The 109,686-nt window shown below is 72.7% G+C and carries 114 protein-coding genes, 3 tRNA genes and 2 pseudogenes; 94 read left to right on the plus strand and 25 right to left on the minus strand.

The window, feature by feature from the left end; all coding sequences use genetic code 11:
- Both ACZ1IK_RS04190 and ACZ1IK_RS04195 read left to right on the plus strand, forming a co-directional pair.
- A pseudogene (locus ACZ1IK_RS04190) lies at positions 1–100 on the plus strand (IS5/IS1182 family transposase); the annotation flags it as partial.
- A 40-nt stretch (positions 101–140) separates the two neighbouring features.
- Positions 141–1,349 carry an amidohydrolase gene (locus tag ACZ1IK_RS04195; RefSeq protein WP_044659544.1) on the plus strand — a complete coding sequence of 403 codons (1,209 nt, stop codon included), beginning with the start codon at positions 141–143 and terminating at the stop codon, positions 1,347–1,349.
- A 40-nt stretch (positions 1,350–1,389) separates the two neighbouring features.
- Here ACZ1IK_RS04195 and ACZ1IK_RS04200 read toward each other — a convergent pair whose 3' ends face one another.
- Positions 1,390–2,019 (minus strand): hypothetical protein, encoded by a 630-nt coding sequence (locus ACZ1IK_RS04200; RefSeq protein WP_044659545.1) that lies wholly within the window; start codon positions 2,017–2,019, stop codon positions 1,390–1,392.
- A gap of 309 nt (positions 2,020–2,328) precedes the next feature.
- On the opposite strand from ACZ1IK_RS04200, the gene ACZ1IK_RS04205 reads away from it, so the two are divergent.
- The 7 genes from ACZ1IK_RS04205 to ACZ1IK_RS04235 all read left to right on the plus strand — a co-directional run bounded on the left by ACZ1IK_RS04205 (position 2,329) and on the right by ACZ1IK_RS04235 (position 7,299).
- Entirely contained in the window at positions 2,329–4,446 is a 2,118-nt protein-coding gene (locus ACZ1IK_RS04205; RefSeq protein ID WP_044659546.1) for a DEAD/DEAH box helicase, read from the plus strand.
- Positions 4,447–4,533: 87 nt separating this feature from the next.
- A tRNA-Thr gene (locus tag ACZ1IK_RS04210) sits at positions 4,534–4,605 on the plus strand.
- A gap of 60 nt (positions 4,606–4,665) precedes the next feature.
- A tRNA-Met gene (locus ACZ1IK_RS04215) sits at positions 4,666–4,739 on the plus strand.
- Positions 4,740–4,828: 89 nt separating this feature from the next.
- Complete coding sequence (locus tag ACZ1IK_RS04220) at positions 4,829–5,122, plus strand: hypothetical protein (protein ID WP_041103577.1); 294 nt, start codon at positions 4,829–4,831, stop codon at positions 5,120–5,122.
- Between the two features lie 40 nt (positions 5,123–5,162).
- Positions 5,163–5,612 carry an FAS1-like dehydratase domain-containing protein gene (locus tag ACZ1IK_RS04225; RefSeq protein WP_002854745.1) on the plus strand — a complete coding sequence of 150 codons (450 nt, stop codon included), beginning with the start codon at positions 5,163–5,165 and terminating at the stop codon, positions 5,610–5,612.
- Positions 5,612–6,103, plus strand: a complete 492-nt coding sequence (locus ACZ1IK_RS04230) for a MaoC/PaaZ C-terminal domain-containing protein (protein WP_044659547.1) — start codon at positions 5,612–5,614, stop codon at positions 6,101–6,103. Before ACZ1IK_RS04225 ends, ACZ1IK_RS04230 begins: the two co-directional genes overlap by 1 nt.
- Entirely contained in the window at positions 6,100–7,299 is a 1,200-nt protein-coding gene (locus ACZ1IK_RS04235; protein ID WP_044659548.1) for a UDP-N-acetylmuramate dehydrogenase, read from the plus strand. Before ACZ1IK_RS04230 ends, ACZ1IK_RS04235 begins: the two co-directional genes overlap by 4 nt.
- A 204-nt stretch (positions 7,300–7,503) precedes the next feature.
- Here ACZ1IK_RS04235 and asd read toward each other — a convergent pair whose 3' ends face one another.
- The 7 genes from asd to mshD all read right to left on the minus strand — a co-directional run bounded on the left by asd (position 7,504) and on the right by mshD (position 12,949).
- Entirely contained in the window at positions 7,504–8,676 is a 1,173-nt protein-coding gene (asd, locus tag ACZ1IK_RS04240) for an aspartate-semialdehyde dehydrogenase (protein ID WP_044659549.1), read from the minus strand.
- A gap of 10 nt (positions 8,677–8,686) precedes the next feature.
- Positions 8,687–8,917, minus strand: coding sequence for an NF038396 family protein (locus tag ACZ1IK_RS04245; RefSeq protein WP_070708542.1), 231 nt, complete (start codon positions 8,915–8,917; stop codon positions 8,687–8,689).
- A 1-nt stretch (position 8,918) separates the two neighbouring features.
- Positions 8,919–9,479, minus strand: a complete 561-nt coding sequence (locus ACZ1IK_RS04250; RefSeq protein WP_044659551.1) for a dihydrofolate reductase — start codon at positions 9,477–9,479, stop codon at positions 8,919–8,921.
- 22 nt (positions 9,480–9,501) lie between these two features.
- Positions 9,502–10,332: a thymidylate synthase gene (locus ACZ1IK_RS04255; protein WP_002854751.1), complete on the minus strand. Its 831-nt coding sequence runs from the start codon at positions 10,330–10,332 to the stop codon at positions 9,502–9,504.
- 82 nt (positions 10,333–10,414) lie between these two features.
- Positions 10,415–10,771, minus strand: coding sequence for a GNAT family N-acetyltransferase (locus ACZ1IK_RS04260; protein WP_041103569.1), 357 nt, complete (start codon positions 10,769–10,771; stop codon positions 10,415–10,417).
- A gap of 75 nt (positions 10,772–10,846) precedes the next feature.
- A complete protein-coding gene (locus ACZ1IK_RS04265) occupies positions 10,847–11,857 on the minus strand; it encodes an NUDIX hydrolase (RefSeq protein ID WP_041103568.1) in 1,011 nt (336 codons plus the stop codon).
- A gap of 138 nt (positions 11,858–11,995) precedes the next feature.
- On the minus strand, positions 11,996–12,949 hold the full coding sequence (mshD, locus tag ACZ1IK_RS04270) for a mycothiol synthase (RefSeq protein WP_041103567.1): 954 nt from the start codon (positions 12,947–12,949) through the stop codon (positions 11,996–11,998).
- 101 nt (positions 12,950–13,050) lie between these two features.
- On the opposite strand from mshD, the gene ACZ1IK_RS04275 reads away from it, so the two are divergent.
- From ACZ1IK_RS04275 to ygfZ, 3 genes are all read left to right on the plus strand, one after another.
- Positions 13,051–13,857: a hypothetical protein gene (locus ACZ1IK_RS04275; RefSeq protein ID WP_230594474.1), complete on the plus strand. Its 807-nt coding sequence runs from the start codon at positions 13,051–13,053 to the stop codon at positions 13,855–13,857.
- Positions 13,858–14,044: 187 nt separating this feature from the next.
- A complete protein-coding gene (locus ACZ1IK_RS04280; protein WP_036337900.1) occupies positions 14,045–14,713 on the plus strand; it encodes a nitrobindin family protein in 669 nt (222 codons plus the stop codon).
- Positions 14,710–15,906 carry a CAF17-like 4Fe-4S cluster assembly/insertion protein YgfZ gene (gene ygfZ, locus ACZ1IK_RS04285; RefSeq protein ID WP_095694872.1) on the plus strand — a complete coding sequence of 399 codons (1,197 nt, stop codon included), beginning with the start codon at positions 14,710–14,712 and terminating at the stop codon, positions 15,904–15,906. The genes ACZ1IK_RS04280 and ygfZ overlap by 4 nt, the downstream gene beginning before the upstream one ends.
- 13 nt (positions 15,907–15,919) lie before the next feature.
- Here ygfZ and ACZ1IK_RS04290 read toward each other — a convergent pair whose 3' ends face one another.
- The 3 genes from ACZ1IK_RS04290 to ACZ1IK_RS04300 all read right to left on the minus strand — a co-directional run bounded on the left by ACZ1IK_RS04290 (position 15,920) and on the right by ACZ1IK_RS04300 (position 18,853).
- Entirely contained in the window at positions 15,920–16,672 is a 753-nt protein-coding gene (locus ACZ1IK_RS04290) for a GNAT family N-acetyltransferase (RefSeq protein ID WP_465098354.1), read from the minus strand.
- A complete protein-coding gene (locus tag ACZ1IK_RS04295) occupies positions 16,669–17,700 on the minus strand; it encodes a 6-phosphofructokinase (protein WP_465098355.1) in 1,032 nt (343 codons plus the stop codon). Before ACZ1IK_RS04295 ends, ACZ1IK_RS04290 begins: the two co-directional genes overlap by 4 nt.
- 88 nt (positions 17,701–17,788) lie before the next feature.
- Positions 17,789–18,853, minus strand: coding sequence for a PspC domain-containing protein (locus ACZ1IK_RS04300; RefSeq protein WP_061867125.1), 1,065 nt, complete (start codon positions 18,851–18,853; stop codon positions 17,789–17,791).
- 96 nt (positions 18,854–18,949) lie between these two features.
- Between ACZ1IK_RS04300 and ACZ1IK_RS04305 the strand changes: the two genes are divergently transcribed.
- Together ACZ1IK_RS04305 and ACZ1IK_RS04310 are read left to right on the plus strand one after the other, a co-directional pair.
- Positions 18,950–20,209 (plus strand): ATP-binding protein, encoded by a 1,260-nt coding sequence (locus tag ACZ1IK_RS04305; protein WP_036381519.1) that lies wholly within the window; start codon positions 18,950–18,952, stop codon positions 20,207–20,209.
- The gene (locus ACZ1IK_RS04310; RefSeq protein WP_095353621.1) at positions 20,206–20,904 is read left to right on the plus strand and encodes a LuxR C-terminal-related transcriptional regulator; all 699 of its coding nucleotides are present in this window, start codon (positions 20,206–20,208) and stop codon (positions 20,902–20,904) included. Before ACZ1IK_RS04305 ends, ACZ1IK_RS04310 begins: the two co-directional genes overlap by 4 nt.
- A gap of 47 nt (positions 20,905–20,951) precedes the next feature.
- Here the strand turns inward: ACZ1IK_RS04310 and ACZ1IK_RS04315 are convergent, their stop codons facing one another.
- Positions 20,952–22,160 carry a pyridoxal phosphate-dependent aminotransferase gene (locus ACZ1IK_RS04315; protein ID WP_465098356.1) on the minus strand — a complete coding sequence of 403 codons (1,209 nt, stop codon included), beginning with the start codon at positions 22,158–22,160 and terminating at the stop codon, positions 20,952–20,954.
- A gap of 173 nt (positions 22,161–22,333) precedes the next feature.
- Here ACZ1IK_RS04315 and ACZ1IK_RS04320 point away from each other — a divergent pair.
- From ACZ1IK_RS04320 to ppk2, 48 genes and pseudogenes are all read left to right on the plus strand, one after another.
- A tRNA-Trp gene (locus ACZ1IK_RS04320) sits at positions 22,334–22,406 on the plus strand.
- An 80-nt stretch (positions 22,407–22,486) separates the two neighbouring features.
- The gene (gene secE, locus ACZ1IK_RS04325) at positions 22,487–22,738 is read left to right on the plus strand and encodes a preprotein translocase subunit SecE (protein ID WP_036317743.1); all 252 of its coding nucleotides are present in this window, start codon (positions 22,487–22,489) and stop codon (positions 22,736–22,738) included.
- A 104-nt stretch (positions 22,739–22,842) separates the two neighbouring features.
- Complete coding sequence (gene nusG, locus ACZ1IK_RS04330) at positions 22,843–23,727, plus strand: transcription termination/antitermination protein NusG (RefSeq protein WP_134416841.1); 885 nt, start codon at positions 22,843–22,845, stop codon at positions 23,725–23,727.
- 132 nt (positions 23,728–23,859) lie between these two features.
- Positions 23,860–24,291 carry a 50S ribosomal protein L11 gene (gene rplK / locus ACZ1IK_RS04335; protein ID WP_010080374.1) on the plus strand — a complete coding sequence of 144 codons (432 nt, stop codon included), beginning with the start codon at positions 23,860–23,862 and terminating at the stop codon, positions 24,289–24,291.
- Between the two features lie 77 nt (positions 24,292–24,368).
- Positions 24,369–25,076, plus strand: a complete 708-nt coding sequence (rplA, locus tag ACZ1IK_RS04340; protein ID WP_073116807.1) for a 50S ribosomal protein L1 — start codon at positions 24,369–24,371, stop codon at positions 25,074–25,076.
- A gap of 343 nt (positions 25,077–25,419) precedes the next feature.
- Positions 25,420–25,941 (plus strand): 50S ribosomal protein L10, encoded by a 522-nt coding sequence (gene rplJ / locus ACZ1IK_RS04345; protein WP_002854782.1) that lies wholly within the window; start codon positions 25,420–25,422, stop codon positions 25,939–25,941.
- A gap of 69 nt (positions 25,942–26,010) precedes the next feature.
- Positions 26,011–26,400, plus strand: a complete 390-nt coding sequence (gene rplL, locus ACZ1IK_RS04350; protein ID WP_036317747.1) for a 50S ribosomal protein L7/L12 — start codon at positions 26,011–26,013, stop codon at positions 26,398–26,400.
- Between the two features lie 285 nt (positions 26,401–26,685).
- A complete protein-coding gene (gene rpoB, locus ACZ1IK_RS04355) occupies positions 26,686–30,192 on the plus strand; it encodes a DNA-directed RNA polymerase subunit beta (protein WP_465098357.1) in 3,507 nt (1,168 codons plus the stop codon).
- An 83-nt stretch (positions 30,193–30,275) separates the two neighbouring features.
- On the plus strand, positions 30,276–34,172 hold the full coding sequence (locus ACZ1IK_RS04360; protein ID WP_465098367.1) for a DNA-directed RNA polymerase subunit beta': 3,897 nt from the start codon (positions 30,276–30,278) through the stop codon (positions 34,170–34,172).
- 310 nt (positions 34,173–34,482) lie between these two features.
- Entirely contained in the window at positions 34,483–34,857 is a 375-nt protein-coding gene (rpsL, locus tag ACZ1IK_RS04365) for a 30S ribosomal protein S12 (RefSeq protein WP_002854787.1), read from the plus strand.
- Entirely contained in the window at positions 34,857–35,327 is a 471-nt protein-coding gene (gene rpsG, locus ACZ1IK_RS04370) for a 30S ribosomal protein S7 (RefSeq protein ID WP_010080379.1), read from the plus strand. Before rpsL ends, rpsG begins: the two co-directional genes overlap by 1 nt.
- A 117-nt stretch (positions 35,328–35,444) precedes the next feature.
- Positions 35,445–37,559 (plus strand): elongation factor G, encoded by a 2,115-nt coding sequence (gene fusA, locus ACZ1IK_RS04375; RefSeq protein WP_041103560.1) that lies wholly within the window; start codon positions 35,445–35,447, stop codon positions 37,557–37,559.
- 281 nt (positions 37,560–37,840) lie between these two features.
- The gene (tuf, locus tag ACZ1IK_RS04380; protein WP_041103559.1) at positions 37,841–39,031 is read left to right on the plus strand and encodes an elongation factor Tu; all 1,191 of its coding nucleotides are present in this window, start codon (positions 37,841–37,843) and stop codon (positions 39,029–39,031) included.
- A 128-nt stretch (positions 39,032–39,159) separates the two neighbouring features.
- Positions 39,160–39,300, plus strand: a complete 141-nt coding sequence (locus tag ACZ1IK_RS04385) for a hypothetical protein (protein WP_162833779.1) — start codon at positions 39,160–39,162, stop codon at positions 39,298–39,300.
- Positions 39,297–39,764, plus strand: a complete 468-nt coding sequence (locus ACZ1IK_RS04390) for a DUF3817 domain-containing protein (protein ID WP_115165960.1) — start codon at positions 39,297–39,299, stop codon at positions 39,762–39,764. The genes ACZ1IK_RS04385 and ACZ1IK_RS04390 overlap by 4 nt, the downstream gene beginning before the upstream one ends.
- 325 nt (positions 39,765–40,089) lie before the next feature.
- On the plus strand, positions 40,090–40,398 hold the full coding sequence (gene rpsJ / locus ACZ1IK_RS04395) for a 30S ribosomal protein S10 (RefSeq protein WP_002857463.1): 309 nt from the start codon (positions 40,090–40,092) through the stop codon (positions 40,396–40,398).
- Positions 40,399–40,418: 20 nt separating this feature from the next.
- Entirely contained in the window at positions 40,419–41,069 is a 651-nt protein-coding gene (gene rplC, locus ACZ1IK_RS04400; RefSeq protein ID WP_036317759.1) for a 50S ribosomal protein L3, read from the plus strand.
- Between the two features lie 4 nt (positions 41,070–41,073).
- Positions 41,074–41,709, plus strand: a complete 636-nt coding sequence (gene rplD, locus ACZ1IK_RS04405) for a 50S ribosomal protein L4 (protein WP_036381542.1) — start codon at positions 41,074–41,076, stop codon at positions 41,707–41,709.
- Positions 41,706–42,011 (plus strand): 50S ribosomal protein L23, encoded by a 306-nt coding sequence (gene rplW / locus ACZ1IK_RS04410; RefSeq protein WP_002857471.1) that lies wholly within the window; start codon positions 41,706–41,708, stop codon positions 42,009–42,011. Before rplD ends, rplW begins: the two co-directional genes overlap by 4 nt.
- Before the next feature lie 37 nt (positions 42,012–42,048).
- Positions 42,049–42,888 (plus strand): 50S ribosomal protein L2, encoded by an 840-nt coding sequence (gene rplB, locus ACZ1IK_RS04415; RefSeq protein ID WP_010080386.1) that lies wholly within the window; start codon positions 42,049–42,051, stop codon positions 42,886–42,888.
- A gap of 15 nt (positions 42,889–42,903) precedes the next feature.
- Positions 42,904–43,185 (plus strand): 30S ribosomal protein S19, encoded by a 282-nt coding sequence (gene rpsS, locus ACZ1IK_RS04420; RefSeq protein WP_002857475.1) that lies wholly within the window; start codon positions 42,904–42,906, stop codon positions 43,183–43,185.
- 51 nt (positions 43,186–43,236) lie between these two features.
- The gene (gene rplV, locus ACZ1IK_RS04425; RefSeq protein WP_017487837.1) at positions 43,237–43,602 is read left to right on the plus strand and encodes a 50S ribosomal protein L22; all 366 of its coding nucleotides are present in this window, start codon (positions 43,237–43,239) and stop codon (positions 43,600–43,602) included.
- 2 nt (positions 43,603–43,604) lie between these two features.
- Entirely contained in the window at positions 43,605–44,423 is an 819-nt protein-coding gene (gene rpsC / locus ACZ1IK_RS04430) for a 30S ribosomal protein S3 (protein WP_002857479.1), read from the plus strand.
- Entirely contained in the window at positions 44,423–44,839 is a 417-nt protein-coding gene (gene rplP / locus ACZ1IK_RS04435; RefSeq protein WP_002857481.1) for a 50S ribosomal protein L16, read from the plus strand. The genes rpsC and rplP overlap by 1 nt, the downstream gene beginning before the upstream one ends.
- 4 nt (positions 44,840–44,843) lie before the next feature.
- Complete coding sequence (gene rpmC / locus ACZ1IK_RS04440) at positions 44,844–45,113, plus strand: 50S ribosomal protein L29 (protein ID WP_036317766.1); 270 nt, start codon at positions 44,844–44,846, stop codon at positions 45,111–45,113.
- Positions 45,110–45,391 carry a 30S ribosomal protein S17 gene (gene rpsQ, locus ACZ1IK_RS04445; RefSeq protein ID WP_036317768.1) on the plus strand — a complete coding sequence of 94 codons (282 nt, stop codon included), beginning with the start codon at positions 45,110–45,112 and terminating at the stop codon, positions 45,389–45,391. Before rpmC ends, rpsQ begins: the two co-directional genes overlap by 4 nt.
- 342 nt (positions 45,392–45,733) lie before the next feature.
- Positions 45,734–46,102, plus strand: a complete 369-nt coding sequence (gene rplN / locus ACZ1IK_RS04450; protein WP_002857487.1) for a 50S ribosomal protein L14 — start codon at positions 45,734–45,736, stop codon at positions 46,100–46,102.
- A 4-nt stretch (positions 46,103–46,106) separates the two neighbouring features.
- On the plus strand, positions 46,107–46,448 hold the full coding sequence (gene rplX / locus ACZ1IK_RS04455; RefSeq protein ID WP_036317770.1) for a 50S ribosomal protein L24: 342 nt from the start codon (positions 46,107–46,109) through the stop codon (positions 46,446–46,448).
- The gene (rplE, locus tag ACZ1IK_RS04460) at positions 46,448–47,023 is read left to right on the plus strand and encodes a 50S ribosomal protein L5 (protein ID WP_036317773.1); all 576 of its coding nucleotides are present in this window, start codon (positions 46,448–46,450) and stop codon (positions 47,021–47,023) included. Before rplX ends, rplE begins: the two co-directional genes overlap by 1 nt.
- Before the next feature lie 73 nt (positions 47,024–47,096).
- Positions 47,097–47,495 carry a 30S ribosomal protein S8 gene (rpsH, locus tag ACZ1IK_RS04465; RefSeq protein WP_002857494.1) on the plus strand — a complete coding sequence of 133 codons (399 nt, stop codon included), beginning with the start codon at positions 47,097–47,099 and terminating at the stop codon, positions 47,493–47,495.
- Positions 47,496–47,525: 30 nt separating this feature from the next.
- Positions 47,526–48,059 carry a 50S ribosomal protein L6 gene (gene rplF, locus ACZ1IK_RS04470; protein WP_036381545.1) on the plus strand — a complete coding sequence of 178 codons (534 nt, stop codon included), beginning with the start codon at positions 47,526–47,528 and terminating at the stop codon, positions 48,057–48,059.
- Positions 48,059–48,433, plus strand: a complete 375-nt coding sequence (gene rplR / locus ACZ1IK_RS04475) for a 50S ribosomal protein L18 (protein WP_002857498.1) — start codon at positions 48,059–48,061, stop codon at positions 48,431–48,433. The genes rplF and rplR overlap by 1 nt, the downstream gene beginning before the upstream one ends.
- On the plus strand, positions 48,430–49,179 hold the full coding sequence (gene rpsE, locus ACZ1IK_RS04480; protein ID WP_002857500.1) for a 30S ribosomal protein S5: 750 nt from the start codon (positions 48,430–48,432) through the stop codon (positions 49,177–49,179). The genes rplR and rpsE overlap by 4 nt, the downstream gene beginning before the upstream one ends.
- A gap of 3 nt (positions 49,180–49,182) precedes the next feature.
- On the plus strand, positions 49,183–49,407 hold the full coding sequence (gene rpmD / locus ACZ1IK_RS04485; protein WP_002857502.1) for a 50S ribosomal protein L30: 225 nt from the start codon (positions 49,183–49,185) through the stop codon (positions 49,405–49,407).
- Positions 49,400–49,852 carry a 50S ribosomal protein L15 gene (gene rplO, locus ACZ1IK_RS04490; RefSeq protein WP_036317776.1) on the plus strand — a complete coding sequence of 151 codons (453 nt, stop codon included), beginning with the start codon at positions 49,400–49,402 and terminating at the stop codon, positions 49,850–49,852. The genes rpmD and rplO overlap by 8 nt, the downstream gene beginning before the upstream one ends.
- A gap of 165 nt (positions 49,853–50,017) precedes the next feature.
- Positions 50,018–51,325 (plus strand): preprotein translocase subunit SecY, encoded by a 1,308-nt coding sequence (gene secY / locus ACZ1IK_RS04495; protein WP_465098358.1) that lies wholly within the window; start codon positions 50,018–50,020, stop codon positions 51,323–51,325.
- Between the two features lie 51 nt (positions 51,326–51,376).
- Positions 51,377–51,994 (plus strand): adenylate kinase, encoded by a 618-nt coding sequence (locus tag ACZ1IK_RS04500; RefSeq protein WP_036337959.1) that lies wholly within the window; start codon positions 51,377–51,379, stop codon positions 51,992–51,994.
- A gap of 4 nt (positions 51,995–51,998) precedes the next feature.
- A complete protein-coding gene (gene map / locus ACZ1IK_RS04505) occupies positions 51,999–52,841 on the plus strand; it encodes a type I methionyl aminopeptidase (RefSeq protein WP_127434964.1) in 843 nt (280 codons plus the stop codon).
- Between the two features lie 204 nt (positions 52,842–53,045).
- Positions 53,046–53,267, plus strand: a complete 222-nt coding sequence (gene infA, locus ACZ1IK_RS04510; RefSeq protein ID WP_010080397.1) for a translation initiation factor IF-1 — start codon at positions 53,046–53,048, stop codon at positions 53,265–53,267.
- A gap of 35 nt (positions 53,268–53,302) precedes the next feature.
- Complete coding sequence (rpmJ, locus tag ACZ1IK_RS04515; protein WP_002857509.1) at positions 53,303–53,416, plus strand: 50S ribosomal protein L36; 114 nt, start codon at positions 53,303–53,305, stop codon at positions 53,414–53,416.
- Positions 53,417–53,690: 274 nt separating this feature from the next.
- On the plus strand, positions 53,691–54,059 hold the full coding sequence (gene rpsM, locus ACZ1IK_RS04520) for a 30S ribosomal protein S13 (protein ID WP_017487821.1): 369 nt from the start codon (positions 53,691–53,693) through the stop codon (positions 54,057–54,059).
- Between the two features lie 83 nt (positions 54,060–54,142).
- Positions 54,143–54,547, plus strand: coding sequence for a 30S ribosomal protein S11 (gene rpsK, locus ACZ1IK_RS04525; RefSeq protein ID WP_002857513.1), 405 nt, complete (start codon positions 54,143–54,145; stop codon positions 54,545–54,547).
- A 132-nt stretch (positions 54,548–54,679) separates the two neighbouring features.
- Positions 54,680–55,678, plus strand: coding sequence for a DNA-directed RNA polymerase subunit alpha (locus ACZ1IK_RS04530; protein ID WP_041103317.1), 999 nt, complete (start codon positions 54,680–54,682; stop codon positions 55,676–55,678).
- A 75-nt stretch (positions 55,679–55,753) separates the two neighbouring features.
- The gene (gene rplQ, locus ACZ1IK_RS04535) at positions 55,754–56,482 is read left to right on the plus strand and encodes a 50S ribosomal protein L17, sunset domain variant (RefSeq protein WP_041103274.1); all 729 of its coding nucleotides are present in this window, start codon (positions 55,754–55,756) and stop codon (positions 56,480–56,482) included.
- A gap of 114 nt (positions 56,483–56,596) precedes the next feature.
- The gene (locus ACZ1IK_RS04540; RefSeq protein WP_044659555.1) at positions 56,597–57,490 is read left to right on the plus strand and encodes a tRNA pseudouridine synthase A; all 894 of its coding nucleotides are present in this window, start codon (positions 56,597–56,599) and stop codon (positions 57,488–57,490) included.
- Between the two features lie 277 nt (positions 57,491–57,767).
- Positions 57,768–58,211 carry a 50S ribosomal protein L13 gene (gene rplM / locus ACZ1IK_RS04545; protein ID WP_002857519.1) on the plus strand — a complete coding sequence of 148 codons (444 nt, stop codon included), beginning with the start codon at positions 57,768–57,770 and terminating at the stop codon, positions 58,209–58,211.
- A 41-nt stretch (positions 58,212–58,252) separates the two neighbouring features.
- Complete coding sequence (gene rpsI / locus ACZ1IK_RS04550; RefSeq protein WP_036317791.1) at positions 58,253–58,741, plus strand: 30S ribosomal protein S9; 489 nt, start codon at positions 58,253–58,255, stop codon at positions 58,739–58,741.
- A gap of 200 nt (positions 58,742–58,941) precedes the next feature.
- Positions 58,942–59,932, plus strand: a pseudogene (gene ppk2, locus ACZ1IK_RS04555) (polyphosphate kinase 2).
- Between the two features lie 68 nt (positions 59,933–60,000).
- On the opposite strand, the gene ACZ1IK_RS04560 reads toward ppk2, so the two are convergent.
- Positions 60,001–60,801, minus strand: a complete 801-nt coding sequence (locus ACZ1IK_RS04560) for a peptidoglycan recognition protein family protein (RefSeq protein WP_041103278.1) — start codon at positions 60,799–60,801, stop codon at positions 60,001–60,003.
- Positions 60,802–60,963: 162 nt separating this feature from the next.
- On the opposite strand from ACZ1IK_RS04560, the gene glmM reads away from it, so the two are divergent.
- On the plus strand, positions 60,964–62,319 hold the full coding sequence (glmM, locus tag ACZ1IK_RS04565; RefSeq protein ID WP_029248315.1) for a phosphoglucosamine mutase: 1,356 nt from the start codon (positions 60,964–60,966) through the stop codon (positions 62,317–62,319).
- Between the two features lie 8 nt (positions 62,320–62,327).
- Positions 62,328–62,555, plus strand: a complete 228-nt coding sequence (locus tag ACZ1IK_RS04570) for a hypothetical protein (protein WP_010080407.1) — start codon at positions 62,328–62,330, stop codon at positions 62,553–62,555.
- A 94-nt stretch (positions 62,556–62,649) separates the two neighbouring features.
- On the opposite strand, the gene mscL is transcribed toward ACZ1IK_RS04570, so the two are convergent.
- From mscL to coaA, 3 genes are read right to left on the minus strand one after another with little or no spacing between them, the layout of a single operon-like run.
- Complete coding sequence (gene mscL, locus ACZ1IK_RS04575) at positions 62,650–63,072, minus strand: large conductance mechanosensitive channel protein MscL (RefSeq protein ID WP_036337978.1); 423 nt, start codon at positions 63,070–63,072, stop codon at positions 62,650–62,652.
- Positions 63,073–63,131: 59 nt separating this feature from the next.
- Positions 63,132–63,875 carry a M15 family metallopeptidase gene (locus tag ACZ1IK_RS04580; protein WP_210078948.1) on the minus strand — a complete coding sequence of 248 codons (744 nt, stop codon included), beginning with the start codon at positions 63,873–63,875 and terminating at the stop codon, positions 63,132–63,134.
- A 3-nt stretch (positions 63,876–63,878) separates the two neighbouring features.
- Positions 63,879–64,889 (minus strand): type I pantothenate kinase, encoded by a 1,011-nt coding sequence (coaA, locus tag ACZ1IK_RS04585; protein ID WP_036315846.1) that lies wholly within the window; start codon positions 64,887–64,889, stop codon positions 63,879–63,881.
- A gap of 74 nt (positions 64,890–64,963) precedes the next feature.
- On the opposite strand from coaA, the gene galE reads away from it, so the two are divergent.
- The 12 genes from galE to ACZ1IK_RS04645 all read left to right on the plus strand — a co-directional run bounded on the left by galE (position 64,964) and on the right by ACZ1IK_RS04645 (position 77,697).
- On the plus strand, positions 64,964–66,019 hold the full coding sequence (gene galE, locus ACZ1IK_RS04590) for a UDP-glucose 4-epimerase GalE (protein ID WP_465098359.1): 1,056 nt from the start codon (positions 64,964–64,966) through the stop codon (positions 66,017–66,019).
- 50 nt (positions 66,020–66,069) lie between these two features.
- Complete coding sequence (gene glmS, locus ACZ1IK_RS04595; RefSeq protein ID WP_210078946.1) at positions 66,070–67,941, plus strand: glutamine--fructose-6-phosphate transaminase (isomerizing); 1,872 nt, start codon at positions 66,070–66,072, stop codon at positions 67,939–67,941.
- A 157-nt stretch (positions 67,942–68,098) separates the two neighbouring features.
- Positions 68,099–70,228 (plus strand): glycogen debranching protein GlgX, encoded by a 2,130-nt coding sequence (glgX, locus tag ACZ1IK_RS04600; RefSeq protein ID WP_036315853.1) that lies wholly within the window; start codon positions 68,099–68,101, stop codon positions 70,226–70,228.
- Positions 70,225–70,956, plus strand: a complete 732-nt coding sequence (locus ACZ1IK_RS04605) for a hypothetical protein (protein ID WP_041103288.1) — start codon at positions 70,225–70,227, stop codon at positions 70,954–70,956. The genes glgX and ACZ1IK_RS04605 overlap by 4 nt, the downstream gene beginning before the upstream one ends.
- Positions 70,953–71,333 carry a holo-ACP synthase gene (locus tag ACZ1IK_RS04610; RefSeq protein WP_170079723.1) on the plus strand — a complete coding sequence of 127 codons (381 nt, stop codon included), beginning with the start codon at positions 70,953–70,955 and terminating at the stop codon, positions 71,331–71,333. The genes ACZ1IK_RS04605 and ACZ1IK_RS04610 overlap by 4 nt, the downstream gene beginning before the upstream one ends.
- Complete coding sequence (locus ACZ1IK_RS04615) at positions 71,330–72,907, plus strand: NAD(P)H-hydrate dehydratase (protein WP_098094615.1); 1,578 nt, start codon at positions 71,330–71,332, stop codon at positions 72,905–72,907. The genes ACZ1IK_RS04610 and ACZ1IK_RS04615 overlap by 4 nt, the downstream gene beginning before the upstream one ends.
- Entirely contained in the window at positions 72,904–74,109 is a 1,206-nt protein-coding gene (gene alr, locus ACZ1IK_RS04620; protein ID WP_465098360.1) for an alanine racemase, read from the plus strand. The genes ACZ1IK_RS04615 and alr overlap by 4 nt, the downstream gene beginning before the upstream one ends.
- Positions 74,106–74,732: a tRNA (adenosine(37)-N6)-threonylcarbamoyltransferase complex ATPase subunit type 1 TsaE gene (gene tsaE, locus ACZ1IK_RS04625; RefSeq protein WP_049146659.1), complete on the plus strand. Its 627-nt coding sequence runs from the start codon at positions 74,106–74,108 to the stop codon at positions 74,730–74,732. The genes alr and tsaE overlap by 4 nt, the downstream gene beginning before the upstream one ends.
- A 10-nt stretch (positions 74,733–74,742) precedes the next feature.
- Positions 74,743–75,414, plus strand: coding sequence for a tRNA (adenosine(37)-N6)-threonylcarbamoyltransferase complex dimerization subunit type 1 TsaB (tsaB, locus tag ACZ1IK_RS04630; protein WP_134416853.1), 672 nt, complete (start codon positions 74,743–74,745; stop codon positions 75,412–75,414).
- Positions 75,415–75,497: 83 nt separating this feature from the next.
- On the plus strand, positions 75,498–75,998 hold the full coding sequence (locus tag ACZ1IK_RS04635; protein WP_240968428.1) for a GNAT family N-acetyltransferase: 501 nt from the start codon (positions 75,498–75,500) through the stop codon (positions 75,996–75,998).
- Positions 75,999–76,024: 26 nt separating this feature from the next.
- Complete coding sequence (tsaD, locus tag ACZ1IK_RS04640) at positions 76,025–77,116, plus strand: tRNA (adenosine(37)-N6)-threonylcarbamoyltransferase complex transferase subunit TsaD (RefSeq protein ID WP_465098361.1); 1,092 nt, start codon at positions 76,025–76,027, stop codon at positions 77,114–77,116.
- A gap of 50 nt (positions 77,117–77,166) precedes the next feature.
- Positions 77,167–77,697 (plus strand): hypothetical protein, encoded by a 531-nt coding sequence (locus ACZ1IK_RS04645; protein ID WP_465098362.1) that lies wholly within the window; start codon positions 77,167–77,169, stop codon positions 77,695–77,697.
- A gap of 8 nt (positions 77,698–77,705) precedes the next feature.
- On the opposite strand, the gene ACZ1IK_RS04650 is transcribed toward ACZ1IK_RS04645, so the two are convergent.
- From ACZ1IK_RS04650 to ACZ1IK_RS04670, 5 genes are all read right to left on the minus strand, one after another.
- The gene (locus ACZ1IK_RS04650; protein ID WP_069941269.1) at positions 77,706–78,737 is read right to left on the minus strand and encodes a cation diffusion facilitator family transporter; all 1,032 of its coding nucleotides are present in this window, start codon (positions 78,735–78,737) and stop codon (positions 77,706–77,708) included.
- Complete coding sequence (locus tag ACZ1IK_RS04655; protein WP_069941270.1) at positions 78,734–79,228, minus strand: transglycosylase SLT domain-containing protein; 495 nt, start codon at positions 79,226–79,228, stop codon at positions 78,734–78,736. The genes ACZ1IK_RS04650 and ACZ1IK_RS04655 overlap by 4 nt, the downstream gene beginning before the upstream one ends.
- A gap of 5 nt (positions 79,229–79,233) precedes the next feature.
- Positions 79,234–80,265, minus strand: a complete 1,032-nt coding sequence (locus tag ACZ1IK_RS04660) for an NAD-dependent epimerase/dehydratase family protein (RefSeq protein ID WP_465098363.1) — start codon at positions 80,263–80,265, stop codon at positions 79,234–79,236.
- Positions 80,262–81,437, minus strand: a complete 1,176-nt coding sequence (locus ACZ1IK_RS04665; RefSeq protein WP_041104394.1) for an alcohol dehydrogenase catalytic domain-containing protein — start codon at positions 81,435–81,437, stop codon at positions 80,262–80,264. Before ACZ1IK_RS04665 ends, ACZ1IK_RS04660 begins: the two co-directional genes overlap by 4 nt.
- A gap of 82 nt (positions 81,438–81,519) precedes the next feature.
- Positions 81,520–82,716, minus strand: coding sequence for a glutamate--cysteine ligase (locus ACZ1IK_RS04670; protein WP_069941271.1), 1,197 nt, complete (start codon positions 82,714–82,716; stop codon positions 81,520–81,522).
- Positions 82,717–82,785: 69 nt separating this feature from the next.
- Between ACZ1IK_RS04670 and ACZ1IK_RS04675 the strand changes: the two genes are divergently transcribed.
- The 5 genes from ACZ1IK_RS04675 to ACZ1IK_RS04695 all read left to right on the plus strand — a co-directional run bounded on the left by ACZ1IK_RS04675 (position 82,786) and on the right by ACZ1IK_RS04695 (position 88,240).
- Complete coding sequence (locus ACZ1IK_RS04675) at positions 82,786–84,117, plus strand: THUMP-like domain-containing protein (RefSeq protein ID WP_465098364.1); 1,332 nt, start codon at positions 82,786–82,788, stop codon at positions 84,115–84,117.
- Positions 84,118–84,287: 170 nt separating this feature from the next.
- Positions 84,288–85,352, plus strand: coding sequence for a siderophore ABC transporter substrate-binding protein (locus tag ACZ1IK_RS04680; RefSeq protein WP_144860253.1), 1,065 nt, complete (start codon positions 84,288–84,290; stop codon positions 85,350–85,352).
- Entirely contained in the window at positions 85,349–86,407 is a 1,059-nt protein-coding gene (locus ACZ1IK_RS04685) for an ABC transporter permease (RefSeq protein WP_080695885.1), read from the plus strand. The genes ACZ1IK_RS04680 and ACZ1IK_RS04685 overlap by 4 nt, the downstream gene beginning before the upstream one ends.
- The gene (locus ACZ1IK_RS04690) at positions 86,400–87,488 is read left to right on the plus strand and encodes an iron chelate uptake ABC transporter family permease subunit (protein WP_036315899.1); all 1,089 of its coding nucleotides are present in this window, start codon (positions 86,400–86,402) and stop codon (positions 87,486–87,488) included. The genes ACZ1IK_RS04685 and ACZ1IK_RS04690 overlap by 8 nt, the downstream gene beginning before the upstream one ends.
- Entirely contained in the window at positions 87,485–88,240 is a 756-nt protein-coding gene (locus ACZ1IK_RS04695; protein WP_002857584.1) for an iron ABC transporter ATP-binding protein, read from the plus strand. Before ACZ1IK_RS04690 ends, ACZ1IK_RS04695 begins: the two co-directional genes overlap by 4 nt.
- A 205-nt stretch (positions 88,241–88,445) precedes the next feature.
- Here ACZ1IK_RS04695 and ACZ1IK_RS04700 read toward each other — a convergent pair whose 3' ends face one another.
- On the minus strand, positions 88,446–89,423 hold the full coding sequence (locus ACZ1IK_RS04700; RefSeq protein ID WP_101967692.1) for a hypothetical protein: 978 nt from the start codon (positions 89,421–89,423) through the stop codon (positions 88,446–88,448).
- A 634-nt stretch (positions 89,424–90,057) separates the two neighbouring features.
- Here ACZ1IK_RS04700 and groES point away from each other — a divergent pair.
- From groES to ACZ1IK_RS04715, 3 genes are all read left to right on the plus strand, one after another.
- Positions 90,058–90,354 (plus strand): co-chaperone GroES, encoded by a 297-nt coding sequence (gene groES / locus ACZ1IK_RS04705; RefSeq protein ID WP_002857590.1) that lies wholly within the window; start codon positions 90,058–90,060, stop codon positions 90,352–90,354.
- A gap of 108 nt (positions 90,355–90,462) precedes the next feature.
- The gene (gene groL / locus ACZ1IK_RS04710; protein WP_465098365.1) at positions 90,463–92,070 is read left to right on the plus strand and encodes a chaperonin GroEL; all 1,608 of its coding nucleotides are present in this window, start codon (positions 90,463–90,465) and stop codon (positions 92,068–92,070) included.
- Positions 92,071–92,191: 121 nt separating this feature from the next.
- On the plus strand, positions 92,192–94,147 hold the full coding sequence (locus ACZ1IK_RS04715) for a BCCT family transporter (RefSeq protein ID WP_113913788.1): 1,956 nt from the start codon (positions 92,192–92,194) through the stop codon (positions 94,145–94,147).
- Position 94,148: 1 nt separating this feature from the next.
- Here the strand turns inward: ACZ1IK_RS04715 and ACZ1IK_RS04720 are convergent, their stop codons facing one another.
- Positions 94,149–95,582, minus strand: coding sequence for a dicarboxylate/amino acid:cation symporter (locus ACZ1IK_RS04720; RefSeq protein ID WP_041104384.1), 1,434 nt, complete (start codon positions 95,580–95,582; stop codon positions 94,149–94,151).
- 185 nt (positions 95,583–95,767) lie between these two features.
- Here ACZ1IK_RS04720 and guaB point away from each other — a divergent pair, with 185 nt between their 5' ends.
- The 7 genes from guaB to ACZ1IK_RS04755 all read left to right on the plus strand — a co-directional run bounded on the left by guaB (position 95,768) and on the right by ACZ1IK_RS04755 (position 105,827).
- Positions 95,768–97,312, plus strand: a complete 1,545-nt coding sequence (gene guaB / locus ACZ1IK_RS04725; RefSeq protein WP_041104382.1) for an IMP dehydrogenase — start codon at positions 95,768–95,770, stop codon at positions 97,310–97,312.
- Between the two features lie 92 nt (positions 97,313–97,404).
- Positions 97,405–98,541 (plus strand): GuaB3 family IMP dehydrogenase-related protein, encoded by a 1,137-nt coding sequence (locus tag ACZ1IK_RS04730; RefSeq protein ID WP_002857600.1) that lies wholly within the window; start codon positions 97,405–97,407, stop codon positions 98,539–98,541.
- 47 nt (positions 98,542–98,588) lie between these two features.
- Positions 98,589–99,554, plus strand: coding sequence for an SURF1 family protein (locus tag ACZ1IK_RS04735; protein WP_036384661.1), 966 nt, complete (start codon positions 98,589–98,591; stop codon positions 99,552–99,554).
- Positions 99,551–100,099 carry a DUF3817 domain-containing protein gene (locus tag ACZ1IK_RS04740; RefSeq protein ID WP_010080440.1) on the plus strand — a complete coding sequence of 183 codons (549 nt, stop codon included), beginning with the start codon at positions 99,551–99,553 and terminating at the stop codon, positions 100,097–100,099. The genes ACZ1IK_RS04735 and ACZ1IK_RS04740 overlap by 4 nt, the downstream gene beginning before the upstream one ends.
- A 22-nt stretch (positions 100,100–100,121) precedes the next feature.
- Positions 100,122–101,741, plus strand: coding sequence for a glutamine-hydrolyzing GMP synthase (gene guaA, locus ACZ1IK_RS04745; RefSeq protein ID WP_158530772.1), 1,620 nt, complete (start codon positions 100,122–100,124; stop codon positions 101,739–101,741).
- A gap of 98 nt (positions 101,742–101,839) precedes the next feature.
- Positions 101,840–105,598: a DUF4011 domain-containing protein gene (locus ACZ1IK_RS04750; RefSeq protein ID WP_221845118.1), complete on the plus strand. Its 3,759-nt coding sequence runs from the start codon at positions 101,840–101,842 to the stop codon at positions 105,596–105,598.
- The gene (locus ACZ1IK_RS04755) at positions 105,588–105,827 is read left to right on the plus strand and encodes a hypothetical protein (RefSeq protein ID WP_135019761.1); all 240 of its coding nucleotides are present in this window, start codon (positions 105,588–105,590) and stop codon (positions 105,825–105,827) included. Before ACZ1IK_RS04750 ends, ACZ1IK_RS04755 begins: the two co-directional genes overlap by 11 nt.
- Positions 105,828–105,847: 20 nt before the next feature.
- Here the strand turns inward: ACZ1IK_RS04755 and ACZ1IK_RS04760 are convergent, their stop codons facing one another.
- Both ACZ1IK_RS04760 and ACZ1IK_RS04765 read right to left on the minus strand, forming a co-directional pair.
- Positions 105,848–106,117 carry an FmdB family zinc ribbon protein gene (locus ACZ1IK_RS04760; RefSeq protein WP_135019762.1) on the minus strand — a complete coding sequence of 90 codons (270 nt, stop codon included), beginning with the start codon at positions 106,115–106,117 and terminating at the stop codon, positions 105,848–105,850.
- A gap of 88 nt (positions 106,118–106,205) precedes the next feature.
- Positions 106,206–106,871 carry a 5-formyltetrahydrofolate cyclo-ligase gene (locus ACZ1IK_RS04765; protein ID WP_228070708.1) on the minus strand — a complete coding sequence of 222 codons (666 nt, stop codon included), beginning with the start codon at positions 106,869–106,871 and terminating at the stop codon, positions 106,206–106,208.
- 57 nt (positions 106,872–106,928) lie between these two features.
- Between ACZ1IK_RS04765 and ACZ1IK_RS04770 the strand changes: the two genes are divergently transcribed.
- From ACZ1IK_RS04770 to ACZ1IK_RS04780, 3 genes are all read left to right on the plus strand, one after another.
- Positions 106,929–107,555 carry a GNAT family N-acetyltransferase gene (locus ACZ1IK_RS04770; RefSeq protein ID WP_135019763.1) on the plus strand — a complete coding sequence of 209 codons (627 nt, stop codon included), beginning with the start codon at positions 106,929–106,931 and terminating at the stop codon, positions 107,553–107,555.
- A gap of 77 nt (positions 107,556–107,632) precedes the next feature.
- Positions 107,633–108,544 (plus strand): hypothetical protein, encoded by a 912-nt coding sequence (locus ACZ1IK_RS04775; protein ID WP_073116764.1) that lies wholly within the window; start codon positions 107,633–107,635, stop codon positions 108,542–108,544.
- 22 nt (positions 108,545–108,566) lie between these two features.
- A partial coding sequence (locus ACZ1IK_RS04780; RefSeq protein ID WP_465098366.1) for a phosphotransferase occupies positions 108,567–109,686 on the plus strand: 1,120 nt, incomplete at its 3' end.

Genomic DNA, 109,686 nt, shown 5'->3' on the forward strand with positions numbered 1-109,686 from the left:
CCTGGCGACCCGGTATGACAAGTACGCGATCGTCTACCGGTCCGCTGTGGTCCTGAATGCTGTGATCGCATGGTCCAAACGATTGTCAGACATGCCCTAGCGCACGGGTGGGGAGCACCCGGCGGCGTAGTGTGACGGGCATGACCCTCACCGCCTTCGTCAACGCCCATGTCGTCCCCATCGCCGCCGAGCCGTTCGACGGCACCCTGCTCGTCGAGGACGGCCGCATCACCGCGCTCGGCCCCGACGTCGAGGCGCCCGACGGCGCCGAGGTGGTGGACTGCGAGGGGCGCTGGCTGCTGCCCGGCTTCGTGGACGCCCACGTCCACCTCGGCATGCACGCCGAGGGCGAGGTCGGTGCGACCGCGGACGTCAACGAGATGACGGACCCGGTGATGGCCGGGGTGCGGGCGATCGACGCCGTCGACCCGAACGAGCCGGGCTGGAAGGACGCCCTGGCCGGCGGGGTGACCACCGTGAACGTGAACCCCGGCTCGGGCAACCCGATCGGCGGCCAGGCGGTGGCGCTGCACACCCACGGACGCACCGTGGACGAGATGGTGCTGCGCAGTCCCTCGGGCGTGAAGTCCGCCCTCGGCGAGAACCCCAAGAACGTCTACAAGGAGAAGGGCCGCACCCCGTCCACGCGGCTGGGCACCGCCCTCGTGATCCGCGAGGCGTTCCTGCGGGCGCAGGGCTACATGGCCCGCCGCGCGGAGGCCGAGCGCGAGGACAAGCCCTTCACCCGCGACCCCCACCTCGACGCCCTCGCCCTCGTCCTGGAGCGCACGATCCCCTGGCGCCAGCACTGCCACCGCACCGACGACGTCGCCACCGCCCTGCGCCTGGCCGACGAGTTCGGCTACGACCTCGTCCTGGACCACGGCACCGAGGCGCACCCGCTGGCCGACCAGCTCGCGGCCCGCGGCGTGCCGGTGCTGATCGGCCCGCTGTTCACCACCAAGTCCAAGCCGGAGCTGCGGGGCCGCTCGATGCGCAACCCGGGCCGTCTGGCGCGGGCCGGCGTCGAGATCAGCATCATCACCGACCACCCGGTGGTGCCCATCGACTTCCTCGTCTACCAGGCGGCGCTGTCGGTGAAGGAGGGCCTGGACCGGGAGACCGCCCTGCGCGCCATCACCCTGCATCCCGCGCGCGTGCTCGGGCTGGACGACCGCATCGGCTCCCTCGAGGTGGGCAAGGATGCCGACCTGGTGCTCTGGTCCGGCGACCCGCTCGATGTCATGCAGCGGGCCCTGCGCGTGTGGATCGGCGGCCGTCAGGTCATGGAGTACGACCTCGCCACGGCCCGGCCCGTCGTCGCCTCCGCCCGTCCCGTGGAGGACTGAGCGGCGCCGCCGCCCGGCGGCGGGGGCGGGACGCGCGGGCTCAGCGCCGCACGCGCGAGCGCACGGGCGGCAGCCAGACGAGCGCGGCGCCCAGGAGCATCACGACGGCGAGGATGATCAGCAGGCCGTTGGCCCGCAGGAACGCGGGGGCGGCCAGCAGGACGGCGATGAACGTCAGGGTCCCGATCGCCGAACGACGGCGGCGCAGCAGACCGATCCAGCCCCACAGGGACGCCGCGGCCAGCAGGGCGACGGCGGTGCCCATCGTGAACTGCCCCGTCGCGCCGCCCAGCACGCCCACCGACTCCATGCCGGTGAGCGGATCGATGACGGGCTCGCCGCTGTCCTGTGCGCGGGCCCCGTTCCAGAGGAACGCGCCCGCGATGCCGACCAGCACCACGGTGACCGCGAGCCAGTAGAGGCGCGCGACCTTCAGGAGCGGGTGGACGAGGCCGGCATCGGACTCGGCCGCGTCCCGCGCGACCAGGTCGCGCTCGCGGTCCGCGCGGCGCCGTTCCAGGCGCTCCTCGTCCTCGGCGGTGAGGCGGGCGCGCTCGGCGCGCAGCCGTGCGTCGTCGGCCCGCTGATTCTCCCGGAAGGACTGGGCGGCACGGCCGGCGGCCCGGCCGAGCCCGCGGGCGAGGGGGCGGTCTTCGCTGTTCTGGGGCACCTGCCGAGCCTATCGCCCCGGCCGGTGCGCGGCCGGGGTGTCCGAGGGCACAGCCCGGCCCGGGATCCGGTGGCGTAGACTGGGCGGACCGGATCCGGTCTCTCCCCCTGTGATGAATGAGCGTGGACGCGTGTGCCACGCCGGACTGCAGATGTCTGTGCAGATGTGTGTGCGGGTCACGAACGTCGTGGCCCTCGGGGGCTGCCGGGTGGACGGAATCATCTGACCCAGCTGGCCCCTGCGCCCCACGACGTCGACCCGCGACCGACGTCCTCCGGCGTGCGCCCGCGCATCCCCACAGGAGGACCCATGTCCGACATCCTCGATCCCCAGACCACCGCCGAGGTCGCCCCCGAGCTCGCCGAGGCGGAGCAGGAGGCCACCGGGACCGTCCCGCAGGTCGACGCCGCCGAGCCCGCCGCCCCCGAGGCCCCGGCCGGGCCCGCCGGCCCCACCTTCCTGGACCTCGGCCTGGACGCCCGCGTGCTGGCCGCCGTCGAGGACCTGGGCTACACCCGCCCCTCGCCGATCCAGGAGGCGACCATCCCGCTGCTGCTGGACGGCCGCGACGTCGTGGGCCTGGCCCAGACCGGCACCGGCAAGACCGGCGCGTTCGCGCTGCCGGCCCTGTCCCGCCTCGCCGAGACCACGGACGTGACCGGGCGCGCGGACACCCCGCAGGTGCTCGCGCTCGCCCCGACCCGCGAGCTCGCCCTCCAGGTGGCCGACGCCTTCGACAGCTACGCCAAGCACCTCGACGACGTCTCCGTGCTCGCCGTCTACGGTGGCTCCCCGTACGGCCCGCAGCTGGCCGGACTGCGCCGGGGCGCGCAGGTCGTCGTCGGCACGCCGGGCCGCGTGATCGACCATCTCGAGCGCGGCTCGCTGGACCTCTCCGACCTGCAGACCCTCGTGCTGGACGAGGCGGACGAGATGCTGCGCATGGGCTTCGCGGAGGAGGTGGACCGCATCCTCGCCTCCACCCCGGACACGAAGCAGACCGCCCTGTTCTCCGCCACCATGCCCCCGGCCATCCGCCGCATCTCCGCCCAGTACCTGAACGCCCCGGAGGAGGTGGCCGTCGCCCGTCAGTCGACGACGTCCGCCACCATCCGCCAGCGCTACCTCCAGGTGGGCCACCAGTGGAAGTTCGAGGCCCTGAGCCGGATCCTCGAGACCGAGGAGCACGACGGCGTCATCGCCTTCGTGCGCACCCGTGCCGGCACCGAGGAGCTCGCCCAGAAGCTCACGCGCGCCGGGTTCAAGGCCGTGGCCATCTCCGGCGACATCGCCCAGAAGCAGCGCGAGAAGACCGTCGAGGACCTGAAGGCCGGCCGCGTGGACATCCTCGTGGCCACCGACGTCGCCGCCCGCGGCCTGGACGTCGAGCGCATCTCGCACGTGGTCAACTACGACATCCCGCAGGACGCCGAGTCCTACGTGCACCGCATCGGCCGCACCGGCCGCGCCGGCCGACAGGGCGACGCCGTGCTCTTCATGACCCCGCGTGAGCGCTTCCTGCTCAAGCAGATCGAGCGGACCACCCGCCAGCAGGTCGAGGAGATGGCCGTGCCCTCCGTCGCCGACGTCAACGCGGCCCGCAAGCGCCGCTTCGCCGACGGCATCACCCGCACCCTCGAGCGCGCCTCGGAGGAGGAGCTGGCGGTGTTCGGTGAGATCGTCGCCGCGTACGTCGACGAGCACGAGGCCGAGCCGGCGCGCGTGGCCGCCGCACTGGGCATGATGGCCCAGGGCGGCCGCCCGCTGCTGGCCCGCGAGCAGGAGATCCCGTTCGGCGGCGCCCGCGGCCGCAAGGACCGCGACGGCGGCCGCGAGGGTGGGCGCGACGGCGGCCGTGAGCGCGGCACGAGTGACGGCCGCGGCTCGCGTGGCCCGGCCCGGGAGCCCGCGGCCGGCAACGCGACGTACTGGATCGCCGTCGGCCACCAGGACCGCGTGCGGCCGGGCAACATCGTGGGCGCGCTGGCGAACGAGGTGGGCCTGCCCGCCTCCGCCATCGGCGCGATCGACCTGCGCGGCAACCACTCGCTCGTCGAGCTGCCGGCGGACCTGACCTCGGCCCAGCTCGAGGCCGCGGCCAACGCGGAGATCAACGGCCGTCGCCTCGGCCTGCGCAAGGACACCGGTCGCCCGACCCGCGCCGAGCGCGACGGCGAGGACCGCGGCGGCTTCCGCAAGGACCGCGGCGAGCGCGGCGAGCGCGGCGGCTTCCGCGGGGACCGCGACGGCGGCCAGCGCGGCGGGTACCGCAAGGACCGGGACGACCGCGGCTCCCGCGAGGATCGTGGCGGCTTCCGCAAGGACCGGGACGACCGCAGCTTCCGTGGCGACCGCAGGGGACGCCCCGGCGGCCGCAAGCCCCGCTGGGGCGCCCAGGAGCGCTCGGATCGGGGCGCCCGCCGCTGATTCCGCCGGGGTGCCGACCCCGCCGGAGGCCGTGACCGGGGCCGATTTTGCATCGGCCCCGGGGCCCTGGTAGAGTCTCACCTCGTTGCCCCGATAGCTCAGTGGTAGAGCGCCATCTTGGTAAGATGGAGGTCCCGGGATCGATTCCCGGTCGGGGCTCTGACATGAGAGCCCGCCCTCGCGGCGTGAAAACCGTGAGTGCGGGCGTTCTCGTGTCGTGGCGGCGTAGCTCAGCTGGTTAGAGCGCACGACTCATAATCGTGAGGTCGGGGGATCGAGTCCCCCCGCCGCTACGGAATCGGACGGACCCGGTCACCTCCTCGGAGGGGCCGGGTCCTTTCGCGTTCCGGGGCCCGTCCGTCGCCCCGGTAGCCTGGCGGGCATGTCCACGCGTCGCCCCGCCCACCAGCCCACCCGCGGCACCGCCGCGCCCCGCGGCTTCGTCTCCCCGTGGGAGCACGGCTCCCGGCTGTACCGGACCCTCGTGCTGACCGGCTCCGCGCTGTTCCTCGTGGGCATCGTGCTGGCGGTCGTCGGCGGCACCACCGGACGCCTCGCCGTCTCCGGGACCGCCCTGGGCGTGCTCGGCGCGGGCGTCGCCGTTCACCTGTCCGCTCAGCTCGTGCGCTTCCGCCAGGCCGCCCGCCGGCAGGGGGAGCGGCGCCCCGGCCGTTAGGCTGGACGGCAGTCGAGAACCGTCCCGCAGGAGGCCCGAGTTGAGCGTGAACCCCGACGTCGCCGGGCGGAGCTATCCGCCCGCGCCCCCCTTCCAGGTCGGTCGTGAGGCGGTCCGCGGCTTCGCCGAGGCCGTGCAGGCCCAGCATCCCGCGCACCACGACGTCGCGGCCGCCCGGGCCCTGGGACACGCCGACCTGGTCGCCCCCCCGACCTTCGCCGTCGTCATCGCCCAGCGCGCCGAGGCCGCCGTCGTCGCCGATCCCGAGCTGGGCATCGACTTCTCGCGCGTGGTCCACGCGGACGAGCGCTTCGTCCACCACCGCCCGCTGGTGGCCGGGGACGAGGTCGTGGCGACCGTGCGGGTCGAGGCCGTGAAGTCCCTCGGCGGCAACCGCATGGTCACCACCGTCACAGAGATCGCGGATCTGGACGGCGCACCCGTCTCCACCGTCACGTCCACCCTGCTGGTCCGGGGAGAGGAGTCCTGATGAGCACCGCCCCCCGCCTGTCCGACCTCGCCCGGGGCGAGGTGGTCGGCACGCGCACCGTCACGTTCACCCGCGCTGACCTCGTCGCCTACGCGGGTGCCTCCGGCGACCGCAACCCGATCCACTGGTCCCCGACGTTCGCCGAGCACGTCGGCCTGCCCGGCGTCATCGCCCACGGGATGCTCACCATGGGCGCGGCCGTGCAGCTCGTCTCGGACTGGGCGGGCGACCCGGGCGCCGTCGTCGACTACCAGACCCGCTTCACCGGCATGGTGCCCGTCGCGGACACCACGGTCCGCACGGACGACGACGGCGCGCCCGTCCCCGGTGCCACGCTCGAGGTCGTCGGCACGGTCGGCGCCGTGGACGAGGCTGCCGGGACGGTGCGGATCGACCTGAACGTCACCAACCCGGACGCGGCGAAGCCGCGCGTGCTGACCAAGGCGCAGGCCGTGGTGCGCCTGGCCGACCCCGCGGGGGAGAGCGCGTGAGCGAGCGGCTGGCGGACCACACCACCACCCGCGTCGGCGGGCCCGCGCGCGCGTGGGTCACCGCGCGCACCGAGGCTGAGGCGATCGAGGCCGTGCGCGCCGCCGACGCGGCGGGCGAGCCCCTGTTCGTCCTCGGCGGCGGTTCCAACACCCTCATGGCGGACTCCGGCTTCCCCGGCACCGTCGTGCGGCTGGCCTTCGAGGGCATCGGGGTGCTGGACGGGCCGGTGCCCGGCGAGGGTGAGGCGCCGCCCGTCGGCGACGGGGCCCGGCTCGCGGACCACGAGGGGGAGGCCGTCGTCGTGCGGGTCGCGGCGGGCCATCCGTGGGACGACGCCGTCGCATGGACCGTGGCGCACGGGCTCGGCGGGATCGAGGCGCTCTCGGGCATCCCGGGCTCGGCCGGCGCGACGCCCGTGCAGAACGTCGGCGCGTACGGCGCGGACGTCTCGCAGGTGCTCGTCGCCCTGCGCGCGTGGGACCGGGAGGCGGGCGACGTCGTCGAGCTGACGCCCGCGGACCTGCGCTTCGGCTACCGCGACTCCGTGATCAAGCGCTCCATGCTGGAGACCGGCGCGCCGAGTCCCCGGTGGATCGTGCTCTCGATCGACCTGCGGCTGCGTCGCGCCTCCTCCGACGCCGAGCCGACGGCGCCGGTCCGCTACGGGCAGCTGGCGGCCGCGCTCGACGTCGAGGAGGGCGCCCATGCCCCGCTCGCGGTGGTCCGCCGCGAGGTGCTGGCCCTGCGCGCCGCCAAGGGGATGGTGTCCGATCCGGCGGACCCGGACACGTGGTCCACGGGCAGCTACTTCACAAACCCGATCGTGCCCGCGTCCGTGCGGGCCTCCCTGCCCGACGGCGCCCCGGCGTTCGCCGCCGGCCAGGCCGAGGACGGGACGCCGCTCGTGAAGCTCTCGGCGGCCTGGCTGATCGATCGCGCGGGCTTCGCGAAGGGCTTCGGGCTGCCCGAGGTCGCCCCCCGCGAGGGCGGGCCGGACGGCCGCGGAGCCGACGGCACCGGCCTGGCCGGGGGCCGCGCGTCGGTGTCCACGAAGCACACCCTCGCCATGACCAACCGCGGCGACGCGACCACCGAGGACGTCCTGACGGTCGCGCGCACCGTGCGCGACGGCGTGCGCGAACGCTTCGGCGTCGAGCTGCACCCCGAGCCGATGATCATCGGCACCAGCCTCTGACCCCTCACTTTCGTTCGGGAAACGGCGCCCTCAGGAGTGCTTTCGTTCGGGAAACGGCGCCCCTTGGCGGGGCGGGCGCCGTTTCCCGAACGACAACGACCGAACACCCGCCGTTTCCCGAACGAAAACGGGGGCCGGGGGCGGGGGGCCGGGTACGGGGGCCGGGGCTGGGCCGGGTGCGCGCCGCCGCGCCGGCGTCGCGGCTCAGAGGTTGCCGGTGGCGATCATCAGCATGCGGCGCACGGGCTCGGCCGCACCCCACAGCAGCTGGTCGCCGACGGTGAACGCCGACAGGTACTCGGGACCCATGTTGAGCTTGCGCAGCCGGCCGACGGGGATCTGCAGGGTGCCGGTCGCGGCGATCGGGGTCAGGTCGGTGACCGTGGCCTCCTTGGTGTTCGGCACCACCTGCACCCACTCGTTGTCCGCGGCGATGATCTGCTCGACCTCGTCCAGCGGCACGTCCCGGGTGAGCTTGAGGGTGAGGGCCTGCGAGTGGGAGCGCATGGCGCCGATCCGCACGCACAGCGAGTCGAACGGGATCCGGTCCGCCCCGGTCAGTCCGAGCACCTTGTTGGTCTCGTCGTAGGCCTTGCGCTCCTCGCGGGAGACGCCGTCGCCCAGGTCGGAGTCGATCCAGGGGATCAGCGAGCCGCCCAGCGGCACGCCGAACTGCGTCGAGTCCAGGCCGTCGCGCTGCAGCTCGATCACCTTGCGGTCGATCTCGAGGATCGCCGACGCCGGATCGGCCAGCTCGGCCCGCACCGCGCCGCCCAGCTCGGCGTACTGGATGAGCAGCTCGCGCATGTGCCGGGCACCGCCGCCGGAGGCCGCCTGGTAGGTCATGGCGGTGCCCCACTCGACCAGGCCCGCCTTGAACAGGCCACCGAGGCCCATGAGCATGCAGGAGACGGTGCAGTTGCCGCCGATGAAGTCCTTCGTCCCGTTCGCCAGGGCGGCGTCGATCACGCCGCGGTTCACGGGGTCCAGTGCGATCACGGAGGTGTCCGCCATGCGCAGGGTGGAGGCGGCGTCGATCCAGATGCCGTCCCAGCCGGCGGCGCGCAGCTTCGGGTACACGGCCTGCGTGTAGTCCCCGCCCTGCGCGGTGAGGATCACGGGCAGGGCCTTGAGCGCGTCCACGTCGTACGCGTCCTGGAGCACGCCCGGGTCACCGGCCATGCCCTCGAGCACGGGCGCGGGACCGCCGGCGTTGGACGTGGAGAAGAAGACGGGATGGATACGGGCGAAGTCGCCCTCCTCGGCCATGCGCTGCAGGAGGACGGACCCCACCATGCCGCGCCAGCCGACCAGGCCCACGGTGGGCACGGCGGCCGCGTCGGGGGCGTTCACAGATGCGGGGGCAGCGGAAGTCATGCCCTCCAGGCTAGCGGCCCTGCTGCGCGCGCTTCCGCTTGTTCCACGCGATGAGACCGCCCACGGCGAACACCTGGGTCAGCACGAGCAGGAACACCAGCCCGGCGATGGTCTTGCCCTGCAGCACGAGGATCAGCCCGAACACGGCGCACACGAACGCCAGCACGGGCAGGACGACGAGCGCGAGGAACGAGACCGCCTGCGGGGAGAGCAGACGCTGGTCGGAGTCGGTCGGGGCCATGTCAGTCGCGTTCCCATCGTTCGAAGCGGTGGCGCGGGCCGGAGGCGGAGTCCAGCCACGCGTCGGGGGCGGGCTCGACGGCGGTGCGCCGCCAGCGGGCGTCGAGCAGCGGGGCGTGCGTGTCGCCGTCGACGTCGGCGTCGATCACGGTCACCTCGGCGCGCGAGGCCACGTCGAGGGCCTGCTCGTAGAGCGTCGCCCCGCCGATCACCCACACGGTGTCACAGCCGTCGGCCTCGGCCGCGGCGGCCAGGGCCGCCCCGAAGTCCGGCACGACGACGGCGCCCGCGGCCCGCAGCTCCGCGCCGGCCTCCTCGGTGGCCGTCAGGGTGCGGGAGACCACGATGTTCGTGCGCCCGGGCAGCGGGCGGAAGCGCGCCGGGAACGACTCCCACGTGCGCCGGCCCATGATCACGGGGTGGCCGTGCGTGTGGGCCCGGAAGTGCGCGAGGTCCTCCGGGACGTGCCACGGCATGGTGCCGTCGCGACCGATGACGCGCTCGGGGGTCTGGGCCCAGATCATGGCGATCACGGGCTCGGTGGGACGGGTGGCCCGGCTCATGGGGTCGCTGCGCATCCTCGGCTCAGACGGCGATCGGCGCCGTGATGGTGGGGTGGTGACGGTAGTCGAGGACCTCGAAGTCCTCGTAGTCGTAGTCGAAGATCGACGCGGGGGTGCGCCGCAGCCGCAGCCGCGGGTACGGGTACGGCTCGCGGGAGAGCTGCTCGCGCACCTGCTCCTCGTGGTTCGCGTAGATGTGCACGTCCCCGCCGGTCCACACGAACTCGCCGGGAGTCAGCCCGGTCTGCTGCGCGACCATCACCGTGAGCAGCGCGTACGAGGCGATGTTGAACGGCACGCCGAGGAACAGGTCCGCCGAGCGCTGGTAGAGCTGGCATGAGAGCCGCCCGGGGGCGCCGTCCTGACCGGGGGAGACGTAGAACTGGAACAGCGCGTGGCACGGCGGCAACGCCATCTCGTCCACCTCGGCGGGGTTCCACGCGGTGACGATGTGCCGGCGCGAGTCGGGGTTCGTCCGGATCTGCTCCACGACCTTGGCGATCTGGTCGATGTGGCCCCCGTCCGGGGTGGGCCACGAGCGCCACTGCACGCCGTAGACGGGGCCGAGCTCGCCGTCCTCGTCCGCCCACTCGTTCCAGATCCGCACGCCGCGCTCCTGGAGCCACCGCACGTTCGAGTCCCCGCGCAGGAACCACAGCAGCTCGAGCGCGACCGACTTGAAGTGCACGCGCTTGGTCGTGATCAGCGGGAAGGACTCGGCCAGGTCGAAGCGCAGCTGGCGGCCGAACACGCTGCGCGTGCCCGTGCCGGTCCGGTCCGTCTTGACGGCCCCGTGGGCCATCACGTCGGCGAGGAGGTCCTCGTAGGGGGTGGGGATGCTCACCCGGCCCACTCTAGCGATCCGAGCGGACGCGCTGAGCGTCGTCGACGGCCCGGCGGAGGCGGGTACCGGCAGGGCAGGGCCCCGCCCCCGGTCAGCCGTGGAAGACCATGTCCTGGTACTCGGGGTAGCGGCGCAGGTAGTCCTCCACGTAGGAGCACTCGGGCACGATCCGGTCACCCTCCGCGCGCAGCCGGTCCAGGACCATGGTCACGAGGGCGCGGGCATAACCGCGGCGGCCGAACTGCTCGTCGATGATGGTGTGCTGCAGGCGCAGGACCACGGTGTCCTCGCCGTCCGCGCCGCGCACGGTCTCCTGGTCGTAGCCGAGGAACCCGATGAAGGTCCCGTCCTGGCGCAGCTCGAAGCGCTGACGGTCCGGGTCCCGGGTCACCGTGAGGCGCTCGTGGACGATCTTCTCGGGCTGGCTCTGGGCGGCGGTGTTCTCCATGACCCGAGCCTAGGGCCGGGGGCGGGCCCGCTCAACGGTGGCCCGGTCGTGCGGGCCGAGGCCGGCGCGGGCGGCTCAGTCGTCCCAGGGGTCGTAGACCTCGACGGCCACCACGTCGCCGTCGAGGTCGAGCGCGCGGTGCGCCACCAGCACAGCGCCGGGCCGCAGCCACGGATCCTCGGTCGGCAGGGCCCGCAGCACGCGGTCCGCCTGGCCGGCGGCCGCGTCCTCGACCACCTCGAACAGGGTCGGCAGCACCGGCCGGTGCGTGCACACGACCAGCGGCCGGGAGCGGCCCATGAGCTCGGCCATCACCTTGCGGGTCTTCTTGGGCTTCTCCCGGGCCGTGGTCTCCGTGAACGCGCCCTTGGTCTTCAGCGGCAGCCGGCTGGACTTCACGAGCGGGGCCAGCGTCTCCACGCAGCGGCGCCACGGGGAGGAGACCAGCCGCTCCGGCCGCCAGGCCGACACGAGGCCCTCGACGGCGAGCGCCTGCCGCCGGCCCGTCGCCGCCAGCGGGCGCTCCTGCTCGGCGCGGGACCACGAGGAGCGGGGCTTGGCCTTGGCGTGGCGCAGCACCAGCAGCGGCACGGTCCGCAGGCGCCCCCGGGAGGCGGCACGCAGCAGCAGGTCGAGCGGTTCGTGATCCGAGTCGTTCGTCAGCAGCCGCCGGGCCTCGTCCGGCCCGACCCAGCGGACCTCGTCCACCTCGTCGCCGTCGGGGAGGGCGCGCTGGCCGTCGACCTCGGCGGCCCAGTACCAGACCTCCTTGCTCTGACGTGCGCCCCGCTTGCCGGGCACCTCGTACGCCGTCACGCACAGCGGGATGCCCGGCCGCAGCTCGAGGCCGACCTCCTCGCGCAGCTCGCGCACCGCGCACTCCGGCAGGGTCTCACCCGGATCGAGCTTGCCCTTGGGCCACGACCAGTCGTCGTAGCGGGGCCGGTGGATCACCATCACCTCGAGGCCGCCGGGCACGCGGCGCCACGGCAGCATGCCGGCGGCCAGCACCTCGGCGCGGGGGCCTTCCGAGACACGGTCCTCCGTGGACCAGCGGGCGACGCGGTCGGCGTGGGACGAGGGCATGGGGCGGGTTCCTCTCGGGGTGCGGCGGCCGCGACGACTGCTGGGGCAGGGCACGGGGCGTGGCCGACCCCGCGGGGGCCGGCCACACCAGGATACGAGGCCGCCGGGATGTGCCCGGCCGGCCCCCGCCCGAGGGTCTCAGGGGCGGCGGTACTGGGCGTCGGCGGCGAACAGCTCGAAGCCGAGGGACGCGTAGAGCGCGACGGCGGCCGTGTTGTCCGCGTCCACGTACAGGTCCACGACGTCGACTCCCTGTTCCGCCATCCGGTGCAGCCCCGCCAGCGTCAGGGCCCGACCGAGGCCGAGGCCCTGGGCGTCGGGGGAGACGCCCACGGCGTACACCTCCCCGACGCGCGGGCCGTCGGCTCCGGCATCCGGCTCCACCTTCGTCCAGTGGAAGCCGAGCAGCCGCCCGTCCGCCTCGCGGGCGGCGAGCAGGAGGCCGTCGGCGTCGAACCAGTCCTCCGCCATGCGGTCGTCGAGGTCGGCGCGGGTCAGGCTGCCCTGTTCGGGGTGGTCCGCGAAGGCGGCGGCGTTCACGTCCAGCCAGGCCTGCTCGTCCTGGCCGGGGACGAAGCCGCGCAGGGCCACCCCGTCGGCGAGCCGCACCTCCGGCAGGGCGGCGAGCGCCGCGTGCGACAGGCGCATCCGGCGCAGCTCGCGGACGGGCTCGAGGCCGTGCCGCCGGGCGAGCCGGACCGCCCCCGGGAGCATGCCGTGGGCCCAGACGCTCGTGGTCGCCTCCCGCGCCAGGTCCCGGACCGCGGCGGCCGCGGCGTCGGCCAGGACGGTCCCCCGTCCGGTGCGGCGTGCGGTCGGATCGACGACGAGCTCGAGCACGGCCGCCGCGCCCTCCGGCACGAGCACGGCCGCCCCGTCGATCGCCCCGTCCGTGCCCCGGGTGGCCCCCCACCAGAGCTGCCCGCCGCGGGCGAGCAGCACGCGCGTCTGGTCCGAGAGCGGGGGATGGCCGTCCGCCGCCCCGGCACGGTCGGCCAGGTCCAGGACGGCGCTCGCCTCCTCCGGGCGCGGGGTGACGACGCGCGGCATGCCGTCGGCGTCGGAGGTCGTGGGGGTGGGGTGTTCGGCCATGCCGGCCACCCTACGGAAGGAGGACGGTGGCCCGCGAGGTGCGCCCCGCCGTCGCCCGCCCAGGGCCCAGCCGGTGCGCACCTGGCAGGATGGGGCAGGTGATGCGCTTGTCCATGGCCCTGAGTGCGGCCGTCGCCGCCCTCGTCCTGGGCGGTGCCGCGTTGCTGGGCCCGGTCCCCGCCGCCCTCGCCGCCGCCGTCGTGATCCTGGTCATCGCCTGGGGCTGGCCGCGGCAGATGGGGGCGCCCGCGCGCCTCTCGCTCAGCGTCACCCTGGCCGTCGCCGGGGGCATCGCGGTGCTGCTCATGCTGCTGTGGCCGCCGCTCGAGGACGGCCACAGCGGGGCCTGGACGCTCTTCGAGCCGCTCGCCGTCGTCGTCGCCTGGAGCACCATGGCCTCGTTCGTCGTCCAGCTGGTGCGCGGGACCGGCCGGCCGCTGCGCCTCGAGTCCACCGTCGCCACGATGGGCGGGGCGTTCATGGCCGTCGTGACGGCGTGCTGGGTGGCCGTCTCACGCTGGAGCGACACCCCTGCGGTCGCCGGGCTGGTCATCACGCTGGCGGTCACGGTGGCCGCGGTCTCCCTCGTCGGCCTCACCCCGTGGATGCAGGGCCGGCCGGGAGTCCTGGCGCTCGTCGTCATCCCCCTCGGCACGGTGCTCGCCTGGCCCGTCTCGGCGCTGGCCGGCGTGGGCGCCCGGGACCGGCCGGCCGTCACGGCCGCGGCGCTCGCGGTGGCCGTGCTGGTGTCCCTGACCGCCGCCACGGCGCCGTCGTCGCGGCCGCGACCCGAGGACCGGCCGGTGGGCACCACCCTGCGCCCGCGCCGGGCGGGTTACGCCCTCGCGTTGGCGCCCGTGGGCGCGGCCGGCGTGGTGGCGCACGTCATGGTGGGCTTCCTGGCCTGACAGGTCGGGCCCGCTCGGTAGGATGTCCCGCATGGATACCCTTCTTGCGCTCGAGATCTTCTACCTGGCCCTCGTGGTCCTGGCCGGCCTGGGGATGGCCGCCGTCGCCGCGGTCGTCATCAGCGGCCTCTTCAAGGGCCAGCGCTGAGGACGCGCGGCCCGCTGTCGGGCCGCGCCGTGATCTGCCATGGCGACTGAACTCCCGTACGACCTCACCCCCGAGCTCGCGCCCCTGTCCTGGCTCATCGGCAGCTGGGAGGGCCAGGGCCGCCTCGGCGACGGCTCCGCCGGCACCGAGATCTTCTACCAGCGGGTGGACTTCACCGAGCACGGTCTGCCGTTCGTCGAGTACCGCGCGGAGTCGTGGCTGTGCGAGGCGGACGGCACGCTGCTGCGTCCGCTGACCGTGGAGTCCGGCTTCTGGCAGGTGGACCGGGCGCGGCGCGACGGCGACGTCGGCCCCGGCATGCGCCCGGCGGACATCGTCCCCGCGTTCCGCTCCGCCGAGGACGTCGAGCGGCTGCGCGCCGGTGACGAGGGCTTCGGCCTGACCGCCACCATCACGCATCCGGGCTCGCTGTCCGAGCTGTACTACGGCCGCATCAAGGGCCCGCAGCTTCAGCTGGCCACGGACGCGGTCCTGCGCGGCTCCGCCGCCGGCCCGTACCACCGGGCCACCCGCATGGCCGGTCTCGTGAACGGGCAGCTGTTCTGGCGCTGGGACGTCGCGGACGCCGCGGGCGCCGAGCTCGAGGCGCACGCCTCCGCCATCCTGGACCGCATGCCGAGCGCGGCCGAGGGTCGGCTCGCCCCGGGGGCCGAGCGTCCTCGCGGGGCTCGCGGGGAGCAGTCGTGACGGCCTCCCGCAGCCCGCTGCTGGACCTGGCCGTGGCCGAGCCGCAGGGGCCGGCCGGCGGCGCCGTCGAGGGCCGCGGCCCGGACGCCGGCGTCGCCGCGCACTACGGTCGCCCCCTGCCAGAGCAGCGCGCCCTCGCCCGGGGCCGCGCCCTGGTCGACCTCTCCCACCGGGCCGTGCTCTCCGTGTCCGGCCCGGACCGGCTGAGCTGGCTGCACACGCTCGGCACGCAGCACGTCGAGACGCTGCCCCCCGGCACGAGCACCGAGATCCTCTTCCTCGACGTGCAGGGGCGGATCGAGCACGCCGCCCACCTGCTCGAGGACGGCGCCGCGGCCTGGCTCGTCACGGACCGCGAGGACGGCCCGGGCCTGGCCGCGTGGCTCACCTCGATGCGCTTCTCCCACGACGTCACGCTGCGGGACCACACCGGGGCGGTCGCCGTCGTGGGCGCCACCGCGCCCGTGCCCGGCTGGGAGGACCGCACCGTGTGGCTGGACCCGTGGCCGCGCGTCGGGGCGGGCGGCTGGGCCTACACGGCCGATCCGGATCCGGCGACCCACCCGGGTGCGGACTGGTCCTGGCGCGAGTACCTCGTCACCCGGGCCGACCTCGAGGCCACCGTCCGCGCGCTCGGCACGGGCGTGCTCGCGGGCTGGTCCCTGGCGGGCACGACGGCGGCCGAGGCGCTGCGCATCGAGGCCGGCCGCCCCCGCCGGGCCCTCGACGTGGACGACCGCGCGATCCCGCACGAGCTGGACCTGCTGCGCACCGCCGTGCACCTCGAGAAGGGCTGCTACCGCGGTCAGGAGACCGTGGCGCGCGTGCACAACCTGGGCCGCCCGCCCCGCCGCCTCACCCGCCTGCTCCTGGACGGCTCCGTCCACGCGCTCCCCGAGCACGGTGCCCCCGTGATCCTCCGGCCGGCCGAGGACACGCCCGAGGCCCGCGCCGCCGCCCGTCCGGTGGGGACGGTCACCGCCGCGGCCCAGCACCATGAGGCGGGCGCCGTCGCCCTGGCGCTGCTCAAGCGCACGGTGCCCGTGGACGCCGAGCTGCTGGTCCGCGAGGACGCTCCCGGCGAGGACGGTGCCGCCGAGGGCGGCTGGATCGCCGCGAGCCAGGAGCCGCTCGTGTCCCCGGACGCCGGGCAGGTCGTCGGCCGACCGCGCGGCGTGGGCCGCCTGCGCTGACCGACTCGCCGGCTCAGTCCAGCGCGAGGACGGTCCGCGTGCCCGCCGCCTCCAGCCCGACGGCGATCGCCACGTGGTGCGCGGCTGTGTGGCCCGCCGGCACCTCGGCGAACGGCAGCAGCCCCTCCAGCGCCGCCCGGTCCATCGCCACGGCCACCGCGTAGCGGCCGAGCCCACGACCGCGCAGCCGCGGTGGGGTGAGGGTGCCCAGCGAGGCCAGCACGCCGCCCGTCACGCGATGCCCCGCCGCCGCCACCGCGGCTTCGATCGCCCGTCCCGCGCCGTCGTCGGGAACGAGCGCGACCGAGGACTCCCAGGAGGGGACACCCGCCTCGGCCACGTCGTCTGCGGGGGCTTGCGCGGACACGGCGTGGACGTGGGCGGGGTCGTCGGACACGGCGACGGTGCGCGAGGGGTCGACCGGCGGCGGTTCCTCGGCCGCGTAGAGCGTGAACTCGCCACGCGAGCGCACCGCCTCCCCGGCGGCGGCCCGCACCGCCGTCCGCAGCAGGGCCGACTCCACGCCCAGCGCCTCGGCGGGCACGCCGCGGCAGGCACGCGTGAACCACGCCGGCCCCGCCACGACGGTGGCCCAGGGCAGGGCCAGCACCTCCGCCTCGGCGACGCCCTGCCGGGCCACCTCGATGCGGCGCGGCTCGGCGCCCGCCGCCGGGGCGTCGCCGGGCAGGAGCGCGGTGTCGGGCAGGCCGAGCCGACGCGCCAGCCCGAGGGCCAGCACGCCGACGGCGGGGTGGTCGGGTCTCACCGGCCGAACAGGATCTTCGCCTCGTCGTAGCGGGAGACCGGCACCTTCTTGAGGCCCTTGAGGGCGGCGCTCATGGGGATGGAGATGATCTCCGTGCCGTTGGCCGCCACCATCTGTCCCCAGCGGCGCTGGGCGACGAGGTCGACGGCGCCCATGCCGAAGCGCGTGGAGAGCACGCGGTCCGTGGCGGTGGGGGCGCCGCCGCGCTGGATGTGGCCCAGGATGGTGCTGCGCGTCTCGATGCCCGTCATCTCCTCGATCTCGCGGGTCACCCACTCGCCGATGCCGCCCAGACGCGGCCGGCCGGACGCCTCGACCCCGGCCTCGGCCAGCGGATCGTCGTGGCCCTCGGGGACGAAGCCCTCCGCCACCACGACCAGCGGGGAGCGACCGCGGTCGTGGACCTGCTGCACCCACTCGGCGACCTGGGACATCGGGGTGCGGACCTCGGGGATGAGGATCGCGTGGGCGCCGGCGGCCATGCCCGAGTGCAGGGCGATCCAGCCGACGTAGCGGCCCATGACCTCGGCGACCATGCAGCGGTGGTGGGACTCGCCCGTGGTGCGCAGCCGGTCCATGGCGTCCGTGGCGATCTGCACGGCCGTGTCGAAGCCGAACGTGTAGTCGGTGCCCTGCAGGTCGTTGTCGATCGTCTTGGGCACGCCCACGATCGGCAGCCCGTCCGCGGCCAGGCGGTTCGCGCCGGCCAGGGTGCCCTCGCCGCCGATGGCGATGACGGCGTCGATGTCCAGCTCGCGCAGGTTGCGGAGCATGTTCTCCGGGCCGCCGCCCTCCGCGTCGTAGGGGTGCGTGCGCGAGGTGCCGAGGATGGTGCCGCCGGTGCGGGCCAGGCCGCGCACGCGGGAGCGGGGCAGGTCCTCGACGTCCTTCTCGATCAGGCCGGACCATCCGTTGCGGATGCCCACCATCTCCATGTCGTACGACTTGATGCCGTGCAGGACGGCGGAGCGGATGACGGCGTTCAGGCCGGGGCAGTCGCCTCCGGAGGTGAGCATTCCGACGCGCATGGGGTCCTCTCGGGCGTTCTCGTGGGGGTCGGCACTACCCTAGGCGTGCCCGCCGCGTCGCGTCAGGGGACGGGCGACGGGCGGCGGGTCAGCCGAGGGCCACGAGGACGGCGACCTGGAGGGCCGTCGCACCCACGAGGATGCCGCTCGCCGGGCCGAGGGTGCCGGGACGACGGCCGCTGAGCAGAGTGCCCAGCATGACGGGGGCGATCACCGCGAGCGCGGCCACGAGCATCGGCACGGCCAGCAGCGTGGGGGTCGGACCGACGCCGAGCAGCAGGCTGATCCCGAGGGCGGCGAGCGCGGCGAGGACGGCCCCGACGTAGGTGGCGGCCTGCGCGATCGGCCCGAGGCGCGGCTTCGCGGCCGTGGCTGCGGACCCCGAGCCGGTCGGGGTGGTGGCCGCCCGCGGGGCCTCGTCGGCCAGACGCGCCGCGGCCCGCCGCTCGCGAGAGTGGACGGGCTCGCGCCACGCGCCGGTCGCGGGGTCGATCCATTCGGGGCGGAAGCCGTGCGGGTCGGCGACCTCGGCTGCCCGCTCGCCCGGGCCTCCGCCGACGTACCAGGCCGGGCGCGGCACGGCGTGGGTGGGCTGGTCGGCGTCGGGGGCCCGGCCCGGGGCCACGCGGGCCTGCGCCCGGCCGTCCCAACGGGTCACGAGCCACCAGACGAGCACGGCCAGCGCGCCCAGGCCCACGAGGGAGCCGGGGCCGCCCACGGCTGGGGCGATGAGGGTGAACCCGGCGCCGAGCAGCAGGTTGAGGGCGCCGATCGCCCCGATCACGCCGATGGCCACGGTGGCGTCCTGCCACTCCCCGCGGCGCAGGCGGCCGAACTGCACGCGTCCGTCGGCGTCGGGGAGGACGGCCCAGGCGGCCGCGTAGGCCAGCAGGCCCAGGCCCGCGGAGACCATGCACACGGCGACGAACACGCCGCGGGCGAGCAGCGGGTCGATGCGGTAGCGCTCGGCCACGCCGCCGAGCACCCCGCCGACCCACGAGGCCGGCGAGCGGCGCACGCCCCAGCCCAGGACGGCGCGGCGCAACCAGCCCGGCAGGGCGTCCAGTCCGTCGGGGCCGGTCTCGCCCGCAGTGGCTCCGTCGGGGGCGACGTGGGGGCCGGGGCCGGTGAACGGGTCGTGTGTGCTCGTCATGTCTCCATCCTCGTCCGCCCGCGGCCCCCGCCCATCCGGGAACTCCCGGAATCCTCCCCGGATGTGTCACCCCGTCCGACGCGGCAGGATGGGGGCATGCCCACCCCGTCCGCGCCCGCGCAGGCCCCACGTCCGCCGTTGATGCGGCACGGGGCCGACCGTCCGGTGTCCGGCGTCGCCGCGGGGCTCGCCCGGCATCTCGGGGTGCCCGTCGGCCGTGTCCGCGCGGCCCTGGCGCTGCTGAGCCTGATGGGCGGCGCGGGCCTGGCCCTGTACGTGTGGCTCTGGCTGCTCATGCCGGAGGAGGGCCCGGACGGCGCTCCCGCCGCCGACGCCCCCACCCTGCGTGGTCGCGCCCCCGAGGTGCTCGAGCGGGTGCGCGAGGGCGGCTGGCCGGTCCTGCTGGCCGCCGTGGTGCTCGGCGTGGGCGTGCTGACCGTCGCGGACGGCCTCGGCCTCGCCGTCGACTGGGCGCTCGTGGGCCCGGTGGCCGTCCTCGTGATCGGCCTCGGCCTGGCCTGGATGCAGCTCGACCTGGCGGGCGGGCCCCGGGCCGGGCGGAGCGGACGACTGGTCCGCCTCGTGCTCGGCACGGCCCTCGTGCTGCTGGCGGTGCTGGCCATCGTCCTGGGCGCCGTGAGCTCGGGCGAGCTGTGGCGGGCCCTGCTGGCCGCCGTCGCGATGCTCGCCGGCGCGGCGCTGGTGGCCATGCCCTACGTCCTGGCCTGGCTGCGCCGACGCGACGCGGAGCGGACCGCGTTCGCGGTGCAGGTCCAGCGCGCCGAGATCGCGGCGCACCTGCACGACTCGGTGCTGCAGTCCCTCGCCCTCATCCAGCGGCGCGCCCATGACGCAGACGCGGTGGCCCGGGTGGCCCGCGCCCAGGAGCGTGAGCTGCGTCAGTTCCTCGCCCTGGACTCCCGTGGCGGCCCGCGCTCCCTGGCGGAGGCGCTCGAAGAGCACGCCGCCGCCGTCGAGGACGCACACGGGTCCCGGGTGGAGGTCGTGGCCGTGGGCCGGGCCGCCGGGGCGTGGCTCGAGCCGCTCGCGGCCGCGGCACGCGAGGCCATGCAGAACGCGGCCCGGCACGCCGGCGACGCGCAGGTCTTCGCGGAGGCCGGTGAGGACGACCATGGCCGCACCGTCGCGGAGGTGTTCGTCCGGGACCGTGGCCCCGGCTTCGACCTGCACACGGTCCCGGCCGACCGGCTCGGCGTGCGGGAGTCGATCCTCGGCCGCATGGAGCGTGCCGGCGGGGCCGCCCGCATCCGGTCCGGCCCGGGCGGCACCGAGGTCCACCTGACGCTGACCGAGCCCGAGGGAGCGCGAGCGCGCGCCGGACAGGAGCACCCATGACCGACCCCGCCCCGCGCACGGCCGTCATCGTGGACGACCACGCGATCTTCCGCTCCGGCCTGCGCGCCGACCTGGACCCGGACCGACTGGCCATCGTCGGCGAGGCCGGGGACGTGGACGAGGCCGTCCGCACCGTGCTGGACCTGGTGCCGGATGTGGTGCTGCTGGACGTGCACCTGCCCGGCGGGGCCGGCGGCGGGGGAGCGGAGGTGGCCGAACGCGTCCTCGCGCGCCGACCCGCGCAGCGGTTCCTGGCACTGTCCGTCTCGGACGCGGCCGAGGACGTCGTCGCCGTGATCCGTGCGGGGGCCCGCGGCTACATCACCAAGACGGCCTCCGGCGTGGAGGTGGCGGACGCGGCGGTCCGCGTGGCCGACGGCGATGCCGTGTTCTCGCCCCGACTGGCCGGGTTCGTCCTCGACGCCTTCCGCGGCACGGCGCCCGCGTCCCCGCCCGTCCCCGCCGCGGCGACGAGCGGGGCTGCGGCCCCCGACGAGGACCTCGACCGGCTCTCGGCACGGGAGCGGGAGGTCATGCGGCTGATCGCCCGCGGCTACACCTACCGGGAGGCCGGGGCGGAGCTGTTCATCTCGGACCGCACGGTCGAGACCCACGTGTCCTCCGTGCTGCGCAAGCTCCAGCTCTCCAACCGCCACGAGCTGACCCGCTGGGCCGCGCGCCGCGGATACGCCTGAGCCCCGCGGCACGCGGCGTCGCGGGGCTCAGGGGTGGGGTGTGCGGCTCAGGCGCTGAGCAGGGCGCGGATGCGCTCGACGCCCTCGGCGAGGTCCGCATCGCCCAGCGCGTAGGACAGTCGCAGATAGCCGGACGGGCCGAACGCCTCGCCCGGGACCACGGCGACCTCCGCCTCGTCGAGGATGAAGGCGGCCAGCTCGGCCGACGTCGCGGGGGTGACGCCGCCGCGGTAGGTCTTCGCGAGCGCCTCCCGCACGTCCACGTACGCGTAGAACGCGCCCTGCGGGGTGGGGCAGTGGAAGCCCGACACGGCGTTCATGGCCTCGACCATGGCCCGGCGCCGGCGGTCGAACGCCGTCTTCATCTCCGCCACGGCGTCCAACGGGCCGGCGACGGCGGCCAGTGCGGCCCGCTGCGACACGTTGGCCACGTTCGAGGTGGCGTGGGACTGCAGGTTCGTGGCGGCCTTGACCACGTCCAGCGGACCGGCCATCCAGCCGACGCGCCAGCCCGTCATCGCGTAGGTCTTGGCGACGCCGTTGAGGATCACGGACTGCTCCGCCAGCTCGGGCACGGCGCGGACGATCGAGGTGAACGGCATGCCGTCGTAGGTCAGGTGCTCGTAGATCTCGTCGGTGACCACCCACAGCCCCCGCTCCCGTGCCCACTGGCCGATCGCCGCCGTCTCCTCGGGGGAGTACACGGCGCCGGTGGGGTTGGAGGGGGAGACGAACAGGAGCACCTTGGTGCGGTCCGTGACGGACTCGTCGAGCTGGTCCACGGTGACCTTGTAGCCCTGCTCGGGGCCGGCGAACACCTCCACCGGCACGCCGCCGGCCAGGCGGATCGCCTCGGGGTAGGTGGTCCAGTAGGGGGCGGGGACGAGCACCTCGTCCTGCGGGTCCAGCAGGGCGGCGAAGGCGTTGTACACGGCCTGCTTCCCGCCGTTGGTCACGAGCACCTGGGCGGCCTCGAGGGACACGCCGGAGTCGCGCAGCGTCTTGGCCGCGATCGCCTCGCGCAGCTCGGGCAGGCCGGCGGCGGGGGAGTAGCGGTGGTTCTTCGGGTCCCGGGCCGCGGCGACGGCGGCCTCCACGATGTAGTCCGGGGTGGGGAAGTCGGGCTCGCCGGCGCCGAAGCCGATCACCGGGCGCCCGGCGGCCTTGAGCTCCTTGGCGCGGGCGTCGACGGCGAGGGTGGCGGAGGGCGCGATGGCGGACAGACGGGCGGAGACGCGGCGGGCGGGCGCGGCCATGGGGACCTTCTTCGAGCTCGACGGGGAGGGCGGGGCGGAGCGGGGCTCCGTCCTGCCAGGGTACTGACTGCCCGGGGCCCGTTCGACTCCCGCCGCCCGATGGCGTATCCTGGATCTCCGGTACCGCGATCACGGTCGATCCCGCGAGGGTTCGGCCGGCTCCGTCGGTCCGAAGGGTAGTGGCGCAATTGGTAGCGCAGCGGTCTCCAAAACCGCAGGTTGCAGGTTCGAGTCCTGTCTGCCCTGCTCGATGCCGGGCCTCGTGCTCGGCATCGGACGTGTAGAAAGCGATTCGGCGATCCGACGAGTGAGGCCACGTGACTGAGATGGCGGCGAACGGCGGGGGGCCCGCCCCCACGCCGAGCAGGCAGCGTCGCGGGCTGTTCGCGCGGATCGCGCTGTTCCTGCGCCAGGTGGTGGACGAGCTCCGCAAGGTCGTCACCCCCACGAGCGAGGAGCTGCTGCGCACGACCGGAGTGGTGCTCGCCTTCGTGGCGTTCATGATCCTGCTGGTCATGGGGCTGGACTGGGTGTTCGGCACCGTGGCGGGTCTCCTGTTCGGCGCCGGCGGCCTCTGAGCCCGGCGCGGACGGTCCCGACGTCGCAGGACGCGTCCCCCGCACGCCCGTGAGGGCCCTCCCCGACGGCAGGGCCCGCCGTCCGTCAGCAGAAAGCAGGAACCGTGTCCGAGCAGGAACTGGATCGTCAGCCCGCCGAGGAGTCCGTCCCGATGTCGGAGGACGCCGTGGCCGAGGAGACCGCCGAGACCGCGCAGGACGCCGGCACGCCCGTCGAGGACGCCCTGGACGAGGTCGCCGGCAGCGGTGACGAGACCGCCGAGGCCACCGTGCAGGAGGCCGACCTGGCCGTCGCCGAGGGCGAGGACGCACCGACCCCCGTCGAGGAGCAGTCCGACGACGAGCCCGCCGTGGACCCCGCCGAGGAGCTGCGCACCCGCCTGCGCCGCCAGCCCGGCGACTGGTACGTCGTCCACACCTACGCCGGCTACGAGAAGCGCGTGAAGACGAACCTCGAGGCCCGCATCCTGACCCAGGACATGGAGGACTCGATCTACGAGATCGAGGTCCCCATGGAGGAGGTCGTGGAGATCAAGAACACCACGCGCAAGATCGTCTCGCGCGTGCGCATCCCGGGCTACGTGCTCGTCCGCATGGACCTCGACGACGCCTCGTGGGGCGTCGTGCGGCACACCCCGGGCGTCACGGGCTTCGTGGGCAACGATGCCCACCACCCGCAGCCGCTCAGCCTGGACGAGGTGTACGACATGCTCGCCCCGTCCGTGATCCAGGAGGCCGCCCGTGCCGCCGAGAAGGCCGGCCTGGCCGTCCCCGCCTCGGCCGAGTCCGGTGCGCCCGCCGCCCCCGCGATCCACGTGGACTTCGAGGTCGGCGAGTCGGTCACCGTCAACGACGGCCCGTTCGAGACCCTCCCGGCCACGATCTCCGAGATCAAGCCGGAGGCCCAGCAGCTCGTGGTGCTCGTCTCGATCTTCGAGCGCGAGACCCCCGTGACGCTGTCCTTCAACCAGGTGACCAAGGCCATCTGAGGACACCCGACGCTTCCGCACCGGGCCGGCCGCCTGCCGGCCCGGACGCGGCACCGGCCGCCGCGCCACGGCGGCCACCGCCCCCGGTGCGCTCCTGCGCCGAGGGTCCCCCAGTGAGAGAAGGATCCACTCATGGCTCCCAAGAAGAAGGTCACCGGTCTGATCAAGCTTCAGATCCAGGCCGGCGCCGCCAACCCGGCCCCGCCCATCGGCCCCGCCCTGGGCCAGCACGGCGTGAACATCATGGAGTTCTGCAAGGCGTACAACGCCGCCACCGAGTCGCAGCGCGGCAACGTGGTCCCGGTCGAGATCACCGTGTACGAGGACCGCTCGTTCACCTTCGTGACCAAGACCCCGCCGGCCGCCGAGCTCATCAAGAAGGCCGCCGGCGTCGCCAAGGGCTCCGCCACCCCGCACACGGCCAAGGTCGGCACGCTGACCCAGGCCCAGTGCGAGGAGATCGCCCAGACCAAGATGGAGGACCTGAACGCCAACGACGTGCAGGCCGCCGCCAAGATCATCGCGGGCACCGCCCGCTCGATGGGCATCACCGTCGAGGGCTGACGCCCTCCCCCACCCCCTTCCAGTGGCAGGGCCGAGCGCGGCCCGCAGACCACGACTGCACAAGGAGAAGAACGCAGATGGCACAGCGCAGCAAGGCATACAAGGCGGCCAAGGCCGCGATCGGCGATGATCTGTACTCGCCGGCGGAGGCGATCCGCCTCGCCAAGGAGACCAACCCCTCCAAGACCGACGCCACCGTGGAGGTGGCCCTCCGCCTCTCGGTCGACCCCCGCAAGGCCGACCAGATGGTCCGCGGCTCCGTGAGCCTGCCCCACGGCACCGGCAAGACCGCCCGCGTCGTCGTGTTCGCCACCGGTGACCGCGCCGAGGCCGCCCGCGCCGCCGGCGCGGACGTCGTGGGCGACGACGACCTGATCGCCCGGATCTCCGAGGGCTGGGTGGACTTCGACGCCGCCGTGGCCTCCCCGGAGCTCATGGGCAAGGTCGGCCGTCTGGGCAAGGTGCTCGGCCCCCGCAACCTGATGCCGAACCCCAAGACCGGCACCGTGACCCCGGACGTGGCCAAGGCCGTGGCCGACATCAAGGGCGGCAAGATCGACTTCCGCGTCGACAAGCACTCCAACCTGCACTTCATCATCGGCAAGACCTCCTTCGAGGCCAAGGCCCTGGTGGAGAACTACGCCGCAGCCCTCGAGGAGGTCCTGCGTCTGAAGCCGTCCTCCTCCAAGGGCCGCTACATCTCCAAGGCCACCGTGGCCACCACCTTCGGCCCGGGCGTGCCCATGGACCCGAACGTGACCTCGGTGGACTCCTCGGAGCTCTGAGCCACGCGGCCCCGGTGATCGGGGCCCACGACGCCGGCCGGTCGTCCCCACAGCGGGGTGGCCGGCCGGCGTCGCCCCGGGCCGATTTTGCGGGACCGCCCCGGACGTGTACGCTGGTGCCTACCGAAGACCGCCGGTCGTGGTGTCCTGCCTCCGGGCAGAGCCCACCGAAGGATCTCCCTGACGGAGACGGCCCGCGCAGGTGAACGTGAGCCACGCTCGCATCCGCTCGTCGACCCTCTGGGTCCGACGGCGTCGATGCTCCTGCTGCGCCCCGTGCATCTGCACGGGGCGCTTTCTCGTCTCGGGGTGGCGGTTCCCACGCATCATCGAGAGGAGTGCCATGGCGACGTCCGCGAAGGAGTCGGCGGTGGCTGAGCTCACGGACCTGTTCCGTGAGTCCAGCGCCGCTGTTCTGACGGAATACCGTGGCCTGACGGTGACGGAGCTCAAGCAGCTGCGTGACTCCATCCGTCAGGACGCGACCTACGCCGTGGCGAAGAACACGCTGGCCGAGATCGCGGCCAAGGACGCCGGTCTGGAGGGCCTCGAGGCTCACCTGTCCGGTCCCACCGCGATCGCGTTCGTGACCGGGGACCCGGTCAACGTCGCGAAGGCCCTGCGTGACTTTGCCAAGGATCACGAGAAGCTCGTGCTCAAGGGCGGCTACATGGATGGCCAGCCCCTGGACGAGGCCGGCATCAAGAAGCTCGCGGACCTCGAGTCCCGCGAGGTGCTGCTGGCCAAGTTCGCCGGCGCGATGAAGGGCAGCATGTCCAAGGCTGCCGCCCTGTTCCAGGCGCCGCTGTCCAAGACCGTCCGCACGGTCGAGGCGCTGCGCGCCGCGCAGGGCGAGGCTGCCTGAGCAGTCCGCCCCGGGCTGCACGGCCCACCACTTCACACGTAGTCAAGACGTACCCGTAAAGGAGCCATCATGGCCAAGCTGACCACCGAAGAGCTGCTCGCCGCGTTCGAGGAGCTGACCCTCATCGAGCTGTCCGAGTTCATCAAGGCGTTCGAGGAGAAGTTCGACGTCACCGCCGCCGCCCCCGTGGCCGTGGCCGCCGCCGGCGGTGCCGCCGGTGGTGCCGAGGCCGCCGCCGCCGAGGAGAAGGACGAGTTCGACGTCGTCCTCGAGGCCGCCGGCGACAAGAAGATCGGCGTCATCAAGGAGGTGCGCGCCCTCACCTCCCTCGGCCTGAAGGAGGCCAAGGACCTGGTGGACGGCGCCCCCAAGCCCATCCTCGAGGGCGTCAACAAGGAGACCGCCGAGAAGGCCAAGGAGCAGCTCGAGGGCGCCGGCGCCACCGTCACCCTCAAGTGATGATCGCGGCCTGAGCCGCATCACGCCTCCTCACGAGGCCCCCGGATCCGCACTGCGGACCGGGGGCCTCGTGGCGTCCCAGGTCACGCACCCGCGGCTGGACAGGGGAGACGGGCGGGGATAGGATGGATCTTTGCATCTCCCCTGTTCCGTGCCGCCCGCAGGACCCCGCGTCCCGCCGTGGCCCGCACGGTTCCGCACGGCCTTCATATAGCGGTGGGCCGGCGCCGCCGTCTCGCGGCAGGGGAGCGAACGGAACCCAGAAGGCCTGTGGAAGGATCCTACGTGGTCGCCTCGAGCACCTCCAACGAAACCGCTACCGTCTCCCCGCGATCCGGCGCCTCCGCCGGACGCGTCTCCTTCGCCAAGATCTCCGAGCCGCTGGACGTGCCGGACCTGCTGGCGCTGCAGACCGAGTCGTTCGACCGCCTGATCGGCAATGAGCGGTGGGCCGCGCGCGTGGACGCCGCCCTGGCCGCCGACGACCACTCCGTGCCCGTCACCTCGGGACTGACGGACATCTTCGAGGAGATCTCCCCGATCGAGGACTTCCAGGGCACCATGTCCCTGTCCTTCGCCGAGCCGGAGTTCGCCGACGCCAAGATGACGGAGGAGGAGTGCAAGGATCGCGACGCGACCTTCTCCGCCCCGCTGTACGTCAAGGCCGAGTTCATGAACAACACGACCGGCGAGATCAAGCAGCAGACCGTCTTCATGGGCGACTTCCCGCTGATGACCCGCAACGGCACGTTCATCATCAACGGCACCGAGCGCGTCGTCGTCTCCCAGCTGGTCCGCTCCCCGGGCGCCTACTTCGAGCGCACCCCGGACAAGACCTCGGACAAGGAGATCTTCTCCGCGAAGATCATCCCCTCGCGCGGCGCCTGGTTCGAGCTCGAGGTGGACAAGCGTGACCAGGTCGGCGTCCGCCTCGACCGCAAGCGCAAGCAGCCCGTGACGGTGCTGCTCAAGGCCATGGGCTGGACCGAGTCCCGCATCCTGGAGGAGTTCGGCCACTACGACTCCATCCGCGCCACCCTCGAGAAGGACGGCACCGCGGACCAGGACGAGGCCCTGCTCGACATCTACCGCAAGCTGCGCCCGGGCGAGCCGGCCGCCGTCGACGCCGCGCAGACGCTGCTGAACAGCCTGTACTTCACCCCGAAGCGCTACGACCTCGCCAAGGTGGGCCGCTACAAGCTCAACCGCAAGCTCGGCGTGGACGTGCACCTCGGCGACCCCAACGCGTCTGTGCTCACCGAGGACGACATCGTCCAGATGGTGCACTTCATCGCCGCGCTGCACGCCGGCGAGACCGTCATCAAGGGCACGCGCGACGGCGAGCCGGTGGACGTGCGCGTGGAGATCGACGACATCGACCACTTCGGCAACCGTCGCATCCGTGCGGTGGGCGAGCTGATCGAGAACCAGATCCGCACCGGCCTGTCCCGCATGGAGCGCGTCGTGCGCGAGCGCATGACCACTCAGGACGTCGAGGCGATCACCCCGCAGACCCTGATCAACATCCGCCCCGTGGTGGCGGCGATCAAGGAGTTCTTCGGCACCTCGCAGCTGTCCCAGTTCATGGACCAGAACAACCCGCTGGCCGGCCTGACGCACAAGCGCCGCCTGTCCGCGCTCGGCCCGGGCGGCCTGTCCCGCGACCGTGCCGGCATGGAGGTCCGTGACGTCCACCCGTCGCACTACGGCCGCATGTGCCCCATCGAGACCCCGGAAGGCCCGAACATCGGCCTCATCGGCTCGCTGGCGACCTTCGGCCGGATCAACTCCTTCGGCTTCATCGAGACCCCGTACCGCCGCGTGGTCGACGGCCGGGTCACGGACACCGTGGACTACCTGACCGCCGACGACGAGCTGGCCTTCCAGATCGCCCAGGCGAACGCCCCGGTGGATGAGGACGGCCGGTTCGAGGAGGAGTTCGTGCTCTGCCGCCAGCGCGGCGGCGACGGCGAGCCCGTGCTCTCGACCGTGGACGAGATCGACTACATGGACGTGTCCCCGCGCCAGATGGTGTCGGCGGCCACCGCCCTGATCCCGTTCCTCGAGCACGACGACGCCAACCGCGCGCTCATGGGCGCGAACATGCAGCGTCAGGCCGTGCCGCTGCTCCGCTCCGAGGCCCCCTACGTGGGCACCGGCATGGAGAAGTACGTGGCCGTGGACGCGGGCGACTCCGTGACGGCCACCCAGGGCGGCGTCGTGACCGAGGTGGCCGCGGACCTGGTGACCGTCATGAACGACGACGGCACCACCACGCACTACCCGATCATGAAGTTCGCCCGCTCGAACCAGGGCAACGCCTACAACCAGCGGGTGCGCGTCTCCGAGGGCGAGCGGGTGGAGCCGCTGAGCATCATCGCCGACGGTCCCGCCACGGACAACGGCGAGCTCGCGCTCGGCAAGAACCTCCTCGTCGCGTTCATGCCCTGGGAGGGCCTGAACTACGAGGACGCGATCATCCTGTCCCAGCGCATGGTCTCGGAGGACGTCCTCACCTCGATCCACATCGAGGAGCACGAGGTCGACGCCCGCGACACCAAGCTGGGCGCCGAGGAGATCACGCGCGACATCCCCAACGTGTCCGAGGAGGTGCTCTCGCAGCTCGACGAGCGCGGCATCATCCACATCGGCGCCGAGGTGGAGGCCGGCGACATCCTGGTCGGCCGCGTGACCCCGAAGGGCGAGACCGAGCTGACCCCGGAGGAGCGCCTGCTGCGCGCGATCTTCGGCGAGAAGTCCCGCGAGGTCCGCGACACGTCCCTGAAGGTGCCGCACGGCGAGTCCGGCACCGTCATCGGCGTGCGCATCTTCGACCGCGACGAGGACGACGACCTGCCCCCGGGCGTGAACCAGCTGGTGCGCGTCTACGTGGCGCAGAAGCGCAAGATCACCGACGGCGACAAGATGGCCGGCCGCCACGGCAACAAGGGCGTCATCTCGAAGATCCTGCCGCTCGAGGACATGCCGTTCCTGGCGGACGGCACCCCGGTGGACATCGTGCTGAACCCGCTCGGCGTCCCCGGCCGCATGAACCTCGGCCAGGTCATGGAGCTGCACCTGGGCTGGGCCGCCTCGCGCGGCTGGGACATCCAGGGCGAGCCGGAGTGGATCAAGGACCTGCCGAACTTCCCGCGGCAGTCCGGTCCGGTCAACGTGGCCACCCCGGTGTTCGACGGCGCCGAGGCGTACGAGATCACGGGCCTGCTCGGCCACGTGAACGTGACCCGCGACGGCGACCGTCTCATGAGCGACAGCGGCAAGGCGCAGCTGTTCGACGGCCGCACCGGCGAGCCGTTCCCGGACCCGGTGTCCGTGGGCTACATGTACATGCTCAAGCTGCACCACCTGGTGGACGACAAGATCCACGCCCGTTCCACGGGCCCGTACTCGATGATCACGCAGCAGCCGCTGGGCGGTAAGGCCCAGTTCGGCGGCCAGCGCTTCGGCGAGATGGAGGTGTGGGCGCTCGAGGCGTACGGCGCGGCGTTCACCCTCCAGGAGCTGCTGACCATCAAGTCCGACGACATCCACGGCCGCGTGAAGGTCTACGAGGCCATCGTCAAGGGCGAGAACATCCCGGAGCCGGGTGTTCCCGAGTCCTTCAAGGTGCTCATCAAGGAGATGCAGTCCCTCTGCCTGAACGTGGAGGTCCTCTCCGCCGACGGCCAGGCCATCGAGATGCGCGACGCGGAGGACGAGGTCTACCGCGCCGCCGAGGAGCTGGGCATCGACCTCTCCCACGCCGAGCCCAGCTCGGTGGAGGAAGTCTGAGCCGGGCCCGATCCCGCATCCACAAGACGTCACCTGAGAACCACTGAACCAAGGGAGTTCACCGGAGCATGAGCGTGAACAGCATGTCCACTGACAACTCTTTCGGCCTGATGCGCATCGGCCTGGCCACGGCGGAGGACATCCGCCGCTGGTCCTACGGCGAGGTCAAGAAGCCGGAGACCATCAACTACCGCACCCTGAAGCCGGAGAAGGACGGACTCTTCTGCGAGAAGATCTTCGGCCCCACCCGTGACTGGGAGTGCGCGTGCGGCAAGTACAAGCGCGTGCGCTTCAAGGGCATCATCTGCGAGCGCTGCGGCGTCGAGGTGACCCGCTCGAAGGTGCGCCGCGACCGCATGGGCCACATCGAGCTGGCTGCGCCGGTCACCCACATCTGGTACTTCAAGGGCGTGCCCTCGCGCCTGGGCTACCTGCTGGACCTGGCGCCGAAGGACCTCGAGAAGGTCATCTACTTCGCGGCGTACATGATCACCTCGGTGGACGAGGAGGCCCGGCACCGCGACCTGGCCAACCTCCAGGCCGAGTACGACCAGGAGACCCGTGTCCTGGCCGACCAGCGTGACTCCGACATCGCCGCGGTGGCCGCCGACCTCGAGAAGGACCTGGCCAAGCTGGAGTCCGAGGGCGCCAAGGCCGCCGAGAAGAAGAAGGCCCGCGACGCCGCGGACAAGACCATGGCGCAGATCCGCAAGCGCGCGGACGCGGACCTGGACCGCAAGGAGCAGGTCTGGGACCGCTTCAAGAACCTCAAGGTCGCCGACCTCGAGGGCGACGAGGGTCTGTACCGCGCCATGCGGGACAAGTACGGCCAGTACTTCGAGGGCTCGATGGGCGCGGAGGCGATCCAGCGTCGCCTGCAGACCTTCGACCTCGAGGCCGAGTCCGAGATGCTGCGTGAGACCATCAAGACGGGCAAGGGCCAGCGCAAGACCCGCGCCTTGAAGCGCCTGAAGGTCGTCAACGCGTTCCTGACCACGGACAACTCGCCCGAGGGCATGGTCCTGGACGCCGTCCCGGTGATCCCGCCGGAGCTGCGTCCGATGGTGCAGCTGGACGGCGGCCGCTTCGCGACCTCCGACCTCAACGACCTGTACCGTCGCGTGATCAACCGCAACAACCGCCTGAAGCGGCTGCTCGACCTCGGCGCGCCCGAGATCATCGTCAACAACGAGAAGCGCATGCTGCAGGAGGCCGTGGACTCGCTGTTCGACAACGGCCGCCGCGGCCGGCCGGTGACCGGCCCGGGCAACCGCCCGCTCAAGTCACTCTCCGACATGCTCAAGGGCAAGCAGGGCCGGTTCCGTCAGAACCTGCTCGGCAAGCGCGTGGACTACTCGGGCCGCTCGGTCATCGTGGTGGGTCCCCAGCTCAAGCTGCACCAGTGCGGCCTGCCGAAGCAGATGGCGCTGGAGCTGTTCAAGCCGTTCGTGATGAAGCGTCTCGTGGACCTGAACCACGCGCAGAACATCAAGTCCGCCAAGCGCATGGTGGAGCGCTTCCGTCCGCAGGTCTGGGACGTGCTCGAGGAGGTCATCACCGAGCACCCGGTCCTGCTGAACCGCGCCCCCACCCTGCACCGTCTGGGCATCCAGGCCTTCGAGCCGCAGCTCGTGGAAGGCAAGGCCCTGCAGCTGCACCCGCTGGTCTGCTCCGCGTTCAACGCGGACTTCGACGGCGACCAGATGGCGGTCCACCTGCCCCTGTCGCCGGAGGCCCAGGCCGAGGCGCGCCTGCTCATGCTCTCGAGCCACAACATCCTGAAGCCCTCGGACGGCCGCGCGGTCGCCGTGCCGGCCCAGGACATGATCATCGGACTGAACCACCTCACCACGGTGCGTCCGGACGAGGTCGGCGCGGGCAACCTGTACGCGACCGTCGGCGAGGCCATCATGGCGTTCGACGGCGGCGACCTGCACCTGAACGCGCCCGCACGGATCGGCGTCGAGGGCTTCGTGCCGTCGGCGGACGTGCCGGCCCCCGAGGGCTGGTCCGAGGGCGAGATCGCCCTCATCGAGACCACCCTGGGCAAGGTGCTGTTCAACGAGCTGCTGCCGGACGACTACCCGTGGCTGGACAAGCAGGCGACCAAGGGCACCCTCGGTCAGCTGGTCAACGACCTGGCCGAGCGCTACCCGATGGTCGTCACCGCGCAGACGCTGGACAACCTCAAGGACGCCGGCTTCCACTGGGGCACCTGGTCGGGTGTGACCGTGGCGATCTCGGACATCACCTCCGACTTCGACAAGGCCGCCATCATGGAGGGCTACGAGGAGCAGGCCCAGCGCGTGCAGCAGCAGTACGACAAGGGCCTGATCGCGGACGACGAGCGTCGCTCCGAGCTGATCGACATCTGGAACAAGGCCACCGACGAGGTCGCCGCGGCCATGAAGGACGGCCTGCCGAAGCTCAACACCATCAACCGCATGGTGTCCTCCGGTGCGCGAGGCAACTGGCTCCAGGTGCGCCAGATCGCGGGCATCCGCGGCCTCGTGGCCAACCCGAAGGGTGAGATCATCCCGCGTCCGATCAAGTCCTCGTACCGCGAGGGCCTGTCCGTGCTCGAGTACTTCTCCGCCACCCACGGCGCCCGCAAGGGCCTCGCGGACACCGCGCTGAAGACCGCGAACTCGGGCTACCTGACCCGTCGTCTCGTCGATGTGTCCCAGGACGTCATCGTCCGCGAGGACGACTGCGGCACCGAGCGCGGCCTGTCCGTCACGATCGCCGCCCCGAACGCCGACGGCGAGCTGGTGGCCCACGAGCAGGTCGAGAACTCGGCCTTCGCCCGCACGCTGGCCCAGGACGTCACGGGCGAGGACGGCACGGTGCTGGCCTCGGCCGGTGCGGACGTGGGCGACGTGCTGATCGGCGAGCTGGTGGCCGCCGGCGTCACGGAGATCAAGGTCCGCTCGGTCCTGACCTGCGAGTCCGCCGTGGGCACCTGCGCGAAGTGCTACGGCCGCTCCATGGCCACCGGCCAGCTGGTGGACATCGGCGAGGCCGTCGGCATCATCGCGGCCCAGTCGATCGGTGAGCCGGGCACCCAGCTCACCATGCGCACGTTCCACACCGGCGGTGTGGCCTCGGCCGACGACATCACGCAGGGTCTGCCCCGCATCCAGGAGCTCTTCGAGGCCCGCACCCCGAAGGGCGTGGCCCCGATCTCCGAGGTCGCCGGCCGCGTGACCATCGAGGACACCGAGGCGTCCGTGCGCCTGCTGCTCACGCCGGACGACGGCTCCGAGGAGATCGCCTACCCGGTGCTGCGCCGTGCGCGCATCCTCGTGGCCGACGGCGAGCACGTGCCGGTGGGCACGCAGCTCGTGGCCGGCGCCGTGGACCCGAAGCAGGTCCTGCGCGTGCTCGGCCCGCGGGCCGCGCAGCGGTTCCTCGTGGACGAGGTGCAGAACGTGTACCAGTCCCAGGGCGTGGGCATCCACGACAAGCACGTGGAGGTCATCGTCCGGCAGATGCTGCGTCGCATCACCGTCATCGAGTCCGGTGACACCGACCTGCTGCCGGGCGAGCTCACGGACCGGGCGCGCTTCGTGGCCGCCAACCGCGCCGCCGTCGCTGAGGGCCGCCAGCCGGCCTCCGGCCGCGACGAGCTGATGGGCATCACGAAGGCCTCGCTGGCCACGGACTCGTGGCTGTCGGCCGCGTCCTTCCAGGAGACGACCCGCGTCCTGACGCAGGCGGCCATGGAGGGCAAGTCCGACCCGCTGCTGGGCCTGAAGGAGAACGTGATCATCGGCAAGCTGATCCCGGCCGGCACGGGCCTGGACCGCTACACGAAGACCGTCGTGGAGCCGACGGAGGAGGCGAAGGCCAACCTGTTCGCCTCGCCGGCCGGCTTCGCGGACTTCGACTACCCGGGCCTGGACCAGTCGCTCGGCGAGAACGACTTCCACGCCGTCTCGTTGGACGACTACGACCGCGGGGGCGACTTCCGCGCCTGATCCCCGTCCCCCAGGGGGCCCGCCGTTCCGCCGCTCACGCGGGGGAGCGGCGGGCCCCTTGGCGTGCGGGGCCGGCTCGTCGACGGCGCCGGGGCGTGCTATGCTGTCAAGGATTGTTTTTCGTGTGGCAAATTGGACGCTGTCCGGGTCGCGGGGTCATTGCGCGGCAGATGCCACACTTTTGCACGCCTGCGGACGTCTGCTCGTTGCGAGCCCCCACAGGGAGAGGCAGAGCAGAGGAACGAGCAGCCGGCGCCCCGGGCGCCGGTCGATCACGTCAGCGATCACCGAAACACAGGAAGGCTGAAGAGTGCCTACGATTCAGCAGCTGGTCCGCAAGGGCCGCTCACCCAAGGTCGTCAATACGAAGGCCCCTGCCCTGCAGGGGAACCCCATGCGTCGTGGCGTGTGCACCCGTGTGTACACCACCACGCCCAAGAAGCCGAACTCGGCGCTGCGCAAGGTCGCCCGTGTGCGCCTGAACGGCGGCATCGAGGTCACCGCCTACATCCCCGGCGAGGGCCACAACCTGCAGGAGCACTCGATCGTGCTCGTCCGCGGCGGTCGTGTGAAGGACCTGCCCGGCGTGCGCTACAAGATCGTGCGCGGCGCCCTCGACACCCAGGGCGTGAAGAACCGCGGCCAGGCCCGCTCCCGCTACGGCGCCAAGAAGGAGAAGAAGTAATGCCTCGTAAGGGTCCTGCGCCGAAGCGCCCCCTCGTCGTCGATCCCGTCTACGGCTCCCCGCTGGTCACGCAGCTGATCAACAAGGTGCTCGTCGACGGCAAGAAGTCCACCGCCGAGCGCATCGTGTACGGCGCGCTCGAGGGCGCCCGTGCCAAGAACGGCGCCGATCCCGTGGCCACCCTCAAGAAGGCCATGGACAACATCAAGCCGGCCCTCGAGGTGCGCTCCCGCCGCGTCGGCGGCGCCACCTACCAGGTGCCCGTCGAGGTCAAGCCGGGCCGCTCCACGGCCCTGGCCCTGCGCTGGCTGGTCGGCTTCTCCAAGGCCCGCCGTGAGAAGACCATGACCGAGCGTCTGATGAACGAGATCCTGGACGCCTCGAACGGCCTGGGCGGCGCCGTGAAGCGTCGCGAGGACACCCACAAGATGGCCGAGGCCAACAAGGCCTTCGCCCACTACCGCTGGTGATCCGTGTGGCCCGGGGCGCGCGATCCGCGCCTCGGGCCGCAGGTGCGTCCTCTCGGACGGGCCACCCACCGCATCCACCTCACGAGCCCCCCATTCCACCCGACCAAGGGAGACACCGTGGCACAGGACGTGCTGACCGACCTGCACAAGGTCCGCAACATCGGCATCATGGCCCACATCGATGCCGGCAAGACCACCACCACCGAGCGCATCCTGTTCTACACGGGTGTCAACCACAAGCTGGGCGAGACCCACGACGGCGGCGCGACGACGGACTGGATGGAGCAGGAGAAGGAGCGCGGCATCACCATCACCTCCGCCGCGGTGACCTGCTTCTGGAACGACCACCAGATCAACATCATCGACACCCCCGGCCACGTGGACTTCACGGTCGAGGTGGAGCGCTCGCTGCGCGTGCTCGACGGCGCCGTCGCCGTGTTCGACGGCAAGGAGGGCGTGGAGCCCCAGTCGGAGACCGTGTGGCGCCAGGCGGACAAGTACAACGTCCCGCGCATCTGCTTCGTCAACAAGATGGACAAGCTGGGCGCGGACTTCTACTTCACCGTTGACACCATCGTGAAGCGCCTCGGCGCGCGTCCGCTCGTGATGCAGCTGCCGATCGGCGCCGAGAACGACTTCGTGGGCGTCGTCGACCTGCTCTCCATGAAGGCCTTCGTGTGGCCGGGCGACGCCAAGGGCGACGTCACCATGGGCGCCTCCTATGAGACCCGCGAGATCCCCGCCGAGCTCCAGGAGAAGGCCGAGGAGTACCGCAACGAGCTCGTCGAGGCCGTCGCCGAGACCTCCGAGGAGCTCATGGAGAAGTACCTCGAGGGCGAGGAGCTCACCGTCGAGGAGATCCAGGCCGGCGTGCGCCAGCTGACCGTGAACGCCGAGGCCTACCCGGTGTTCTGCGGCTCCGCGTTCAAGAACCGTGGCGTGCAGCCGATGCTGGACGCCGTGGTCGCCTACCTGCCCAACCCGCTGGACGCCGGCTCCGTCAAGGGCCACGCCGTGAACGACGAGGAGGAGGTGCTGGAGCGCGAGGCGTCGAAGGAGGCCCCGTTCTCGGCCCTCGCCTTCAAGATCGCCACGCACCCCTTCTTCGGCACGCTGACCTTCATCCGCGTGTACTCCGGCCGCCTGGAGTCCGGTGCGCAGATCCTCAACGCCACCAAGGGCAAGAAGGAGCGCATCGGCAAGCTGTTCCAGATGCACGCCAACAAGGAGAACCCGGTGGACGAGGTGGTCGCCGGCCACATCTACGCCGTGATCGGCCTCAAGGACACCACCACGGGCGACACCCTGTGCGATCCCGCGAACCCGATCATCCTCGAGTCGATGACCTTCCCGGAGCCCGTGATCTCCGTGGCCATCGAGCCGAAGACCAAGGGTGACCAGGAGAAGCTCTCCACCGCCATCCAGAAGCTCGTCGCCGAGGACCCCACGTTCCGCGTGAACCTCAACGAGGAGACCGGCCAGACCGAGATCGGCGGCATGGGCGAGCTCCACCTGGACGTGTTCGTGGACCGCATGAAGCGCGAGTTCAAGGTCGAGGCCAACGTGGGCAAGCCCCAGGTCGCGTACCGCGAGACCATCAAGCGCAAGGTCGACAAGGTCGACTACACGCACAAGAAGCAGACCGGCGGCTCCGGCCAGTTCGCCAAGGTGCAGCTGTCCTTCGAGCCCCTGGACACCGCCGACGGCGAGGTCTACGAGTTCGAGAACGCCGTCACCGGCGGCCGCGTGCCCCGCGAGTACATCCCCTCGGTGGACGCGGGCATCCAGGACGCCATGCAGTTCGGCGTGCTGGCCGGCTACCCGATGGTCGGCGTGAAGGCCACCCTGCTCGACGGCGCGTACCACGACGTCGACTCCTCGGAGATGGCGTTCAAGATCGCCGGCTCCCAGGCCTTCAAGGAGGGTGTCCGCAAGGCCAACCCGATCATCCTCGAGCCGCTGATGGCCGTGGAGGTCCGCACCCCCGAGGAGTTCATGGGCGACGTCATCGGCGACCTGAACTCCCGCCGCGGCCAGATCCAGTCCATGGAGGACGCCACCGGCGTGAAGGTGGTCAACGCCCTCGTGCCGCTGTCGGAGATGTTCGGCTACATCGGCGACCTCCGCTCCAAGACGCAGGGCCGCGCGGTGTACTCGATGACCTTCCACTCCTACGCCGAGGTCCCCAAGGCCGTGGCGGACGAGATCATCCAGAAGTCCCAGGGCGAGTGACCGCAGGTCACCTGCTCTGAACGACCTGCCCCGGGCCGGCCGCCGCAGCCGCGGCCGGCCCGGGGCGACCGGACCGCCCTCCCCGGCGCGGCGGTCCGCGATCAGGACGGGTCAGGTCCGGTCCGCTTCCGGCGGTCCCGACGGCCTGGAACCGGACTGGCCCTCGTGAGGCCGGGATTTCCCCAACCCCGCACCATCCGAGTAGACTCAGTCAAGTTGTCAGCACGTCGCAGGCGGCTGAGCAGTCTTCTTGACGATGAACCAGTTCTTAGGAGGAACTAGTGGCAAAGGCAAAGTTCGAGCGGACGAAGCCGCACGTCAACATCGGCACCATCGGCCACGTTGACCACGGCAAGACCACGCTGACCGCCGCCATCTCGAAGGTCCTGTACGACAAGTACCCGGACCTGAACGAGGCCCGTGACTTCGCGACGATCGACTCCGCCCCCGAGGAGCGTCAGCGCGGCATCACCATCAACATCTCCCACGTGGAGTACCAGACCGACAAGCGTCACTACGCCCACGTGGATGCCCCCGGTCACGCCGACTACATCAAGAACATGATCACCGGCGCCGCTCAGATGGACGGTGCGATCCTCGTGGTCGCCGCCACCGACGGCCCGATGGCCCAGACCCGTGAGCACGTGCTCCTGGCCCGCCAGGTCGGCGTGCCGGCCCTGCTCGTGGCCCTGAACAAGTCGGACATGGTCGAGGACGAGGAGCTCCTCGAGCTCGTCGAGATGGAGGTCCGCGAGCTGCTGTCCTCCCAGGACTTCGACGGCGACGAGGCCCCGGTCATCCGCACCTCCGGTCTGAAGGCCCTCGAGGGCGACCCCCAGTGGGTCAAGTCCGTCGAGGACCTCATGGAGGCCGTGGACGAGTTCATCCCGGACCCGGTCCGCGACAAGGACAAGCCGTTCCTGATGCCGATCGAGGACGTCTTCACCATCACCGGCCGTGGCACCGTGGTGACCGGTCGCGCCGAGCGCGGCACCCTGAAGATCAACTCCGAGGTCGAGATCGTCGGCATCCGCGACGTGCAGAAGACCACCGTCACCGGCATCGAGATGTTCCACAAGCAGCTCGACGAGGCCTGGGCCGGCGAGAACTGCGGTCTGCTGCTGCGCGGCCTGAAGCGCGACGACGTGGAGCGCGGCCAGGTCGTGGTGGAGCCGGGCTCCATCACCCCGCACACCAACTTCGAGGCGAACGTCTACATCCTGTCTAAGGACGAGGGTGGGCGTCACAACCCGTTCTACTCGAACTACCGCCCGCAGTTCTACTTCCGCACCACCGACGTCACCGGCGTCATCACGCTGCCCGAGGGCACCGAGATGGTCATGCCCGGCGACACCACCGAGATGTCGGTCGAGCTCATCCAGCCGATCGCCATGGAGGAGGGCCTCGGCTTCGCCATCCGCGAGGGTGGCCGCACCGTGGGCTCCGGCCGCGTCACCAAGATCACCAAGTGATCTGACGCATCCCGTCTCGTGGCTCCGTTGAGCCGCTGACGCGCGACGCCCCCGCCTCCGGGTCTCCCGGAGGCGGGGGCGTCGCCGTGTCCGACGACGGCGCGGCGGCGGCCGCTAGGCTGGGGAGCATGCCTGAACTGCTCATCCTCATCGTGGTGCTCGCCGTGGCCGTCGTGGCCGTGCGCTGGGCGCTGCGGACCTTCCGTCCCGAGATCGACCGTGCCCGGCGCATCCGGCGCGCGAACCGCGGCGGGGAGCTGGAGCGATGAGTCTGCCCGGCCCGCGCCGCCTCTTCGCCGTCACGGCGATGGCCGAGATGTTCACCTGGGCCGGTCTGCTGATGGCCATGGGCCTCAAGTACGGCGGAGTCACGGAGCGGGTGGTGCCGATCGCCGGCGGCGTCCACGGCTTCGTGTTCCTCTGCTACCTCGTGGTGACGGTCGCCGTGTGGATCGACGGGCGGTGGCCCGTGGCCCGCGGACTCCTCGGCCTCGGTTCGACGATCGTCCCGTTCATGACGGTCCCGTTCGAGCGGGCCCAGCGGCGGCGCGGCGAGCCGGCGTCGCGGTGGCAGGTCGTGGACCGTGCGCCGGGGGAGCGGCGGCCCCTCGAACGACTCCTCGTCGTGGTGCTGCGCCACCCGGTGGTCAGCGCGCTCCTGGCGGTCGCCGTGGTCGCCGTCGTCTTCACCCTGCTGCTCAACGCCGGCCCGCCCACCGAGTGGGGCCGCTGAGCCCTGGGGCCGCCGGGCCCGGCCCGCCGATTGGCGGACCGGGCCCGCTTCTGTCTATACTGATTCGGTTGCTCAAGCGCCATTGCGCTGTCGTCGTGTGTCTCGCGGCGGCAGCTCGGCCCAGATGTGACGTCACCACTCCGACCCGCCACAGGCGTGTGCCCTCCCAGGAATGCGACACGCCCGACCGCGTGGACCGGAGTCCGGCGGCGGCGAGGAACCCGGTCCGACCGGATTCGCCCCGCGCGGGTGGAGGACAAGAAGGCGGGCACGATCCGCCGCACAGGGACAGGAACAGCACACCCGACGAGAGAGGCGTGACGCCATGGCGGGACAGAAGATCCGCATCCGGCTGAAGTCGTACGACCACGAGGTCATCGACGTCTCGGCCCGCAAGATCGTTGACACGGTCACGCGCGCAGGCGCGACGGTGGTCGGCCCCGTGCCGCTGCCGACGGAGAAGAACGTGTACTGCGTTATCCGTTCTCCCCACAAGTACAAGGACAGCCGCGAGCATTTCGAGATGCGCACCCACAAGCGGCTCATCGACATCATCGACCCGACCCCGAAGGCCGTCGACTCGCTCATGCGACTGGACCTGCCCGCGGACGTCAACATCGAGATCAAGCTCTGAGAGGGAGGTGCTGAGAGACTATGACCAACACCCAGAACATCAAGGGCCTGCTGGGCACGAAGCTCGGCATGACCCAGGTCTGGGATGAGGACAACAAGCTCATCCCCGTGACCGTGGTCAAGGCAGACCCGAACGTCGTCACCCAGCTGCGCTCCGAGGAGACCGACGGCTACACCGCCGTGCAGATCGCCTACGGCCAGATCGATCCCCGCCGCGTGACCAAGCCCCTGGCCGGTCACTTCGAGAAGGCCGGCGTGACCCCGCGTCGCCACCTCGTCGAGCTGCGCACCGCCGACGCCGCCGAGTACTCGCTCGGCCAGGACGTGACCGTGGAGGTCTTCGAGGCCGGCCAGAAGGTCGACGTCGTGGGCACCACCAAGGGCAAGGGCTTCGCCGGCGCCATGAAGCGCCACGGCTTCGCCGGTGTGGGCGCCTCGCACGGCCAGCACAAGAACCACCGCAAGCCCGGCTCCGTGGGCGGCGCGTCCACCCCCGGCCGCGTGTTCAAGGGCCAGCGCATGCCCGGTCGCATGGGCGCCGTGCGCCAGACCACCATGAACCTGACCCTCCACGGCATCGACGTGGAGAACAACCTCCTGCTGATCAAGGGCGCGGTGCCCGGCTCCAAGGGCCAGGTCGTGCTCGTCCGCAGCGCCGTGAAGGGAGCCTGAGACCATGGCTGAGAACTCCGTGAAGACCGTCCAGGTCGATCTGCCCGCCGAGCTCTTCGACGTGCAGTCCAACGTGCCGCTCATGCACCAGGTCGTCGTCGCCCAGCTCGCCGCCGCCCGCCAGGGCACGCACAAGACGAAGCGCCGCGGCGAGGTGTCCGGCGCCGGTCGCAAGCCGTTCAAGCAGAAGGGCACCGGCCGCGCCCGTCAGGGCTCCATCCGCGCCCCGCACATGACCGGCGGCGGCATCGTCCACGGCCCGACCCCGCGTGACTACTCGCAGCGCACCCCCAAGAAGATGAAGGCCGCCGCCCTGCGCGGTGCCCTGTCGGACCGCGCCCGCAACGGCCGCGTCCACGTCATCGAGGCCCTCGTGTCCGGGACCACCCCGTCCACCAAGGCCGCCAAGGCGGGCCTCGCGTCCCTGAACACCGGCCGCAAGAACGTGCTGCTGGTGATCGACCGGGCCGACGACGTCGCCGCCCTGTCCGCCCGCAACCTGCCCGCGGTCCACACCCTGTACGCCGACCAGCTGAACACCTACGACGTGCTCGTCTCCGACGACGTCGTGTTCACCCAGGCGGCCTACGAGGCGTACGTGGCCCAGGCTTCCGGCGCCAAGAAGGAGGATGCCCAGTGAGCGGCTCCATCAACAAGGATCCCCGCGACGTGATCATCGCTCCCGTCGTGTCGGAGAAGAGCTACGGTCTGATCGACGAGGGCAAGTACACCTTCCTGGTCGACCCGCGCTCCAACAAGTCCGAGATCAAGCAGGCGGTGGAGCGCATCTTCAACGTCGACGTGGCCTCGGTCAACACCCTGAACCGTTCCGGCAAGCGCCGTCGCACCCGCTTCGGGTGGGGCCAGCGCAAGTCCACCAAGCGTGCCATCGTCACGCTCAAGGACGGGACCATCGACATCTTCGGAGGTCCGCTCGCCTGATCGGCGTGCGGAGACCACTTAATCGAGGAACTGACACATGGCTATCCGTAAGTACAAGCCGACCACCCCGGGCCTGCGTGGCTCGTCCGTGGCCGACTTCGCAGAGATCACCCGGTCCACGCCGGAGAAGTCCCTTCTCCGTCCGCTGCACAAGACCGGCGGCCGCAACAACACCGGTCGCATCACCACCCGTCACAAGGGCGGCGGCCACAAGCGCCAGTACCGCCTGGTCGACTTCCGTCGCCACGACAAGGACGGCGTGCCCGCCACCGTCGCGCACATCGAGTACGACCCGAACCGCACCGCCCGCATCGCGCTGCTGCACTACGCGGACGGCGCCAAGCGCTACATCCTGGCCCCGGCCAAGCTGAAGCAGGGCGACGTGGTCGAGGCCGGCCCGAACGCCGACATCAAGCCCGGCAACAACCTGCCGATGCGCAACATCCCCGTGGGCACCACCATCCACGCGGTGGAGCTGCGCCCCGGCGGCGGCGCCAAGATGGCCCGCTCCGCCGGCGCGTCCGTGCAGCTGGTCGCCCGCGAGGGCAAGTACGCCCAGCTGCGCCTGCCCTCCGGTGAGATCCGCAACGTCGACGTGCGCTGCCGCGCCACGATCGGCGAGGTCGGCAACGCCGAGCAGTCGAACATCAACTGGGGCAAGGCCGGCCGCATGCGCTGGAAGGGCGTCCGCCCGACCGTCCGTGGCGTCGTCATGAACCCGGTCGACCACCCGCACGGCGGTGGCGAGGGCAAGACCTCCGGCGGTCGTCACCCCGTCAACCGGAACGGCAAGCCCGAGGGCCGCACGCGTCGTCCGAACAAGGAAAGCGACAAGCTCATCGTGCGTCGCCGTCGTACCGGCAAGAACAAGCGATAAGGGAGCAGGGAAGACATGCCTCGCAGCCTGAAGAAGGGCCCCTTCGTCGATCAGCACCTCTACCTGAAGGTTCTGGCCGAGAACGAGAAGGGCAGCAAGAACGTCATCAAGACCTGGTCCCGCCGGTCGATGATCATCCCGGACATGCTGGGTCACACCATCGCGGTCCACGACGGACGCAAGCACGTCCCGGTGTTCGTCACCGAGTCCATGGTGGGTCACAAGCTGGGCGAGTTCGCCCCGACCCGGACCTACCGCGGCCACGTGAAGGACGACAAGAAGGGCAAGCGCCGCTGAGCCTGAGGGCACAGCACGCTTGACCTTCTCGAGAATCGAAAGAGAGAAGCAATGGAAGCCAAGGCAATTGCGCGCCACCTGCGCGTGACGCCGATGAAGGCCCGGCGCGTCGTCGACCTGGTCCGTGGCAAGCAGGCCACCGAAGCACTGGCCATCCTGAAGTTCGCCCAGCAGGGCGCTTCGGAGCCGGTGTACAAGCTGGTGGCCTCCGCGGTGGCGAACGCCCGCGTCAAGGCGGACCGCGAGGGCCAGGCCTTCGACGAGGACGCCCTCTACATCACCGAGGCCTTCGTGGACGAGGGCCCGACCATGAAGCGGTTCCAGCCCCGTGCTCAGGGCCGCGCGTACCGCATCAACAAGCGCACGAGCCACGTGACCGTGGTCGTCGCGTCCAAGGACGAGAAGGGTGGGAACTGACAATGGGCCAGAAGATCAACCCCAACGGGTTCCGCCTCGGCATCACCACCGACCACGTCTCGCACTGGTTCGCGGACTCCCACAAGGAGGGCCAGCGCTACGCTGACTTCCTCAAGGAGGACGTCAAGATCCGCGAGCTGATGACCACCGGCATGGAGCGCGCCGGCATCTCCAAGGTGGAGATCGAGCGCACCCGTGACCGCGTGCGCGTGGACATCCACACCGCGCGTCCGGGCATCGTGATCGGCCGCCGCGGCGCCGAGGCCGACCGCATCCGCGGTGAGCTCGAGAAGCTCACCGGCAAGCAGATCCAGCTGAACATCCTCGAGGTCAAGAACCCCGAGACCGATGCCCAGCTGGTGGCGCAGGGTGTGGCCGAGCAGCTCGCCTCGCGCGTGGCGTTCCGCCGCGCGATGAAGAAGGCGATCCAGTCCGCCATGCGCGCCGGCGCGCAGGGCATCCGCATCCAGTGCTCCGGCCGCCTCGGCGGCGCCGAGATGAGCCGCTCGGAGTTCTACCGCGAGGGTCGCGTGCCGCTGCACACCCTCCGCGCGAACATCGACTTCGGCAAGTTCGAGGCCAAGACCACCTTCGGCCGCATCGGCGTGAAGGTCTGGATCTACAAGGGCGACCTGACCGCCAAGGAGCTCGCGGCCAAGGAGGCCGCGCAGCCCTCCGGCCGTGGCCGTGGCGGCGAGCGCCGTGGCGGCGGCGAGCGTCGTCGTCGCAACGATCGCGCCGAGCGTGCTCCCCGCCAGGAGAACGCCGGCGCCGGCGCCGAGACCCCGGCCGCCGCTCCCGCTGAAGGAGGCAACGCCTGATGCTGATCCCCCGTCGCGTCAAGCACCGCAAGCAGCACCACCCCAAGCGTTCCGGCGCCGCCAAGGGCGGCACCACCGTGACGTTCGGCGAGTGGGGCATCCAGGCACTCACGCCGGCCTATGTGACCAACCGTCAGATCGAGGCCGCCCGTATCGCCATGACCCGCTACATCAAGCGTGGCGGCAAGGTCTGGATCAACATCTACCCGGACCGTCCGATCACCAAGAAGCCCGCCGAGACCCGCATGGGCTCCGGCAAGGGCTCGCCGGAGTGGTGGGTCGCCAACGTCAAGCCCGGACGCGTGCTCTTCGAGCTGTCGGGTGTCACGGAGGACGTCGCCCGCGAGGCGCTCCGCCTGGCCATCCACAAGCTGCCGCTGAAGGCCCGTATCATCCGTCGAGAGGGTGGTGAGTGATCCCATGGCGATCGGCACCAAGGATCTGAACGTCGAGTCCCTGGACGGGATGGACAACGCCCGCCTGCTGGAGGCCCTGAAGTCCTCCAAGGAGGAGCTGTTCAACCTGCGCTTCCAGGCCGCCACCGGTCAGCTGGACAACGCCAGCCGGCTGAAGGCCGTCAAGCGTGACATCGCGCGCATCTACACGATCCTGCGCGAGCGCGAGCTGGGCATCCGCGGCGATGTCGCCGCCGAGGCGCAGGCCGAGAAGAACGAGGAGGCTGCCAAGTGACCGAGCAGACCCCGGCCGTCTCCGAGGAGCGCGGCTACCGCAAGGCCCTCCGTGGCATCGTCGTCTCCGACAAGATGGACAAGACCATCGTCGTCGAGGTCGAGGACCGCAAGAAGCACTCGCTCTACGGCAAGGTGCTGAAGACCTCGAAGCGCGTGAAGGCGCACGACGAGGACAACACCGCCGGCGTGGGCGACCGCGTCCGCCTCGCCGAGACCCGCCCGCTGTCCGCCTCCAAGCGGTGGCGTCTGGTGGAGATCGTCGAGCGCGCCAAGTGATCGACCCGGCCCCCTGAGGGCCGGCGACGCAGAGGGCCGCCCCGTGCACTGGCACGGGGCGGCCTTGTGCGTTAGACTCTGATATTCGTGCGCCCTCTCGTTGGCAGGACCATCCATCCTGTGTGCCGAGGGCCGCGCACGCCGATCCCGGATCCGCCTCGGCCCTGCCCTGCGCGCCCCTCCGCTCTCGACCTCCCCGACGCTGTCTGAACACGCGTCGCCGGGGGACGACGGCGGGCGGCCCGCCTCGGGGGAGGGGTAAGCGTCCCGGGATGCCCGTTCAACCGTTCCGCAAGGCTCGCCCATCGTGGGGGAGAACCGGCGCGACGCTAGGAGAGACAAGTGATCCAGCAGGAGTCGCGGCTCAAGGTCGCCGACAACACCGGTGCGAAGGAAATCCTGACCATCCGTGTTCTCGGCGGTTCCGGACGCCGCTACGCAGGCATCGGCGACACCATCGTCGCCACCGTGAAGGACGCCATCCCCGGCGGCAACGTCAAGAAGGGCGACGTCGTCAAGGCCGTGGTGGTCCGCACCCGCAAGCAGTCCCGCCGTCCCGACGGCTCGTACATCAAGTTCGACGAGAACGCGGCGGTCATCCTGAAGACCGACGGCGAGCCCCGTGGCACGCGCATCTTCGGCCCCGTGGGTCGCGAGCTGCGTGACAAGAAGTTCATGAAGATCGTGTCGCTCGCCCCGGAGGTGATCTGACCTCATGGCCAAGATCAAGAAGGACGACCTCGTCCAGGTCATCAGTGGCAAGGACAAGGGCAAGCAGGGCAAGGTCCTGCGCGTGTTCCCGGCGGATGAGCGCGTGCTCGTCGAGGGCGTGAACCGCGTGACCAAGCACCTGCGCGCCGGCCAGGACAACAACGGTTCCACCGAGGGCGGCCTGCAGGTCGTCGAGGCCCCGATCCACATCTCGAACGTGGCCGTGGTGGACCCGGAGACCAAGAAGCCGACCCGTGTGGGCTACCGCTTCGAGACCGTCGAGAAGGACGGCGTGAGCAAGACCGTGAAGGTCCGCTTCGCCAAGGCCTCGGGGAAGGAGCTGTGATGACCGAGGTGCAGCAGACCGAGAAGGTCACCCCGCGTCTGAAGACCAAGTACCGCGACGAGATCCGCGGCGCCCTGCAGGAGCAGTTCCAGTACGGGAACGTCATGCAGGTGCCGGGTCTCGTGAAGGTCGTCGTCAACATGGGCGTCGGCGAGGCCGCCAAGGACTCCAAGATCATCGACGGCGCGGTCGCCGACCTCACCGCCATCACCGGCCAGAAGCCGATGATCACCAAGGCCCGCAAGTCCATCGCGCAGTTCAAGCTGCGTGAGGGCATGCCCATCGGCACGCACGCCACGCTCCGTGGCGACCGCATGTGGGAGTTCCTGGACCGCCTGGTCACGCTCGCGCTGCCGCGCATCCGTGACTTCCGCGGCCTGTCCGACCGCCAGTTCGACGGCAACGGCAACTACACCTTCGGCCTGTCCGAGCAGACCGTGTTCCACGAGATCGATCAGGACAAGATCGACCGCGTGCGCGGCATGGACATCACCGTGGTGACGACCGCCAAGAACGACGACGAGGGCCGCGCGCTGCTCAAGGCGCTGGGCTTCCCGTTCAAGACCGACCAGTAAGACCTCCACGCCACAGGTCCTCCACCGGTGAACCGGTGGCGGAAACCACGGCGAGAAAGGGCGTGAAGCCCACATGACCATGACCGATCCCGTCGCAGACATGCTGACCCGTCTGCGCAACGCAAACTCGGCCTACCACGACACCGTGTCCATGCCGTCCTCGAAGCTGAAGACTCGCGTCGCCGAGATCCTCAAGGCCGAGGGCTACATCCAGGACTGGCGCGAGGAGGAGGCCGAGGTCGGCAAGAAGCTGACCATCGACCTGAAGTTCGGCCCGCAGCGTGAGCGTGCGATCGCCGGCCTGCGCCGCATCTCCAAGCCGGGCCTGCGCGTGTACGCGAAGTCCACGAACCTGCCCCACGTGCTGGGCGGCCTCGGCATCGCCATCCTGTCCACCTCCTCTGGTCTCCTCACGAACCAGCAGGCCGCCAAGAAGGGCGTGGGCGGAGAAGTCCTCGCCTACGTCTGGTGACGGGCAAGACGGAAGAAAGGCTGAACTGACATGTCTCGAATCGGACGTCTCCCGATCACCATCCCCGCCGGCGTCGATGTGACCATCGACGGCGACCGCGTCTCCGTGAAGGGCCCCAAGGGCCAGCTCGAGCACTCGCTGCCCACGCCCATCACGGCCACCCTCGAGGAGGGGCAGGTCACCGTGGCCCGCCCCGACGACGAGCGTGAGTCCCGCTCCCTGCACGGTCTGACCCGCACCCTCATCAGCAACATGGTCGAGGGCGTGACCAACGGCTTCTCCAAGCAGCTCGAGGTCGTCGGCACCGGCTACCGCGTGCAGGCCAAGGGCCAGGACCTCGAGTTCGCCCTGGGCTACTCCCACCCCGTCCCGGTGAAGGCGCCCCAGGGCATCACCTTCACGGTGGAGGGCAACAAGGTCACCGTCGCCGGTATCGACAAGCAGCAGGTCGGCGAGACCGCCGCCAACATCCGCAAGCTGCGCCGCCCCGACCCGTACAAGGGCAAGGGCGTGCGCTACGCGGGCGAGCAGATCCGCCGCAAGGCCGGAAAGGCAGGTAAGTGATGTCTACTCTGAAGGTGAAGGGCAAGGGCAAGTTCAACGCCCGCACCCGCCGCCACCTCCGGGTGCGCAAGCGGATCTCCGGCACCACCGTCCGTCCCCGCCTCGTCGTCAACCGCTCTGCACGGCACATGTTCGTGCAGGTCGTGGACGACACGCAGAGCCGCACGCTCGCGTACGCCTCCACCATGGAGGCCGACGTGCGTGCGCTCGAGGGCGACAAGACGGCCAAGGCCAAGCGCGTGGGCGAGCTCGTCGCCGAGCGTGCCAAGGCGGCCGGCATCGAGGCCGTGGTCTTCGACCGCGGCGGCAACAAGTACCACGGGCGCGTCGCGGCCGTGGCCGACGGTGCGCGAGAGGGTGGGCTGCAGCTGTGACCGAGAACATCAACCAGAAGGACACTCAGGTGACCGAGAGCACCGAGACCACCGTCTCCGAGACCGGGTCGGGCTCGGCGAGCCAGACCACCGAGCGCGCCACCGGTGGCCGCGGCGGTCGCGACGGCGGCCGCGGTGGCCGTGACGGCGATCGTCGTGGCGGCCGTCGCGACGACCGCAACCGTCGTGGCGCCCAGGACGACGAGAAGGACCAGTTCCTCGAGCGCGTCGTGGGCATCAACCGCGTCTCCAAGGTCGTCAAGGGCGGCCGCCGCTTCTCCTTCACCGCCCTCGTGGTGGTGGGTGACGGCGACGGCACCGTCGGCGTCGGCTACGGCAAGGCGAAGGAGGTCCCCGCCGCGATCCAGAAGGCCGTGGAGGAGGCCAAGAAGTCCTTCTTCCGCGTCCCCCGCGTCGGCTCCACCATCCCGCACCTGGTGCAGGGTGAAGACGCCGCCGGCGTCGTGCTGCTCCGCCCGGCCTCCCCGGGTACCGGCGTGATCGCCGGCGGTCCGGTGCGCGCCGTGCTCGAGTGCGCCGGCATCCACGACGTGCTGTCCAAGTCCATGGGCTCCGTGAACGCGATCAACATCGTGCGCGGCACCGTGGACGCCCTCAAGAAGCTGGAAGAGCCCCAGGCCGTCGCCGCCCGCCGCGGCAAGGCCCTGGACGAGATCGCCCCCCATGCGATGCTGCGCACCATGGAGAACGATCGCGCCCAGAAGAGCGCGAAGGCAGGTGCGTGAGCCGTGTTTGAGCCCACTCGCAAGAACATCCAGCCCTCGGACGCCACCCTGGTCATCACCCAGACCCGCGGCGTCACGGGCTCCAAGCAGAACCATCGGGACACCCTGCGCTCGCTGGGCCTGAAGCGGATCGGCCACCAGGTCACCCGCAAGGCCGACGCGGTGACGGTCGGCATGGTCAACACCGTGCCGCACCTGGTGTCCGTGGAGGAGGTCAACAATGGCTGACAACGACGCCATCAAGGTCCACGACCTGCGTCCGGCCCCCGGTGCCAAGACCGCCAAGACCCGTGTGGGTCGCGGTGAGGCGTCGAAGGGCAAGACCGCCGGTCGCGGCACCAAGGGCACCAAGGCCCGTTACCAGGTCCGTGCGGGCTTCGAGGGCGGCCAGCTGCCCCTGCAGATGCGTCTGCCGAAGCTCCGCGGCTTCAAGAACCCGTTCCGCACGGAGTACCAGGTCGTGAACCTGGACAAGCTCTCCGCGCACTTCCCCGAGGGCGGTGAGGTCACCGTGGACGCGCTCGTGTCCAAGGGCCTCGTCCGTCGCGGTCAGCCCGTGAAGGTGCTGGGCACGGGGGAGATCACCTCGGCCGTGCAGGTGAAGGCGAACGCCTTCTCCTCGTCCGCCGTGGAGAAGATCCAGGCCGCCGGCGGGTCCACCGAGACCCTCTGACACGCCGACCCATCCACCGAGGGCCCTGGCCCGGAGCAGCCGCTCCGGACCAGGGCCCTCGGTCCGTCCGTGTAGACTCGCACAGCGGCCGCCCCGGTGTGGCCGCCGTCTCGTGCCCCGCCCCGCGGCCGGCGCGCGCCCCACAGGACCACCGCAGGAGGACTCGTGCTCAAGGCCATCGCCCGGATCGTCCGGACGCCTGACCTGTTGCGGAAGATCGCCTTCACGCTCGCGCTCATCGCCGTCTACCGGATGGGCGCCTTCGTACCGGCCCCCGGGGTGGACTACCCGGCGGTGCAGCAGTGTCTCGCGGCGGGCAACGCCCAGGGCGGCCTGTACTCCTTCGTGAACATGTTCTCGGGCGGGGCGCTCCTGCAGGTGTCCGTCTTCGCGCTCGGCATCATGCCCTACATCACGGCGTCGATCATCGTGCAGCTGCTGCGCGTGGTGATCCCGCGCTTCGAGCAGCTCCACCAGGAGGGCCCGCAGGGCCAGGCGACGCTGACGCAGTACACCCGCTACCTGACCCTCGCCCTCGCCCTGCTGCAGGCGACCACGATGGCCTCGCTGGCCCGCACCGGGGCCCTGCTCGGATGCAGCCTGCCGCTGCTGCGCGACGGCTCCATCCTCACGGTGCTGCTCGTGGTCATCGCCCTGACCACCGGATGTCTCATCGTCATGTGGTTCGGCGAGCGGATCACCGAGAACGGCGTGGGCAACGGCATGTCCCTGCTGATCTTCACCTCCATCGCGGCGGGCTTCCCGGCCGGCCTCGGCCAGGTGGTCCAGACGCAGGGCTGGCGCGTTTTCGCGATCGTCATGGGGATCGGCCTGCTCACCATGCTGGCCATCGTCTTCGTGGAGGAGTCGCAGCGCCGGATCCCGGTCCAGTACGCCAAGCGGCAGATCGGCTCGCGGACCGTGGGCGGGTCGAGCACCTACATCCCGGTCAAGGTGAACATGGCCAACGTCATCCCGGTCATCTTCGCCTCCTCCGTGTTGATGCTCCCGGGCATCCTCATCCAGTTCAACACGCCGCAGGACGGCAGTACGCCGGCCCCGTGGATCACGTGGCTGAGCCGGTACTTCGGCTCCGGCGACCACCCGGTGTACATGGCACTGTACTTCCTGCTCATCATCGGCTTCACGTACTTCTACGTGTCCATCACGTTCAACCCGGTGGAGATCTCGGACAACATGAAGCGCTACGGCGGCTTCATCCCCGGCGTCCGCGCCGGACGGCCCACCGAGCGTTACCTGCAGTACGTCATCAGCCGCATCACGTTCGTGGGCGCCCTCTACCTCGGTATCGTGGCCATGATCCCGCTGATCGCCTTCGCGGTGATCGGCACCAGCCAGAACTTCCCGCTCGGCGGCACGTCCATCCTCATCATGGTGGGCGTCGGCCTCCAGACCGTGAAGCAGGTCAGCGCACAGATGGAGCAGCGCCACTACGAGGGCCTGCTGCGCTGAGCCCCGACCCGATCCCGCAACGCCGTCCGTATCGACAGTGAGGAACACACGATGACCCGCATGCTGCTCATGGGCCCTCCCGGTTCCGGCAAGGGCACCCAGGCCACTCGGATCGCCGACAAGCTGGGGATCGTCCCGATCTCCACCGGTGACATCTTCCGCCACAACGTGAAGTCGATGACGCCGCTCGGCGTCGAGGCCAAGAAGTACATCGACAACGGCGACTTCGTCCCCGATGAGGTCACGAACCGCATGGTCGCGGACCGCATCGCCCAGGCCGACGCGGAGCACGGCTTCCTGCTGGACGGCTATCCGCGCACGAAGGGCCAGGTCGAGGCGCTGGACGCCATGCTCGCCGAGGCCGGCCAGTCGCTGTCCGCCGTCGTCGAGCTGGAGGTGCCCGACGAGGAGCTCGTGGAGCGCCTGCTCAAGCGTGCCGAGATCGAGGGCCGCGCGGACGACACCCAGGAGGTCATCGAGCACCGCCTGGACCTGTACCACCGCGAGACCGAGTCCGTCATCCAGGAGTACGTGGAGCGCGGCATCGTCGCCCGCGTGGACGGCACCGGGCAGATCGACGACGTCACCGAGCGCCTGCTGCAGGCCGTGTACTCCGTGCGCGCCGCCACGGGCTCCCTGCCCGTGATCCAGCCGGGCGCGGAGTCCTGACCCCGTGATCGGCCGCCGCTCGCTCGAGCTCAAGACCGCCCCCCAGCTGCAGGCCATGCAGCGCGCGGGGGTGGTCCTGTCCGAGGCCCTGGACGCCACGTTGGCCGCGGCCGCGCCGGGCGTCACCACCGCGGAGCTGGACGCCGTGTTCGCGGGCGTGCTGGCCGAACGCGGTGCGACCTCCAACTTCTTGGGCTACTACGACTTCCCGGCCTCGATCTGCACCTCGGTCAACGACGAGGTCGTGCACGGCATCCCCGGGGACCGGGTCCTGCAGACCGGCGACGTGCTCAAGGTCGACGGGGGCGCGATCGTGGATGGCTGGCACGCCGACTCGGCCCGCACGGTGATCCTGGGCTCCTCCGAGGCCGGCACCGCAGACCCGGCCGACGAGCGCCTCTCGGCGATCACGCGGGAGGCACTCTGGGTCGGCATCGCGGCCTTCGCCTCCGCCACCCACGTCGGGGACATCGGGGACGCCATCGACGACTTCGTCTCCGCGCAGCCGGGTGAGGAGCTCGGCATCCTCGAGGAGTACGTGGGGCACGGCATCGGCTCGGCCATGCACCTGCCGCCGGACGTGTTCAACTACCGCACCGGCCACCAGGGGCCCAAGATCCGCCCCGGTCTGGCGCTCGCCATCGAGCCGATGCTGGTGCGCGGCTCCATCGACACCAAGGTGCTCGAGGACGACTGGACCGTGGTGACCCTCGACGGCGCCCGCGCGAGCCAGTGGGAGCACTCGGTCTGTCGGCATGACGGCGGCCTGTGGGTGCTCACCGCGCCCGACGGCGGCGCCTCCGAGCTCGCCCGGTTCGGCGTGGTCCCGGTTCCGCCGGGGGAGTGAGGGGGCCTGATCTGCCGGCCGTCCGTCCCGCCCGTCCGGCGGGCCGGGCGGCCGTCGTCGTCCGTGCTGGTTCTCAGACCGAGAATGCGGTATCATCGAACGTTGTTCGTGTGCGCGCACTCGTGTGCGCCCGCGAGCAGACCCGTTCCCGCCCCCTGACCGGCCCTCCGTGGCCGTGACCGGGGCATGACGATTGTGGAGGACATGGCTAAGAAGGAAGGTGTCATCGAGGTCGAGGGCACGGTGTCGGAGGCATTGCCGAACGCGATGTTCCGGGTCCGTCTGCAGAACGAGCACGTCGTGCTCGCCACGATCTCCGGAAAGATGCGTCAGCACTACATCCGCATCCTCCCCGAGGATCGCGTCGTGGTGGAGCTTAGCCCGTACGACCTCAACCGGGGTCGGATCGTGTACCGATACAAGTAAGAACCCCCGTCCAAGCGAGCGCAGGAGGAAGAGCCGTGAAGGTTCAGCCGAGCGTGAAGCGGATTTGTGACAAGTGCCAGGTCGTGCGCCGTAAGGGCCGCGTGCTGGTGATCTGCTCGAACCCGCGCCACAAGCAGCGCCAGGGCTGATCGCCTCCCCGGGAGCCCGGGGAGCGACGCCGTCGCGTTGACCACACCACCCACCGGCCATCGGGCCGAACAGCAGGGACAGCGGTCCACCCCGTGAGGGGAGGGCCCCCACCTCCGGCCGCAGGGGCCGGAGACCGACGACGGCGGACGCCCGCCGCGGAGCACGCCGGATCTTCCCCGGCGCCGCGACGACGGGTCCGCGAGGCCCAGTGCCGCGTCGTGCGGGACGTCTCTGGTGCAGACCCCTGCTGCAGAAGAACAGGAGGACGGCCACATGGCTCGTCTTGCAGGCGTTGACATTCCGCGCGAGAAGCGCGTGATCATCGCACTCACGTACATCTACGGTGTGGGCAAGACCCGCGCTGAGGAGACCCTCGCCGCCACGGGCATCGACCCGAACATCCGCGTGAAGGACCTCTCCGACGAGCAGCTGGTGCAGCTGCGCGACCACATCGAGGGCAGCTACAAGGTGGAGGGCGACCTCCGCCGCGAGGTGGCCGCCGACATCCGTCGCAAGGTGGAGATCGGCTCCTATGAGGGCCTGCGCCACCGCCGCGGCCTGCCGGTGCGCGGCCAGCGCACGAAGACCAACGCCCGTACCCGCAAGGGCCCCAAGAAGACGGTCGCCGGCAAGAAGAAGTGATCCTGCACCGGCGGTGACCGCGTCCACGTCCGGACGCCCCGCCCGCAGCATCAGCACCAGCAGCTTTCCCGGAGGAGAATCACATGCCCCCCAAGACTCGCGCATCGGCTGCCCGCAAGCCGCGTCGCAAGGCCAACAAGAACATCACCGTGGGCCAGGCCCACATCAAGAGCACGTTCAACAACACCATCGTGTCCATCACGGACACCACGGGTGCCGTCATCTCCTGGGCCTCGTCCGGCGAGGTCGGCTTCAAGGGGTCGCGCAAGTCGACCCCGTACGCCGCGCAGATGGCCGCCGAGCAGGCCGCCAAGCGTGCGCAGGAGCACGGCATGAAGAAGGTGGACGTCTTCGTGAAGGGTCCGGGCTCGGGCCGCGAGACCGCCATCCGCTCCCTGCAGGCCGCCGGCCTCGAGGTGGGGTCCATCCAGGACGTCACCCCCATGGCCCACAACGGCGCTCGCCCGGCGAAGCGCCGCCGCGTCTGACCTGAGCGCTGTGTCCGCGTCCGCCCCCGCCCGGGGCGGACGCGGACAGGTCTGCGGACCTGCCCCCACCCCGTCCTCGTTTCCACCCACCGCGTGCGTCATATGGCGGACGCTCGCCGAAAGGAAATGTCCGTGCTCATTGCACAGCGCCCCACGCTGACCGAAGAGGTCGTCTCCGACCGTCGTTCCCGGTTCGTCATCGAGCCCCTGGAGCCCGGCTTCGGCTACACCCTCGGCAACTCCCTGCGCCGCACTCTGCTCTCGTCGATCCCCGGTGCTGCCGTGACCAGCATCCGCGTGGACGGCGTGCTGCACGAGTTCAGCACCGTCAACGGAGTCAAGGAGGATGTCACCGAGATCATCCTCAACATCAAGAAGCTCTCCGTCTCCTCGGAGAACGACGAGCCCGTGGTGGCCTACCTGCGCAAGCAGGGGGCCGGCGTCGTCACCGCCGCGGACATCACCGCGCCGGCCGGCGTCGAGATCCACAACCCGGACCTGCACATCGCGACCCTGAACGCGAAGGGCAAGTTCGACATGGAGCTGACCATCGAGCGCGGTCGCGGCTACGTGACCGCCGCCCAGAACAAGTCCGCGGACGCGGAGATCGGCCGCATCCCGGTCGACTCCATCTACTCCCCGGTCCTCAAGGTGACCTTCAAGGTCGAGGCCACCCGTGTGGAGCAGCGCACCGACTTCGACCGTCTGATCCTGGACGTGGAGACCAAGGAGAACATGCTGCCGCGTGACGCGGTGGCCTCTGCCGGCTCCACCCTGGTCGAGCTGTTCGGCCTGGCCCGCTCGCTCAACGTCGAGGCCGAGGGCATCGACCTGGGTGACGAGCCCGAGGTCGTCGAGGGCTCCGCCGACCTGGCCCAGCCGATCGAGGAGCTCGAGCTCACCGTGCGCTCGTACAACTGCCTCAAGCGCGAGGGCATCCACACCGTGGGCGAGCTCGTGGGCCGTTCCGAGGCCGACCTGATGGACATCCGCAACTTCGGCGCGAAGTCCATCGACGAGGTCAAGGAGAAGCTCCAGGAGCTGGGCCTGTCCTTCAAGGACTCGCCGGCCGGCTACGACCCGCAGGCGCACGCGCGCCAGATGGACGACGACCCGTTCTCGGACTACTGAGCCGATTCCGCACCACCTGACATCTTCGACCCGACGCCGCAGCCGGCTGCAGGGTCCCACCCGAGGAGAAACACCATGCCTACCCCCACCAAGGGTCCGCGTCTGGGCGGCAGCCCGGCCCACGAGCGCATCATGCTGGCGAACATGTCCGCCCAGCTGTTCGAGCACAAGTCGATCACCACGACGCTCACCCGCGCCAAGCGCCTGCGCCCGTACGCCGAGCGCCTGATCACCTTCGCCAAGAAGGGCGATCTGCCGGCCCGCCGCAAGGTGCAGGGTCTCATCGCCGCCAAGAACCGCACCAACAAGGCGGTCGTGCACGAGCTGTTCACCGTGATCGGCCCGGCGATGGCCGAGCGCAACGGCGGCTACACCCGCATCACCAAGATCGGCAACCGCCAGGGCGACAACGCGCCCATGGCCGTGATCGAGCTGATCATGGACCCGATCTCCGGCAAGCAGGCCGTGGTGCGTGAGGCCGAGCAGGCCGCCGCGTCCGCGCCGGCCGCGCCGGCCGAGTCCACCCCGGTGGAGGCCGTCGACCCGGCCGCCACCGAGGAGGTCACCGTGGCCGAGTCGCAGGAGGCCGCCGCCGAGATCGACGGCGCCGTGCCCACCAACGAGGACGGCTCGGCTCCGGCCGAGGCCACCATCAAGGGCAACGCCAGCTCGAAGAAGTACCACGTCCCCGGCTCGCGCTGGTACGACCAGACCACCGCCGAGGTCTGGTTCTCCACCGTCGAGGAGGCCAAGGCCGCGGGCTTCGAGCCCGCCGGTGGCGAGGCCGCCCAGAAGATGGCCTGACGCCATCGCGGGAGTCCGCGTCCGTCCCCGTGACGACGCATCGGCGAAGGGCCGTCCACCACTCGGTGGGCGGCCCTTCGCCGTCCCCGGCCCCGCCCCGCTGAGAGGAGCAGCATGAGCGAGCAGCACCGCCCGGACGCCCCGTCGGCGCCCGGGGAACCCGCGTCCGTGCGAGTCCGCCTGGACCTGGCCTACGACGGCGGCACCTTCCACGGCTGGGCCCGCCAGCCCGGTCTCGACTCGGTCCAGGGTGCGCTGGAGGACGGGCTCGAGCGGATCCTGCGCCGGCCCGTGCGCACGGTGGTCGCCGGCCGCACCGACGCGGGGGTGCACGCGCGCGGCCAGGTCGTCCACCTCGACCTGACCGAGACGGAGTGGGCGGGCCTGACCCGCGGCCGGCCCGGCCTGGAGCCGGCCACCTCCCTCACCCGCCGCCTCGGCGGGGTGCTCTCCGGGTGGGGCGGGGCCGTCGTCGTGCACGGGGCGCGGCGGGCCCCCGCGGGCTTCGACGCGCGGTTCAGCGCGCTGTGGCGCGAGTACGAGTACCGGATCGACGACGCACCCGCCGCGCGTGATCCGCGCACGCGGGGCTTCACCCACTGGCACGGCGCCGCCCTGGACGATCGCCTCATGGCGCTGGAGGCCGACGCCGTCCTCGGACTGCACGACTTCCTGTCCTTCTGCCGGCCCCGCGCGGGCGCCACGACCATCCGCGAGGTGACGCACCTGGAGGTGCGACGCGATGAGGACGGCGTCGTGCGCGTCCGGATCCGGGCCGACGCGTTCTGCCACAACATGGTCCGGGCGATCGTCGGGGCGCTGCTCCAGGTGGGGGAGCGGGCACGCGAGCCCGGCTGGCTCGCTCACCGGGTGGCGAGGCCTGCCCGCGACTCCGAGGTGCGCCTCGCCCCGCCCGGGGGGCTGACGCTGCTCGCCGTCGGCTATCCCGACGAGGCGGAGGAGCTGCACCGGCGCGCCGAGGGCACCCGGGCGAAGCGGACCCTGTGAGCCGGGGTGGCCCGCGGTGGCGGCTTTTGGCTCCGGGGCCCGCGTTCGGTAGGATGGGTGGACGTTGCGCATGCCCGCACCCGGATGCGTCGTGCCGCGAGTGGCTCAGTTGCATGGCCTTCAGCTCGCGCCGCACCCCCGGGGCATCGGGCCCGGACGCCTTCCAGCCCTCACCTGGGGGACCGGCGCGCACGGAGAACTGACAGCGCGAGCGCGCCGGAATCACGACCCGGCGGGCAGGTGCTGTGGACCACCACCGACCCTGAAGGCAGACAACGTGCGTACGTACTCTCCCAAGCCTGGCGACGCCGACCGTCAGTGGCACATCATCGATGCCACCGACGTCGTCCTCGGCCGCCTGGCCTCCCACACCGCCACCCTCCTGCGCGGCAAGCACAAGCCGACGTTCGCCCCCCACATGGACATGGGCGACTACGTCATCATCGTGAACGCCGAGAAGGTCGCCCTCACCGGCGCCAAGCTCGAGAAGAAGCGCGCCTACCGCCACTCGGGCTACCCGGGCGGCCTGAAGTCGCAGTCCTACGCCGAGCTGCTCGAGACCAACCCGGTCCGCGCCGTGGAGAAGGCCGTCAAGGGCATGCTCCCGAAGAACTCGCTGGCCGCCCAGCAGCTCTCCAAGCTGAAGGTGTACAAGGGCGCCGAGCACCCGCACACCGCCCAGCAGCCCCAGACCTTCGAGATCGGCCAGGTCGCCCAGTGACCCCGGCGGGCCACTGACGCAGACCTTCCCTGAGGAGAACCATGAGCATCAACGAGAACGACGACGTGGAGCTGACGAGCTACACCTCTGAGTCCACCGCCGCCGCCGAGGCCCCCGTCGCCTCCGAGCGCCCGGCCCTGACCGTGCCCGGCTCCGCCGTCGGCCGCCGCAAGGAGGCCGTGGCCCGCGTGCGCCTCGTCCCCGGCTCCGGCCAGTGGACCATCAACGGTCGCGCCCTGGAGAACTACTTTCCGAACAAGCTGCACCAGCAGGAGGTCTCCGACCCCTTCACGCTGCTGGAGCTGACCGGCGCCTACGACGTGATCGCCCGCATCCACGGCGGCGGCCCCTCCGGCCAGGCCGGTGCGCTGCGCCTGGGCATCTCCCGCGCCCTCAACGAGATCGACCGCGAGCACAACCGCCCGGCGCTCAAGAAGGCCGGCTTCCTGACCCGCGACGCCCGCGTCATCGAGCGCAAGAAGGCCGGCCTCAAGAAGGCCCGCAAGGCCTCGCAGTTCTCGAAGCGCTGATCCTGCGCCGCACGGTGTCCCCACCGTGCCCCCGCCGACGCCCCGTCCCGCTCCTCACGAGCGGGGCGGGGCGTCCGCCGTCTCCGTGGGCCGGCGGCACCTGACCCAGGGGTAATATGAAGGCGCATGGCGACGACGCCATGACGGGCCGCTCGCCCGTCCGGTGCGCGGTCCGATCGGAGACACCCTCGGGAGCCGCCGTGGCCGAGAACACGAGTCCCACGCCCGACCCCCGCACCCGTGGCGAGCACGGCACGGAGCACGCCGCGCAGGCCCCCTTCGCCGTGACCCGTGACTACGCCGCCGAGGTGGACGAGATCCGGGAGCTGGGCCGCAAGCTCGGCGGGGAGAAGAAGACCCCCCACCCCGGACCCGCAGGCCTGGCGTGAGGGCTACCCGTACAAGACCAAGCTCAGCCGCAAGAGCTACGAACGACGCAAGCGCGAGCTGCAGATCGAGCTGCTGAAGATGCAGCTCTGGGTCAAGGAGACCGGCCAGAAGGTCCTGATCATCTTCGAGGGCCGCGACGCCGCCGACAAGGGCGGCGCCATCAAGCGCTTCAACGAGCACCTCAACCCCCGCGGCGCCCGGACCGTGGCCCTGGAGAAGCCCACGGAGGAGGAGGCCTCGCAGTGGTACTTCCAGCGCTACATCCAGCACCTGCCCTCCGGCGGTGAGATCGTGATGTTCGACCGCTCCTGGTACAACCGGGCCGGCGTCGAGCGCGTCATGGGCTACTGCACGGCGCAGCAGTACCTCGAGTTCATGCGCGAGACCCCTGAGCTGGAGCGCATGCTCGTCAACTCCGGCGTGCACATCATCAAGTTCTGGTTCTCCGTGTCCCAGCGCGAGCAGCTCAACCGCTTCGCCGCGCGGGAGACCGACCCCGTGCGTCGCTGGAAGCTCTCGCCCACCGACCTGGCCTCCCTGGACAAGTGGGACGACTACACGAACGCGAAGGAGGCCATGTTCTTCTACACGCACACGGCCGACGCCCCGTGGACCGTCGTGAAGTCGAACGACAAGAAGCGCGCCCGCCTCGAGGCCATCCGCCATGTGCTGCACACGCTGCCCTACCCGGACAAGGACGAGCGCATCGTCCACCGCCCCGACCCGCAGATCTGCGGCCCGGCCAACGAGCTGGCCGAGTACGGCGAGGTCTCCGGCGGATCGTTCCCGCGCGTGCGCTGACCGGGCCGCGCACGACGGCGCCCCTCACCGTCCGGTGAGGGGCGCCGTCGTGGGGAGCGGGGGCGGGTTCAGCCGCGCTCCTCCTCCACGTACTCCGGGGTGACGTGTGCGTCGTCGAAGAGGTTGTCCGCCCCGAAGCCCTCCGAGACGTGGTACTCGCCCGAGGCCAGGGAGAGGCGGACGTCCTCGCGCAGGATCGGCAGCTTGGCGTAGAACGCGTCGCCGCAGCAGCTGGTGGCGGTGACGTCGCGGTGGCCGATGATGCGGGACGGCGGCAGCTCGTACTGCTGGCAGATGTAGGCGACGAGCGGCACCAGGCCGGCGTAGAGGCTCTGCGGCGGCGGGTTCAGCATGTACAGCCCCTCGCACTCGATGCCGAGCGCATACGCGTTGAACCCGAGCGCGTGGACGCCGAGCATGAACGTCTGTCCGCCCTCGAGCGCGTGCCGGGAACCGTGGCGGCCCTCCATCGCGAAGCCGCCGCGGGAGACGGTGAAGTGCTGCCCGGTGTCGCCCCAGTCGTTCGCGGGGCTCATGTGCGCGTTCTGGACCACCTGCGCGATGCTCTCCGCCGCCTCCCGGGAGCCGTCCGTGACGTTCGGAGTGGTGGTGTGGTGGATCACCAGGTAGGAGGGGCGCTCGTTCAGGGTCTGCAGGTAGTAGTTGGGCTGCATGGCGCCCCACTGCGCGGTGGTGATGATGTCCGGGGCGGGCAGACGGGTGGCCTGCTCGTCGCCCTCCGAGCTCTGCTCGGCCTGCTCATCACGCCCGCAGCCGGCCACGCCGGCGGCGATCGCCAGGCCCGTGCCGCCCAGCACGCTGCGGCGCGTCCAGGAACGGGAGGGCGGGGGCGGGGTCACGTCGGGCATGGATCGAGGTCCTTCGGGTTCGGGGCGGGGCCTCCCGGGCGGATGTGAGCGGACGGGCGCGCGGCCGCGGGGGCTCGACCGGTCCGATGCTACCGCCCCCGGGCCCGTTTCGTGACCCTCCCGTGATGCAGGCCGCAGGGGCGGCCCCTACACTGACTGATCATGTCGAGATTGTTCGGAACCGATGGCGTCCGTGGCCTGGCCAACGAGACCCTCACCGTGGAGTTGTCCGTCCAGCTGGCCCAGGCCGCCTCGCCCGTCCTCGGCGCGGAGGCCTTCGACGCCGGCCGACGCCCGGTCGCCGTCGTGGCCCGGGACCCGCGCATCAGCGGCGAGTTCATCGCGGCCGCCGTGCAGGCGGGTCTGGCGTCCTCGGGCGTGGACGTGTGGGACGCCGGCGTGCTGCCGACTCCCGCCGCCGCCTATCTCGTGGGGGACCTGGACGCCGACTTCGGCGTGATGATCTCCGCCTCCCACAACCCGGCCCCGGACAACGGCATCAAGTTCCTCGCGCGCGGCGGCGAGAAGCTGACCGACGCGCAGGAGGACGAGATCATCCGTCACCTCGAGGGCGTGACGCCGCGGCGGCCCCAGGGCGCGGACGTGGGCCGCGTGCGCGTCTTCGCGGACGCCGAGGACCGCTACGTCCTCCACCTCCTGCAGACCCTCCCGCACCGGCTGGACGGGCTCAAGGTCGTCCTGGACTGCGCACACGGCGCGGCCGCCGGCTGCTCGCCCGAGGCGTTCCGCGCCGCCGGCGCGGAGGTCGTGGTGATCGGCGCGTCCCCGGACGGACTCAACATCAACGACGGCTACGGCTCCACCCACCTCGAGAAGCTCCAGGCGGCCGTGCGCGAGCACGGCGCGGACCTCGGCATCGCGCACGACGGCGACGCCGACCGGTGCCTCGCCGTGGACGAGCGCGGCGAGGTCGTCGACGGCGACCAGATCATGGGCGTCATGGCCGTGGCCCTCAAGGACCGCGGCGTCCTGCGCGACGACACCCTGGTCGTGACCGTCATGTCCAACCTGGGCCTGAAGCTGGCCATGGGCCGGGAGGGCGTCCAGCTCGTCGAGACCCAGGTGGGCGACCGCTACGTCCTGGCCGGCATGAAGCTCGGCGACTACTCGCTCGGCGGCGAGCAGTCCGGCCACGTGATCTTCTCGGACCACGCCACCACCGGCGACGGGGTCCTCACCGGCCTGCAGCTCGCCTCGCGCGTCGCCGAGACCGGCACCCCGCTCTCCGAGCTGGCCGCGGTGATGGACCGGCTGCCCCAGGTCCTCGTGAACGTGCGCGGCGTGGACAAGTCCCGCGCCGCCGAGGACGAGGCCGTCCAGGCGGCGGTGGCCGAGGCGGAGGCCCGCCTCGGCGAGACCGGCCGCGTGCTGCTGCGCCCGTCGGGCACGGAGCCGGTCGTGCGCGTCATGGTCGAGGCCCCGGACGAGGAGACCGCCGGCCGGGAGGCCCAGGTGCTGGCCGACGTCGTGCAGCGCGAGCTGCGCCTGCACGACTGACCGGACCGATGACGTCGGACGCGGCCCCCCGGCCCCGCCGCTGGACCCTGTTCGCGGGGCTGCTCGCGGGGCTGGCGGTCCTGTGGTCGGCCGCGTTCCTCGCCGTGGACGCGCCCGTGTGTGCGCGGCAGAGCGCCCCCGTGGAGTGGTTGCCGTGCCTGGATCCGGACCGGCAGGACTCGGAGGTCGCCCCGGACGCCGGGTCCAGCGCGGACCGGACGACGTCGCGGCCCTGAGGGCACGGCCCCGGTGCCGCCGAGGGCATGAAGGAAGGGCCCGGGGCGACTCGCGTGAGTCGTCCCGGGCCCTTCGGCGTCGGACAGGGGGAGATCAGAGGGTGGTGGTCCCGGAGGTGGGGCCGCCGCGGCGCTCGGCGAGCAGGTCGCGGATCTCGGTGAGCACGGCGACGTCGGCGGGCACCTCCTCCTCGGCGGGGTCGATGCCGAGGCGGCGGTTGCGGGCCTCGACCATCTTGTTCATCGGCATCACGATGGCGAAGTACACGGCCGCGGCGATGAGCAGGAAGTTGACGATCGCGGTGAGCAGCACACCGAACTTCACGTCGTTGCCGTTGACCGTCAGCACGGCGAACGAGTCGAAGTTCGGCGAGCCCACGGCGGCGGCGATGAGCGGCATGAGGACCGCCTCGACGAGCGCGTTCACGATCTTGCCGAAGGCGGCGCCGATGATGACGGCGACGGCCAGGTCGAGGACGTTGCCCTTCATGATGAAGTCTTTGAATCCCTGGAGCATGGGGAGAATCCTACGTGTGGCGAATTCGGCGCGGTACACCGTCGAGCGAGTCGTGCGTCTCAGTCCGCGTAGTCCGGCGCCGGAGGCAGGCCCCACGCGGTCTCGAGGACGCCGCCGGCCGCCTCGACCCGGGCCGCCTCCGCGGACCCGACGTAGCGCAGGTGCCACGGCTCGTGGGCGAAGCCCGTCACGTCCTCGGCCCCGGCGGGATAGCGGATGACGAACCCGTACTCGGCGGCGTGCGCGGCCACCCAGCGGCCCGCGGCGGTGTCGCCGAAGCACGCTTCCAGGTCACACGCGGGGGTCGCGGCGTCGCCCACGTCCCAGGCCAGGCCGGTCTGGTGCTCGGAGTACCCCGGACGCGCCGAGACGCGGTCGGCCTCGGCGCGGCCCAGCTCGTCGACCCAGTGGCCGTACGTCCGGACCTGGTAGTCGTACGAGCGGTAGGCGCTCAGGGTGGTGAGGCGGTGGCCCGCCGCCGCGGCGGCATCCAGCAGGTCACCGGCCGCCGTCGCGGCCTCCGCGCGCAGGGACAGCTCGCTGCCGGGCACGGCCACCAGATCCGAGGGCGCCCAGTCGGGCGGGGCCACGGGGCGGGTCTTGTTCACGACGACGTCGAGGGCGGCCGGGTCGGCGTGCGTGCCCGACGACGGCGTCGTGCTCGAGGCGGCGCGGGACGACGCGGCCGCGCTCGAGGAGCCGGAAGCCGGCGTCGCCGAGGACGGGCCCGCGGCGGGCGTGCCGCAGCCGGCCGCGAGCAGCGCGAGCGCGGCCAGCGCGGCGAAGGGGAGGGTGCGACGCATGGATCAGACCTTCCTCAGCAGCACGCGGGTCACCTCGTGGTGCGCGTTCTTCGTGAGCACCAGCCGGGCGCGCCCGCGGGTCGGGCGCACGTTCTGCTCGAGGTTCGGGCCGTTGATGGAGTCCCAGATGGACTCGGCCGTCGCCTGAGCCTCGGCGTCCGACAGGGAGGAGTACCGGTGGAAGTAGCTGCGCGGGTCGGCGAAGGCCCCCGAGCGCAGACCCATGAACCGGTCGATGTACCAGGACCGGATCCAGGACGCGCGCGCGTCCACGTACACCGAGAAGTCGAAGAAGTCGGAGACGGAGAGCCCGGCGGTGCCGTCGGCCCGGGTGCGCGGCGGGGCCAGCACGTTGAGTCCCTCCACGATCAGCACGTCGGGACGGTGCACCACCTGTTCCTCGCCCGGCACGATGTCGTAGGTGATGTGCGAGTACACGGGCGCGCGCACCTCCTGCGCCCCGGACTTGACGTCCGCCATGAAGCGCAGCAGCGCGCGGCGGTCGTAGGACTCGGGGAAGCCCTTGCGGGACATGATGCCGCGCTCGTGCAGCACCGCGTTGGGGTGCAGGAAGCCGTCCGTGGTGACCAGCTCGACGCGCGGTGTGGTCGGCCAGCGGCGCAGCATCTCCTGGAGCACGCGCGCCGTCGTCGACTTGCCGACGGCGACCGACCCGGCCACCCCGATCACGTACGGGGTGCGCCCCGTCCGCTCGCCGAGGAACGCGTTGGTCGCGCTGCGCAGGGCCGCGGAGGCCTCCACGTTGATGCTCAGCAGGCGCGAGAGCGGAAGGTAGACCTCGGCAACCTCGCGCAGGGACAGATGCTCGCCGAGGCCGCGCAGACGCTCCACGTCCGCCTGGTCGAAGGGCTGCGCCATCTCCGAGGCGAGACGGGCCCAGGTCTGGCGGTCCAGCTCCACGAAGGGGGAGCGCTGGTGGCCGTCGGGCACGGCGTCCGCGGGCTCCTCGGGGCCCACGAGGGGCAGCTCGGAGGTCGGGGGGGTGTAGGTCACCCGATCCATTATGGCCGCGGCCCGCCCGGAGCGGGCCCCCGCGTGACGTCACAGGGCCCGGATAGGATCGGCCCATGCGCGTTCTCGTGACCGGCGGTGCCGGATACCTCGGATCCCACACCGTGCTCACGCTGCTCGAGGCGGGCCACGACGTCCTCGTCCTGGACAGCCTGGTCACGGCGACGACGACGTCGCTCGAGCGCGTCGCCGAGCTCGCCGAAACGCGTCTGGGCGGGTCGCGGCTGCGCCTGCACGTGGCCGACATCCGCCGCCCCGAGGACTACCGCGGGGCGCTCGCGGACTTCGGCCCGGCCGCACTCGTGCACTTCGCCGGGCTGAAGTCGCCCACCGAGTCGATGACCCGCCCCGCCGCCTACTACGACGTGAACGTGGGCGGCACGGCCGCCGTCGCCGAGGCCGCGCTCGCGGCCGGCGCCCGCACGGTCCTGTTCTCCTCCTCCGCGACCGTGTACGGCGACCGCGCGCCGGTGCCGGTCGCCGAGGACGCCGCCACGGACCCGGTCTCGCCCTACGGGCACTCCAAGCTCATGGCGGAGCAGGTGCTGCGCGACGTCTGCGCCACGGTCGACGGCGGCGGACTGGCGATGCTGCGCTACTTCAACCCGGTCGGCGCGCATCCTTCCGGGCGGCTGGGGGAGGACCCGAGCGGGGTGCCGGCCAACCTCATGCCCTTCGTGGCGCGGGTGGCCTCCGGCGCGTACCCCGAGCTGCGGGTGTTCGGCGCGGACTTCGACACGCGCGACGGCAGCGCCGTGCGCGACTTCATCCACGTGATGGACCTCGCGGAGGCGCACGTGGCCGGGCTCGAATGGTTCGCGGCCCGGGTGGCGACCGGGGGCGGTACGACGACCCGGGTCTGGAACATCGGCCGGGGTGAGGGCGTCACCGTGTTCGAGATGGTGCGCGCCTTCGAGGCGGTCACGGGCGGCCGCATCCCCTACCGCGTGGTCGAGCGCCGGCCCGGGGACATCGCCGAGTCGTGCGCCGCCGTGGACGCGATCGGCGCCGAGGTGGGCTGGCACGCCCGACGCGATGTGACCGCGATGGTGCGGGACCTCTGGGCCTGGCAGGAGGCCAACCCCGCGGGGTTCTCGTCCCGGACGGAGTGACCCGGCCCGCCGTGCGCCGAAGTCGGGTCCGGCCCGGTATTCTCGTGCGCATGTGCGGAATCGTCGGATACATCGGCCAGCCCCAGTCGGATCGTGAGCACGGCGCTCTCGACGTCCTGATGGAGGGCCTGCGTCGTCTTGAATACCGCGGATACGACTCCGCCGGTGTGGCCGTGGTGGACGGCGGTCAGCTGTACCACCGGAAGAAGGCGGGCAAGCTCGCCAACCTCGCCGAGGAGCTCGCCGAGCACCCCACCCCCACCGGCCTCGTCGGCATCGGCCACACCCGGTGGGCCACCCACGGCGGCCCCACCGACCGCAACGCCCACCCGCAGGTGGCGGACGAGGGCCGGCTGGCGCTCATCCACAACGGCATCATCGAGAACTACGCCGAGCTGCGCGAGGAGCTGCTCGCCAAGGGCGTCGAGTTCCTCTCCGAGACGGACACCGAGGTGGCCGCCCACCTGCTCGCCGACGTCTATCGGAACGCGGCCGGCCAGGACCTGACCCGCGCCATGCAGCTGGCCTCCCAGCGCCTCGAGGGTGCCTTCACCCTGCTGGCCGTGCACGTGGACCACCCCGACCGCGTGGTGGCCTCGCGCCGCAACTCGCCGCTCGTCGTCGGCCTGGGCGAGGGGGAGAACTTCCTCGGCTCGGACGTCTCCGGCTTCATCGACTTCACCCGCGAGGCCATCGAGCTCGAGCAGGACCAGGTCGTGACCATCACGGCCGACGCCGTCGAGATCTCGGACTTCCGGGGCGGCCCCGCCGAGGGCAAGCGCTTCACCGTGGACTGGGACGCCTCGGCCGCGGAGAAGGGCGGCTTCGAGACCTTCATGGAGAAGGAGATCCACGACCAGCCCCAGGCCGTGCAGGACACCCTGCTGGGCCGCACGGACGCCACCGGCACCCTGACGCTGGACGAGCTGCGGATCGACCCCGAGGAGCTCAAGGCGGTCGACAAGATCATCGTCCTGGCGTGCGGCACGTCCGCCTACGCGGGCACGGTGGCCAAGTACGCCATCGAGCACTGGTGCCGGATCCCCGTGGAGGTGGAACTCTCCCACGAGTTCCGCTACCGCGACCCGATCATCGACCCGCACACCCTCGTGGTGTCCATCTCCCAGTCCGGCGAGACCATGGACACCCTCATGGCGGTCCGCTACGCCAAGGAGCAGGGCGCCCGCACCGTGTCCATCTGCAACACCAACGGCTCCACGATCCCGCGCGAGTCGGACGCCGTGCTCTACACGCACGCCGGCCCCGAGATCGCCGTCGCCTCCACCAAGGCGTTCCTGGCGCAGATCACCGCCGCCTACCTGCTGGGCCTGTACCTGGCCCAGCTGAACAAGAAGCTGTTCAGCGGCCAGATCAAGGACATCCTGGCGGACCTCGGGGCGATCCCCGGCAAGATCGAGGAGATCCTCGCCGCCAAGGACCAGGTCAAGGAGCTCGCCCGCTCGATGGCCGACGCCACCTCCGTCCTGTTCCTCGGCCGCAACGTCGGCTACCCGGTGGCCATGGAGGGCGCGCTCAAGCTCAAGGAGCTCGCCTACATCCACGCCGAGGGCTTCGCCGCGGGCGAGCTCAAGCACGGCCCGATCGCCCTGATCGACGACGGCCAGCCGGTCTTCGTGGTCATGCCCTCGCCCCTGGACCGTCACTCGCTGCACGCCAAGGTGGTCTCGAACATCCAGGAGGTCCGCGCCCGCGGCGCCCGCACCTTCGCCGTCGCCGAGCGCGGCGACGCGGCCGTGCGCGGCCAGGCCGAGGTCGTCTTCGAGGTCCCCGAGACCCAGCCGATGCTCATGCCGCTGCTGACCACGGTCCCGCTGCAGATCTTCGCCCTCGAGCTCGCCACGGCGAAGGGCTACGACGTGGACCAGCCGCGCAACCTCGCCAAGTCCGTCACGGTGGAGTGATCCGCCGCTGAGGCCACCGAGACCTCTCCTGCCGGGCCCGGCCGCCACACAGCGGCCGGGCCCGCGACGCGTCCGGGACGGTGTCCTCCCGCCCCAGTAGACTCCCCGAGGAGGCCCGCCGCACCCGGCGGGCCGCACGACGAGACCCCGGAGAGTCATGCACACAGTGGAGATCGGCCAGCCGTACCCCCTCGGGGCCACCGTGGACGAGACCGGCACCAACTTCGCCCTCGCGGTCTCCCGCGAGGTGGAGGCGGTCGAGCTGTGCCTCGTCGCCGACGACGGCACGGAGACGCGCATCCCTCTCGAGGAGCGGCACGGCACCACATGGCACGCCCACGTGGCGGGCATCGGCCACGGGCAGCGCTACGGCTACCGCGTGCACGGCCCCTGGGACCCCGCCCGCGGCCTGTGGCACAACCCGGCCAAGATCCTCGTGGACCCGTACGCGCGGGCGTTCACCGGCGACTACGAGTGGGGCCAGCAGCACCACTCGTACGACTTCGACGAGCCGGACCGCATCGACACCTCGGACAACCTGGGCACGAGCATGCTCGGCGTCGTCGTCGCCGAAGACTTCGACTGGGGCGATGACGCCCCACCCGCCGTCGAGCTCACGGACACGGTGATCTACGAGACCCACGTCAAGGGCATGACCAAGCTGCACCCCGCCGTCCCCGAGGAGCTGCGCGGCACCTACGCGGGCATGGCCCACCCGGAGGTGGTCCGCCACCTGACCGAGCTCGGGGTGACCGCCGTCGAGCTGATGCCCGTGCACCAGTTCGTCAACGACGCCACCCTGCAGGAGAAGGGGCTGAGCAACTACTGGGGCTACAACACGCTCGGCTTCTTCGCCCCGCACGCCGCCTACGCCTCCTCCTCGGAGGTGGGCGGCCAGGTCCGCGAGTTCAAGCAGATGGTGAAGGACCTGCACGCCGCTGGTCTCGAGGTGATCCTCGACGTGGTCTACAACCACACGGCCGAGGGCAACGACAAGGGCCCCATGCTCAGCCTGCGCGGGCTGGACAACGCCGGCTACTACCACCTCGTCGAGGGTGACGAGCGGCACTACATGGACTACACGGGCACCGGGAACTCGGTGGACCTCTCCAGCCCCAAGGCCCTCCAGCTGGTCATGGACTCCCTGCGCTACTGGGTCACCGAGATGCACGTGGACGGCTTCCGGTTCGACCTGGCCACCACCCTCACCCGGGTGGAGGGGGAGCAGGGCCCGGACATGTTCTCCGGGTTCTTCGACGTGGTCCGCCAGGACCCGGTGCTGCGCACCGTCAAGCTCATCGCCGAGCCGTGGGACGTGGGCTGGGGCGGCTACCAGGTGGGCAACTTCCCCGGCCTCTGGTCCGAGTGGAACGGCATGTACCGGGACGCGGTACGCGACTTCTGGCGCGGCGAGCCCGGCACCCTCGGCGAGTTCGCCACCCGCCTGACCGGCTCGGCCGACCTGTATGAGGGGGACGGGCGCGGCCCCGGTGCGTCCGTGAACTTCGTCACGGCCCACGACGGCTTCACGCTGCGCGACCTCGTCTCCTACAACGAGAAGCACAACGAGGCCAACGGCGAGGACAACAACGACGGCGAGGCGCACAACCGCTCGTGGAACTGCGGCGTGGAGGGGGAGACCGACGACCCCGAGGTCGTGACGCTCCGCGCCCGCCAGCGCCGCAACTTCCTGGCCACCCTGCTGATCAGCCAGGGCGTGCCCATGATCAGCCACGGCGACGAGCTGGGCCGCACCCAGGGCGGCAACAACAACGTCTACTGCCAGGACAACGAGATCTCGTGGATCGACTGGTCCGCCATGGACGACTCGCTCGTGGCGTTCACCCGCGACCTGATCGCGCTGCGCCGTGACCACGCGGTGTTCCGCCGTCGCCACCACTTCGACGGTCGCCCCGCGGCCCGCGACGTCGAGGCGCCCCTGCCGGACATCGTGTGGCTCGAGCCGGACGCGACCGCCAAGACGGAGGACGACTGGGGCGCCGAGGCCCGGTCGATCGGCTTCTACCTCAACGGGCACATGCTCACCCGCGGGGACGAGGAAGGGGAGGAGCCCTACCGGGACTTCTACGTCCTCATGAACGCGTGGTGGGAGCCCGTGCCGTACACCCTGCCCGGGCCCACGTTCCCGGCGGAGTGGGAGGTCGTCGTGGACACCTCGTCCCACGTCGCCCCGGACGGCACCCGCCCCCGCGTGCGTGCCGGGGACGTGCTTGAGCTCCCGGCCCGCTCCACCGTCGTGCTGCGGCAGGTGCCCGAGGGCGCATGAACGAGCGGGTCGACCGGGGGCGCGTCCGCCGTGGCCTGCCGCGGTGGGCGCGGGCCCTCTGCGCCACCGTGGCCACCCTGGCGGCGCTGGCACTGGCCTTCGGCGCGGGGTGGGCCACGCACGCCGTGACGGACCCGCACCCGGACGACGCACCGCGTGTGGACGCCCTCCTCGTCCTCTACAGCCAGCCCCGCGTCTACGACGCCGCGATCGAGCTCGCCGCGTCCGGCCTCACCGACCGGCTCTTCGTCTCCGCGTACCTGGGGCCGGACGGGCACGAGAAGCTGTGCGGCGGCCCGGAGGAGCGCGACCCGCGGCTGGCCGGCGTCACCGTCGAGTGCTTCGCGCCCGATCCGGTGACCACCCAGGGCGAGGTCATCCACGCGGGCGAACGCATGCGCGAGCTCGGCCTGCACCACCTGGGCGTGCTCACCTTCCACCAGCACGTGGAGCGCGCGCGGCTGCTGGCGGAGCGGTGCTTCACCCCCGAGGAGGGCCGTGTGTCCCTGTACGCGTTCGACGCCGGCTTCGACCGGCTCGGCCGCCTGCAGCACGGCGTCTACGGCGTGCTGGCCTACGGGAAGGCGATGCTCACGCCGGGCTGCGACCAGCAGCTGCCCGGCGTGCTGCAGTGGCCGCTCGACCTGGCCAAGCGACTGCGCGGGCAGCCCGTCGGGGACGAGGCCGGCGCCGTCGTCGTGGGCGCCCGGCGGGCGGGGGCGGCGTGATCGTCGGCGTGGGGGTGGACGTGGTGGACGTCCCGCGGTTCCGGGCGCAGCTCGAGCGCACCCCGGCGCTGCGCGCACGCCTGTTCACCGAGTATGAGCGGGACCTGCCGCTGCGCTCGCTGGCCGCGCGCTTCGCCGCCAAGGAGGCGATCGCCAAGGCCATGGGCGCCCCGCCCGGGATGATGTGGCACCACTGCTGGATCCCGCGCCCGGACCACGGCGACGGCCGCCCCACCGTGCACCTGACCGGCACCGTGCAGGCCCAGGCCGAGGCCCTGGGCATCACCCACTGGCACCTCTCCCTCAGCCATGACGGGGACGTCGCCACCGCCTACGTGGTCGCCGAACGCCGCGCGGCCGAGGAGGAGTCCGCATGACCGCCGATGACCTGACCCGCATCGCCGTGACCGGCTCGGCCGTGCGCACGGCCGAGGAGCCCCTGCTCGCGGCCGGGCGCGGCCCGGAGCTGATGCGCGCCGCCGCCTGGGCCCTGGCCGAGCACGCCGCCGCCCTGCTGCGTGAGCGCGGCCCGGTGGCCGGGGCGACCGTGGCCGCCCTCGTCGGGCCCGGCAACAACGGCGGGGACGCGCTGTTCGCCCTCGCCTTCCTGCGCGGCCGGGGCGTGGCCGCGGTCGCCGTGCCCGTCCGCCGGGACGACGACGGCGCCCCGCGCTGGCACGCCGAGGGCTGGGCTGCGCTGCGAGCGGCCGGGGGACGCCGCGCCGACGCGGTGCCGCCCGAGGCCGCGCTCGTGGTGGACGGCGTGCTCGGCACGGGCTTCACCGGCGAGTATGAGCTGCCCGCTGCGGCGCGCGCGCTGCCGGCGGAGGCGCTCGTGCTGGCGTGCGACGTGCCCTCCGGCGTGGACGCGGACACCGGCGAGGTGCGGGGGGAGGCCCTCCGCGCGGACACGACCGTGACGTTCGGCGCCCTCAAGTCCGGTCTCGTCCTCGGGGAGGGGGCGGCGCGCGCGGGCACCGTGCACGTGGTGGACATCGGGCTGGGACCGCACCTGCCGACGTCGCCGGCCGCGCGGCTGGGCGTGATGGACGAGGCCGCCGCACGGACCGCCCACCCGGCCCCCGCGGCCGAGGCCCACAAGTACACGCGCGGCGTGGTGGCCGTCGTCGCCGGATCGGAGCGCTACCCGGGGGCCGCCGTGCTCGCGAGCGCGGGCGCGCTGCACACGGGCGCGGGCATGGTGCACCATGCCGGCCCGCAGACCACCCGGGACCTGGTGCTCGCCGCCCACCCCGAGGCGCTGGTCTCGGCGGAGGGGCCCGAGCCGTCGCGCGCGGACGCCTGGGTGGCCGGCCCCGGCCTGGACACCGAGCACGACGCGCGGCGGCGCTGGGCCGGCGTCCTCGCCGCGCTCGAGGAGCGGCCGGAGGCGGCCCTGGTCGCCGACGCTTCCGCCCTGGACCTGGTCACCGCCGCCGAGCTGCGGTCGCTGCGCGCGGCCGGCACGCCCGTGGTCCTGACGCCGCACGCCGGGGAGTGGTCCCGCCTGCGCGAGCGCGTCCCCGCGGACGGTGCCGACGCCGCCGACCCGCTCGCCGCGCTGCGGGCGTGGACGTCCGAACACGGCGCCACGGTCCTGTTCAAGGGCCCGCGCACCCTCGTGGTCGCCCCGGACGGCGAGGCGTGGGTCGTGACCGGCGGCGGGCCCGACCTCGCGATGGGCGGCACCGGCGACGTGCTCTCCGGGGCGATCGGCGCCGTCCTGGCCGCGGACGTGGCGCGGCGCTCGCGGGCGCGCCGGGCCGGGGAGGATCCGGGCCCGGCGCCCACGGCCCGGCTCGCGGCCGCCGCCGCCTGGCTGCATGCCCGGGCCGGGGCCGACCAGGCCCGCGCCGGGCGGATCACCACGGCCACGCTGCCGGCCGCGCTGGGCGCGCGCGTCGCGCGCCTGTGGTGGCCGGACGACGCCGAGCCGGAGGCCGTCCGATGAGCCGCGCCGACGTGGCCCCGGCGGACACCGAGCGCGCCGTACGCATCGACCTGGCGGCCGTCCGGCACAACGTGGGCGTGCTGCAGGAGCGGATCCGCCGCCCCGACGGCAGCCGGCCGCTGCTGACCGCCGTCGTCAAGGCCGACGCCTACGGCCACGGCGCGGTGGCCGTCGCCCGCGCCGCCGCGGCCGCCGGCGCGGACCGGCTCGGCGTGGCCCACGTGCGCGAGGCCCTGGCCCTGCGCGCGGCGGGGGTGCGCCTGCCCGTGCTCGCGTGGCTGCACACCGGGGCCACGGACTTCGCCGCCGCGGTGGAGGCGGAGGTGACCCTCGGCGTCTCGGGCTGGGACCTCGACGCCGTCGCCGACGCCGTCCGCGGGCTGCGGGCCCGCGGCGGGGCCGGACCCGAGGCCCGCGCGGTCCTGCACCTGAAGGCGGACACCGGCCTGGGCCGCCACGGCTGCACGCCCGAGCGGTGGCCCGCCTTCGTCGCGCGTGCCGCCGAGCTCGAGGCCGCGGGCCTCGTGCGGGTGGAGGGCGTGTTCTCCCACCTCGGCGTGGCGGACGAGCCGGACCGGGCCGCCGAGACCACGGCGCAGCTGCTGCGGTTCGAACGGATGGCCGCCGAGGCCGCCGAGACGCTCGGCCACCCACTGCTGCGGCACCTGGCCAACACGCCGGCCACCCTCGCCCGGCCGGACACGCACCTGGACATGGTGCGCGTCGGCCTGGGCCTGTACGGGCTCTCCCCGTTCGCGGACGTCACCGCCGCCGAGCTCGGGCTGCGCCCGGCCATGTCCCTCGTCACCGTCCTGGCCAACGTCAAGGCCGTCCCCGCCGGGCAGGGCGTGTCCTACGGGTTCCGCCACGTCACGGCGGAGCCCACCACGCTCGGGCTCGTGCCCGTCGGCTACGCCGACGGCGTCCCGCGCGTCGTCGAGGGCACGCGCGTCCACGTCGGCGGCCGGAACGTCCCCGTGGTGGGCCGCGTCGCGATGGACCAGTTCGTGGTGGACCTCGGCCCGGACGCCGCGGACGCGCCCGGCGACGCCGTCGAGCTGTTCGGACCGGCCTCTGGCATTCCGGTGGAGGAGTGGGCCGCGGCCGCCGGGACGATCAACTACGAGCTGGTGACCCGCATCGGAGGCCGCGTGGACCGGCAGCACGTGGACCCCACGCCGACCCAGGAGGCCCGCCCATGAGCGACCACGAGATCCCCGCCCCCGGCCCGACCCTGCCGGAGCCCGTGCTGACGGCGACGGTCCCGCTCGAGGGCGCCGACGGCACCCGGGCGTTCGGCCGCGCCCTCGCCGGGGTGCTCCGCACCGGCGACGTGCTGATCCTCACGGGCGACCTCGGCGCGGGCAAGACGACCTTCACCCAGGGGCTGGCCAGCGGATTCGGCGTGGCCTCCGGTGTGGTCTCGCCGACGTTCGTCCTCTCCCGCGTCCACCCCGCCCCGGCCGACGCCCCGGCGGGCACCCCGGACCTCGTGCACGTGGACGCGTACCGGCTGCGCTCGGCGGGGGAGCTCACGGACCTCGACCTGGACGCGAGCGTGGACCGCTCCGTGACCGTCGTCGAGTGGGGCCGGGGCATGGCCGAGTCCCTCGCCGGGTTCCCCGAGGACCCGGACGCCTCGTGGCTGGACATCGAGATCGTCCGGGCCCGCGGGGGTGAGGACGCCCCCGCGGCCTCGGCGGGGGAGGGCGAGGACGGCATCGTCACCGACTTCTCCGACGAGGACGGGGGCCAGGCCGAGGAGCTGCGTACTGCCGTCGTGACCGGCCGCGGCCCGCGCTGGGCCGGCGTCGTGCTTCCGTAGACTGGCGGCCATGGCCCTGCTCCTCGCGATCGACTCCTCCGCCGCCGCCTCCGTCGCCGTCCTGCGGGACGGTGAGGAGCTCGCGCGCTGGGCCACGGACGACACCCACGCCCACGCCGAGGTGCTCGCCCCCGCGGTGCAGACCGTGCTCGGCGAGGCCGGCGTCACCGGCACCGCGCTGGACGCGCTCGCGGTCGGCGTCGGCCCCGGACCCTTCACGGGGCTGCGCGCGGGCCTGGCGACGGCGGCCGCCCTCGGCCTGGCCTGGGACGTGCCCGTGCACGGGGTCCGCAGCCTCGACGCGCTCGCCCACGCGGCCGGCGTCGACGCCTTCCGCCACGGGATCGAGGAGTTCGTGGTCGCCACGGACGCCCGCCGCCGCGAGGTCTACTGGGCCCACTACGCGCAGGTCGGCGGGCAGTCGACCCTGCTGCACGGCCCCTTCGTCTCGCCGGCGGACGAGGTCACCCCGCTGCCCGTCTACGGCGCGGGGGCCGGGCTCTACCCCGAGGCGCTGCGCGCGGTGCCGGGCTGGGAGACGGCCACGCCGTCCGCCGTCGGGGTGGGGCAGGTGGCTGAGCTCGCCCTGCGGCGCGGCCGCGGTCTCGTGCCGGCCGAGCCGCTCTACCTGCGCGAGTCCGACGCCAAGGTCCCCGGCCCCCGCAAGCGGGCGGGCGCGTGAGCCCGGCCGAGCCGGCCCCGACCAGTGACGGGCGCCCCGTCGAGGATGAGCACGGGCTGCCGCCCGGGTACCTTCTGCGCCCCATGACCGTGTGGGACGTCCCCGAGGTGCTCGCCCACGAGGCCACGCTCTTCCCGCTCGACGCCTGGCCCGCGCACTTCTACGAGGAGGAGCTCGCCCAGACCGGCCCCGCCGGCGGACGGGACGCGCACGGCCGCCCGCCCACCCGGGACTACCGCGTGGTCGTCCGCGACGTGGCCGCGCCCGGTTCCGCGGACGACGACGGCCCCGCCCCCGGCGAGATCGTCGGCTACGGCGGGATCATGGTGGTCGGCGACGTCGCCGACGTGCAGACCGTGGGCACCGTCGCCGCGGCGCAGGGAAGGGGGATCGGCGCGGCCCAGCTGCGCTGGATGGCCGCGGAGGCCACGGTGCGCGGCGCGAGCGCCCTCATGCTCGAGGTCCGGGCCTCCAACGCCGCCGCCCGGCGGCTCTACGCGCGCCACGGATTCCAGGAGCTGCATGTGCGCCGCCGCTACTACCCGGGCGGCGAGGACGCCGTGATCATGCGCAAGGCCCTGTGACCGGGCCGCTCACTAGACTGGAGCCCATGCCCACCGCCACCGCAGCCCCCCTCGTGCTCGGCATCGAGTCCTCCTGCGACGAGACCGGCGTCGGCGTCGTCCGCGGCACCGCTCTGCTGGCCCACGAGGTCGCCTCCTCCGTGGAGGAGCACGTGCGCTTCGGCGGCGTGATCCCGGAGATCGCCGCCCGCGCCCACCTCGAGGCCCTCGTGCCCACGATCCGCCGCGCCCTGGACACCGCCGACGTCACCCTCGCGGACCTCGACGCGATCGCCGTCACCTCCGGCCCGGGTCTGGCGGGCGCGCTCATGGTGGGGGTCGCGGGGGCGAAGGCGCTGGCCACGGCCCTCGGCACGCCCCTCTACGGCATCAACCACCTCGTGGCGCACGTGGGCGTGGGCATGCTGGACGGCGTGCGGCCCGCGCAGTGGGACGACCTGCCCGCGGACCTGGGCGCGCTGCTGGTCTCCGGCGGGCACACCGAGATCCTGCGCGTGGGCCGGATCAGCTCCGAGGTCGAGCTGCTGGGCTCGACCATCGACGACGCGGCCGGCGAGGCGTACGACAAGGTCGCCCGGCTCATCGGGGCGGGCTACCCCGGGGGCCCCGTGATCGACCGGCTCGCCGCCCAGGGCGACCCGACGGCCTTCCGCTTCCCGCGCGGGCTCACCGCGGGCAAGTTCGTCGGCAGCGCCGAGGAGCCCGGCCCGCACCGGCACGACTGGTCCTTCTCCGGGCTGAAGACCGCCGTCTCCCGGGCCGTGGAGCAGTTCGAGGCCCGCGGCCTCGAGGTGCCGCGCGCGGACATCGCCGCCTCCTTCCAGGAGGCCGTCGCGGACGTGATCACCGCCAAGGCCGTCCGCGCCTGCCGCGAGCACGGGCTCACCCACCTGATGCTGGGCGGCGGCGTCGCGGCGAACTCGCGCCTGCGCGCCCTGCTCGCCGACCGGTGCCGCTCCGCCGGCATCGAGCTGACCGTCCCGCCCGTGACCCTGTGCACCGACAACGGGGCGATGGTCGCCGCGCTCGGCGCTCGTCTGGTGCGCGACGGCGTCGCCCCCTCCGACGCGTGGTTCGGCGCGGACCCGGGACAGCCGGTCGAGATCGTCAGCGTCTGACCGCGCCCGGCCTCTTGCCGCCACGCCCACGCGTTCCGTAGACAGGGCCCGTGACCGGCCTTGACCACCCCCGCCCCGAGCCCACCTCTGCCGCCGTGGACGAGGAGATGCTGGAGGACTTCCTCAATCAGCACCTGCTCGGCTCCCGCTCCGGTGTGAAGGCGTTCCGCGCCGCCGAGCAGACCTGGGCCGGCACCCCGCAGGAGGCCGCGCTGCGCCGCATCGGCGACGGCGTCCAGGAGGACCAGGACCGCCTCGAGGCGCTCATCGGCGAACTGGGCCTCCGCACCCCGCTGGTGGACCGGGCCGCCGGCGCGGCGGCCGAGGTCGGCGGACGCCTCAACCCCGTGAACGCGCTGCGCACGCGCGGCTCCGGCTGGACACAGGTCGAACTGGACCTGCTGCAGGGGATGCTCCAGGCCAAGCTCTCCATGTGGCGCGTCCTCGAGCAGCTGGCGCCGCACCTGCCGGCGGTCGATGCCGCCGAGATGCGCGGGTTGTGTGAGAAGACCGCGGAGCAGCGGCGCGAGGTCGAGCGCATCACCTTCGCCACCCTCGAGGGCCGGTTCCTGGCCGGCTGAGGCCCGGGCTACTCCTCGCCCGTCTGATGCTCCCCGGACCGACCGCCGTGCACCTCGGCGGGCAGCTCGTCCACCGGGGCGACGACGACGTCCTGCAGCTTCCAGTCCAGGGCGGCGATCGCGTCCCGCAGCGCGCAGCAGCGGCCCACCGTCACGTCCGCCCCCTCGTGCGGCACCACGAACATCTCGACGTGGAACACGTGGCCCTCGTCCCGGACGCGGGCGCCCGCGTGGCGCACCCACGGCTCCGCCCAGGCGACCCGCTCGGCACGGTCGATGAGCGGGTGCGGCCGGGCGCCGTCGATCGTGGCGGCGCGGCGATCCGCCAGGTTCGTGACGGCCTCCTTCAGGTTCTTCCAGCCGTCCAGCACGATGCTCACGCCCACGAAGATCGCCGCAGCGGAGTCCGCCCACCACCAGCCCAGGCCGATGCCGGCCACGCCGACGATGGTCGCCACGCCCGTCTGCCAGTCCGCCTTGTTCATGTCCGCGTCCGCGTACAGCACGCGGTCGTGGAGCTGCTCGGCCAGCGTGAGCTTCTTGTGGCCGAGGATCATGGGCCCGGGCACGGACAGGGCCATCACGGCCATCATGAACCAGCCCTGCCACACGGTGTGCCCGAACAGGTCGAACGTGCCGATGGGCGGGTGCTCCGCCGTCACCAGGCCCAGCACGGAGTCGCCGACGAGGACCACGCCCATCACGAACAGGGCGACGGCGGCCACGAGGTGCCCCACCCCGACGGACCGGTGAGAGCCGTAGGGCCGGGCCCGCGTCGGGGCCATGCGGGCCACGCGCAGGGCGATGAGGAACGCGATCGGCGGGATCAGGGAGAGCAGGTCCTCGATCCACGCGGCCCGCATGGCCTGCGAGGAGCCCATCACGATCGCCACGAGGACGATCGTGACCACGATCACCCCCAGCGTCACCCATTCGAGCCGCTTGGCCTGCTGGACCACGCGCTCGATCTCCGGGGGCAGCTCCGTGGCGCCGAACCGGCGCCCGCTCGGCCCCGTCTCCCGGGTGTCCCGCCGCGTCATCGGGCCTCCTCCGCTGCGTGCTGGTCGAAGTACGCCTCGAGGGCCGTGAGCATCTGATTCTCACCCAGGGGCACGGCCATCACGAGCTTCACCGGCTCGCCGTCCGGACCCTGCGCCTCGGCGTAGTCGCGGGTGATGCTCGCGTGCGACGTCCACGGGGACGCCGACGTCAGGCCGCCGGCCACCAGGTCCACGTCGCCCTTCTCCAGCGCGGTCATGAGCGCCTCCTCCCCGGCCACGGTCCACTCGACGCGTGCGTCGTGCGCCGCCGCGAACCCGCGGATCAGGTCGGGCTCGGGGCCGACGGGCTCGGCGCCCGAGGCGTCCACGTGGGGCGGGTGGTGCACGACGCCGGCGCGCAGCACCCCGCCCGTGACGCGGTCCAGGGTGCCGTCCGGGTCGGCGGGGTAGCCGGAGGAGGTGCAGGCGGTGAACCCGAGGGCGGCGCCCCCGAGCAGGCCCGTCAGGGCGGCCCGGCGGGTGAAGGTCATCGCCCTCATTCCATGGGCGAGTGCGAGCGGTGCCCGGCGTTGCCCAGACCTTCGGCACCGTCGAGATGGTCGAGCACGAGGCGGACCGCCTCCCGGGCGTCGGTGGTCTCGGACCAACCGGTCGCGGCGCGCAGGGCCGTGGTGTCCATGATGGGCACCGCTGCGGCCATGTCCACCCACCCCGGGTCGGTGGGCTGCAGCCGTGCCCGGTAGCTCAGCGCCGCGGCCGCGCGGAACAGGCCCACGGGCAGCTCCAGGATGCGGCGCGCCCCGAGGACGGTGCCCATGGTGTGCGCGTCCAGCACGGGGTCGGCGGCCACATTGAAGGCGCCGCCTGCCCGGTGGACGATCACGCGCCAGTACGCGTCCGCCACGTCCTGGGCCGTGAGCGCCTGGAATCGCAGGCCCCGCGGGAACGGGAGCACCGGAGTGCGCAGGCGGGCGACCAGACGGGCGGGGACGAGGTCTCCCAGGAAGTAGTCCTTGATCTCGGGCCCGGCGGCGGACTGGAAGATCAGCCCGGGGCGCAGCCGGGTCACGAGCAGCTCGGGGTGCTCGGCCTGCACGCGGTCGAGGATCGACTCGACCTCGGCCTTCTGTTCGGCGTAGTGCGAGGTGGGGACCCCGGTGGTGGGATGGGACTCGGGCACGGCGCGGCCCTTCGGCCCGGGCCCGTACGCGCCCACCGAGGACGCGTAGACCAGGTGGGGCACGCCCGCCTCGGCCACGGCCCGGAACACCCGCTCGTTGCCGGCCACGTTGACGGCGCGCAGGTGGTCGCGGTCGCGGTTGGGGCGGATCACCCACACCAGGTCGACGACGGCGTCGGCGCCGGTCACGATCTCGCGCAGCCGCCCCGCCGCCGTGGGCTCCGCCACGTCCAGGCGGTGCCACTCGACGCCCTCGTAGGGCGCTCCGGCCCGGTCCGGGCCGCGCCGGCTCACGCCCACGATCGAGCTCACCTCGTCCGCGGCCTGGAGGCGGTGCAGGACAGCGGTGCCGACGTTGCCCGTCGCGCCCAGGACGACGATCCTCACGGCTTCAGTACCACCTTGACGCAGCCGTCCTCCTTCTTCTGGAACGTCTCATAGAGGGCGGGCGCGTCCTCGAGCGAGGCGGTGTGCGTGGTCAGGTCGAGCACGCCGAGGGGGTCGGACGGGTCGTCGAGCAGGGGCAGCAGGTCGTCCACCCAGCGACGGACGTTGCACTGGCCCATCGTCAGGGTGACCTGCTTGTCGAACAGGGTGAGCATCGGCATCGGGTCCTTCATGCCGCCGTAGACCCCGGAGAGCGACACCGTGCCGCCGCGCCGGACCGCGTCGATCGCGGTGTGGAGGGCGCTCAGGCGGTCGACGCCGGCGGTCTTCATGGCCGCCCGGCCGAGCGCGTCGGGCAGCAGGCCCACGGCGGTGTGGGCCGCATGCCCCGCCGGGGAGGCGTGCGCCTCCATGCCGACCGCGTCCACGACCCCGTCGGGACCGCGGCCGCCGGTGCGCTCGCGGAGCACCTCGGCCTCGCCGCCGTCGGCGTCCAGGACCTCGATGCCGTGCCGGGCCGCCATCGCGCGGCGCTCGGGGACCGGGTCGACGCCGATCACCCGGTACCCCAGGTGCACGCCGATGCGTGCCGCCAGCTGGCCGATGGGGCCGAGGCCGAGCACCGCGAGCGTGCCGCCGTCGGGGACGTTCGCGTACTGGACCCCCTGCCAGGCGGTGGGGACGACGTCCGAGAGGAACAGCCACTGCTCATCCGGGCCGGTGTGCGGCACCTTCACGGGGCCGTAGTCCGCGTGGGGCACGCGCAGCAGCTCGGCCTGTCCGCCGGGGACGGAGCCGTAGAGCCGGGAGTAGCCGAAGAGCGCGGCGCCGGAGCCCTGCTCCCGCACCTGGGTGGTCTCGCACTGCGACTGCAGCCCGCGCTGACACATCCAGCACCGCCCGCAGGAGATGGTGAAGGGCACGACCACCCGGTCACCGGGCCGGATGTGGGTGACCTCGGACCCGACCTCGCGGACGATGCCCATCGGCTCGTGGCCGATCACGTCTCCCGCGTCCATGAACGGCCCCAGGACCTCGTACAGATGCAGGTCCGACCCGCAGATGCCGGTCGAGGTGACCTCGATGATCGCGTCCGTCGGCTCCTGGATCCGAGGATCCGGGACGTCCTCGACGGCGACGTTGCGCTTTCCCTGCCATGTGAGTGCTCGCATGGTGCGACCGTAGCCGCGCCGGGCGGGCCGGCGGAAGCGTGCAGGCGCGGCGGGGCCGCAGCCTCGCCGGGGGAGCGGCCGCTCAGCCGGCGCGGCCGTCCAGCGACGCGCGGGTGCGGGCGGCGGCGTCCAGCACGACCGCGCGCAGCGGGGCCACCGCGTCATCCGTGTCCTCACCCGCGGCCGGCGGGCCGGCCAGGGCCTGTGCCTCCACACGACGCTGACGCGCGGCGCCGCCGTCGTCGATCATCGCCTGGACGCCGGCGAGCTCCGCCGCGCAGCCCAGCCGCTCGGCGACCGGGGTCAGTCGCTCGATCTCCGCCGGCAGGTGCTCCGCCAGCGGGACCTGGGTGCCCCGGGCGTCCACGATCACGGTGGCGTCCATGCCGTACCGGGCGGCGCGCCACTTGTTCTCCTGCACGTGCCACGGCGGCAGGACCTCGACCGTCTCGCCGCGCTCCAGGCTCGCGGACAGGTCATCCACGAGGCACTGCGTGTAGGCGGTCACGGCGGCGATCTCCTCGAGCGTGGCCAGGCCGTCGCACGCGCGCATCTCCACCGTGCCCAGGCGGGGCACGGCCCGCACGTCCCAGCGGCACTCGGTGACGTCCGCGATCATGCCCACCTGCTCCATCTGGGCCACGCAGCGCTCGAAGTCCTCCCACTCCTGGAACTGGAACGGCAGGCCGGCCGTGGGCAGCTGCTGGAACAGGAGGGTGCGCTGGGACTGGTAGCCCGTGTCCGTGCCCGCCCAGAAGGGGGAGGAGGCCGAGAGTGCGAGCAGGTGCGGCACGCGGTTGACCAGGCCGTTCACCACCGGCATGGCCTTGGAGACGTCATCCAGGCCCACGTGCACGTGCACGCCGAAGATCAGCAGCTGCCGACCCCAGTACTGGGTGAGATCCAGCATGCGGTCGTAGCGCTCACTGGGCGTCGAGGGCTGCGCGATCGCGTCCGCGAACGGGTGCGTGCCCTGGCAGAACAGGGAGATGCCCCGCGCAGCCGCGGCGTCGGCCACGCGCGCGGCGATCCGGCCGAGGTCCGCCGTCGCGGCGTCGACGCGCTCGTGCACACCCGTGACGAGTTCCACCGTGTTCTGCAGGAGCTCGCTGGTCATGTGCGGGTTCACGTCGTCCTCGGCGAGGCCCTCGGTCACATGCAGGGCGCGCAGCAGGTCCGGGGCCTCGGAGCGCAGCTCGCCGGACACGGCGTCCACGAGCGCGAGCTCCCACTCGATTCCGAGAGTGGACTGCGCGGAGTCGGCGAAGGGCAGAGTCATGCCGCCCATCCTAGAAGCCCCTGCCGGGTCTGCGCCCGGTGTCCACGCTTCGGACCTAGGGTGGGGCGCATGGCCCGTCCCCGCCCCGGCTCCCGCTCGCCGCGCCCCACGGCCGCCGCCTCGGAGGCGGACGCCACTGCCCTGACCCCCGTCCTCGAGCCGGAGGGCCGCGCGCTCCTCGACTCCCTCGCCGGGTACCGGGAGGCCGACGCGCTCGCGGTCTCCTCCCGCCTGCGTGCGGCCGGGCATCCTCCGGAGCGCGTGGCCGCCGCGCTGACCCAGGCCGCGCTGCGGTCCCGGGCGGAGGCCCGCCTCGGGCGGCAGGCGCGCCGGATGCTGTTCACCCGCGACGGCCTGGAGCAGGCCACCCGCCCGCTGGTCGCGGGCCTGCACGCGGACCGGCTGGCGGCCGCGGGGGCCCGGTGCGTCGCCGACCTCGGCTGCGGTCTCGGCCTGGACGCGCGCGCCTTCGCCGACCGGGGCCTGGACGTCGTGGCGGTGGAGCGGGACGCCGTCGTCGCCGCGGCCGCCGAGGTGAACCTCGCCGGCCTCCGCGGTGCGCGTGTGGTGCACGGCGACGCCGTGGCCTGGGCCCGCGCCCACGTGCCCGCCGAGGCGGACGCGGTGTGGCTGGACCCCGCCCGCCGTCAGGTCGGCGGGGGCGGGTCCGCGCGCGTGTTCGACCCCGAGGCGTTCTCCCCGCCCCTGAGCGTCGTGACGGACATTGCCGCGACGGGCGTGCCGGTCGGGGTCAAGCTCGGCCCGGGGCTCCCGCACGAGGCCGTGCCGGAGGGCGCCGAGGCCGAGTGGGTGAGCGTCGACGGCGACGTCGTGGAGGCCGCCCTGTGGTTCAACGCGGCGGCCCGCCCCGGGGTGCGGCGGGCGGCGCGCGTCATGACCGTCCGGGGTGGGGAGACGACGACGGCGCAGCTCGTCTCCGGCGCGGACTTCGGCGACTCGCCCGAGGTCGAGGCCGTGGGGGAGGAGGGCATGGCGGGGCTCGTCGGCGCGGTCCTGCACGAACCGGACGGCGCGGTCATCCGGGCCGGACTCGTGACGGACCTGGCCGTGTCCTGGCCCGTGCCGACGCGGCAGCTGGACCCCCACCTGGCCTACCTCGTCGCGCCCGAGCCCGTGCACGACGGCCTGGCCCGCGCCCATCGGATCGAGGCGGTGCACGGTTTCCACCTGGCCTCCCTGCGGCGCTGGGCGAAGGAGACCGGGGTGGGCCGGCTGGACGTGAAGAAGCGGGGCATCCGCGAGACGCCCGAGGAGGTGCGTCGCGCCGTCCTCGGCGGGGCGAAGCCGGGCCGGCGTGGCGGGGCCGGACGGCACGCCACCCTCGTGCTGGCGCGCGTGGGTCGGTCGCGGTTCGCCCTCGAGGTGACGCCGTTGGACTGACGGGGCTCGAGGCCGCGGGCCCCGGGCGGCGGGAGCCGTCGAACCCCCGTTGGGGGATTACGGCACCCTCGTGTACGGTATTCGACTGAGGCAAGGCTCACCTCCACGGGAGCGCGCCCACCACCCCGACTGCTCATCCCGGGGCAGCCCCGCCGCCCAGAAGGAGAACCATGCCGCGTTCCGTCAGCGCCCCCCGCCTCGCCCGTCTCGCCCTGACCTCGGTGGCGGCCCTCGCCCTCGTCGGCTGCTCCGCCGGCGGCGCGGCCACGGGCTCGTCCTCCGCGAGCGCCTCCGGCGAGTCCTCGGCCTCCGCGAGCGCCGCCGGCGGCTCCTCGGCCGCCTCGGGCGGCATCGCGGCCGGGGTCACCGTCACCGACATGTCCGGCGCCGAGGTCACCCTGCCGGAGGAGGTCGACTCCGTCATCGCCACGGACAACCGCGCCTTCCGCACGCTGGACGACTGGGGCGTCGAGCTGTCGGCCGCACCGAAGCAGATCATGTACAAGGGCGAGGGCGGGCCCTCCTACCTCCAGGACGACTCGGTCGCCGACATCGGCAACCACCGGGAGCCGGACATGGAGCTGTTCGTCACCGCCGAGCCGGACGTCGTGTTCAACGGCCAGCGGTTCAACGAGCGCAAGGCCGAGATCGACGAGCTGACCGGCGACGCCGCCGTCGTGGACACGGACTTCGACGTCACGCAGACCCCCATGGACGAGGGCCTGAAGGAGCTGACCACCCTGCTGGGCGAGGCCACCGGCCACGAGGCCGATGCCGAGAAGCTCATCGCCGACTTCGACGCCGCCACCCAGCGCGCCAAGGACGCCTACGACCCCGAGCAGACCGTCATGGGCCTCATCGCCTCGGGCGGCGAACTGTCGTACGTCGCGCCCAGCACCGGTCGCGCCATCGGCCCGTTCTTCGACATGCTGGAGCTGACCCCGGCCCTCGAGCAGTCGGGCACCGACAACCACCAGGGCGACGACATCTCCGTCGAGGCCATCGCGAAGTCGAACCCGGACTGGCTGATCGTCATGGACCGCGACGCCGCCATCGGCGAGGAGAACGCCACCGCTGCCGAGCTGATCGAGCGCTCCGAGGCCCTCCAGGACGTGACCGCGGTGAAGGAGGGCAACATCGTGTACCTGCCCACCGACTTCTACGTCGCCGAGGACATCCAGAACCACACCACCGTCATGGAAGACCTCGCGAAGGCCTTCGAAGGCGCGCAGTGATTCTCGACGTGCGTCACCACGTCGCCGACGCCCCGCCCCGGCTCGAGGAGCCGGGGCGGGGCGACCGCGTCTGCTGGGTCCCGCCCGCCGTCCTGCGGCCCGAGCGCACCCGCTGGCAGCGCACTTGGCCGCTGCTGGCCGGCATCGTGGTGACCGCGGTCCTCGTCGTGGTCTCGCTGTTCGTGGGCGTGTACGACGTCGGCGCGGAGGGTGGACGCGAGATGTTCGCCATCACGCGCGTGCCGCGCACGGTCGCCCTCGTGCTGGCCGGCGCCTCGATGGCGATGTGCGGGCTGATCATGCAGCTCATGACGCAGAACCGCTTCGTGGAGCCCAGCACCACGGGCACCACCGAGTGGGCCGGTCTCGGCCTGCTGGTGACCATGGTGCTCGTGCCGGGGGCGGGCCTGGTGACCCGGATGGCCGGGGCCATCCTCTTCGCCTTCGTCGGCACCCTCGTGTTCTTCCTCTTCCTGCGGCGTGTGCGCCTGCAGTCCTCCCTCATCGTGCCGATCGTGGGCATCATGCTCGGCGCCGTCGTGGGCGCCGCGTCGACGTTCCTCGCCCTCCAGACGGACATGCTGCAGCAGGTGGGCGCGTGGTTCGCGGGCTCGTTCACCTCCGTGGTCCGCGGCCGGTACGAGCTGCTCTTCCTCGTGCTGATCGTGTGCGTGGCGGTCTTCGTCATCGCGGACCGCTTCACCGTGGCCGGCCTCGGCAAGGACGTCGCCACGAACGTCGGCCTCAACTACGACGCCGTGATCCTCACCGGCGTGGCCATGGTGGCCGTGGCCACCGGCGTGGTCACCGTGGTGATCGGGGCCCTCCCGTTCCTGGGGCTCGTGGTCCCCAACCTCGTGTCCATGGTCCGCGGCGACAACCTGCGGACGAACCTGCCCTGGGTGGTCATGGTCGGCGTGTGGATCGTGATCGTCTGCGACCTGATCGGGCGCACCGTGATCGCCCCGTTCGAGGTGCCCATCTCGCTGATCCTGGGCCTCGTGGGCGCGATCGTGTTCCTCGCCCTGCTGCTGAGGCAGGCCAAGCATGGCTGAGCCGCTCGCGACCGCCCCGGGTCGCATCCCCGCCCCGCCCGGCGGCGCCACCGCGGCCGGGCCCGTCGAGGCCGACGCACCGCGCCGGTCCGGCGCGTTCGTCACCGCCGCCGACCGCCGGAGGTATGCGGTCGTCGTCGCCGTGCTGGCCGCCGTCGCCGTGCTCTCCACCGCCGGGATCCTGCTGTGGGGCAACGAGGCCGAACCCGGTTCGCGCGCGTTCTGGATGATCGCGCGGATGCGCGTGGAGTCCCTGGGCGTGATCGGCATCGTGGCGCTGTGCCACTCCTTCGCGACCGTCACCTTCCACACGGTGACGGGCAACCGCATCATCACGCCCTCGATCATGGGGTTCGAGGCGCTCTACACGGCCGTGTCGACCGTCGCCGTGTACGTGCTGGGAGCCGCCGGCGTCGCGGTGCTGACCGGGGTGGGGCCGTTCCTCGCCCAGGCCGCGCTCATGGTGGCGCTGGCGACGGCCCTGTACTCGTGGCTGCTCTCCCGGCCCTACGGCAGCGTCCATCTGATGCTGCTCGTGGGCGTGGTGCTGGGCGGCGGGCTGGCCGCGCTGAGCACGTTCATGCAGCGACTGCTGGACCCGAACTCGTTCGACCTGCTGAGCGCGCGGCTCTTCGGCAACATCTCCAACGCCCGGACCGAGTACGTGGCGATCGCCGCGCCCATCGCCGTCGTCGTGTGCGCGCTGCTGTGGCTGCGCTCCCGCCGCCTGAACACGGTGGCGCTCGGCGCCGACGCCGCGACCAACCTGGGCCTGCACCACCGGCGCGAGCTCATGGTGACGCTGCTGCTGGTCTCCGTGCTGATGGCCATGACCACCGCGCTCGTGGGCCCGATGACGTTCCTCGGCTTCCTCGTGGCGACGCTGGCGTACAGCCTCGTCGACACCCACGACCACCGGTTCATCCTCCCGGTGGCGGCGCTGGCCGGGTACGCGGTGCTCACGAGCGCCTACTTCGTGCTGCGGCACGTGTTCTACGCGGGGGGTGCGGTCACGGTGGTCATCGAGCTGATCGGCGGCATCACCTTCCTGGTCGTCGTGATGAGAAAGGGACGTCTGTGATCGAGCTGCGCGGCGTGGTGAAGCGCCACAGCGATGAGGTGTGCATCGGACCCGTGGACCTGGACATCCAGGCCGGGGGAGTGACCGCGCTCGTGGGGCCCAACGGGGCGGGCAAGTCCACGCTGCTGACGATGATCGGCCGGCTGCAGGACGCCGACGCCGGGACGATCGCCGTGGGCGGGCACGACATCACCACGACGCCGTCCCGGAAGATCGCGCAGACCCTGTCCATCCTGCGGCAGGAGAACCACTTCGTGACGCGGCTGACCGTGCGGCAGCTCGTGGGGTTCGGGCGCTACCCGTACACGCGCGGCCGGCTGACCCTGGAGGACGAGCGGCACGTGTCCGACGCGATCGACTTCCTCAACCTCGGCCCGTTCGAGAACCGGTACCTCGACCAGCTCTCGGGCGGCCAGCGGCAGCGGGCGTACGTGGCGATGGTGCTGGCGCAGAACACCGAGTACGTGCTGCTGGACGAGCCGCTGAACAACCTGGACATGCAGCACTCGGTGCAGATGATGCAGCAGCTGCGTCGGGCGGCCGACGAGCTGGGCCGGACCGTGGTGATCGTGCTGCACGACATCAACTTCGCCGCCCACTACGCCGACCGGATCGTGGCCATGGGCGACGGCCAGGTGGTGGAGACCGGCACCCCGGCCGAGATCCTGCGCCCTGAGGTGCTGGAGCGGATCTTCAAGACCCCCTGCAGCGTGGTGGACGGACCGCACGGGCCGCTGGCCGTGTACTACTGAGCGGGGCGACGGTGAGGCCGGCCCGGGTCGGTCCGGGCGGGGGTCGGGTGCCCGGCCGACGCGAGCGTTCCGTGGGCAGAACCCGCCGGGTCTCGCCTTCCGTGGGCAGAACCCGCGTGTTTCCAGGTTCCGTGGGCAGAAGCACCCTCGCTTCTGCCCACGGAACCCCTGCGCATGGACGGCAGGGCCGTACGCGACGACGACGTCAGGCATCCCAGCCGTTCGAGACCTGTGCCCGTCGTCTGAGGACGGCCTCGATCACCCGCGCATATCCCTCGCCGACGTCCCGGCCCGTGACGTGCAGGGTCATCTGCCCACGCTCCGCGTAGTACTGGTCTCGCCGGGCGTCCCGGGCGTGTTGCTCGGCACTCCGGTGCACCTCGCCGTCGTACTGGAGGACGAGCCGGCAGTCCTCGAACCACAGATCGGCCTCGGGGGCGTCCCACCGCCCGGGGTCGAACACGTGCTGCAGCGTCGGCTCGCCCAGCCCCGCCTCGACGAGCGCCAGCCTCAGCCGGGTCTCCTGCGGCGAGTCGGCACCCACCCGTACGCGCTCGAGCGCCGCCGTCGCCCGCGGTCTTCCGACGAACCGCCCGAGCGGCCGCATCGCCTCGTGCAGCGCGGTGACCGTGGTGATGGGAGGCCGCCGGCCGCGCGGGGACCAGGGGTGACGGACCAGGTGGTCACCCGCCGACACGAGGGATGCCTCGTCCCAGGGGTGGCCGATCGAGCACAGATCGAGCCAGGTCCGTTCCGGCGTCGTCACCCGTAGCCCGAGCACGGAGGTGACGTGGCCGGCGGGCAGGGGTCTGCGGTGCTCCATGACGCCGGGGATCCGCGCCCGTGCGGTGCCGCGGTGCAACGTGATCTCGACGGCGGCGCGTCGCGTGGCCCCGCCCGGGGGAAGCGGGAGGCCGTGGAGGTGCGCCGCCGTCTCGTGGGAGAGAACGGCGTCGGGACGGGACCGCAGGAGGGCGGTCAGCAGGTCGAGGCCGACCCCGTGGTGCGGCGGCGGGAGCCCGGCAGACTCCCAGGTGCGCAGCGGCATGTCACGGCGACGGTGGATGCCGCGGGCGAGGCGGAGGACGTCGGACCGCCGCACCCGGCTGGGCGGCAGACCGCGTTCGAGCACGTCGCGGGTGGTGAAGACGGGGACGAGGGGGAGATCGGGGGCGAAGGACATGGGTCGACCTTGACGCGGTCGGCCTGACGACGGCCGGGCGGGCCGCGTGTCTGTGCACACCAGCGCAGGGTGGGCCGGCTGTGCAGGACTCGGCGGCGGCCGGTTGTCCCGCCGGGACGACGTCGTCATGGCTCGGTGGGCAGAACTGCGAGGAGTTCCGCCCACGCAACATCCGTGGGCAGAAGAGAGGGCGCTTCTGCCCACGGAGATCGAAAACCTGCGGATGCTGCCCACGCGATGGGCGGGGGTGTGGTTTCTGCCCACGGAGGGGGGAGGGGGGAGGGCGGGGAGTGGGGGAGGGACAGGTTGCGGGCCGCAGTCGTGACCACTCCGCGTGCTCTTGGGCTCGGAACCCGCCCCACCCGCCGCCCCACGGTGCCCCACCGCACCGCGCCCCACGCCTCCGCCCGCGGCGGACGGCGGGGACACGGCTGGCACTCATGTTGAAGGAGTGCCAGAACCCGGAGTAGAGTCTGGACTGGCACTCGGGGGTACCGGGTGCCAATGCCCGAGGTGGACCGTCCGGCACCGCGACGACGGAGGGTCTGACGCCCGTGGCGCACCCGCAGACCACAGCATCAGCGGACCGGCGAGCCCGCCGGAGCCGCACGTCGACGAAGAAGGAGTGTGCAGCATGTCTGTCTCCATCAAGCCCCTCGAGGATCGCATCGTTGTCCGCCCCCTGGAGGCCGAGCAGACCACCGCGTCGGGCCTCGTGATCCCGGACACCGCCAAGGAGAAGCCGCAGGAGGGCCAGGTCGTGGCCGTGGGCCCGGGCCGGGTCGCCGAGAACGGCAACCGCGTGCCGGTCGACGTCGCCGAGGGTGACGTGGTGCTGTACTCCAAGTACGGCGGCACCGAGGTCAAGGTCGGCGGCGAGGAGTACCTGGTGCTCTCCGCCCGCGACGTGCTGGCCGTCGTCACCAAGTGACCCCGCCGCGACGGGCCCGGTGAGCGGCGCGCACCGCACCGGTGCGCGCGCCCCGGGCCCCTCGCGTCCCCGCACCCCCTGACTCCCTGAACGAAAGGAGCGTCCGTCATGGCCAAGCAGCTGGCTTTCAACGACGACGCACGCCGCGCCCTCCAGGCCGGCATCGACAAGCTCGCCGACACCGTCAAGGTCACCCTCGGCCCCAAGGGCCGCAACGTGGTGCTCGACAAAGCGTGGGGCGCCCCCACCATCACCAACGACGGCGTCACGATCGCCCGTGAGGTGGAGCTGGAGGACCCGTACGAGAACATGGGCGCCCAGCTCGCCAAGGAGGTCGCCACCAAGACCAACGACATCGCGGGCGACGGCACCACCACCGCCACCGTGCTGGCCCAGGCGCTCGTGAACGAGGGCATGCGCCAGGTCGCCGCCGGCGCCGCGCCGGGCGAGGTCAAGAAGGGCATCGAGGTGGCCGTGGCCGCCGTCGAGCAGCGCCTGCAGGAGAACGCCCGCCCGGTTGAGGGCCAGGAGGTGGCCCACGTGGCCGCCATCTCGGCCCAGAACGACGAGGTCGGCGAGCTGCTGGCCCGCGCGTTCGACACGGTCGGCACCGACGGCGTCATCACCATCGAGGAGTCCTCCACGACCTCCACCGAGCTGGACGTCACCGAGGGCATGCAGTTCGACAAGGGCTTCCTGTCCCCGTACATGGTCACCGACGCCGAGCGTCAGGAGGCCGTGCTCGAGGACGCCTACGTCCTGATCAACTCGGGCAAGATCTCCAACGTGCAGGAGCTGCTGCCCCTGCTGGAGAAGGTCCTGCAGGCCAACAAGCCGCTGTTCGTGATCGCCGAGGACGTCGAGGGCGAGGCCCTGTCCACCCTCGTGGTGAACAAGATCCGCGGCACCCTGAACGTCGTGGCCGTCAAGGCCCCGGGCTTCGGCGACCGCCGCAAGGCCATGATGCAGGACATCGCGATCCTCACCGGCGCCCAGGTCGTCTCCCCGGACCTCGGCATGAAGCTCGAGCAGGCCGACCTGGACGTGCTCGGCTCCGCCCGCCGCATCACCGTCACCAAGGACGAGACCACCATCGTCGACGGCGGCGGTGCGGCCGAGGACGTCGAGGCCCGGGTCGCCCAGATCAAGGCCGAGTCCGCCGCGACCGACTCCGACTGGGACCGCGAGAAGCTCCAGGAGCGCCTCGCCAAGCTCTCCGGCGGCATCGGCGTGATCCGCGTGGGCGCCGCCACCGAGGTGGAGCTCAAGGAGCGCAAGCACCGCATCGAGGACGCCGTGTCCTCGACCCGCGCCGCCCTCGAGGAGGGCATCGTGGCCGGCGGGGGCACCGCGCTCATCAACGCGCTGAGCGTGCTCGACACCGACGCCAACGTCCAGGCCCTGACCGGCGACGCCGCCGTGGGCGTGGACATCGTCCGCAAGGCCCTGAAGCAGCCGCTGCGCTGGATCGCCCAGAACGCGGGCGAGGACGGCTACGTGGTGGTCTCCAAGGTCGCCGAGCTGGAGCCGAACCACGGCTTCAACGCGAAGACCGGCGTCTACGGCGACCTGATCGCCGACGGCGTGATCGACCCGGTCAAGGTGACCCGCTCCGCGCTGGCCAACGCCGCCTCCATCGCGGCCCTCGTGCTGACCACCGAGACCCTCGTGGCGGACAAGCCCGCCGAGGAGGACGAGGCCGGCCACCAGCACTGACCCCTCCGTCGGCCCTGACGCGGCCGGCCGACGACGACGGCCCCTCGCCCGCCCGGGTGAGGGGCCGTCGTCGTGCGGGCGGGAGACGACCGCCGTCCGGCGCGCCCCCTATGGTGTCCCCATGGACACACCCACGCCGCCCCGTCCCACCGGGTCCCACACGACCCGGACCCCGGCCCGGCCACGGCTGCGCCGCTTCGTCCGCGAGTTCTCCTATCCGCACGGCATCCACCCGGCCCTCGTGCCGGGCGTGTCCGTGGAGGACCGCCGGGTGCGCTACGGCGTGGACCGGGTGATCCTCGCCGTCGTCGGCCTGCTGGTGGTCGGCTTCGTGGTGTGGGGCGTGCTGCAGCCGGACGCCGTGCTGGCCGTCTCGAGCGCGGCCCTCGACTGGGTGATGGTCCACGCCGGCTGGCTGTTCGCCCTGCTGGCCATCGGGATGGTGGTGTTCCTGCTGGCCCTGGCGTTCTCCCGGTACGGCGAGATCCCGCTGGGACTGGACGGGGAGAAGCCGGAGTACTCCACGGCGAGCTGGTCGGCCATGCTCTTCGCGGCCGGCATCGGCATCGGCATCATCTTCTTCGGCCCGTACGAGCCGCTGACCTACTACCTGGCCCCGCGCCCGGGGGCGTACGAGGCGGGGAGCGAGGAGGCGGTGACGGGCGCGCTGGCCCAGGCCGCGCTGCACTGGGGCGTGAACGCGTGGGCGATCTACGCGATCGTCGGTCTGTCGGTCGGCTACGTGTCCTACCGCCGGGGCCGGGTGCCGCTGATGAGCTCGATCATCGCGCCGCTGTTCGGCGACTCCCAGCGCAGCGACTCGGTCGGCGCGCGCCTGATCGACGGGCTCGCGATCATCGCCACACTGTTCGGCACGGCGGCCTCGCTGGGCATCGGCGCCCTGCAGATCGGCCGCGGCGTGGAGATCGTCTCGGGCTGGTCGGCGCCGGGGAACACGGTGGCGCTGGGGATCATCGTGGTGCTCACGATCGGCACCATCTTCTCGGCGGTGTCCGGTGTGGCCCGCGGCATCCGGTGGCTGTCCAACATCAACATGCTGCTCGCCCTCGGCCTGGCGCTGTTCTTCTTCGTCGTCGGCCCGACGGCGTTCCTGCTGAACATCGTGCCCGGCGTCCTGATGGACTACGTCTCCTCCGCCCCGGACGCCCTCGGCGCCTCGATGGCCCAGGGGGAGGACATGCAGGAGTTCCTCTCCAGCTGGACGATCTTCTACTGGGCGTGGTGGGTCAGCTGGGCCCCGTTCGTGGGCGTGTTCATGGCGAAGATCTCGAAGGGTCGGACCATCCGCCAGTACGTCCTCGGGGCCCTGTTCATCCCGGCCGCGGTGATCGTCGGCGCGTTCACGATCATCGGCGGCACCACCATCTGGCTGCAGCGGACCCAGGGCTCCGTGGCGCCGGACGGCACAGCCGCGTCGCTGCCCGCGCCGGCGGAGATCTTCTGGGTGGTCCTGGACCAGCTGCCCGGCGGCGGGCTGGTGGCCCCGGTCGTGATCGTCATGCTGGCGGTCTTCTTCATCACGACGGCGGACTCCGCCTCGATCGTGAATTCGCAGCTCTCGCAGCGCGGCGCCCCGGCCCCGCGCCGCACGATCACGGTGTTCTGGGCACTGTGCATGGCGGGCATCGCGGTCGTGATGCTGCTGACCGGCGGCGACACCGCGCTCACCGGCCTGCAGAACCTCATCACCATCACGGCGCTGCCGTTCACCGTGGTGCTCGTCCTCATGGCGGTCGCGCTCCAGCGCGAACTGGCCAACGACCCCTTCGCGATCCGTGACCGGTACCAGCGGGCCGCCGTCGAGAAGGCGACGGTGCGGGGCCTGGTGGAGTACGGGGACGACTTCGCGTTCACGGTGGAGCGCACCCCGCCGGGCAGCTGGTACGCGGCCGGCGAGGGATTCGACTCCACCGCCGCGGAGATCACCGACTGGTACCGCCGCACGGACGAGGACGGGAACCCCGTGGACTACGACTACGTGCTGGGCGAGTACCTGGACGAGGGGGACGGGGACGGCGCGGACGGGCCCGCCGGAGCGGGCCCGTCCGGTCGCTGACTCAGGCGCGCGGCTCCGAGGTGCCGACGAGCTGGGCGCGGGAGTCGGCGGTCGCGTGGGCGCGGGCCTCGACGATCTCCTCCTCGTCCTCGCCGAAGATGTCGCCGCGCGGGGCGTCGTAGCGGTCCCGGTCGAGGATGCCCTCCTGGGAGGCCACGAGGGCGGGGATGAGGGCCTGGCCGGACACGTTGAGGGCGGTGCGGCCCATGTCCACGATCGGGTCGACGGCCAGGAGCAGGGCCATGCCCTCGAGGGGCAGCCCGGCGGTGGACAGCGTGAGCGTGAGCATCACGGTGGCGCCGGTGGTGCCGGCGGTCGCGGCCGAGCCCAGCACGGACACGAGTGCCACGAGGGCGTACTGGCTCAGGCTCATGTCGATCCCGTAGAACTGGGCGATGAACACGGCGGCCACGGCCGGGTAGATCGCGGCGCAGCCGTCCATCTTGGTGGTGGCGCCCAGCGGGACGGCGAAGGAGGCGTAGCCGGTGGGGACGCCGAAGTTGCGCTCGGCCACCCGCTGGGTGACGGGCAGCGTGCCGAGGGAGGAGCGGGAGACGAAGCCGAGCTGGAACGCCGGCCACACGCCGGTGAAGAACTGCTTGGCGGAGAGCCCGTGCAGGCGCGCCAGCACCGGGTACACCACGAGCATCACGAGGGCCAGGCCCACGTAGATCGCCACCACGAACTTGGCCAGGGTGCCCATCGTGGACCAGCCGTAGGAGGCCACGGCGTTGCCCAGCAGGCCGATGGTGCCGATCGGGGCCAGGCGGATGATCCACCACAGCAGCTTCTGGATGATGGCGAGCACCGAGCGGGAGAACGTGAGGAACGGGGCGGCCTTCTCGCCGACCTTGAGCGCGGCCACGCCCACGACGATCGCGATCACGAGGATCTGCAGCACGTTGAACGTGGGGGAGGAGGCGAGCGCGCCGTCCTCGCCCGCCGTGGTCTTGACGGTCAGGCCGAGGAAGTTCGCCGGCACCAGGGAGGTCAGGAAGTCGAGCCAGCCGACGTCCTTGGCCTGGTACGACGCCGGCGCGGTCTGGCCGGTGCCCACGCCCGGCTGCAGCACGACGCCGACGGCGAGGCCGATGAGCACCGCGATGAGGCTCGTGATGGCGAACCACAGCAGGGTCTTGGCGGCCAGGCGGGCCGCGTTGGTCACCTGGGCCAGGTTGGCGATGGAGGCGACGACGGCGAAGAAGACCAGCGGGACGACCGTGGCCTTCAGCAGGCTGATGTAGATGCTGCCGACGGTGGCCAGCGTCTCGCCGAGCCAGGTCGGGTGCTCGGAGGTGTGCCCCGTCGCGCGGGCGATCAGGCCCAGGACGAGGCCGAGGACGAGGGCGGCGGCGATCTGCCAGCCGAAGTTCGACGTCCAGGCGGGGAGCCGGCGTCGGGGCGCCGGTGCGGGGGAGGACTGTGCGGTGCTCATCCGGGGAGGTTAGGCGGTCCAATACCATGACGCCGAAACGGATTGCTCCATGTGACGTCGTGGTGACGTCCGTCTCGCCCCCGCGTGGCCCAGCGCGGGGGTCCTGTGATGTGGCCCGCACCCGGGTCGCCGGTTTGACCCCCGGGCATAGAATCGCGGAAACACCCGTCCCGAAAGGCGCCTTCGTGACCAACACCAGCACCGGTCCCAGCCCCGAGCCCGTCCACTCCTCCTCGGATCCCTTCGGCTTCTTCGGCCTCACCTATGACGACGTCCTGCTGCTGCCCAACGCCACGGACGTGATCCCCGCGGACGCGGACCCGGGCACCCGGCTGACCCGCAACATCCGCTTGAACATCCCCATCGTCTCCGCGGCGATGGACACCGTGACCGAGGCCCCGTTGGCCATCGCCATGGCCCGCCAGGGCGGCATGGGCATCATCCACCGCAATCTGTCCATCGAGGACCAGGTCCGCCACGTGGACACCGTGAAGCGCTCTGAGTCGGGGATGATCAAGGACCCCGTGACCATCGGCCCCGACGCCACGCTCGCCGACCTGGACGAGCTGTGCGCCCAGTACCGCGTCTCGGGCCTGCCGGTGGTGGCCGAGGACATGACGCTGCTGGGCATCATCACCAACCGCGACACCCGCTTCATCCCGCGTGAGGAGTGGGCCACCCGCACGGTGGACACCGCCATGACCCGCATGCCGCTGGTCACCGCGCAGGAGGGTGTCTCGCGCGCCGAGACCATCCGCCTGTTCTCCCAGAACCGCGTGGAGAAGCTGCCGCTCGTGGACGATGCGGGCCGCCTGACCGGCCTGATCACCATCAAGGACTTCGACAAGGCGGAGCAGTACCCGGACGCCGCGAAGGACGACGAGGGCCGCCTGCGCGTCGGCGGCGCCGTCGGCTTCTTCGGCGACGGCTGGGAGCGCGCCATGGCGCTCGTCGAGGCGGGCGTGGACGCCCTCGTGGTGGACACCGCGAACGGTCACACGCACGGCGTGCTGGACATGATCGCGCGCCTGAAGAAGGAGAAGGCGGCCGCGCACGTCGACGTCATCGGCGGTCAGGCCGCGACCTACGCGGGCGCCAAGGCGATCGTCGACGCCGGCGCGGACGCCGTGAAGGTGGGCGTGGGCCCGGGCTCGATCTGCACGACCCGTGTGGTGGCCGGCGTCGGCGTCCCGCAGATCACCGCCATCTACGAGGCGGCCAAGGCCACGCGCCCCGCGGGCGTCCCGCTGATCGCCGACGGCGGTCTGCAGCACTCCGGTGACATCGGCAAGGCCCTCGTGGCCGGCGCCGACTCGGTGATGCTCGGCTCCCTGCTGGCCGGCACGGCCGAGTCCCCGGGCGACCTCGTGTTCTACCAGGGCAAGCAGTTCAAGACCTACCGCGGCATGGGCTCCCTGGGCGCCATGCAGACCCGCAACGGCACGCGCTCCTTCTCCAAGGACCGCTACTTCCAGGCGGACGTGCCGGACGAGGACAAGCTGATCCCCGAGGGCATCGAGGGCCAGGTGCCCTTCCGCGGCCCGGTCGCCTCGGTGGTCCACCAGCTCGTGGGCGGCCTGCGCCAGACGATGTTCTACACGGGCGCGTCCACGGTGGCCGATCTCAAGGAGAACGGCCGCTTCGTGCGCATCACCGCGGCGGGCCTGAAGGAGTCCCACCCGCACGACATCATGATGACCGTCGAGGCCCCGAACTACCGTTCGCGCTGACCCGCACGTCGGGTCCGGGGGGAGCCCCCGGACGGGGCGGCGCCGACGACACGGTCGGCGCCGCCCCGTGGCGCCTGGGCTAGGCTGGCCCGGTGACGAACCAGATTGAGATCGGCCGCGGCAAGCGCGGCCGCCGGGCCTTCTCCCTCGACGACGTGTCCGTGGTGCCCGCGCGGCGCACCCGGGATCCCCAGGACGTCAGCCTCACGTGGCGCATCGACGCCTACACGTTCGACATGCCCGTGATCGGTGCGCCCATGGACTCCGTGATGAGTCCGGAGACCGCCATCGCGATGGGGCGGCTGGGCGGTCTCGGCGTCCTCAACCTCGAGGGCCTGTGGACCCGCCACGAGGATCCGCGCCCGCTGCTCGAGGAGATCGCCGCCCTGGAGGCCGGCCCGGCCGGGACCGAGGCCACCCGCAAGCTGCAGGAGGCCTACGCGGCCCCCATCCGCCCCGATCTGATCACCGAGCGCCTCGCACAGATCCGCGAGGCCGGCGTCGTCGTCGCGGGCTCGCTGACCCCGCAGAACACGCAGGAGTTCTACCGCACCGTCGTGGCGGCGGGCGTGGACCTGTTCGTCATCCGCGGCACCACCGTCTCGGCCGAGCACGTCTCCTCCACCCAGGAGCCGCTGGACCTCAAGCAGTTCATCTACGAGCTGGACGTGCCCGTGATCGTGGGCGGGGCGGCCGGCTACACGCCGGCCCTGCACCTGATGCGCACCGGCGCGGCCGGTGTGCTCGTCGGCTTCGGCGGCGGCGCGTCCACCACCACGCGCCGCGCCATGGGCATCCGCGTGCCGATGGCCACGGCCATCTCGGACATCGCCGAGGCGCGCCGCGACTACATGGACGAGTCCGGCGGCCGCTACGTGCACGTGATCGCCGACGGCGGCGTCTCCACCTCGGGGGAGATCGTCAAGGCGATCGCCATGGGTGCGGACGCCGTCGTCCTGGGCGCCGCCCTGGCCCGCGCCACCGACGCCCCCGGCGGCGGCTGGCACTGGGGCCTCGAGGCCGCCCACCCGGAGCTGCCGCGCGGGCACCGCACCCACGTGGGCCAGGTGGCTCCGCTCGAGGAGGTCCTGTGGGGGCCCGGCCGCCACGCGGACGGCACGTCCAACCTGATGGGCGGCCTGAAGCGCGCCATGGCCACCTGCGGCTACACCGAGCTCAAGGACTTCCAGAAGGTGGAGGTCCTCGTGACCCCCACCCAGACCGTCTGATCCCCGCCGCCCCGAGGCGGCACCCCGACCGGAAGAGTTGATACGGCGTGCTGCGCACCGCCCTCAAGCCCGTCTGGCTGGCCACCCTGGTGCTGGCCCTCGTGGCGGCCGCGGTCTTCGTGGCGCTGTCCAAGTGGCAGTTCGAGTCCGCGGAGACGAACGCGCCGCCGCCGCGCACCCAGACCGAGAACGCCGTGCCGTTCCTGGAGCACGTGCGCCCCTACGAGGCCCTGCTGGGCTCGCAGGCCGACCAGGTGGTCACGGTCGAGGGGGAGTTCGTGCCCGGCACGGACGTCCTGGTCGGCCCGCGCCTGCTGAACGGCCGCGACGGCTACTGGACGGTCACGGCCCTGCGGGTGGCCGGCGCCCCGGACGGCGAGGTCGTCCCGGTGGTCCGCGGCTGGTCGGCCGACGCCGACGTCGTGGACCCCGCGCCCGCCGGGCAGGTCACCGTCACCGGGCGCCTGCTGCCCCCGGACGGGCCGCTGCCGCGTGAGGCCGCGGCCGAGGACACCGCCGACCGGCTCCTGTACCGCAGCCTGGCCCCGGCCCAGCTGGTGAACGTGTGGGACGAGCCGTCCTACGCGGCGTTCGTGGCGGCGTTCGAGATGGTCGACGCCGCGGGCGCCGAGACGGGCGCGGCCGGCCCCGGCGGGCTCGAGCCGGTGTGGGTGGCCCCGCAGCCGGAGGAGACCCAGATCATCTGGCTCAACGTCTTCTACGCCGTGGAGTGGATGCTCTTCGCCGGCTTCGCCCTGTTCCTGTGGTGGCGGTTCGTCCGCGACGACCACGTCCGGGACGAGCACGAGCGCCGGCTCGACGAGGAGTGGGCCGCACAGTGGCGCGCCGAGGAGCTCGAGCGGCGTCGGGCGGCCGCGCGCGAGGCCAAGGAGCGGGCCTTCGCGGCGCAGGCCGCGGCGCACCCACGCCAGGACCACGACGACGACGGGGCCGCGCGCCCCGACCCCCGCGACCCGGGCCCCCGTGGGCCCCGAGAGGAGCAGAGCCGATGAGCACCCAGCACCCCGGCCCCCAGCCGGTGGACCCGGCCAGCCTGCCGGATCCCGAGGACATCACGGAGGCCGACCTGCCCGAGCCGCCCCCGCGGCCGGGCCGGGAGCAGCGCCGTTTCGCCGGCACCCAGCAGCAGATCCGCTCCGCCACCCGCCTCTACGTGGTGTGCGCGTGGATCACCGGCATCATGCTCCTGCTGCTCGTGGCGGAGATGGTGCTGAAGTACGGCATGCACGTGGAGCTCTACGCGGGGGGCACCACCCTGGACGGGGACGCCAACGGCCTGGGGCTGCACCCCACGGACAGCGTGACCGGGGGAGTGAACCTGTCCCTGTTCATCCTCATCGCCCACGGCTGGATGTACGTGGTGTACCTGCTCGCCTCGTTCCGCCTGTGGTCCCTGATGCGCTGGGAGCCGCTGCGCCTGCTGGCGATGGCCGGCGGCGGCGTCGTGCCGTTCCTGTCCTTCGTGGTGGAGAAGCGCATGACCCGCGTGGTCCGGGACGAGCTGCACCGCTTCCCGGACGCCGCGCGGCGCTACTGAGCGCCTCGACTATCCTGGACGGGTGACGCAGAACGCCCCCCACCCCGACACCCCCACCCCGCTCAGCGACGTGATGCCCACGGTGCTGGTGCTGGACTACGGCGCCCAGTATGCGCAGCTCATCGCGCGTCGTGTGCGCGAGGCCAACGTCTACTCCGAGGTCGTGCCCGCCTCCACCCCGGCGGCGCAGATCCTGGAGCGCGAGCCCGCGGCGCTGATCCTCTCGGGCGGGCCGTCGTCGGTGTACGAGCCCGGCGCCCCGCAGCTGGATCCGGCGCTGCTCGAGGCCGGGGTGCCCGTGCTGGGCCTGTGCTATGGCTTCCAGTCGATCGCGCACGCCCTCGGCGGCACCGTGGCCAAGACCGGCACCCGGGAGTACGGCTCCACCCGCCTGGACTCGGTGGATGCCGACTCCGTGCTGTTCGCGGACCAGGACCTCGAGCAGGTCGTGTGGATGTCCCACGGCGACGCCGTGACGCAGGCGCCCGAGGGCTTCGCCGTGACGGCCTCCACCGCGGGCGCCCCCGTCGCCGCGTTCGAGGACCGCGAGCGCCGCATCTACGGCGTGCAGTGGCATCCCGAGGTGGGCCACTCCTCCCGCGGCCAGCGGGTGCTCGAGCAGTTCCTGCACGTGGGTGCGGGCCTGGGCGCGGACTGGACGGCCAGCGGCGTGATCGAGGAGCAGGTCGAGCGCATCCGTGAGCAGATCGGGGACAAGCGGGCCATCTGCGGCCTGTCCGGCGGCGTGGACTCCGCCGTGGCCGCGGCCCTCGTGCAGCGCGCCATCGGCGACCGCCTCACCTGCGTCTACGTGGACCACGGCCTCATGCGCGAGGGTGAGTCCGCCGAGATCGAGCAGGCCTTCGGCGAGGCCCACGGCGGCGCCCGCCTCGTGATGGTGGACGCGCGCGAGGACTTCCTGTCCGCGCTGGCCGGCGTCACCGACCCCGAGACCAAGCGCAAGATCATCGGCGAGCGGTTCATCCGCACCTTCGAGAAGGCGCAGGCGGACATCGTCCTCGAGTCCGAGCACGACCCGGACGCCACCGAGGTCCGCTTCCTCGTGCAGGGCACGCTCTACCCGGACGTCGTCGAGTCCGGCGGCGGGGACGGGGCGGCCAACATCAAGTCCCACCACAACGTGGGCGGCCTGCCGGACGACATCGAGTTCGAGCTGTGCGAGCCGCTGCGCGAGCTGTTCAAGGACGAGGTCCGCGCCGTGGGCGCCGAGCTCGGCCTGCCCGAGGGCATCGTGCACCGCCAGCCGTTCCCGGGTCCGGGTCTGGGCATCCGCATCATCGGCGAGGTCACCCAGGAGCGCCTGGACCTGCTGCGCCGCGCGGACGCGATCGTGCGCGCCGAGCTCACCGCGGCCGGGCTGGACCGCCAGATCTGGCAGTGCCCGGTGGTGCTGCTCGCGGACGTGCGCTCCGTGGGCGTGCAGGGTGACGGCCGCACCTACGGCCACCCGGTCGTCCTGCGCCCCGTCACCAGCGAGGACGCCATGACGGCGGACTGGGCGCGGATCCCGGACGACGTCCTGTCCCGCATCTCGAACCGCATCACGAACGAGGTCGACGGCGTCAACCGCGTCGTGCTCGACGTGACCAGCAAGCCGCCGGGCACCATCGAGTGGGAGTGAGCGGCGCGTCCGGCGCCGCATCCGGCCGCCCCTGACCGGGGCGGCCGTCCGCACGAAGACCGCCTGGACCCAGGCGACGGAGGAAGGACCGCACGCACGTGACCGAGCAGGAGTTCCCGCGCCTGGCCCGCGCCCGCGCCGCCGCACGCCCCGACGAGGGGCAGACCCGCCCCGACCCGGCCGCCTGGGTGTCCTCTCTGGGCTCGGGCGCCGAGAACGACACGATGCTGCGGTTCGCGCCCTCGGCGGCCAACAGCATCGACCTCACGGAGGCGAACTCCTCCGGCGTCTCGCAGCTGCTGCTGGGGCGGCGCACCCGTCTGTCCACCCTGCTGCCGGCCGGCCCGGAGCTGGACGCGGCGCACGAGGTGTCCCTCGGCCTGCGCGCCAAGGTCCGCGAGCTGGCGGAGGAGCGCGGCATCGACGTCGGCGCGCTCGCCGTGGGCGTGGCCACGTGGACGGCCGAGGAGGACGGCCGGCGGGAGCGCCGCTCCGCCCCCGTGCTGCTGGCCCGCGTGGCCCTGACGGTGCGCCGCGGCGCCCGGGGCCGGGACGAGCTGGAGGTCCAGATCACCGAGCCGGCCCGCCTGAACCCGGCGCTCGTGCGGAACCTGCGCCGGCACCACGGCATCGCCCTGGACCCCGAGGCGTACCAGCAGGCCGCCTACGCCACGGCGCGTCTCGAGCCCGCCCCCGCGTTCGCCCGCCTGCGCGAGGAGACCGCCGCGATCGCGGACCTGCACGTCGAGGACTGCCTGCTCGTCTCCACGTTCGCGGACCTCGGGGAGACCGCCTCGCTGCCCGCCTCCCTCGAGGATCTGCCCGTCGTGCAGGCCCTGTACGACGCCAGCACCGGCATGGTGCCGCGCCCGGCGGCGCTGCAGCCCACGGGCGCGCCCGCGGAGGACGACGTCGCCCCGGCGGACGAGCGCCTCGTCGTCGACGTCGACGCCGCCCAGGCCCGCGTGCTCGAGCACGCCGCGGCGGGGGAGTCCCTCGTGGTGGCGGCCGCCCCCGGCACCGGGCAGACCCAGACCGCCGCCGCCCTGGCCGCACGCCTGGCCTGGGAGGGCCGGCGCGTGCTGGTCGTGGCCGAGCGCTCCGCCGCCCTGGCCGACGTGCTCGACCGCCTCGAGGAGGCGGACCTGCGCTCGATCGCGCTCGATGTGCCCGCCAACGCGGACCCCGAGCTGCTCCGCCGCCAGCTCGTGCAGGCCGTCCTGCGCTCCGAGCGGGCCGTGGACCCCGACACCGCCCGGGACGAGGCCGCGCTGACCGAACGGCGGCGCCGGCTGCAGGAGCACGTCGGCTCGCTGCACCACGTCCGCCCCCGCTGGGGCTGCTCGCCGTTCCAGGCGATGCAGGCCCTGGCCGCCCTGACCGGGCTCGAGACGCCGCCGGCCACCACCGTGCGCCTCAAGCGCTCCGTGCTGGACTCCACCGTGAACCGGCAGGCCGTGGGCGAGCAGCTCGTGCGCGCCGGTGAGCTCGGCGCCTTCTCGGCCGCCGCCACCGAGAGCCGTTGGTTCGGTGCGCGCGTGCGCAACGTGCAGGAGACCGAGGCCGCCTCGGAGCTGGCCGACGAGCTGGCGGCCGCCCTGCACACCACCCGGCGTGCCGTGGACACCGCCGCCGCCCAGGCCGGCCTGCGCCCCGAGCGCACGGTGGCCGGCTGGGCGGAGCAGGCGGACCTCTACCGCCGTGTGGCCCGCACCCTCACCGAGTTCACCCCGGAGGTGTTCTCCCTCGACGTGCCCCAGCTGGTCGCGGCGACCGCCACCAGCTCGTGGCGGCGCCTCCACCTGGTCGAGATGTCCTCGGTGGCCCGGTCCCGCCTGCGCCGCGCGGCGAAGGACGCGGTCCGCCCGGGCGTGCAGCCCACCGACCTGCACGGCGCCCTCGTGGACGCCGCCGCCGTCCTGGAGGACTGGAACCGCCACGCCGCCGAGCCGGGCACTCCCCCGCAGGTGCCGGACCAGGGCGAGCACGTGATGGGCCACGTCGGCCAGGTGCGCGAGCACCTGCGCCGGCTCGAGGGCGTCCTCGCCCCGGAGGCCGTGGCCGAGGGGCCGCTGGACGAGCGCGACGTGGACGACCTCGTGGCCGCCGTCGACGGGCTCGTGGCGGACCGCGACACCCTGGCCACGCTGCCCGAGCGCACCCTCGTGCTGGACAGCCTGCGCGACCACGGCCTGGCGGAGCTGCTCGAGGACCTGCGCGAGCGGGAAGTGCCCACCGAGGCCCTGACCGCCGAGCTCGAACTGGCGTGGTGGCAGTCCGCGCTCGAGGCGATGATCTCCGGGGACGACTTCCTCGCCATGATGAGCGGCACGGACCTGACCGAGGTCGAGCGCGGGTTCCGCGACCTGGACCGCGCCCATCTCGAGCGCGGCGGCGCCCGGCTCTCCGCCGCGCTGGCCGCGCGCTGGCGGGAGGCACTGCGCACCTATCGCGCGGACGCGGCCGTGCTGCGCACCCTGCTCAAGCAGGGCAGCCCCACGGTCGAGTCCCTGGCCACGATCACCCCCGAGCTCCTGCAGCCGCTCGTGCCGGTGGTCACCACCTCGCCCATGGCCCTGTCCGATTTCCCCCCGGAGTGGCGCGCCGACGTCGTCGTGCTGCTGGAGGCCGACGCGACCGCCCTGGCCACCGCGATGGGCGCGCTCACCCGCGCCCCCCAGGTGGTGGCCCTCGGCGACCCGGTGATCGGGCGCCCGCAGTCGTTCCAGGTGTCCGTGGACCCGACGGCGACCGCCGGGCCCCTGCGCCCGCTGCGCTCGGCCCACGACGCGCTGGACGAGGTGCTGCCCACCCTGCCGCTGCGCACCGTGCACCGTCCCCTCGAGCGGCGCCTCGTGCGCCTGCTCTCCGCGCTCGCCTATGACGGCGCCCTGGACGCGCTGCCCACCGCGGGTGAGGCCACCGGCCGGGATCGCGCCGTCACGGCCGAGTACCTGCCCGAGGGCACCGGCATCCCGATGACCGGCGGCGACGTGGTCGAGTCCACGAACGCCGAGGTCGCCCGCACCGTGGAGCGCGTGTTCGAGCACATCCGCGACCGGCCCGAGCAGTCCCTGGCCGTGGTCACGGTGTCCGAGCAGCACGCCCGCCGCGTGGCCGCCGCCGTGCAGGCCACGGCCGCGCAGGCGCCGTGGGCCCACGAGTTCCTCGCCCGCGGCCGCGGCGAGGACGCCGCCGAGGCCGAACCGTTCGTGATCGTGCCGGTCGTGCGCGCCGCCTCCGTGACGCGCGACGCCGTGATCCTCACCCCCGGCTACGGCCGCACCCCGCACGGCCGCGTGGTGCACCACTTCGGCGCCTTCTCCGACCCGGACGGCGAGCGCATGGTCACGGTCGCGCTCACCCGCGCCCGCCGGCGCCTGCACCTCGTCTCCGCGCTGCGCGCCGCGGACCTGGACGAGGACCGGCTCGACGGCGGCGCCCTCTGGTTCCTGCGGCTGCTCGAGGCCTACCTGGGCGACGACGCCGCGGACCCGGTGGGCATGGTGGGCGACCCGCTGCTGGCCGATCTGCGCGACCGGCTCGAGGAGCACGGCGCCCGCGTCCTGCCCCGCTACGCCGGCGTCATGGACCTGGCCGTGCTCGATCCGCGCGCGGACGAGGCGCCCCGTCCGCTGGCCCTGGCCGGCGACGGCGGCGAGGTGTACCGCGCCCTCACGGTGCGGCAGCGCTCGCGGACCCTGCCCGAGGGGCTCGAGGCCCGCGGCTGGGAGCCCCGGACCCTGTGGGCGATCGACGTGTTCGCGGACCCGGAGTCCGTGGCCCGCGAACTGGCCGACCGGCTGGGCGTGGAGCCGACGGACGAGACGGACGAGACCGACGACGATGTCCGCTGACGGCGCGCCGCGCCGCCGCGGTCCGCGCCGGGCGGACGCCCCGGGCACCGGCCCGGCAGCCGCCGACGGCCGCGAGCCGCGCCTGCCCAGGATGCCCCGGCTGAGCGGGCAGGCCGAGACGTCGCCGGCGACCGCGCCGACCGGGGACGCGGCCGGGGTCGAGTCCGGCCCGGCCGAGGCCGAGCGCGACCGCTGGCTGCGCGAGCAGCGCCCGCCCCACTGGGGCTGAGCCGGCCCGATCCGGCCGGGTCAGTCCGCGGCGGCGGAGGACGAGGACGACGTCGAGGACGTTGAGGACCCGGCGGCCGAGTCCGATGTCGATCCGCCGGCCGAGCCGGTGCCGGAGCGCGAGTCGGTCCGGTAGAACCCGGAGCCCTTGAAGCTCACGCCGACCGAGCCGTACTGCTTGCGCAGGACGCCGCCGCACACGGGGCACTCGGTGAGGGCGTCGTCGGTGAAGGCCTGGACGACGTCGAAGGCGTGGCCGCAGTCCTTGCAGCGGTAGGCGTAGGTGGGCATGCTCAGCTCCAGCTCGCTCGGGGCGCGCCGGGGCGCGCGGTTCTGGGGGGATCCGACCCCCGATGCTACTCCGCGCCGCGGGCCGGGCTCAGACCCAGCGCAGTCCGGCCGCGGTGACGACGCCGTCCACGGGTCGGTCCGTGGGCTCGGCGGGGATGGCGCCCGCCGGCAGCAGCTCGTCCTCGAACACGAGGGCCACGGTGGGCACGCTCCGCGGCAGCTCGGCGAGGAAGCGGTCGTAGTAGCCCCCGCCCTGGCCCAGGCGCATCCCGTCCTCGGCCACCGCGAGCGCCGGCATGACCACCGCGGTCGCCGCCGCCAGCGCGTCGGTCCCGAGCCGTTCGCCCACGGGCTCGTCCACGGGGGCGTTCGCGGCGCGCGCCGTCGCGACGTCCGGGTGCCACGGAGCCCAGCTCAGGCGGCGTTCCGGCTCGATCACGGGGACGAGCACCCGCGCCCCCGCGGCCAGCAGGCGGGCGCGCAGCCCACCGGTGTCCGGCTCGGTGGCCATCGGCAGCACGGTGGCCACCACCGGGGCGGTCCCGTCCGCGGTCGCCGCGGCCACGCGCGGACCCAGCCACGCCCACAGGTGCTCGACGGCGGCCGCGGACTCGGCGGCGCGGCGCGCGGGGGAGCGGTCGCGGCGGGCGGTGCGCAGGCGCGCACGCAGGGCGGCCTTGGCGTCCACGACGTCGTCGACGCCGGCGACGGGGCCCGTGGCGGCGGGCTCGGGCACGGGAGGGGGAGTGCGCATGTCCCCATGATGCCCGCCGCACCGGTGCCGCGCCCGGCCGCGCATAGGATCGACGCCATGTCCTGGCAGCGTTCCCCCTGGCCCGTGACCCTGCGGCACGGCACCCTCGCCCTGCGGCCGCTGCGGCGGCGGGACCGGGAGGCGTGGGAGGAGCAGCGGGCGCACAACCGGGAGTGGCTGACGCCGTGGGACGCCACGAGCCCCGTGCCGGGCGCGGGTCCGGCGTCGTTCGGGCAGATGGTCCGCTGGCACGGCCGCCAGGGCCGGGACGGCAGCGCCTACACGTGGGGCATGGTCCTCGACGACGACCGCCCGGACCGGGACCGGCTGGTGGGGCTGCTGTCCCTGGGCGGGGTCCAGTACGGCTCGGTGCTCTCCGGCTCGATCGGCTACTGGATCGACCGTCGCGAGGCCGGCCGGGGGCTGACGCCGACGGCCGTGGCCATGGCGACGGACTGGGCGTTCCGCAGCGCCGGTCTGCACCGGGTCGAGGTCAACATCCGCCCGGAGAACGCGGCCAGCCTGCGGGTCGTGGCGAAGCTCGGCCTGCGCGACGAGGGCCTGCGGCGCGCGTACCTGCACGTGGACGGCGCCTGGCGGGACCACCGGACGTTCGCGGTGACCGCCGAGGAGGTCCCCGACGGCCTGCTGGCCCGGTGGCTGGCCACCCGGCCGCGCCCCTGAGCGGCCCGGCGGGACACGCCGCGTGCGGACACGCCGCGATGGCCGGGCCGGTCCGTCCCCGGCGCTAGGCTGACCGCATGGACGAGACCACCGCGCCGACGAGGGCCGTGCAGGCCGCGCTCGACGCGCTGGCCGACGCCCGGGTGAGCGCGTCGCTGGTCATCGTGGCCCTCGTGGCCTTCCTGGCCTGGCGGCTCGTGCTGCGCCGCCATCGTCTCGCGTCCGCCCCCGCCCGCCCGTCGATGCCGAGGTCCTTCATGCACCGCCTGCAGAGCTCGCCCGCCGTCCGTGCCCTGACCGCCCGGTTCCCGGGCCGCCTGAGCGCCGCCGCCGACGCGGCGCACGCCGCCCGCGGCCGGACCGGCCTGCACATCCGGTGGGGGCGCACGGCTCTGTTCCTCGCCGCCCTCGTGGCCCTGCTCGTGTTCCTCGTGGCCGGGCTCGCCGCGGCGTTCGGCGCCGGCACGCTGTCCCTGGCAGGCTGGTCGCTCCTGTTCGCCGTGGCCGGGCTGGCCGGACTGCGGGCCCTCGCGGTCCGCGACCGCACCCGTCGCGCCCGGCCCGCCGCCGTCGTCGCCCCGGAGCGCCCCGCCGCCCCGGCGGCCGAGGAGCGGCAGGCCCCGGCCGCGGACCCCGAGCGGGACCGCCGCGTGCTGGAGACCGTGCTGGCCTTCGAGACCGAGGCGCCGCGTCCGGCCTCCGCGCCCGCCGCGTCCCGGGTCGAGCCCGTGGTGGTGACCGCCTCCGCCGCCGCCCCCGCAGCGGACCGTGCGGTGACCATCCCCGCGGTGCCGCGCCCCACCTACCTGGACGCCCCGGAGATGGCCCGCCCCCTGCCGGCGCCGCTCGAGACCCCCGCCCCCACCGGCGCGGACACCCGGCTCCAGGACGCCGCGCGCACGGCGGACGATCGGATCAGCGCCGCCGCCGAGCAGGACATCGCCGCCCTGGACCTGGACAACGTCCTGGCGCGGCGCCGGGCCTGCTGAGCCCCGCCGGGCGGCCGCGCCCGTGAGCATCGACCGAGCCGCCGCGCGCCAGGCCGTCCGCGCGTCGGGCGAGCGCTGGCTGCGCACCCGAGCCGACGCCCTGCACCTGCAGCGGGGACGTCGGCTCGCGCGCGTCCTGGACCTGGACGTGATGACCGGACGCGCGGGCGACGCCCGCGTCCGCTCCCGCACCCTCGTCCTCGCCCGCGACCCCCGGCACCCCGCCGCCCCCGCCACGGCGTGCCCGCCCGTCCCGGGCGAGCGCGGGGTCCTGGAGGACGGCACCCTGTGGTGGTGGGCCCCCGCCGACCCCGTCCTGCCGGGCCTCACGCTGACCGCCGATCCGGACGCGCTCGCGGCCCTGATCGGCACGGCGCCGGGCCGGGCCCGCCTCACGTGGCGCGGCTACCGGCCGCGGGACCGCGCGGTCCTGGCCGTCGAGGCGACCGGCGACGACGGCGTCGTGGCCCGCACGTTCCTGAAGGTGCTCCCGCCCGTGCGCGCCGCACGGGTCGCCCGGCGCATGGCCGCGGCGGGGGCGGCCGGGGTGCCGGTGCCCGCCGTCCGCGCGGCGCCGGAGCACGGGGTGCTCCCGCTCGCCAGCGTGCCGGGCCTGCCCTGGCGGGCGCTGCTGGCCGGGCCCGAGGCCGCCGCGCTCGACCCCGCGCGGGTCGCCGCGCTGCTGGATCGGCTGCCACCGGTGCCCGAGGAGCCCCCCGCGTCGGCGCCCCCGGCCGGGGCGGCCGGGGGCGCCGACGCGGATGACGGCGGACCCGCCGTCCTGCTCGAGCACGCCACGTGGGCCGCCGTCGTGCTGGACCCCGAGGCCCAGGACGAGGCCGCCGCCCGGGCGGACCGGCTCCGCGCGGCGCTCGCGGCCGGGGACCCCGGCCCGCGCGTGCCCGTGCACGGCGACCTGCACCCGGGGAACCTGCACGTGGACGCCGCGGGGGAGCGGATCACCGGCGTGCTGGACGCCGACGACCTGGGCACGGGACACCGCGTGGACGACTGGGCCGTCCTGATCGCCCATCTCGAGGCGGGCGCCGCGGACCTCGGCGCCGGCGGCGCCGCGCTGCGCGCCGTGGCCGCACGGTTTCGGCGCCACGCCCGCAGCGAGGTCGACGAGGTGGCGCTGGCCG

The organism is Micrococcus sp. CS26 (assembly GCF_055522295.1).

What these genes read in the sequence shown, in the direction of transcription:
- ACZ1IK_RS04195 (WP_044659544.1), top strand. Translation starts at nt 141, where the DNA reads ATGACCCTCACCGCCTTCGTCAACGCCCATGTCGTCCCCATCGCCGCC.
- ACZ1IK_RS04205 (WP_044659546.1), top strand. Translation starts at nt 2,329, where the DNA reads ATGTCCGACATCCTCGATCCCCAGACCACCGCCGAGGTCGCCCCCGAG.
- ACZ1IK_RS04220 (WP_041103577.1), top strand. Translation starts at nt 4,829, where the DNA reads ATGTCCACGCGTCGCCCCGCCCACCAGCCCACCCGCGGCACCGCCGCG.
- ACZ1IK_RS04230 (WP_044659547.1), top strand. Translation starts at nt 5,612, where the DNA reads ATGAGCACCGCCCCCCGCCTGTCCGACCTCGCCCGGGGCGAGGTGGTC.
- asd (WP_044659549.1), bottom strand. Translation starts at nt 8,676, where the DNA reads ATGACTTCCGCTGCCCCCGCATCTGTGAACGCCCCCGACGCGGCCGCC.
- ACZ1IK_RS04245 (WP_070708542.1), bottom strand. Translation starts at nt 8,917, where the DNA reads ATGGCCCCGACCGACTCCGACCAGCGTCTGCTCTCCCCGCAGGCGGTC.
- ACZ1IK_RS04250 (WP_044659551.1), bottom strand. Translation starts at nt 9,479, where the DNA reads ATGAGCCGGGCCACCCGTCCCACCGAGCCCGTGATCGCCATGATCTGG.
- ACZ1IK_RS04260 (WP_041103569.1), bottom strand. Translation starts at nt 10,771, where the DNA reads ATGGAGAACACCGCCGCCCAGAGCCAGCCCGAGAAGATCGTCCACGAG.
- ACZ1IK_RS04265 (WP_041103568.1), bottom strand. Translation starts at nt 11,857, where the DNA reads ATGCCCTCGTCCCACGCCGACCGCGTCGCCCGCTGGTCCACGGAGGAC.
- mshD (WP_041103567.1), bottom strand. Translation starts at nt 12,949, where the DNA reads ATGGCCGAACACCCCACCCCCACGACCTCCGACGCCGACGGCATGCCG.
- ACZ1IK_RS04275 (WP_230594474.1), top strand. Translation starts at nt 13,051, where the DNA reads ATGCGCTTGTCCATGGCCCTGAGTGCGGCCGTCGCCGCCCTCGTCCTG.
- ACZ1IK_RS04280 (WP_036337900.1), top strand. Translation starts at nt 14,045, where the DNA reads ATGGCGACTGAACTCCCGTACGACCTCACCCCCGAGCTCGCGCCCCTG.
- ACZ1IK_RS04295 (WP_465098355.1), bottom strand. Translation starts at nt 17,700, where the DNA reads ATGCGCGTCGGAATGCTCACCTCCGGAGGCGACTGCCCCGGCCTGAAC.
- ACZ1IK_RS04300 (WP_061867125.1), bottom strand. Translation starts at nt 18,853, where the DNA reads ATGACGAGCACACACGACCCGTTCACCGGCCCCGGCCCCCACGTCGCC.
- ACZ1IK_RS04305 (WP_036381519.1), top strand. Translation starts at nt 18,950, where the DNA reads ATGCCCACCCCGTCCGCGCCCGCGCAGGCCCCACGTCCGCCGTTGATG.
- ACZ1IK_RS04310 (WP_095353621.1), top strand. Translation starts at nt 20,206, where the DNA reads ATGACCGACCCCGCCCCGCGCACGGCCGTCATCGTGGACGACCACGCG.
- ACZ1IK_RS04315 (WP_465098356.1), bottom strand. Translation starts at nt 22,160, where the DNA reads ATGGCCGCGCCCGCCCGCCGCGTCTCCGCCCGTCTGTCCGCCATCGCG.
- secE (WP_036317743.1), top strand. Translation starts at nt 22,487, where the DNA reads ATGGCGGCGAACGGCGGGGGGCCCGCCCCCACGCCGAGCAGGCAGCGT.
- rplK (WP_010080374.1), top strand. Translation starts at nt 23,860, where the DNA reads ATGGCTCCCAAGAAGAAGGTCACCGGTCTGATCAAGCTTCAGATCCAG.
- rplA (WP_073116807.1), top strand. Translation starts at nt 24,369, where the DNA reads ATGGCACAGCGCAGCAAGGCATACAAGGCGGCCAAGGCCGCGATCGGC.
- rplJ (WP_002854782.1), top strand. Translation starts at nt 25,420, where the DNA reads ATGGCGACGTCCGCGAAGGAGTCGGCGGTGGCTGAGCTCACGGACCTG.
- rplL (WP_036317747.1), top strand. Translation starts at nt 26,011, where the DNA reads ATGGCCAAGCTGACCACCGAAGAGCTGCTCGCCGCGTTCGAGGAGCTG.
- ACZ1IK_RS04360 (WP_465098367.1), top strand. Translation starts at nt 30,276, where the DNA reads ATGTCCACTGACAACTCTTTCGGCCTGATGCGCATCGGCCTGGCCACG.
- rpsG (WP_010080379.1), top strand. Translation starts at nt 34,857, where the DNA reads ATGCCTCGTAAGGGTCCTGCGCCGAAGCGCCCCCTCGTCGTCGATCCC.
- ACZ1IK_RS04385 (WP_162833779.1), top strand. Translation starts at nt 39,160, where the DNA reads ATGCCTGAACTGCTCATCCTCATCGTGGTGCTCGCCGTGGCCGTCGTG.
- ACZ1IK_RS04390 (WP_115165960.1), top strand. Translation starts at nt 39,297, where the DNA reads ATGAGTCTGCCCGGCCCGCGCCGCCTCTTCGCCGTCACGGCGATGGCC.
- rpsJ (WP_002857463.1), top strand. Translation starts at nt 40,090, where the DNA reads ATGGCGGGACAGAAGATCCGCATCCGGCTGAAGTCGTACGACCACGAG.
- rplC (WP_036317759.1), top strand. Translation starts at nt 40,419, where the DNA reads ATGACCAACACCCAGAACATCAAGGGCCTGCTGGGCACGAAGCTCGGC.
- rplD (WP_036381542.1), top strand. Translation starts at nt 41,074, where the DNA reads ATGGCTGAGAACTCCGTGAAGACCGTCCAGGTCGATCTGCCCGCCGAG.
- rplB (WP_010080386.1), top strand. Translation starts at nt 42,049, where the DNA reads ATGGCTATCCGTAAGTACAAGCCGACCACCCCGGGCCTGCGTGGCTCG.
- rpsS (WP_002857475.1), top strand. Translation starts at nt 42,904, where the DNA reads ATGCCTCGCAGCCTGAAGAAGGGCCCCTTCGTCGATCAGCACCTCTAC.
- rplV (WP_017487837.1), top strand. Translation starts at nt 43,237, where the DNA reads ATGGAAGCCAAGGCAATTGCGCGCCACCTGCGCGTGACGCCGATGAAG.
- rpsC (WP_002857479.1), top strand. Translation starts at nt 43,605, where the DNA reads ATGGGCCAGAAGATCAACCCCAACGGGTTCCGCCTCGGCATCACCACC.
- rplP (WP_002857481.1), top strand. Translation starts at nt 44,423, where the DNA reads ATGCTGATCCCCCGTCGCGTCAAGCACCGCAAGCAGCACCACCCCAAG.
- rpmC (WP_036317766.1), top strand. Translation starts at nt 44,844, where the DNA reads ATGGCGATCGGCACCAAGGATCTGAACGTCGAGTCCCTGGACGGGATG.
- rplX (WP_036317770.1), top strand. Translation starts at nt 46,107, where the DNA reads ATGGCCAAGATCAAGAAGGACGACCTCGTCCAGGTCATCAGTGGCAAG.
- rplE (WP_036317773.1), top strand. Translation starts at nt 46,448, where the DNA reads ATGACCGAGGTGCAGCAGACCGAGAAGGTCACCCCGCGTCTGAAGACC.
- rpsH (WP_002857494.1), top strand. Translation starts at nt 47,097, where the DNA reads ATGACCATGACCGATCCCGTCGCAGACATGCTGACCCGTCTGCGCAAC.
- rplF (WP_036381545.1), top strand. Translation starts at nt 47,526, where the DNA reads ATGTCTCGAATCGGACGTCTCCCGATCACCATCCCCGCCGGCGTCGAT.
- rplR (WP_002857498.1), top strand. Translation starts at nt 48,059, where the DNA reads ATGTCTACTCTGAAGGTGAAGGGCAAGGGCAAGTTCAACGCCCGCACC.
- rplO (WP_036317776.1), top strand. Translation starts at nt 49,400, where the DNA reads ATGGCTGACAACGACGCCATCAAGGTCCACGACCTGCGTCCGGCCCCC.
- ACZ1IK_RS04500 (WP_036337959.1), top strand. Translation starts at nt 51,377, where the DNA reads ATGACCCGCATGCTGCTCATGGGCCCTCCCGGTTCCGGCAAGGGCACC.
- infA (WP_010080397.1), top strand. Translation starts at nt 53,046, where the DNA reads ATGGCTAAGAAGGAAGGTGTCATCGAGGTCGAGGGCACGGTGTCGGAG.
- rpsM (WP_017487821.1), top strand. Translation starts at nt 53,691, where the DNA reads ATGGCTCGTCTTGCAGGCGTTGACATTCCGCGCGAGAAGCGCGTGATC.
- rpsK (WP_002857513.1), top strand. Translation starts at nt 54,143, where the DNA reads ATGCCCCCCAAGACTCGCGCATCGGCTGCCCGCAAGCCGCGTCGCAAG.
- rplQ (WP_041103274.1), top strand. Translation starts at nt 55,754, where the DNA reads ATGCCTACCCCCACCAAGGGTCCGCGTCTGGGCGGCAGCCCGGCCCAC.
- ACZ1IK_RS04540 (WP_044659555.1), top strand. Translation starts at nt 56,597, where the DNA reads ATGAGCGAGCAGCACCGCCCGGACGCCCCGTCGGCGCCCGGGGAACCC.
- rpsI (WP_036317791.1), top strand. Translation starts at nt 58,253, where the DNA reads ATGAGCATCAACGAGAACGACGACGTGGAGCTGACGAGCTACACCTCT.
- ACZ1IK_RS04560 (WP_041103278.1), bottom strand. Translation starts at nt 60,801, where the DNA reads ATGCCCGACGTGACCCCGCCCCCGCCCTCCCGTTCCTGGACGCGCCGC.
- glmM (WP_029248315.1), top strand. Translation starts at nt 60,964, where the DNA reads ATGTCGAGATTGTTCGGAACCGATGGCGTCCGTGGCCTGGCCAACGAG.
- ACZ1IK_RS04570 (WP_010080407.1), top strand. Translation starts at nt 62,328, where the DNA reads ATGACGTCGGACGCGGCCCCCCGGCCCCGCCGCTGGACCCTGTTCGCG.
- mscL (WP_036337978.1), bottom strand. Translation starts at nt 63,072, where the DNA reads ATGCTCCAGGGATTCAAAGACTTCATCATGAAGGGCAACGTCCTCGAC.
- ACZ1IK_RS04580 (WP_210078948.1), bottom strand. Translation starts at nt 63,875, where the DNA reads ATGCGTCGCACCCTCCCCTTCGCCGCGCTGGCCGCGCTCGCGCTGCTC.
- galE (WP_465098359.1), top strand. Translation starts at nt 64,964, where the DNA reads ATGCGCGTTCTCGTGACCGGCGGTGCCGGATACCTCGGATCCCACACC.
- glmS (WP_210078946.1), top strand. Translation starts at nt 66,070, where the DNA reads ATGTGCGGAATCGTCGGATACATCGGCCAGCCCCAGTCGGATCGTGAG.
- glgX (WP_036315853.1), top strand. Translation starts at nt 68,099, where the DNA reads ATGCACACAGTGGAGATCGGCCAGCCGTACCCCCTCGGGGCCACCGTG.
- ACZ1IK_RS04605 (WP_041103288.1), top strand. Translation starts at nt 70,225, where the DNA reads ATGAACGAGCGGGTCGACCGGGGGCGCGTCCGCCGTGGCCTGCCGCGG.
- ACZ1IK_RS04615 (WP_098094615.1), top strand. Translation starts at nt 71,330, where the DNA reads ATGACCGCCGATGACCTGACCCGCATCGCCGTGACCGGCTCGGCCGTG.
- alr (WP_465098360.1), top strand. Translation starts at nt 72,904, where the DNA reads ATGAGCCGCGCCGACGTGGCCCCGGCGGACACCGAGCGCGCCGTACGC.
- tsaE (WP_049146659.1), top strand. Translation starts at nt 74,106, where the DNA reads ATGAGCGACCACGAGATCCCCGCCCCCGGCCCGACCCTGCCGGAGCCC.
- tsaB (WP_134416853.1), top strand. Translation starts at nt 74,743, where the DNA reads ATGGCCCTGCTCCTCGCGATCGACTCCTCCGCCGCCGCCTCCGTCGCC.
- ACZ1IK_RS04635 (WP_240968428.1), top strand. Translation starts at nt 75,498, where the DNA reads ATGACCGTGTGGGACGTCCCCGAGGTGCTCGCCCACGAGGCCACGCTC.
- tsaD (WP_465098361.1), top strand. Translation starts at nt 76,025, where the DNA reads ATGCCCACCGCCACCGCAGCCCCCCTCGTGCTCGGCATCGAGTCCTCC.
- ACZ1IK_RS04650 (WP_069941269.1), bottom strand. Translation starts at nt 78,737, where the DNA reads ATGACGCGGCGGGACACCCGGGAGACGGGGCCGAGCGGGCGCCGGTTC.
- ACZ1IK_RS04655 (WP_069941270.1), bottom strand. Translation starts at nt 79,228, where the DNA reads ATGACCTTCACCCGCCGGGCCGCCCTGACGGGCCTGCTCGGGGGCGCC.
- ACZ1IK_RS04665 (WP_041104394.1), bottom strand. Translation starts at nt 81,437, where the DNA reads ATGCGAGCACTCACATGGCAGGGAAAGCGCAACGTCGCCGTCGAGGAC.
- ACZ1IK_RS04670 (WP_069941271.1), bottom strand. Translation starts at nt 82,716, where the DNA reads ATGACTCTGCCCTTCGCCGACTCCGCGCAGTCCACTCTCGGAATCGAG.
- ACZ1IK_RS04675 (WP_465098364.1), top strand. Translation starts at nt 82,786, where the DNA reads ATGGCCCGTCCCCGCCCCGGCTCCCGCTCGCCGCGCCCCACGGCCGCC.
- ACZ1IK_RS04680 (WP_144860253.1), top strand. Translation starts at nt 84,288, where the DNA reads ATGCCGCGTTCCGTCAGCGCCCCCCGCCTCGCCCGTCTCGCCCTGACC.
- ACZ1IK_RS04690 (WP_036315899.1), top strand. Translation starts at nt 86,400, where the DNA reads ATGGCTGAGCCGCTCGCGACCGCCCCGGGTCGCATCCCCGCCCCGCCC.
- ACZ1IK_RS04700 (WP_101967692.1), bottom strand. Translation starts at nt 89,423, where the DNA reads ATGTCCTTCGCCCCCGATCTCCCCCTCGTCCCCGTCTTCACCACCCGC.
- groES (WP_002857590.1), top strand. Translation starts at nt 90,058, where the DNA reads ATGTCTGTCTCCATCAAGCCCCTCGAGGATCGCATCGTTGTCCGCCCC.
- groL (WP_465098365.1), top strand. Translation starts at nt 90,463, where the DNA reads ATGGCCAAGCAGCTGGCTTTCAACGACGACGCACGCCGCGCCCTCCAG.
- ACZ1IK_RS04715 (WP_113913788.1), top strand. Translation starts at nt 92,192, where the DNA reads ATGGACACACCCACGCCGCCCCGTCCCACCGGGTCCCACACGACCCGG.
- ACZ1IK_RS04720 (WP_041104384.1), bottom strand. Translation starts at nt 95,582, where the DNA reads ATGAGCACCGCACAGTCCTCCCCCGCACCGGCGCCCCGACGCCGGCTC.
- ACZ1IK_RS04740 (WP_010080440.1), top strand. Translation starts at nt 99,551, where the DNA reads ATGAGCACCCAGCACCCCGGCCCCCAGCCGGTGGACCCGGCCAGCCTG.
- ACZ1IK_RS04755 (WP_135019761.1), top strand. Translation starts at nt 105,588, where the DNA reads ATGTCCGCTGACGGCGCGCCGCGCCGCCGCGGTCCGCGCCGGGCGGAC.
- ACZ1IK_RS04760 (WP_135019762.1), bottom strand. Translation starts at nt 106,117, where the DNA reads ATGCCCACCTACGCCTACCGCTGCAAGGACTGCGGCCACGCCTTCGAC.
- ACZ1IK_RS04765 (WP_228070708.1), bottom strand. Translation starts at nt 106,871, where the DNA reads ATGCGCACTCCCCCTCCCGTGCCCGAGCCCGCCGCCACGGGCCCCGTC.
- ACZ1IK_RS04770 (WP_135019763.1), top strand. Translation starts at nt 106,929, where the DNA reads ATGTCCTGGCAGCGTTCCCCCTGGCCCGTGACCCTGCGGCACGGCACC.
- ACZ1IK_RS04775 (WP_073116764.1), top strand. Translation starts at nt 107,633, where the DNA reads ATGGACGAGACCACCGCGCCGACGAGGGCCGTGCAGGCCGCGCTCGAC.